Genomic DNA, 113,743 nt, shown 5'->3' with positions numbered 1-113,743 from the left:
GCTACGCAGCCTACATGGGCGGCAGCATGGCACTGACCAAACTGGAAGGTACGACAGTCAATGCCAAAGACAAGGTCGCCTATTCTGCCCTGCAAAACATGCAAAGTTCCATGGTGCGTGGCAACGCCGCCTGGAACGAAGCCTTTGGCGTGACGCTGGAAAAAGCCGTGAATGCCGGTGCTGTCCTGGCCCATACACTGGCTGGCGGTCAGAAAGATACTGCCGGTACTGCCATCAATAGTGACTGGGTACCAACTGTCACCAAAACCTTGCTGATTGGTGAAGATATTACCGCTGATGCACTGGGTAACCTGGCAAATCCGGACAAGATCGGTGCGCCGGATAATCTGAAATTCTCAGAAAAACTGCGTACGCTGTTCATCGGTGAAGACAGCAGCTATCACGTGAATAACTTCCTGTGGGCGTACAACGTCGACACCAAGAAACTGTCACGCGTGGCTTCCATGCCTTCCGGTGCTGAAGCGACTGGCCTGTCTGTGGTTGACGACCTGAATGGCTGGACCTATATCACCAGCAATTTCCAGCACGCTGGCGACTGGCTGGGTATCCACGCTATCGTCAAGCCTACGCTGGACCCACTGGTACGCGCCAACTACAAAGACCGCTTTGCGTCTGCGGTAGGTTACCTGACCGCTGATGTCAGCAGCCTGAAGCTGGCCAAAGGCTAAACACCAAACTGGTGTGGGTGTGAGAAAAAAGCAGCTAATCGCTGCTTTTTTCTTTTTCCAGGCAATTTTGTAAGCAAGTGTTGGAATTGGGGCTATTGAAAAATCTTGTGCTACATTAGCAATTTATTGTAAAAATCGTCATTTTCAAGGAGTCTTGAACATCATGCACACTGCGCTCAAATCCTCCCTGCTCATGGTGGCTACGCTGATCATGCTGGCCAGCCAGGCGGTCTTCGCTGCCAGCAACCCGGCGTATGAAAAAGTGCTGACTACTGACGCACCGAATGCCAAGGATCATCCGTTGACCGGGCGTTACCAGGGATCCAGCATATTGTTGCAGACGCAAAAGGCATTTGACGAAATTGCTTTTCCGGCAGGACCGGCGACCGAGCCGGATTACAGTAGCAGCAAAAAATTTTCCAAAGTGCAAAAAGCAGAAGGCACGCTGACCCGCACTGTATATATGGTGCCGAAAGGGCGTTCGTCGCTGGAAGTGTTTCGCAATTTCACTGACAGTTTGAACAGCAAGGGTTTCAAACCGGTCTTTCAATGTGATAACGACAGTTGCGGCCCTTCGTTCAAAAGCCTGAAATACAACTGGAATGAAAAGCGCACCCATGTACAGGGCGAAGGTTATGACGTCAATCGCAATCGTTTTGTGCAGGCGGTATTTGATGGCGCCAAGGATTTGCGCTACGCCCTGCTGCAAAAAGGCACGGGCGCGGCAGCCACCTATGTCGGCGTCTATGCCGCGCTGAATTCTGGCGGCACCATGGGTGACATCACCGACAGCATGAGTGACCGTGTTGCGGTTCTGGTGGAGGTACTGGAACCCAAAGCCATGGAACAGAATATCGTTACCGTCGATGCTGACGCCATCAGCAAGGAGTTGGCAGCGAATGGCACAGTCAGTTTTTATGGTCTGTATTTTGATACCGACAAAGCCGTCATCAAACCAGAATCCAAACCGCAACTGGATGAAATGGCGAAATACCTGAAAGCCAATACTGCTGCCGTCTACATCGTTGGTCATACCGACACCCAGGGTGTGCTCGACTACAACATGACTTTATCTGGCAAGCGTGCCCAGGCTGTGGTGGATGCACTCAAAGCCTATGGCGTTGCCGATGCCCGTTTGATTGCCAAGGGTGTGGGGCCGCTGGCACCACGTGCCTCCAATGCCGCAGACGCAGGTCGCGCCAAGAACCGGCGTGTGGAAATGGTGTTGCGCTAAGCCTTAATTAAGCTGACAGCGTTTTATTTTTTAGCTCTGGGATGTGTCTGGTCATACACCTTGGCCAGATGCTGAAAGTCCAGAGACGTGTACACCTGGGTGGCGGCGATGGAGCTGTGGCCCAGCATTTCTTGTACCGCACGCAGGTCGCCAGACGATTGCAGCACATGTGAGGCAAACGAATGGCGCAACATATGCGGATGCACATTGGCCGGGATGTCCAGGCTTTGTGCATGCGCTTTCAGGCGCAGTTGTATCAGGCGGGTAGAAATGCGGGTGCCGCGTTCGCTCAGGAACAGCGGATGCTGGTCCAGTTTGACCAGCGTGGGACGTACGGCCAGCCAGTCTGCCAGTGCTGCCAGTGCGGGTTTGCCGACTGGAACGATGCGTGGCTTGCCACCCTTGCCGGTGACATGCACTTCGCCCTCCACCATATCGACATAGCCAGCTGAACTATAGCCACTTTCATGAATAGCAGCTATGTCGAGGCTGGCCAGTTCTGACACGCGCAAACCACTGGAATACAGCAGTTCAAACATGGCCCGATTGGCGCGGGATGTGGGCTGATCACTGCCTTTCTGATCAACCAGCCTGACTGCATCATCGGCCCCCAATGCTTTTGGCAGCGGCTTGTTTTTCTTGGGTGCGCGTACCCCTTCGACCGGATTGGCTGCCAGGTCCTGCTCTTCGGTCAGCCAGCGATAAAAGCCGCGCCAGCTCGACAGCTTGCGTGCAATGCTGCGGGCATTTTGTCCACTGGCATGCATTTGCGCAGCAAAACGACGTATGTGATGGGTGTTCAGACTGGCCAGATCTTGTTGCCCGGCCAGTTTGATGAGCTCGCGCAGATCCAGCAGATAACTGTCCAGCGTGTGCTGGGACAATTGCCTCTGACTACGCAAGACCTCCAGATAGCTGGCCAGGTACTGATCTTGTGTCGTCATGCGGACCTCCTGCAACAGCCCGGTACGGGCAATGGCTCTGTCTGACGGTTAATTACAGATCCACCAGGCAGCTCAGGGCTGCACTACTGGTGTCAGCAATCTTGATCAGGAAATCGGTTGCCATGTCCTTGGTATAACGTGCCGGGTCGGGTGAACCCAGCACCAGCAAGCCAAAGGTCGGTGACGTGGCTGTCAGGCGCAGTGGCAACATGGCCAGCGACTGCACGGGCTGGTCGGCATCGATCCAGCCAGCCGCTTCAAAATCGTGATTCTTGCCACAGTAAGGTGTGGTCAGGCCTTTGGCGAACAGACGGGCATCGTCACTGGTGGTACTGGCAAACCAGGTATGTGCATAGTCGGCGCCGACATTCCACAGACGCAGGGTGGCGTGTGGCAGATTGAAAATATCCTGCAAGCCTTGCGTCAGGACGTGGGGCAGGTCGACATCATTGCGTGCCAGCAGCAATGCCCGTGTCCAGCTCTGAAATTTTTGGCTGATGTCATGATTTTCTTCAGCGATACGCAGCAAATCTGCCATGCGCAATTCCAGACCACGGTATTTTTCGCGCACCACTTCCATCTGGCGTTCCTGCAGCGAGATGGCACGCCCCATGACCGGGCTGGTGAGTTTGATGGTGCCCAGCAATTCTGCATGTTCTTCAAAAAAATGCGGATGCTGTATCAGATAGGTGGCGATGTCGTTGGAATTCATGCTGTTTCTGTGAGATTGATTTCGCCTTCGAAGACGGTCACTGCGGGACCGCTGAGGAATACTGGCTTGCCTTCACCTTCCCAGGCAATAGACAGTTCACCGCCACGCATGCTGACACGGACCGGGCTATCTAGCAAGCCGCGACGTATGCCGGTGACGACTGCTGCGCAGGCGCCAGTGCCACAGGCCAGGGTTTCACCGGCACCGCGTTCATGCACGCGCAGGCGTATATGTTTGCGTGCCATTACCTGCATGAAGCCTGCATTCACCCTGCGCGGGAAGCGCGGGTGATTTTCTATCAGCGGGCCGTCGACGGGTATCGGAAAATCGTCTACCGAAGCCACGACCTGTACCGCATGTGGATTACCCATGGATACGGCAGAAATCCAGACGGTCTTGCCGTTGATTTCCAGCGGCCATAAGCTGTCATCAGCCTGGTGCATGGGTGTCAGTTCATCGGCCTGGAAGGGGACCTGTGCAGCTTCCAGTATCGGTGCGCCCATGTTGACGGTGATGCTGCCGTCTTCTTCCATGCGCGGTTCTATGATGCCGGACATGGTTTCCACACGTATGCTGGATTTGGTGGTCAGGCCTTTTTCAAGGACAAACTGGACAAAGGCGCGTGAGCCATTACCGCATTGCTCTACTTCGCCACCATCATTATTGTATATGACATAACGAAAATCCACATCTGGCCTGGTTGACCGTTCAACCACCAGTATCTGGTCGGCTCCTATGCCAAAGCGACGGTCAGCAATCAGCCGCCATTGGGCTGAAGTAAAATTGATTTGCTGGCTGATGGCATCAATGACGACGAAATCATTGCCCGCACCATGCATCTTGGTGAATTTGAGTTTCATATCATGATTATATCGCGGCGCGGCAATTACCACGAGATTATGCTGAAAGCCTGACAGATTGGTGCTTTTCAGGTTTGTAAGCTACTCTGGATCGCCCTAAACTTTATACACTCCGCAGCCCAGGACCAGATTGTCGGCCACGATTTCTATGTACGAGGTTTTGGATTCCACCTTCTTCGATGTCGGATTGACGATGGTGTAATCGATCCAGCCGCCGGTTGCCCCTACCTTGAACGCATCGCCGACCAGTTTTTTGCCGTCCAGGCCGTCAACATGGAAGAGATTGACTTTCAGTTTGGCGGCATTGCCGGCAAATGCCAGGTATTGGCCCTTGCGGTCAAAGGCAAACACATACATGTCGCGATCTGCGTACAGCTTGTCTGCATTTGCCGTGATCATGGGCAGGGCGCGCTGTCCATGGGCGTCATACAGGGTGGCTGCTTTCTTGACCAGGGCAAAGGCTTCATCTGCCGTGCCTTGTAGTAACTTGAAGGTGGATACCGACTTGGTCAGCGCCCGCGCCCGTTCTTCCAGACTCAGAGAAGAATGCTTGGCGTGGTCTGCCATCTGCGCATTGCTTTGCGTGATGCTGTCCAGGTGGCGCAGGGCTTCAGATATCTGCGACAAGCCATTGCTTTGTTCGCTCGAAGCGGTAGAGATGGAATTGATGTTGCCAGCCAGGCCGCGTATGCCTTCGACGATTTCACTCAGGGTCTGGTTGACGTTGTTGATTTGCCTGACGCCATCATCAACCCGATTGACTGAATCATCAATCAGGCGTCGTATCTGACGGGCAGAGTCGGCACTGCGTTGTGCCAGACTGCGTACTTCGGTGGCGACGACGGCGAAACCGCGTCCGTGTTCACCGGCGCGCGACGCTTCTACCGCTGCGTTCAGCGCAAGGATATCGGTCTGGAAGGAGATGCCATCGATCAGGCTGACAATTTCCTGCACCTTGCGTGCACTTTGATGGATGCCGTTCATGGAATCGACGGCGGCCCGCATGTCATCCCCGGTGGATTCGGCGATCAGTCGTAAATTCGCGGCCAGGTTATCGACAGCACGTGCACTATCGGCATTCTTTTTGACGGTATCTGCCAGATCATCGACGCTGGCCGAGGTTTCTTCCAGGCTGGATGCCTGCTGTTCGGTGCGTACGTTCAATTCACTGATACCCAGCGCCAGGCCTTGCCCCAGTTGCGCCACCATGCTGGCATTGCTGCGTACATTGGCAACCAGGCGCGACAGGTTTTCATTCATGCTTTCCAGCAGATTACCAGTGCGTGCCAGTTCATCACGACCGGTGATGTGGATATGATTGGTCAGGTCGCCAGCAGCAACCGAATGGGCAGAGCGGCCAACTTCGTTCAGTGCAAACATGAAGCCGCGATAAAAGCCCAGTGCCAGATAGCAGCTCAGCAACACAATGATGGTCAGTACAGTCAATATCACCTGGCGGTAAGTGTCGAGGCGGTTGACGCGTTCTTGCAACAAGGCATTCAGTCTACCATGCATGTATTTTTGCAATGTGATGGCTTTTTCTATGGCCAGCGTACCCTGGGTGAAAAATTCACTGGCGTCACCGCTGACGCTTTCTCCCAGCAGGTTTTTCTGGGCCAGGGTGGTAAAGGACAGGCTGGCATCAAGTGCGTCCTTCTCTGGAGCAGTGATGTTTTCACCGGCGCGTTTCAGCGCATCATCCATGTCCGTGACAGCATTGATGGCAGTCTGCAAGGCATCCGTGCGTGAAACCATGCCCGCTTTTTCGGGCGCTTCCATGCTGCCGGCTTTGATATAGGCAGAACCCACGCCGCGCAACAGTGCCAGGTTTTCCATCCAGACCGGCATTTTTCGTATGGACACGTCCATCAGCAGGAAGCTGGCATTTTCGGGATCGGTTAACAGCCCGGTTTTTTCATTCACCAGGGCAGAAAACGACAGGCTTTGCCTGATCAGGCGGCTGTGTTGCACGGTGTTTTCTTTGACGGCAGCGGCAGTTTGCCCTGCTGCCAGTTGCTGCAATTCATTGGCAGTGGCTTTCCAGCCGCTTGCCAGGTCTGGCAGTGGTATGCCGGGTAAGAAGGCATCCAGCTGGTCGAGATTGTCTTTCAGCTCTTTGCGGGTTTTGGCCAGGTCATCGTCCAGATTTTGGCCAGACAGCTTGAGATTCATCTGACCACGATGTTTTTGCGTCTGGATCACGATTTTCATAATCAATTGTGTTGCTTCGACGCCCTTCAGTTCCAGTCGGGAGTTGTCAGAATCATTAGCAACCTGACGTATGACTGTGCCAGTAAGCAACACCAGGGGTATCAGCAAGGTCGCAAATATACCCAGCAGCTTGACGCGCAAACTCAGCTTGCTCATCAGGAATAAGCCAGGTTTCATGAACTTGCCGAGCAGTGTTGCCTTGGGTTGAGACATGGTTTTCCTTGCGATTGAAAGGCTGTCAAAAGTATTTTCCCAGATTCTTGCCTTGGGTACGAGCGTAAATAAATAAAAAAACAATTTAGCCCGAAAGCAATCATTGTTTTGATTCCAGTACACTTTGCCAAAGTGTCAGTCATACTGTACTGGTCTTTTTGTGTGGCACTGTCCATTGGGACGGCCAATACAGCATGTTAATGTGCCAGGGCGTAAGATATGGCAATACGCTTTAGCTTACTAAAAAGTATATGATTCACTCACAAGGTGATTCTGTTTTGTTGCGCACACCATTGCCCAAACGATAAAAAGCACGGAGACCCCATGAATGCACCCCTGAAAGCAGAGCAAGCCGAGCAGCATGCACTGATCGATAACCATATTTCCCTAGACGATAAATTCACACTGGAGCGCGGCCGCGCTTTCATGACCGGCACCCAGGCCCTGATACGCCTGATGATGTTGCAGCGTCAGGCCGACGAAAAAGCAGGCCTGAATACTGCCGGTTATATTAGCGGTTATCGCGGTTCACCATTGGGTAATGTTGATCTGACTGCTGCCAAGGCTAAAAAACACCTGGCCAGGCATCATGTGAAGTTTCATCCGGGTGTGAATGAAGATCTGGCTGCCACCACGGTATGGGGCACGCAACAGGTTAACATGTTTCCGGGTGCAAAATATGACGGCGTATTTGCCATGTGGTACGGCAAGGGCCCCGGTGTGGATCGTTGTGGCGACGTGTTCAAACATGCCAACCTGGCTGGTACCTCCAGACATGGCGGTGTACTGGTGGTTGCCGGTGATGACCATGCAGCAAAATCATCCACGGCTGCGCATCAGAGTGAACATATCCTGAAAGCCTGTGGCATTCCTGTCCTGTATCCGGCCACCGTGCAAGAGTATCTCGACTACGGACTGCATGGCATCGCCATGTCACGGTATACCGGTTTGTGGGTGTCGATGAAATGCGTGACTGACATCGTGGAATCCGGCGCCGTCGTTGATATTGATCCGGATCGCGTCAAACCGGTTATTCCTGAAGATTTTGTCTTGCCTGCCGATGGCGTGAATATCCGCACACCTGACCCGGTGCTGGCGCAAGAAACCCGCATGAATAACTACAAATGGTATGCGGCGCTGGCTTATGTGCGTGCCAATAAACTCAATAAAATCATCTGGGACAGCCCGGTTGCCAAGATCGGTATCATCACTGCCGGTAAATCTTACCTTGATACCCGTCAGGCGCTGGCTGACCTTGGCATCGACGAGCAAGTCGCCAAAGACATAGGCATACGCCTGTACAAGATAGGTCTGACCTGGCCGCTGGAATCTGAAGGTGTGCGTGAATTTGCCACCGGCCTGGAAGAAATTTTGGTGGTGGAAGAAAAACGCCAGATCCTCGAATATGCACTGAAAGAAGAACTGTATAACTGGGAAGACAAAGTCCGTCCCCGCGTGGTTGGCAAGTTTGATGACAGTGGCGAATGGAGTAACCTGCATGGCTCCGGCCACGGCGAATGGTTGCTGCCAGCGACGTACGAACTGAACCCGGCGCAAATTGCCCGTGCGATTGCATCGCGCATCAGCCGTTATTTTGCCGGACATCCGGTCGAGCAGCGCGTGAAAGAGCGCGTGGCGTATCTGGAAGCCAAGGAAGCCATGTTGAATGTGGTGTCCAAGCCTGATCCGAACAAGGATCGCGTACCGCATTTTTGTTCCGGTTGTCCACACAATACATCGACCAAAGTACCGGAAGGCAGCCGCGCCCTGGCCGGTATCGGTTGCCATTACATGGTCACCTGGATGGATCGCGAAACGTCCACCTTCACCCACATGGGTGCAGAAGGTGTGACCTGGGTAGGTCAGGCACCGTTCACTACCGAAAACCATGTGTTCTGTAATCTGGGTGACGGTACCTATTACCATTCCGGCTTGCTGGCTATCCGTGCTGCGGTGTCCGGTGAAGTGAATATCACTTATAAAATTTTGTTCAATGACGCTGTTGCGATGACAGGTGGTCAGGAATTTGATGGCCCGCTGGACCCAGGCATGATTTCGCGCCAGATCGCTGCTGAAGGCGTGGGCCCGATTATCGTGGTCACTGACGAGCCAGAAAAATATGGTGCAGGTTATCCGTGGGCACCAGGTGTGACTGTGCGTCACCGTAGCGAGCTTGATGCCGTGCAGCGTGAATTGCGGGTGGCCAAGGGCGTGTCTGCCATGATTTATGACCAGACCTGTGCTTCGGAAAAACGCCGCCGCAGGAAAAAAATCGACAAGGATGGCAAACCCGGCTTCCCTGACCCTGCCAAACGCGCAGTCATCAATGAAGCCGTCTGTGAAGGCTGTGGTGATTGCTCGGTGCAATCGAACTGCCTGTCGGTAGAACCGCTGGAAACCGAATTCGGTCGCAAGCGTCAGATCAACCAGTCGTCCTGCAACAAGGATTTTTCTTGCGTCACCGGTTTCTGCCCCAGCTTTGTCACGGTAGAAGGCGGCAAGCTGAAAAAACCGAAGAAAACCAAGATAGAACCAGGCAATGCGCTGGATGTGAATGCCTTGCCTTACCCCGCCCTGCCGGATACCAAGACACCTTTCGGTGTACTGGTCACCGGTGTCGGTGGTACAGGTGTCATCACTATCGGCCAGATCATGGCGATGGCTGCGCATTTGCAGGGTAAAGCCTGTTCGGTGCTGGACATGACAGGTCTGGCGCAAAAGGGTGGCGCGGTGATGTCGCATGTACGCCTGGCTGACCATGCCGACGACATACAATCGACACGGGTGGGTACCGGCATGGCCGATCTGGTCATAGGCTGTGATCTGATCGTGACTGCGGGCAAGGATGCCTTGTCACGCATGGGCGAAGGCCGCACCCATGCCGCCATCAATGCCAATGGCACGCCGACTTCGACTTTCATCAAGAACCCGAACTGGCAATTCCCTGGTGAATCGGCAGAAAACGATATCCGCAAGGCTTGCGGTGCTGACCGCGTTGATCTGATCGATGCAGCTTCCATTGCCACTGCGCTGATGGGTGACAATATTGCGACGAATATGTTCATCCTTGGTTATTCCTGGCAAAAAGGCTGGGTACCGCTGGAAGAAGTCGCTCTGATGCGCGCCATTGAACTCAATGGCGTATCGATCGACTTCAACAAGCAGGCATTCAACTGGGGCCGTCTGGCTGCGCATGATCTGGCAGCAATACAGCGCCTGGTAGCACCAGCTCAGGTCATAGAACTGAAACGCGCTCCAACGCTGGATGACACCATCAACAAGCGCGTGGCCTTCCTTACCGATTATCAGGATGCCGCCTATGCTGGCCAGTACAGTGAGTTTGTTGCCGAGGTCAAGGCCGCAGAAAGCAAACTGGTCGATGGCAACAAGCCCCTGCGCCTGACAGAAGCGGTAGCGAAATACCTGTTCAAGCTGATGGCCTACAAAGATGAATACGAGGTCGCGCGCTTGTACACAGACGGCAAATTCCAAAAGAAAATTGCTGACATGTTTGAAGGCGACTACGCCATCAACTTTCACCTCGCGCCGCCATTGCTGGCCAAGCGGGATGACAAGGGGCATCTGATCAAGCAACAGTTTGGCCCATGGATGATGAAAGCTTTTGGCGTACTGGCCAAGTTCAAATCCCTGCGTGGCGGCACCTTTGATATCTTCGGCTATACCGAAGAACGCAAGATGGAACGTGCCTTGCCAGTGGACTACAAACAAACCCTGAACAAATTACTGCCTTTGCTGAATGCAGATAATTTGTCCAAGGCGGTGGCGATTGCCAGCATCCCTGAAGACATACGCGGTTACGGCCATGTCAAGGAAAGGCATTTCAAGGCGGCAAAAGCCAAGGAAGCAACGCTGATTGCTGAATTCAATACGGCACGTTCTGCGCAAAAAGCTGCCTGATGTAGGCTGACTTAAATTTGCATGAAAATAAGACGGGTCGCCAATGGCGACCCGTCTTATTTTTAGCAAAGATCAGGTTTTCTGTTTGAATTTTCTTTCTACATCGTCCAAATAAGTCCGCATGGTTTTCTCATGTGAAAACACATAGGTGGCAAAAAAACGCATCAGCGGGTTGGGTACGCTGCCTGCTTCTGTGATGCGCAACTGGCTATGGCCATTCTTATCGCTGAATTCAAAAGTCCAGGTGCCAGAAAACGGCAGGCCGGGGTCATCTATTTTTGAGATGATCAACTGACCGGCTTTATCTTCAATGATGCGGTAAGGTATTTTGCCGTGACCTGATTCTTCTATATAGCGTAGGCCACCCTCTTTTTGCATGGATTTGATGCCGGTGCGCCAGCTTGGATAAGCCTCATAGTCGCGCACCAGTTGATATACGGTAGTGACCGGGACCGGGTAGTCCTGACTCAGGCTCAGCTTGTGGTCTTTGGGTGCCAGCATGCCCATGGTGAAGACTATCAGGCCGAGCAGTAAAATCACACCGCCGGCGATCAATGCAAATTTCATTCTGTATCCTCTCTTTTCATCGTTAACCTGAAACAGGCTTGCGCCAGTAATTCCAGCCCGGCGATTGCCTGTTCCATTTCTGTTGCAGTCATTTCAGCCAATACGGCTGCCAGCTTGTCTGTTTCCAGCACTGAACTTTTCCCCATCATTGCTTTTCCCTTGTCTGTCAGACGCAACAGATGGGCACGTTTGTCAGTTGCGATTTGCATTTCCAGCAAACTCAGACTTGCCAGATACTTGATCGCTTCCGACATGGTTGACTTGGTGATGCCCAGATGCCTGGCCAGTTGTGACTGGGTCATGGCATCTGCCGAACTCAAATGCGCCAGTATCGTTGCATCACGCTGTGATATAGCGATACCACTGGCCGCAGCCGGCTGGTGATCAGCATGGCAGGCATGGTAGATGCGCGGGTAGGCTGACTGCATGCGATAAATGAATTCGGTTTTGTCCATGGTCAACAAGTCCCAGTCTAGTTAACAAAATACAGGTTCGTCAAAACGAACCATTTAGTGAGTAGATGATGCGTAAATTGTGCCTAAGTGAGTGCTCCGACATCAGCATATTTCATCTTGCCTTACAATTGTGTTTTACCGAAATCCCTGGACACACATCATGCAAGCACGTTTCTTCATTGCTACTGCCGCCATTCTCATGTTTACAGGCGTAGCTGCCGGTGCCTTTGGTGCGCATGGCCTGAAACAGATACTGGATGCCGACATGCTGGCGATCTGGCAAACCGCAGTGACCTACCAGATGGTGCATGGACTGGGGATGCTGGCGCTGGGTATCCTGTTGCAGCAACAGGATACTGCCTTGTTGCGCAAGGCCGCCTGGGCCATGCTGGCAGGGGTAATCATTTTCAGCGGCAGCCTGTATGCGCTGGCGCTGACTGGCATACGTGTGCTGGGGGCGATTACACCTATAGGCGGGGTGGCATTTCTGGCAGGATGGGCGATGCTGGCCTGGGCAGCAATTCGCCGTTAAACCATCGTAGTTGAGTCTGACCAGTTGATCTGGTTGAACAGGGTTTGCAATTTTGCCGTGCGTGCCGGATTGATCATGCGCATATAGGCGAGTTTGCCTGCAAGATGGGTGCGAAAATCTGCGTGCCCTGCGCGGTTTTGTGATGCCGGATTACTGCGCAGGCAGTTCGTCAGAGTCGCTTTGAGAGTATCGTAATCGCTACGCTTGATATTGCAGTGGCGATTCACGACGATGCCTGTGACCTGCTGCCTTGTCGCTGCACGCATGATGCGGGTCTTTTTGTAATTCAGTACAAAACCTTCTTCCAGTACGATGGCTGCGACTTGCGGGATGAAGCGTGTCAGACTTTGCTCAAATGCTTCATCGCCAGAAAATGTCAGGTCATCTGCATAACGGCTATAGCAGGCCTGGATACTCTCAGCCAGGGTTTGCAGACGTATATCGAGGCGATAAGCACACAAATTGGCCAGTGCAGGCGAGGTAGGTGCACCTTGCGGCAGGTGCGGGCTGCGTAATAAATGCGAAGAACTGACGGATGTCAGTGGCCCACCGGCCTTATCTCTGACGATACTGGTGGGCGTGCGGTTACTGCACAGCCGAGCCAGTGTGCCGGCTACTTTGTCCGGGTAGCCCAATTTGGCAAACAGGGCATGCAGGCGTGAGCCAGGGATGCTCGTGAAGAAATCCTTTAAATCGAGTCGCACGACTACACGCTGGCCGGTATGCAGGGCAGCATGGCTAATGCTGGAGCGGCCTTGTTGAAACGCTTGCGCAGCAGCATGCGGCGGTAGCCTGTTTAATATTTGCTGTAGGATTTTTCTTTGTATATTGCGCAGGCGTGATTTGGGTATTTCCAGCAAACGCCAGCCGCCAGATGCTTTTTCCAGCCAGCGGTAATGGTAGTGTCCCAGTTGCGGCGATGTCTGTGCATCCGGCCGCCACTGATCGGCAAACCAGGCCAGTTCACTGACGGTCAGGTTCAGGTGTTTTGCCAAATCAGCCTGGTTGCTGAAGTCAGGTAAAGCCAAGTCTTGCAGCCATGCAGGTTTTTCAGGTCTGATGGCTGGTTGCAGGCAATACTGCTTGATTTGGGGTTTGTCTTTACCACGCCAGGCATCGTAGTAGCCATGGTCATCCAGTATCAATGCGGCTATTTCATGGCGACTGTAATGATAAAAATGCGGGCCTGCATACTGTTCAATTTTTTGGCACAGCGACGGTATCCACGGCCATTTCTTACCCAATACCCAGGTCGTGTTTTTCATCAGGGCGACATGGCTGAATTCACCCGCCAGTAGAGCGTCGGCGATGGCTAAGGCGACCTGACGGGGTTTATCCATGAATGTAATGTAGCGGGCGGCGGAGAGCCTGCAACCAGTCTCGTGAAGTGTGAACTGTCCTGCATGAAATGCAGAACGGCTCACGCGATGAAATGCCAGGTAAATGTATCCCGCGGGGTAACCCCGCAGAGGCGCTATGGACTTGCGTTTGAGCGCCAGCTTGCAGGATCCGCCGCAGTGCGAAGATAGAGTATGCAGCCCGGGCTGTCAATCTTTGGGCTGCAATCTCAAGAATACAGTCTTAGGACCGCAGTCTCAGGACCGCAGTTTCAATACATCACTCACTATATTTTTCTACCGCTTTTTGATATGCAGGGCGTGCCGCTACCATATCGACAAAGCGCGTCAGGTTAGGGAAGGCTTCACGGCCAGCGCCGCGCACGGCTGACTGTATGGCGAAAGACAGTTGTATGTCTGCACCTGTCAGGCTGTCGCCAACGAAGTAATCCCGGCCTTCCAGTTCCAGATTCAGATAACTGAAGTGATTTGCTACTTCGCTGCTGATACGCGGGTGCAGCGGTGCACCGGCTTCACCCAGGCGTCCTACATACAGCTTCAGCAGCAACGGCAACATGGCTGAACCTTCGGCATAGTGCAGGAACTGCACATAACGGTTGTAATCAGGCGTGTCTACAGCCGGTGCCAGGCGACCATTGCCATAGTTGCGGATCAGGTAGTCGATGATGGCGCCAGATTCAATCAGAGTTTGGCCTTTATCGCGTATAACAGGGGCTTTGCCCAGCGGGTGGATTTTTTGCAGTTCTGGCGGTGCCAGACGGGTCTTGGGATCGCGATCATACGAGATGACGGTGTAATCCAGCCCCAGCTCTTCCAGCAACCAGGTGATACGACGTGAGCGTGATTCTTTTAAGTGATGGACTTCTATCATGGGAGGCTCGCTGTCTTGGGAAATGAAAAACTCATTATGCCCAGTTTTTGTAAAGCCTGCGTCGGCACTTGTTTATTAACTAGAACTCACCCCTATTGATGAAATGAGTTCTAGAGCCCTCGCTCTAGACTTTCCTTAAAGAATCGTTGTCAACGTCACATCCCTGACATAAGGCAGTCCTACTATCTCTCATTTTCCAGGGGAGTAGCCAAATGCAAAACGATCAGAAAAAAAGTTCACAAGCACCAGAAAATATTACGAGACGCGGCTTTGTCATCAAAATGTCTTCAGTCGCTGCTGTCATGGCATCTGGCGGTGTTCTGACCGCTTGCGGCGGTTCCTCCACCATCCTGAATGGGGAAATGGCAGCCTTCAATTATGGTGTCGCCAGTGGTGACCCCTTGTCTGATCGTGTCATCCTGTGGACACATGCCAAGATATCGACCGATGCCAGCGTGGACCTGACCTGGCAAATGGCGGCTGATGCCAGTTTTGCTAACGTACTGTCCTCCGGCAAGGTGACCACAACTGCTGCCAGCGGTTTTACCGCCAAGGTGGATGCCACAGGCCTGGCTGCCAATACTGAATATTTCTATCGCTTCATTGCACCGAATAATAGCGTGTCACCTGTCGGTCGTACCCGTACCCTGCCAGTTGGCAATGTGGATCAGGTCAAGCTGGCGGTGTTTTCCTGCAGTGATTATCCTGCCGGTTATTTCAATGCCTATGACAGTGCAGTCTCTTCCGGTGCCCAGTTTGCCCTGCATCTGGGTGACTATATTTATGAATACAAGGATGGCGTCTATCCACCTGTTGCTTCACAAGTGGCAGGCCGCATTTCTGCACCCGCGAGCGAGATTGTCACCGTCGCTGATTACCGCGCACGCCATGCCCTGCACAAGGCTGATCCTTACCTGAAAGCACTGCATGCACGCATGCCCATGATCACCATCTGGGATGATCATGAATTTGCCAACAATGCCTGGATGGACAGCGCAGAAAATCATAATCCTGCCACGCAGGGCACCTGGGCAGCACGCAAGGCAGCGGCCAGCCAGGTCTATCATGAATGGATGCCGATACGTTCACCGGACACCAGCAATTTGCTGAAGATCTACCGTTCGTTTGATTTCGGTAATCTGCTGTCGCTGCACATGCTCGACACCCGTATCATTGGTCGTGAGCAGGCCCCGGACCGCATGCTGGATGCGCAAGGCCGTGACGTTGCTGATCCCAAGTTCCTGCCATATGCCTTCAACAAGAACAAGCAATTGCTGGGGACAACACAGCAGGCCTGGCTGGATACACAGATGACAGCATCCAAGGCGACCTGGCAGATACTGGGTAACCAGACTGTCATGGGCCGCGTGCAATTGCCGGCATCAACACTGGTTGCCAATCTGAGCGCAGACTCAGTGACTGCCTACCTGACTGCCAAGGCAACGCCGGCAGCGGCACAGACACAGGCGCAAAAAGATTTGCTGGATCCCTTGAAGAATCCCAAGATTTCCTACAACTTCGATAACTGGGAAGGTTATCCGAATGCCCGTGATACGGTCTTTAACTCCGCCGCGAAACTGAAAACGGCAGGCAAAAAATTCCTGGTTTTGTCAGGTGACAGCCACAATGCCTGGTTCAACAAACTGACTTTGACGGATGGTACGCAGGTAGGGGCAGAATTTGCTGGCATGTCGGTCACTTCTTCCGGTTTTGAAGGCGTATTTCCTCCTTCAGTAGTGGCGCCGGCAACGCTGGCCGGCACCATCAAGGCACTGGTCGATGATATTACCTATATCGATACTTACCGTCGCGGCTATATGCTGATCACGGTGACACCTACCCAGGCCAAGGGTGAATATGTGTATGTCAGTACCGTCACCAGCTCCAGCTATACCACCAGCGTGGATACCTTCACGTATGCAGGCTAATACCTGGTAACAACCGAAGCCGGCAGTGTGCTGGCTTCGGCATGATTCCTTACACGCTGTATTCCATCGCCAATACTTCTGCATTTGAATCTGGTTCGACCGCTACAAAACCGAGCTGGCTGTATAAATGCAAGGCCCCAGGGTTGTCGCGGTACACACGCAGGCTGACGATGGACAAGCCGGTCGCGGTGATAGCCCGCTGCATCAACTGATCACACAATACCCTGCCATAGCCCAGCCCACGTGCTTTCGGGGAAACGATGATACGTCCCAGATGCACGCGCTGTTCATCCCTTTGCCAGAACTGGGCAAATCCGACTACAGTCTGGTTGGAATCAATCAATGTAAAAGCCTGTGATTCCGGCTTTGCCAACAAGTCTGGCAAGTCTGCCGTGGCAAATGGATAAGGCAGTTGTGGTCCAGCCCAGCGGGCGCAGGCTTTGGCATCGTGAATCCAGTTGGCGATGATTGCATAATCGCTTGGCACGACAGGGCGCAAGATTGGCGGCATTGTTTTGGGATGGATGAATTGAGTTTTTTAAAGACGGCTCGGCCATTTTATGGGATATCAGCTCAGCGCAACTGAAATTTATCGGCCACGAAAAAACCAGCAGTAATGTGGATGCAGGCAATGTTAATATCGTTGCTTTACGTTAGCCAGGATTGTGGCGGAGTAAAGCCAGCTATTTATGTCAACAGCCGTCGTCGCCATCGTCCTGTTCGCCGCCTTTCTGCATGCTGCATGGAATGCTGCGATCAAGGTCGGTGAAAACAAGTTTTTCAATACGGTATTGATCACCAGCGGTGCTGGTCTGGTCTGCGCGCTGGCTTTGCCTTTTGTCACTCAGCCCGACATGGCGAGCTGGGCGTATATTCTTGCTTCGGTGGTGTTGCAGATCGTGTACTTTTGTTTGCTGGCGGCTGCTTACCGGGTTGGCGACATGAGCCAGGCTTACCCGCTCATGCGTGGTACGGCACCCTTGCTGGTGGCCGTAGGCAGTGGCAGTATTATTGGTGAAGCGGTGCCTGCCATGCGCTGGCTGGGCCTGGGGCTGCTGGTTCTTGGCATCGTGGGATTATCATTACGCGATCAGGCAGCAAATCAAGCCGCAAATCAGGCCGCAAATCAGGCCGCAAAAAAGTCGCAGGGCGGCAGGTTTTCCACGCATTTCCTGGCGCTACTGAATGCATGTTTTATCGCTGCCTATACCATTGTTGACGGCATAGGCGTACGCAAGTCGGGTGCGCCTGCGGCCTACACCATGTGGATATTTTTGCTGACGGCGTTGTCATTGATAAGCCTGATCTTGCTCAAAGACCGGCGCGTTTTTTTCAATTACAGCAAGGGTAAATACATGTTGGGTATAGCCGGCGGCAGTTGTTCTGTTGCCTCTTACGGTCTGGCCTTGTGGGCAATGACGCTGGCCCCCGTGGCTGCCATCGCTGCCTTGCGCGAAACGTCCATCCTGTTTGCCACTGCGATTGCGGCCTGGATACTGCATGAAAAAATAACAGCGAGACGGCTGGCGGCTATCCTGCTGGCGGTCGCCGGAGCGATAGTCATTCGCTATACCTGAGAATGGTATTCTTCTGACGGATTATTCCTTGATAGCTTCAACGCTGAATGACAAGGTCACTTCATCGCTGACAAAGGGGGCATAGCGCCCAACACCATAATCGCTGCGCAAGATTTTGGTATAGCCATTTGCGCCGCAGGCGCGCTTCAGGTACAGAATCATGAAGCGGCATTCAAAGTGGGTGATGTCCACCTTTACCGGGCGTTTGACGTCGCGTATGGTCAGGTCGCCTTCGACCTGCACCAGCTTGTCTTCATTGAAAATCAGCTTGCTGGATTGAAAAAGTATTGCAGGATATTTTTGCACGTCAAAAAAACCATCGGAGCGCAATACCTTGTTAAACGTGTCTGAACCGGTATTGATGGAATCGGCATCGATGCTGATTTGCAGGCTGCCGCTCTTGTTGTCAGTGTCAATTTCTATGGAGCCGGTATTCTTGTCGAAGCGTCCGCGCTGCATCGACAGGCCCCAATGCTTGTATTCAAAACTGCTGAAGGTATGCTCGGTATCGACGACATAGCGATCCAGCGCCAGAGCGGGCACGCTGGCGGCCAGCATAATCAGGGCGAGTGCAGGGCGATGCCGAGGGAATCTGAACATGGTGGCGCATGAAATAAAAAAAGGCAGTAGTGCCATGATAGGCGCTTACTGCCTTTGCTGCCAGAAATCAATATCCTGCCTGTCAAACCAGTACAGGCAGATGTTGCAGACAGGAAGCCTGGATATTAAGGTTTGACGAACTAAGGTTTGACGAACTAAGGTTTGACAAACTTCAGGGTCATGCGGTCGCTTTCACCGATGGCTTCATACTTTGCCTTGTCTTTTTCCTTGTTGGCAAAAGTGGGCGGCAAAGCCCAGACGCCGTTTTCATGGTCGCTGGTATCTTTGGCGTTGGCATTGACTTCAGATTTTGCGGCCAGTTTGAAGCCTACGCTTTCCGCCAGTTTGATGACATAGCTTTCATGCACATAGCCGGTACTGGCTTTTTCATCCTGGGTCTTGCTGGCAGGCAGGCGATGTTCAACCACGCCAAACACGCCGCCTGGTTTCAGGCTGTCATAGGCGCTCTGGAACAGAGCTTTCATGGCAGGTTCACCATTGCCTATCCAGTTATGGATATTCCTGAAAGTCAGCACCATGTCGACGCTACCCTTGGCAGCGTACTCAAGCTTGGCAGGCGGTGCAAACACACCCATTTGTACCTTGCCGTAAACTGCCGGTGTGGCGTCCAGTTTTTGCTTGAAGCTGGCAGCACCCTTGCTGACAGCCGGGTCACCCAGCGCAGCGATCATCTTGCCGTTGTCACGCAGGTAGGGCGCCAGGATTTCTGTATACCAGCCACCACCAGGGGCCAGTTCGACCACCGTCATGCCCGGCTTGATGCCAAAGAAAGTCAGGGTTTCGTAGGGGTGACGTGCGCTATCACGTACTGCATTGGCTGGTGTGCGTTGCTGGCCGGCGATGGCTGCCTTCAAGGCGTCATCGGCTACGGATACCTGGCTGGCACCTATGCCTGCCAGCAGGCTTACAGCGAGTAAAAACTGTTTCATTCAGACTCTCCCAAGGAAAAACGATATGACTGCCAGGCTGCGTAAACGTTCCCTGACATGCTAAGTGGCTATCGTGCAGCGCATCATAAGCGGTTTTGGCCTGACGTGTTGCTTGCCTGATTGTGATTGTCGGTTTCCGCTTCGTCGTCAGGCGACTTGCCGTCATTGACCCATTCCATAATATCGCCTGGCTGGCAATCCAGACGTTCACAAATTTTTTCCAGGGTAGAAAAGCGTATGCCTTTTACCTTGCCTGACTTGAGCAGGGACAGGTTTTGTTCGGTAATACCAACAAACTGTGCCAGTTCCTTGGATTTGAGCTTGCGCCTGGCCAGCATGACATCGAGATTGATGATGATAGACATCAGACGAAGCCCTCATTTTCTTCTGCCAGCCTGCGCCCCTCATGCATCATGCCTGTAATCAGGTAAAAGGTGATGCATACCAGCAGTAGTATCAATTCTTCTGAAGACACCGATACCGAGAAATTGCCATCACCTTGCCCCGGCAGCAACTGCATGACGGCGGTGCGGGCAGGTACTTCTGCGATAGATAGCAGGGTGGACAGGGCGACGGCACCGGCAAATGTCCGCAGTCGCGCAATATTCTGCAAGGAAAACAGATTCTGCTGCTGGATGCCTGCCAGCAATCTGTCCAGGTTCCACAAACCGTATAGCAGGCACATTAGTGCCGGCAGTCCAAGCAGGACACCGATACCGCGTTCCATGGCCGGCATGGAACGCATCTGCTCAATCAGCAAGCCTTTGGCAGCAACATGCATGGACCAGGTACCCAGATTTAACGGAGTGTTACTCCAGGCCAGGATAAAAAAAGCCACCTCCGTGGCAGCGCAGAGCAAGAGCAGGGGCCGGATCAGGCGGGAGAGTTTGCTTATCTTCATAAATAATTGTCTTGTGATTATAAATTCTCGTTTTACAGTAATTTATTTCTGTTATAGTTTAATTGTAATAGACTTGACGACAAACTGTAAGGAGTAAAGATGCGCCAGTTATACAAAGGCTTTAGCCTGGTATTGATATGCCTGGGGGCATTGTGTCTGTCTGCCTGCATGAGCGTGCAGGTGAGTGAAAACCAGTTCATTCATCCAGATAGCCGTTCCGGTTATCGTCTTGCCGAAAAACTCGATGCGGCCAGCCTCCGGCAAATGGCAGTCGATGCTGAACTGACGGAATGGCGTCTGGACAGCAGCGATGGCGTGACTTTGCAGGGCATACGCATACAGTTGAAACAGGCGCAGGTGAGCGTGCTGTATTTTGGCGGCAATATGTTTCATCTGGACGATGGCGCAAAATACCTGTTGCCTGCCATGCAGCAATGCGGGGCCAATTTTCTCAGCTTTGATTATCGTGGCTATGGCCGCAGCAGTGGGCAGCCTACGGTTGCGAACATGCAGGCAGATGCCTTGCGTATCTATGATCATGCAAGGGCACAGACCACGGGAAAACTGATCGTGCACGGGCAGTCCTTGGGCAGTTTTATCGCTGGCTATGTGGCACAGAACCGGCAACTCGATGGCCTCGTGCTGGAATCAACGGCCAGCAATGCCATGGACTGGGCGCTGGCGAACACTCCCTGGTATGCCAAACCTTTTGTCAACATTGAGTTGAGCCCGGCTTTGCAGGACATAGACAATACCCGCGCTGTTGGCGCTTATCGTGGCAAGAGTCTGGTACTGGTCGGTGATCAGGACAAGGTCACACCGCTGGCTCTGGGGCGCAAGGTGTATGAAGCAATTCCAACTGGTGATAAACGGTTTGTGGTCAGCCCCGGTGGTGGCCACAATGGCCTGATGCGCCGTACTGATGTGTTGGATGCGTATTGTGGTTTTGTGCGCTCAGTTTGAATACACAGCGGAAAAGCTGGTAAATGTGGGTGGGTGAACCTAATATGAATCTATAATGCGGTTCACCTTTATTCTGGTACTTGTCATGAAGAAATTAAGCCTGGTCTTGCTTCTGCTGGCTTTCCCCCTGGCCAGTTTTGCGCAGACGGCAGTATTTCGTTGTGAAGTCGATGGCAAACTCGTGTGGTCAGATCAACCTTGCAAAAAGAAAGGCAAGGCAGTGACGGTCAAACGCTTGCCGTCGGGCACGCCGGGTGGCAATTCTGCGTCCACACCCAAAAATCCCCCACCCAAGTAAATCAAAATAAACATCGTGCAGTCTGAAAATCAGAGCAATATGTAATGTTGTCTCCCGGGCATCGCTATTCTGTTTCTGGATGCGGTAATGCTGCCGTGCACACGCTTCAAAATCACAAAAAACTTAACTATCTGCTATAGCCAGACGGGCAATTCCCGCACACGCAAGCTGGAAGCGCACTCTGTTAAAATTAAAATCAATGGGTCTGGTACCGCAGAGGCAAGCGTTAAACATAACGGTATTCCAGCATAGGCGAATCGGGCAAGTTAACACGCAGGGGACTGCGCCATTGGTAGTAACAACATCGGGTATGAAAAAGTGTTTTCAGGAGAAATGTAGATGCCATTGAACATGCCGTCAGTCATCTTGCGATTTATCGATGGCGCGCTTCTGAAGCGAGATAAGGTTGGTGAATCACCTTGCAAGGTCTACAGTTTTTACAGGGGAGATACGCTTTTTTATTTGAAATCCTCGCCGGTCGTTTATGCTAGCACCACTTATAGCGTCATGCGTGAGGCTGCGGTATTGCAGTGGCTTGCCGGAAAGCTGAGCGTCCCCGAGGTCATGGCCATTGCTGAACACGAAGAGCATGAATACATGATTACACGCAGTGTACCTGGCAGGCCACTGTCTTCATTGATACATGAAGGGCGAGCGCTTGATTTGTTCCGTGATGCCCTGCATCAGATACAGTCTGTTTCCATTGATGCTTGTCCATTTGATGTCAGTGCAGCAGCCCGGTTGCGTGAGCTCGATTATCTCTTGTCTCATGGTCTTGCGGCTGATGAATATGATCTTCAGCAGTGGCCGGACCTGGTTACGCCGGATGATCTTCGCTTGCGTTTGCAGGCAAGCATTCCGGCAGAAGATTTCGTGTTTTCTCATGGGGATCTTGGTGATAGCAATGTGTTTGTTGACGCCAGTGATGCACTATATTTCATAGACCTTGGGCGAGGTGGAAAGGCAGACAGTTGGCTAGATATCGCTTTCGTTCACCGCAATTTGCGTGAGGATGTGTCAGATGACACAGCGGCGCAGTTTCTTGATGGATTAGGTCGTCCTGATTCACCAGCAAAGCGTGAATTCTATGAGCAGCTTGACGAACTGTTCTGACGCGAGCGAGCATGGCTTTTAAGCCGCGTATTTCAGCCCTGTTCCTGAAATACGCTCAGGATTGAGATTATTTGCGCGGGTCCGCAATGCGGATCAATACCAGCAGCACGGCAATCACCGGTAACACGGCGACAAAGCCCAAAGCCACATAAGCGACTGCGCCACCCACGGCACCAACCACAAAGCCCATCACTGCCGGGATGAAACGGCGTATGCGTTCACGTGCGATGGCGTTGCCGGATGCCGCATCCACCAGATCAATCACGATTTGCGTCACATTGCCGGTCATGACCGTGGTGGGTACCAGGCTGGACAGACTCAGGCGACTGGTGCCGTTTTGCAAGCCCATGGCGACTGCACCCAGCATGCCGGTGACGATAGCGGTGAATCCCGGGTCCGAACCCAGATCAGGCCGCAGGATAATGCCCGCCATGGCGAAGGTAAACAGGCACAGGGCTTCCAGTGCCAGCAGTATCTTCAATACCCTGGTGCTGCCACGCGCCGACAGATATCCATGCGTCCATTTGGCCAGCAAGACACCGGCGATGAAGGCGGGAAAAGCCAGGAACTTTAAAGTCATGCCACTGCCACCATGCACGAAAGCCGCACCGATCAGGACAAAGTTGCCTGTGACATGGGCAGTAAAGAGTCCGAACAGGGCGATGAAACCTAAGGTGTCTATATAGGCAGCGACCAGTGCCAGCAGTGGTGCCATCCACGGATGAAATACGGGGGCTGGGCTGGTACCCGGCGTTGATGGTGAAATGTCGGCTGGCATGATTGGTGTCAGTATCCTGTGGATGTGGATGAATAGGGTGAAATAGGGTGCAATTAGAACTCATTTCATAAATAGGGGTGAGATGCGTTTGCTTCATAACGTGGGCTGGCAAGGCGGACGAGGCAGTCAATAGCGGGTCTATTGACAACGAGTCCAACGCAGTCCAGCACGCGTTATGTGGCAAACCCTTCGGGAGCTGGCGATTCGGGCGCATTGCAGCGTTGCGCCGCTTGCTAAGGCACCAGCCTTAGCTGCGTGTCACGCCTTGCACTGCATCCCGAATCGCCTTGCTCGCACTCATCCCTATTTATGAAATGAGTTCTAGATAAATCAGGCAGTCAGCAAAACCGTGGCTGCCAGCAGCAGGCCGCCGACCAGAGCCACATGCTCGAGGAAGACGGTCAGCATACGCCTTACATCTTTGGCAGTTTTTTCACGCCAGAAAGCATGAAACAACAGTGTTGCCATACCGGTGAAACCGGCCAGTGCCAGTGCAGCCCAGCCACCCAGATGACGCAGCGTGGGGTTGTCAGGAAAAAAGGCCGCCGCCAGCAAGCCTATACTGCCACTACCCTGTAGCAGCACGGTGCCGCATAACAGAAGCAGGGGAAAAAATGGCAGTTGCTCGCTGACTTCAGCAAGGCCCTCTTGCCAGTGCAACAGTTTGTCGGCCGCGCTCCAGGCGAACACGCTGGCCAGCAATGACAGTGCCAGCGTCTGTATGGAAGAGGGCAGCGTCATAACCAGCACGCGCAGCCAAGTGCGCCCCAAAAGCTTTTTTCATCTGATACCGGCACGGGATTGAGCCAGCTGGACGTATGGCCATGACCATGAACCTGACACGGTTTGGCGCAGCAATCGGCATGTATGACAGGTTTTTTCAGATGACCGGCTTTTGTTTTCTGGCTGACAGGCTCCCGCCAGTAACCGCCAAAGGCATTGGTCGGCGCCCAGTCATTGGCTGCACGCGGCATGGGTGGTGCCAGATTGGAAAATGCGTCATCACCATGCACGACCTTGCCACCGACCACGGTCAGATGCGACACCATACTGGCAATATCCATTTCGGGAATGGCAAAAAGATCTGCTGAAGGAACGATGAAATCCGCCAGATGACCGGCCTTGATCTGTCCCTGTTTGCCGTCAGCATTGGCAAACCAGGCACTGCCGGTGGTCCACAGGCGCAAGGCAGTTTCCCGGTCAAGTAAATTATCGGACTGATACAGGGCAGTTCCACCCACGGTTCTGCCGGTGATCATCCATGCCAGGCTGACCCAGGGGTTATAACTGGCGACGCGGGTGGCATCGGTGCCACCACCAACGGGAATACCCGCATCCAGCATACGCCGCACTGGTGGCGAATGCGCTGCTTTCTGGCTGCCATAACGTTCGATGAAATATTCACCCTGATAAGCCATGCGATGCTGGATGGCGATACCACCACCCAGTGCTCTGACACGGTCTATGTTTTGCGGGCTGATGGTTTCGGCATGGTCAAAAAACCAGTGCAGATTGTTAAAGGGGATATCGCGGTTCACCCGTTCAAAGGTATCCAGTGCACGGCTGATGGTTTCATCGTAGGTGGCATGCAAGCGGAAAGGCCAGCGCTTTTCTACCAGCAGGCGCACCACGCGTTCCAGTTCATCTTCCATGCTGTCGACCGGCGTTGGACGTGGCTCGCGAAAATCTTCAAAGTCGGCCGCTGAAAACACCAGCATTTCACCGGCACCATTATGGCGGTACATGGCATTGCCGGACAGTGGTGGCAGTAAATCACTCCAGGTCTGGAAGTCTTCGACTTCCTGTTTCGGTCTTTGGGTGAACAGGTTATAGGCGATGCGGACGGTCAGGTCACCATCGTTTTGCAACTTCTCGATGATGCGATAGTCATCCGGGTAATTCTGGAAACCACCACCGGCATCAATCACCGAGGTAATGCCCAGGCGATTCAGTTCACGCATGAACAGCCGGGTTGAAATCTCTTGCGCGTCCGGGTCCAGTTTCGGACCCTTGGCCAGGGTCGCATACAGGATCATGGCATTCGGTTTGGCCAGCAAGAGCCCGGTAGGATTGCCTTGCTTGTCACGCTCAATTTCACCACCGGGCGGACTGGGTGTGTCTTTGGTATAACCGACTGCACGCAGGGCTGCGCCATTGAGTAAGGCACGGTCATACAGATGCAGGATAAACACGGGTGTATCGGGTGCAGCAGCATTGATTTCTGCCAGTGTCGGCAATCTTTTTTCTGCAAACTGGTGTTCGGTGAAACCGCCGACCACGCGTACCCATTGCGGTGCCGGAGTGCGGGCAACCTGTTCCTTCAGCATACGCATGGCATCTGCCAGTGAAGGTACACCGTCCCAGCGTAATTCCATGGTGTAGTTCAACCCCGCGCGTATCAGGTGAGTGTGACTGTCGTGCAAGCCGGGAATGGCGGCGCGGCCCTTGAGGTCTATGACTTTGGTTTCAGCCCCGATATGGCGGTGCACTTCGTCCGCGTCCCCGACGGCAATGAACTTGCCATCGGCAATCGCTACCGCGCTTGCCAGCGGATTTTGTTTATCCAGGGTGGTGAAACGGCCATTCAGGTACAGCGTGTCGGCGATAGCGATCATGATGTCAGGTGTTTTAAGATTGATCAGAGGCGGAGTGGTCTGTGCTTAGTGCTTAGTGCTAGGTGCCATGCCCCGGCTGTTTCAATCAGCCGGGGCATGGTCTGCTTATTTCATTTTCCTCATTGTCGCTCAATGCGCGACTTTGCGTGCTGCCATTTTATGTACGTGCGTGATTGCATAATCTATGCCAGAACCGTAAGCACCGCTATGTTCGACCACTACGCCGGTGGTACCTTCGTAAGTGTCTTTTTTGGCCCAGTCACGCTGCAGTTCCAGCAGGTATTGTTGCCAGGTCATTGGCACGGCACCCGCCTGTATCATGCGTTGCAAGGCCATGTTATGGGCAGCGGCCGAGGTGCCGCCGGATGCATCTTCAACGAAATACACTTCATAGCCATCACGCATGGCTTCCAGTACCGGGAAGGTCAGACAGACTTCGGTCCACAGTGCAGCAAACACCAGTTTTTTGCGGCCAAATTTTTTCAACTCTGTTTTGACGGCTTCGTCATCCCAGGTATTCATCGAGGTGCGTTCAAAGATTTTATTGTCTGGCAGTACCGCCAGCAATTCAGGCCAGATCTCACCAGAAAAACCGGCAGTTTCAACCGAAGTCAGCACGGTCGGTACTTTAAACACATTGGCAGACTTGGCCATGCCGATCACATTGTTTTTCAGCAGTTGGCGGTCTATGCCGCTGGCAACGCCAAACGTCATTTGCGGTTGATGGTCGATCAGGATCAGGCTGTGATTGGATGCTGTCAGTAAATCCAGTTTTGGGTTGCTCATGATGTGTTCTCCGTAGGTTGTTTGTAAGGCTGAGTAAGGCCGAATAAGGCTGAATAAGGTCGAATGTGATTGAACTAATTTGAATCTTTTGGGTTTTACCGGGTTCAACAAGTCTGTGTGAAGACATGCTGTACTGTAGATTGTTTCCATAATGCGCACTAGATAGTAAAATGAAGTCATTGTGTATCTAAATTGGAAACATTGCCATGGACAGACTCGATGCCTTCCGCGCTTTTGCGCTTTCCTGGCAACATGGCAGCTTTGCCGCTGCTGCACGTGAAATGGATGTGACCCGTTCGCAGGTCAGCAAACTGGTGGCGTCGCTGGAAGAGACGTATAACGTCAAGCTTCTTAACCGCACCAGCCGTGCACTATCCCTGACCAGCGCCGGTGCGGAATTGCATGAATACGTGCGTTCTATCCTGGCTTTGTCAGATGAAGTGACCCTGGCCCTGACCGAGCGGCGCACCCAGGCAATCGGCAAGCTGGTGGTTAACGCACCCATGAGCTTTGGTACCATCATGCTGGCACCGCGCATGAGTCAGTTTTTAAAACAGCATCCGCGTGTTGAATTGCGCATGGATTTGAACGATCGTATGCTCAATCCCATAGAGATGGGATTTGATCTGAGCCTGCGTATCGCCCATATGAGTGATTCGAATCTGGCAGCACGCCGCATTTGTGCCGTGAAACGTTCGCTGTATGCCAGCCCTGCTTATCTGAAAAAGCACGGCCAGCCTGAAGAGCCTTCGCAACTGGCTCAGCATCGCTGTCTGAATTATGGACACAATCTGACCGGGGCCGAATGGCAACTCACCGATGGTCGCAATGAAAAGCGGGTGCGTGTGGGTGGAGCCTTATGTTCGAATAACGGCGAGATGCTGGCCCAGGCTGCCGTCGATGGTCTGGGCATCGTCTTGCAGCCGGATTTCATCACACAAAAATGTGTGGCACAGGGGGCTTTGGTGCACATACTCAAGGACTGGCAAGAGGCCCCGGTCATCAGCCTGTATGCGCTGTATGTACCATCCAACCGGTTGCCGATGGCGGCACGGGCTTTCATCGATTTTCTGGTCAGGGAATTTAATGATGAGGCGACGCTACCAATTTAGCGCAAAGGCATGAAGATATTCGTCAACAATTCGGTCGGTGCCGTATCGCGCGGGTTGTTCAGATATTCTTCAAACGGCGGTGCATCATCGATTTCTTCGCCGGAAGCTGGCAGCCAGACACCAAAGAACCAGCGATACACTGGCTGCATGTCGGAATAAGGCCCCTTGTAAGTCAGCACCGCATACTTGCCGCCACGCAGTTCGGTCACAGACAGCGGTGCCTGCAAGGCCAGGTCTGGCAGCGGCTGCGGTGCGCTGATGCAGGCCTTGGAGCGCAGCCTGTCTTCTTCCACCGTCATTGCATCGTCGTAATAAATTCCTATCCAGCGCGTATCCGCCCGGAACAATTGTCGCGATGCAGCGCAGCCATTCAAGATATCAAAAGTCTTGCTGATGCCCATATAACTGCCAAGATTATCGATGCTGAGTAATTGCTGGGCAGCGATAGTCGTCAGACTGACCGGGAAATGCAGATCGGCGCGCAGTTCATCCGGTAAGGGAAATTGATGATGGCTGCCTTCTTTGCGGTAGCGTGCCGGTGGCAGGCCATATACCGATGCAAAAATACGGGTGAAGGATTGCAGGTTTGGGTAACCGGAAAATTCGGCAATCTGTTCTATTGCCATGCTGCTGCGGGCCAATAGTGTGGCGGCCCTTTGCAGGCGCAAGCGCTTGACGGTCGCCACCACACTTTCACCATGTATCGCACGGTAGATGCGGTGCCAGTGATAGGGCGACATGCAGGCAATCTCTGCCAGTCTGTTCAAATCCAGGTCTTCATCGAGATGCTCATGCAGATAATTGGTGACGCGGCTCAGGCGTCTTTCATAACTGACTTGAGAGGCTGGGTTTGCGGACATGCTGGCCTTTTATTGTATGCGCTGGACTTATTTTATACCGATGTAGATGGCGGCTTGCTGTGGCCCCAGATATTCTTCAAAATCAGTCTGATAACAACGTTCATGTTCTGTATTGCTGTTGAAGTAAGACCAGACCTTGCCCCAGCCCTGAATTACTGCCATGGGCATCTCACCTTCGCAGGCAAATACCAGATATTTGCCGGACTTGATATTGACTGTGGCAAAACCATCCGCTGTTATTGCTGTCGTTACTGCTGCCGATACCGCCGCGCCTGCCATGGCATCAAATTCACCGCTGGCGTCAGATTGATAGTTGGAGTAGACGCCATAGATTTTTGCATCCGCCGCTTTGTTTGGCAACGTGTCTGCCAGTTGCCGGGCAAAGAACTGTCCCCACATCGGGCCGATTTTGGCCGTGGATGGATTGGTTTCATCGGCATTGCGTGTACGTACCTGTAAACCGCTGACCTGAAAGCCATCGATGTCCTGTATCTGTGTTTGCATGATAATGTCCTCTTGTGTTGTTGAATCAAGTCTGTACATTAACATGACTGCATTTGACAAATCTTGCGGACTTGCAGGTGCAGGACGACAAAAAAGGAACAGCTAATGCATACAGATTTTACTGTCCGTTGTGCTGAACATGGCGACACTGCCGCCATGCAGGATCTGATTGCCGTATCGTCGATAGAACTCAGTGTCTCGTTTTATACGCCGCTACAGGCGCAGGCCATGCAGCAGCATGTGTTTGGGGTCGATACCCAGTTACTGACTGACCGTACCTATTTCATTGTTGAGGAACGGGGGCAGATGCTGGCCTGTGGTGGCTGGAGCAAGCGTAAAACCCTGTTTGGAGGCGACCAGGCCAAGCATGGTGAAGACAGTTTGCTGGACCCTGCGACCGAAGCGGCACGCATACGTGCATTTTTCGTCGCACCCACGGCCGCACGTCGTGGCCTGGGGCGTATGTTGCTGGCACACTGCACTGAGCAGGCATTGGCCGCAGGGTTCACCGCATTGGAACTGGTGGCGACCATGCCCGGTGTACCGTTATACCTGGCTTGTGGTTTTGCGCCTGTGGAAGACATCATCCTGCATCTGCCGGGTGGCGTGGATGCCCCGGTCTGCCGTATGCGCAAGCAGATTAATGGTGCTTGATACTGCCTCATGCAACAAAGCCCATGGCGGCGGCGGAACTTGCGCTACACTCTGGCAGAACACTCTGTGATCGTTTTGATAAAATTCAGTCATTTCCCTGAAAGTACAGCATGCAAAAATTGTTGAGTCTGCCCATGCGGATTACCCTGATCGTCCTGGGCATTATCATGCTGCTGTTCAGCATAGTATGTTTTGCGATCTTGTTGACCTGGGCACCGGACAAGCCGGTGGAAGAGTTGTTGCCACGCTGGGCACCAGCGCCTTCCCAGTTCATTGCCGTGAAAGGTTTACCTGTCCACGTGCGTGATGAAGGTTTGCGTGATGACCCGGTGCCACTGGTGCTCATCCATGGTACCTCGGCCAGTCTGCATACCTGGGAAGGCTGGGTAGCGGCGCTGAAAACGCAGCGACGTATCATCAGCATGGATATCCCTGCATTCGGTCTGACCGGGCCCAATTTTGAAGATGATTATCACAGCCCGACCTATGCGAAATTTATCCTGGATTTGATGGATACCATGCATGTCAGCCGCTTCATCATCGGTGGCAATTCACTCGGTGGTGAAATTGCCTGGCAGGTGGCAGTGGCTGCACCAGACAGGGTAGAGCGTCTGATCCTGGTAGATGCCGGTGGCTATGCGTTTACGCCAACTTCGATACCGCTGGGTTTTCTCATGGCTCGCATGCCTGAGGCTGCATGGCTGATGGAACATACCCTGCCGCGCCACATGATGGAAGCCAGTGTGAAAAACGTGTATGGGAACCCGGATAAGGTGACGTCAGACCTGGTTGACCGTTATCAGGCCATGACACTGCGCGCAGGCAATCGCCATGCTCTACGGGTGCGTTTCAGCCAGCTTGATCATGGCGCACAGGCAGCCAGCATCAAGCGCATACAGATACCGACGCTGATTATCTGGGGAGGAAAAGATCATTTGATCCCGCCGGAAAACGCCAAATGGTTTCAGCGGGATATTGCGGGCAGCAAACTGGTGATGTTTGAACAGCTTGGCCATGTGCCGCATGAAGAAGATCCGGCCGCGACCGTGGCTGTGGTCAGGGATTTTTTGAAGCAAACACCGTAATACTGTAAAAGCAGTGCGGTAAAAGAAAAAGAAAAAGGAAAAGCAGAAAGGAAAAAGCCCGCCTGCGGTATTGACCGGGGGCGGGCATCTCTACATTCAGGCAACTCGTCAACAACCCATGCTATCTGCATGGTGTCATCGACTGGGCATCACCCGTGCTATCTGCGCGGTGCAATGTGGGTTTGAGTTGCCTTGTCCTGTCGGCCAGTGAAATGAATCATGTCACGACAGGGTTTACCACGAATGAGGTCCTTCAACACTTCACTACACCATTTTCCGGTTTGCACGTAAGCGCAAATCCGGCCGGTGAGAATGAAGGCGCGACGGAGTAGACTGAAATTACTCTGCGGTGTTGTTCACAGGGGCACTGATTAACAGTGCGCCCTCTAACGACAATACCATTTTCCAATAACCCATGCTATCTGCGTGGTGCCACTGGCCGGTAAGTATCATTCTGCGCATCAATCATTCGTACTGGACGAAGACTGACAGATGAAGGGTTTGTCGCATTCACTTTCTGCTGACTGTTCCAGCAACCCGTGCTATCTGCACGGTGGTACTGGCCGGTAAATTTCAGACTTCAGAAAGTGTTGCAACTGAACAAACCTGGAGACTGTTACACCATCAGGATAGCGGGGCGAATGTATACCACTGCACTCCGCTGGCCTGACAGGCAAAGACTCTTGTTTTTTCCTGGGCCGGTAAAGACCCATCATTCAATTCTGATTAAGACAGAACTTGAATGTTACTTGCCTTGTCGCCCTTAGGGCTGGCAGTACGTTCGAACGAAACGCGCTGGTTTTCGCTCAGGCTTTTGAAGCCGCTGGATTGTATGTCCTGGAAGTGGGCGAACAAATCTGCACCGCCTGCATCAGGAGCAATAAAGCCGAAGCCTTTAGCGTCGTTGAACCATTTAACTATACCTGTTTGAGTACTCATGTTTTTTTCCTTTTGATAAGACCATAGGCAACATTGCCCGAGGGGGCACTTGTAAGCAAGTGATAAAACCAGTGGAGAAAAGACAGAACAGCCAGAGAGATAAAGCTATGCGGAATTGGGACCAACAAATTAAGGACTTGATGCAAGTACAAGCCGCAATATACACGCTTAATCCCGGAATGCCTAATTTTCTTTTCAATTATTTTTGCAGGCGATGCTTTGAGTACATCTAATCAAGCGTATGTGGCTGTTCAAATTTTTGCGCATTTTCATACGCTTACCATAGGTGAAAGGGCTAGTGAAACTGGACTGTGTAACAATTGATTTTCTTGCTTGACAAGGGGTGGGCAGCAGGTAACCATGTGGTTTTAAAAGCAAGATATTCTGTATTGGCCAAGCTTGAAATTGAAACGCGCAATCCAGACTAATGCAGACTAACGTAGATTAAGCCAGCTCCACCAACACACGCATATTTAAAGGCGCTATCCGATGAAACATTACTTTGAATACCAGGATTCCAAATCATACAAATTTTGGCAAGTGGAAATCGAGGCCACGACGCTGACTGTGAAGTACGGAAAAATCGGTACTGCCGGTCAGGAAAAAATCAGCAATTTTGAGTCCGCGGAAAAAGCACAAAAAGAAATGGACAAGCTGATCGCCGAAAAAACCAAAAAAGGCTATGTGCAAAAGACGGATGCCAGTGCAAAGAAAGTCGCACGACGTATAGGCGTCAGCTATGACGAGGCAGAAGACGGCAAGACCTTGTCAGAAAAAGTATTGGCTTTTCTGGAAACGACGCAGGCCACCGATGTGGAGTCGCTGGTCATCGCTGCCTGGGAAGATGCCTATGAAAACGGACCGCAAGATGCTCTGGGTTTGCTGGTGGCAAACCACGGCAAGCTGGTCAATTTGAAAGAATTGTTTGTCGGCGACATGGATTCTGAAGAATGCGAAATTTCCTGGATTAACCAGGGGGACTACACCACTATTTTTACAGCCTTCCCGGCGCTGGAACGTCTGCACATCAAGGGCTCGACGGGCCTGGAGTTGTCGTCACAGCCGCTGAAACATGACAAGCTGAAAGCCCTGACCATAGAGTGTGGTGGTCTGCCGAAAAAAATCATTGAAACCATCGCCACGGCAGATTTGCCGAATCTTGAATACCTGCTGCTTTACCTTGGCGTAGAAGATTATGGTTTTGATGCGACGATAGATGATCTGCGTCCCCTGATGCAAAAGGGCTTGTTTCCGAAGCTGACATATCTTGGTCTGGCTGATAGCGGTATCGCCAATGAAGTCGCAGTTGCGATTGCAGAAGCCTCGGTGCTGGAACAACTTGAGACGCTGGACCTGTCCATGGGTACCCTGACTGATGAAGGCGGACGTGCCTTGCTGGATAGCACAAAAATCGCTGGATTGAAGAAGCTGGACCTGCATTACCACTACCTGTCCAATGAAATGATGAAGGAATTCAAGCAATTGCCGGTACTGGTGGATGTAACGGATCAGCAAACCAGCGATGATGATGACTGGCGTTACCCGGCAGTGACGGAATAGTCGCTTGATGCGCAAGCCTTCTTCATTTGTAGTGATAGGCAATCCTGAAAACAGACGTGTACGTCTTTTTCAGGAAGCATTGCAGGAAGCTGGGCTGGAGCCAGCCCTGGTCATTTCTTATCTGGATGTATTGAATGATCTTTGCGTGCTGGACAAGGTGGCGACGGAAGGTGTCACTGTCAGGGTAGAGTCACCCGGCGAAAACTTTGAAGTCGAAAAAAGAATACTTTCCTTGGGCGGTCTGGAAAATGCGCTGATGCTTGAAGACCAGCGTGGCAGGATTTACCATCCGCGATTATGGTTCCAGGGTTTTTCTCAACTGATGACATCGCTTGCCCAGCGAGTCCAGATTGCCCAGAGTGACCAGCATGTTGGAAAGCTGAGCTGGTTTAATCACCCGACAGATATCATCAGCATGTTCAACAAACCCCTGTGCAAGCAATTGTTGCAGCCGTATACCTTACCAGCCTGCCCCGTATTTTCCTGCTATGACGAATTTTTTGCATTCGTGGAAAAGCAGCAAGCCAGCCGTTTTTTCATCAAGCTGAATTCCAGTTCATCGGCATCGGGTGTGGTGGCCTATGAATACAATAAAAAAAATGGCCGCGAACAGGCTTATTCTACGGTGGAAGTCGTGCATGACATGGATGGCGAGCGTTTTTACAATTCCCTGAAAGTAAAAAAATACACAGCGCGCGGCACCATACGGACAGTGCTGGATTTTCTGTTTACGGAAGGCGCATTGACAGAACGCTGGATACCCAAGGCCAGCCATGAAGGCAGTGCTTACGACCTGCGTGTCATGGGTATCGCCGGCAAGCGGCGTCATGCCATTGCCAGATTAAGCCGTGGCCCCATGACCAATCTGCACCTTGGCAATCAGCGTTGTGCGGTGGATGAGCTTGAACTGTCATCGGCGACCTGGGCAGAGATCGATGCACTGGTAGAAAGCAGCATGCAGGCTTTCCCGCTATCCCTGTATGCCGGGCTGGACATATTATTGCCCAGGGACGGGCGGCCACCTGTACTGCTGGAAGCCAATGCCTTTGGCGATTTGTTGCCGAACCTGTTGCATGGTGCAGAAAGCACGTATCTGGCAGAAATCAATGCTGTCCTAAGACGGCAGGCAGGTCAGTATGGTGAACACTGAAAAAGCCAGCCTGTTGTTTGATATCGACAATACCCTGATAGACCGGGATGCTGCCTTCCTGCGCTATTTGCAGGATTTCATGGACAGAAATCAGAACGCGTTTGCAGACGAAGATGTGGCAAGCGCAAGGGATCACATTCTTGCGCTTGATTGTCATGGGCGAAAAGACCGCAGTCAGTTCTGTCAGGAACTATTGCAAAACTATCCTGGGCTTCCATACACGGCAGATACTTTGTGGGCAGATCACCTGACACTGCCGGATTTTGTGCAAGCAGACAGCCTGCTGGAAAATATGCTGGAGCGGCTGTCAACGCAATATCAACTCATGATTATTTCCAACGGTTCTGCCAGCATGCAGCACCGCAAGCTAGGTAGTGCGGGGCTCAGTCATTTTTTTGAACACGTCTTTATCTCTGCTGACATCGGCTATGAGAAACCTGACCGCAGACTGTTCTCACATGCCCTTGATTTTTGCAGACATACCGGGATTGTCATGATAGGGGATGATTACTTCAATGACATGCAGCCTGCAATGGCCTTGCAATTGAAAACCGTTTTCGTTAAGCCTGGCAAGGTGCAGGTGCAAGTGCTTGAGCAACCCACCCGGCCTGACCGGGAAATCACCAGCATTTATGCACTGGAGGAGGCATTGACATGCCTGATATAAATAACATGCAGAATATGACGAATATGAACGAGATCGTTGGCAAGGCCAACTTCCTTTTCATCACTTTTGATACCCTGCGTTACGATGTTGCGCAGGCTGAACATGCAGCTGGACGTTTGCCTTTTCTTGCCAGCCTGTTGCCCGCTGGCTGGGAAGAGCGTCATGCGCCGGGTTCTTTCACCTATGCATCCCACTGCGCTTTTTTTGCCGGATTTTTGCCGACGCCAGCGCGTCCCGGCTTGCATGAAAGATTATTCTCTTTACAGTTTGCCGGCAGCGAAACCACGGGTGAAAACAGCTATGCTTTCGATACACCTGACATTGTTGCCGGTTTTGCAGGTTTGGGATACCGCACCATGTGCATTGGTGGTGTTGGGTTTTTCAAGAAACAGAATCCGCTGTCCTGTGTGTTGCCCGGTCTTTTTCAGGAAAGTTACTGGCAGCCTGAATTCGGTGTGACCGATCCGGATTCAACCAGACACCAGGTCGAATTTGCCGTGCAGCTCTTGCAACAGAAGCTTGAACAAAAAGTTTTTTTATTTATGAATCTATCCGCACTGCATCAACCTAACTGCCATTATCTACCTGGTTCTGCCGGCGACACGCTGACCAGCCATGCCGCTGCTTTGCGCTATATCGATAGCCAGTTGCCACCTCTGTTCCAGACACTGAATCAGCGTGGCGACACATTTGTGATACTCAGTTCCGATCATGGTACGACCTATGGCGAAGATGGTTATACCGGTCACCGGCTGGGGCATGAAAAAGTCTGGACCATTCCCTATGCCGATTTTCTGTTGCCGCAAGGGAGCCTGCCATGACGGATGTCGGCATTAGCTTTCGTGGCTACCTGGAAGAAAGCAATCGCTTTCAGAGCTATCTGTATTCGTATCCGCACAAGACGGCATATCGGCCATTCGAACAAAAGCTGGATTTGAAAACCCTGTGGGCACCGGAAAAGAAAAGTTCACTGTACCTGTACACGCACATCCCTTTTTGCCGCATGAAATGCGCATTCTGTAATTTGTTCACAGTCTCCAATCCGCAAGAAGACCTGGTCAGCCTGTATCTGAAGAAGGTGCAACTGGAAGCCGAAGTGGCACGCGATACCCTGGGTGAATTCAGTTTTGCCGGGTATGCGATTGGTGGCGGTACACCCAGCCACCTGGAGGTCAGCCAGCTGGAACAATTATTTTCTGTTTATACCAACACCCTCGGGCTGGATCTGAAGAATACGCCAGGCTCATTTGAAATTTCTCCCGACACCATCAATGATGAAAAACTGTCCTGCCTGTCGCAGCATGGCGTGCAACGCATCAGCATAGGCATACAAAGCTTTATCGATGCCGAAGCGCGCTCAGTCGGGCGCGTGCAGCCAGAGGCAGTGATGGAACCATTGCTGGAAAAAATCAACAGTTATCAATTCCCGATTTTCAATCTGGACCTGATTTATGGCATTCCTGGCCAGACGCCGGAAACCTGGCTGGCTTCATTGAAAAAAGCAGTGCAATTTCAACCGACAGAAATATTTTTGTACCCCTTGTATGTACGTCCTTTGACGACACTGTTCAAAAAACGCGGCAATATCCAGGCCGAAGATATGCGCAGCATACTGTATCGCATAGGACGCGAATTTTTGCAGGCGCATGGTTATGTGCAGGATTCGATGCGCCTGTTTCGCAGGCCAGTTGCCGGCTTGCGTGAAAGCTCGGAATATTCCTGCCAGGAAGACGGCATGATAGGGCTGGGTACCAATGCCCGCTCTTATACGACAGACGTACATTATTCGACAGAATATGCGGTATCCAAGCCGAACGTGGCAGCCATCATCAATGACTATGTGGCAAAAGAACGCCCCGATTTTATGACGGCAAGTTATGGCATTCGCCTGTCTGAAGATGACAGAAAGCGACGTTACCTGATCAAGTCGCTGTTGAAGTTTGAAGGGTTGGATGCTGCGCATTATCAGTCGCTGTTTAGCACTTCGGCACATAGCGATTTTCCTGAATTATCGACCCTTGTGGAAATGGGGTTGGCGCAAGAGACGGCGGGACGCCTGCAGTTGCATGGTGATGGCATGGCGTATTCTGACCTCATCGGTCACTGGTTTATTTCGCCAGCGGTCAGGAACAAGATGCAGGAGTATGTACCAAGATGAGCCTGAAAGTGATTTATCGCGGACACCTGACCGATTGCAACTATAGTTGTGAATACTGCCCCTTTGCCAAGGAAAAGAACAGCAGGGAAATGCAGGTGCTGGATAAAAAGGACCTGGATAGATTTGTCGCCTGGGTAGAGCACAACAGCAGTGCTGACTATCCCATGGAAATTTTCATTACGCCTTATGGTGAAGCCCTGGTGCGTAAATGGTATCAGGAAGCGGTGATACATCTGTCGCATCTGCCCCATGTGCGTAAGGTGGCGGCACAGACCAATCTGGCCTGGAACCCGCAATGGCTGTCACGTTGCAATCCACAGACCACGGCTTTGTGGACCACCTATCATCCTGATTTTGTCAGCGAAGATAAATTTGTCGATAAATCGAATGCGCTCAGCGCCATGCATATCCGTCACAGTGTCGGCGTGGTGGGGTTGAAGCAGCACTTCCCGCACATCACGGCCTTGCGCCAGCGTCTGCCACAGGATATTTATATGTGGATCAATGCCTACAAACGTGAAGCTGATTACTACAGCGAGGCAGAAATCGCCTTCCTGGAAAATATTGACCAACTGTTCAGGCTGAACCTGCCCTGGTATGAAAGCATGGGCAAAGCCTGCAAGGCGGGGGATGAGGTGGTGTCCATAGAAGGCAATGGCGACCTGTTCCGCTGCCATTTCATCAAGACCAGGAAAGGTAATATTTTTACCGATCCGCTGGCCAGTATGCTCAAGAAGGAAGCCTGTACCAAAGCGACTTGCCACTGTCATATCGGTTACATCCATCTTGACGATATGAAATCACATGAGGTGTATGGCAGCGGCTTGCTGGAAAGAATTCCAGTGTCGTATTTAAGCAACGGCTAGAAACCTCCATTGGCTGGTTTGGCTGATTTGGCTGAGGGCGGTACAGCAAGGTAGCCAACGCGGTGTGGCTAATTAAAATTATCGTTTAGCATATATTATTTTTGCATGTTTTTAGCTGAAAACAATCGTTTGCCGTCTATGCAGTAAGAAGTACCATCGGTTCAAATTGACTACCTGTACACAGAAAAGTGAAAGTGACCGTATGAATAATGCATTGAGTTTTCCCCTGCCTTTCCCCAAACAGCGCACCGCACTGCTGGTAGCTGCCGTGTTTTCAGCAATCACCTCGCAAGCCGTGGCTCAGCAGACTGATGCCACTGAGGCCAGTTCGGTCATCGTTACTGGTACCCGCAGCATCAAGCGCACGGTATCTGATTCAGAAGCACCTATTGATATCCTGACATCCAGGGACTTGCAATCCACCGGCTCTGGCGAGCTGGCAACGGTATTGAGCCGTTTGCTGCCGTCACTGAACTTTCCGCGTCCGGCGGTGGCAGACGGTACGTCGGCCAGTCGCCCGGCGCAGTTGCGCGGCCTGTCGCCGGACCAGACGCTGGTGCTGGTGAATGGCAAGCGCTGGCATACCTCGGCAGTGGTCAACGTGAATGGCACGGCAGGACGTGGCTCTTCCCCTGCTGACCTCAATACCATCCCTATCAGTTCCATCGACAAGATAGAAGTCTTGCGTGACGGTGCGGCAGCGCAATACGGTTCAGACGCGATTGCTGGCGTTATCAACATCATCCTGAAAAAAGGCGCAGATGGTGGTGAGGTGCAGCTTGGTGGTGGTCAATACAGTAAGCGGGATGGTACGCAAGGCAGTCTGAGCGCCAACTTTGGTACGGCATTGGGTGACAAGGGCTGGGCACGTTTTACTGCTGAACAGCGCAACCAGAATGAAACCAATCGCGCCGGTGCCGATTTCCGTAATCCGCTCGAACCTTTATATGGCCGGGTCAATCAGGTACAGGGCGACCCCAAGCTGCAACAAACCAATCTGGGTGTGAATGCGTCGCTGGCGCTGGCGACCGATCTCGAACTGTATGGTTTTGCCAATTACAGCCGTCGCAATACCGATGCAGCTGCCACCTGGCGTACCGCCTATACCACTGGTACGACCTTGCGTACACCGCTGTATCCAAATGGTTTCTTGCCGAATGAAGCGGCGACTAATACTGATGTATCGGCGGTGGGTGGTATCAAGGGCCGTACCGATGGCTGGCGCTGGGATGCCAGTGTCAATTATGGCTCCAGTGAATTCAGCCTGGATGTTACCAATACCGTCAACCTGAGCCTGGGTGCCACCAGCCCTACGCGTTTCTATGCAGGTAAACTGAAAAATACCCAGACCCTGGCAAATTTTGATGTGGCCAGAGAGATAGAACTTGCTGGTCTGGCGAATCCGCTGACGCTGGCCCTGGGTGCTGAATATCGCCGTGACCAGTATGAAATCGGTGCTGGTGAAGCGAATTCTTACTTCGGTAGCGGCGCACAGGGTTTCTCTGGTTTTCAGCCTTCGAATGCAGGCAGTTTCAGCCGTCACAGCGCATCGATCTACGCCAATATTGAAGCAGAACTGACCAGGCAACTAAGTGCGTCGGTTGCCCTGCGTCATGAAAACTACAGCGATTTTGGCAGCGTGACTTCCGGTAAATTATCAGGCCGGTTTGAATTCACCAAAGAATTTGCCTTGCGTGCAGCCGTATCGAATGGTTTCCGCGCACCTTCACTGGCACAGCAAAATTATACGATTTCCACCACCAACCTGATCACCATCAATGGCACATCGCAGTTGGTGGATACAGGAACCTTCGGTGTTGCCACTGCTGCTGCCAAGGCCCTGGGCGCAGTTCCGCTGGAAGCCGAGAAATCACGTAACTACAGTCTGGGCGCAGTGCTGCAACCAAGCAAGAATGCTTCACTGAGCATTGATGCCTATCAGATCGATATTGATAATCGCATCCTGTATTCGGGCAATCTGGTCTTGCCTGCAGCCCTGCAAAGTGTGCTGGCCAAGCAAGGCGTACTGGTCGGTGCGGCGCGTTATTTCACCAATGCACTTGATACACAAACCCGTGGCGTGGATGTGGTCGGTTCGTATCAAATCCCTTTGTCGGGTTCAGACAAACTGGGCTTTACCGTTGCCTATAACCACAACGACACGTCCGTCAAGCGGGTGGCAGATAATCCGGCAATCCTGACGCAAAACAATCTCTTGCTGATCGACAGGCAAACCATCAACCGTGCGACTCTGGCGACACCGAAAGATAAATTCAGTATCGCTGCCGACTATGGTTTCAATAACTGGACCATCCATGGCCTGGCAACACGTTATGGCAGTTTTGTCTCGCCACAAAATAGCGTTACCCTGGATCAGACTTATAGCGCCAATCTGGTGCTGGATGTTTCCGCCAGTGTAAAACTGGGCAAATGGACTGTTAGCGCCGGTGTCGATAATCTGACTGATAAATATCCGGATCAGGTGACTTCGACAGGCAATCTGAATACTGGCGGTACCCTGCCGTACAGTACCTTCTCGCCTTATGGCTTCAATGGCCGCTACTACTATGCCAAGGCAGCATACGCCTGGTAATCATGTAATCTGAACTGATCTTTGCGAAAAAGGGCTGCTTTATGCAGCCCTTTTGCGTCTGTTGCTGAAAAGTGGATTAAATTAATATCGGTATTTATTTATCGATAAACGATAAAAAACTATTGCATTTCGAATTTTATGGCTTTAGAATTCATTCACTTTAATTCAATCAGGAGCCAAAAATGCAAGTTCAGAAACACGCCAGGATTGTCAATATCCGCAAGTTGAGCAGGTATTTTTTATTTCTTAGCGTCTTTGCCATGGCCATGGTTGCGATTGGAGGTCTGGCTTTCCCTGTCATCATGGTGATGGCACCTTCAGGGGATTTGACACTGACCGCGTATCTGGCGAAAGCAGTGACGCTCAATGATGGCTTTTTTACTTTACTGCAAAGTGGAATAAGTACAGATCTGAAAGTGATCGCATCTGTGGTTGCCATTCTTTTCTGCGCACTGATGGAATTTGTTCTTGTCCATATCAATAAATTGCTGACTTGTTTTTACGAAGGTGAAATCTTTAACAGGAAGGCTATTTTTCATGCAAGAAGAGCGTTTAATCTGAACCTGATACTTGCAGTTGCAATGCTTGGCATTAATCTCCTGGCGATCATTTTCAGTTATGTTGAACCCAGCGCGGGTGGTTCAGGCAATATAGGGCATTTTCTGGGTAGTGTGCTCGATCAACTGACCTGGATAGGCTTCTTCCTGCTCTTGTTGTGGTCGCTGGAAATAGGCGTAGACCTCAATGAAGAAGCTGAACTGACTATCTGAGGACGCATATGCCGATTACTGTTAATCTGGATGTGGTGCTGGCCCAGCGCAAGATGCGTTTGAATACGCTGGCTGAGCTGGTGGATATCACGCCACAAAATTTATCCGTGCTAAAAACGGGCAAGGCCAAGGCCATACGCTTTGATACGCTGGAAAGAATTTGTCAGGTGCTGGAATGCCAGCCTGGCGATATTCTGGCGTACACCCCTGATGCTGAACATTCGGACTGAACAATCAGGTTGAACATGCAGTCTAAAACTGCAGCCGGGATCAGCCAGCGGGTGTAAGTGGAAACTTGCCTACATATCTGGCACGGGGGCGTATCAACTGGCCTTCTTCCACCTGTTCCATGGCATGTGCTATCCAGCCTGCCGTGCGGCCCAGGGCAAACAGGATTTGCGCCGCGCCCTGCGGCAATCCACAGGCAATTTCTACCGCGACCAGTGCATAGTCGATATTCAATGCCTGCCCGGTCAGGTCTTGTGCGGTATCAGCCAGCTCAAACAAGCCGGCATGGGTTTTTTTGTCGAGCATGTTCATCAGCAGGCTGCCACGCGGGTCGCCATGCGGGTACAGCGGATGCCCAAAGCCTGGCAGTCGTGGTGAAAAATGATGGCTGGCGTCATGGATGCGCAGGCGCTGTTGCAGGGAATCCCGCATAGCATGTGGTTCAACTGCCAGGCCGGCACGTACCATGCTGCCGACACGCAGGCTTTCGCCGCCATGCTTCGGGCCGGATAGTGCGGCCAGTCCGGCAATCAGAGCCATGCCCAGACTGGCACCGGCAGATGCGACGCAGCGCACGGTAAAAGTCGATACATTCAATTCATGATCTGCACTGACCACCAAAGCAGCACGCAGCAGGTCGGCCTGGCTGGCATCCAGTTGCCAGGCACTTGCCAGCTTCTGGTGAAACGTCTGATAGTCCGGCTTCATGCCCAGCAGTGCGGCGGCCATCAGGTGCATCCACAATTGTGCTTGCAGATGCGGGTGGATGCCGGTGACCTGTTTTACAGTCGTGCCCAGCATGGGCAGCATGCTGATGGCTCTTTCATAGGGCGGCAGAGCCGCATTCAGGTCCAGCAGTCTGGGCCAGAGTATATCCAGCCCGGGTAAAGGAATAGCCTGCAAATCAGTCGTTGCCTGGCTGTCCCACAAAATCAGGGCGGTTTGTTCCAGCGTATGCGTGCGTGCAAGCTCGTCCACCGGCAGGCCACGGTAATACAGTTTGCCGTGGCTGACCTGGGTGATTTTTGATTCCAGCACGGGTACGCCCCAGTCTATGGCAGATTCGGCGGCACTGCCTGCCCGCTTGCTGTCGGTATTGCGGGCCAGCAGACGCAAGACTTCTTCCTTCAGATAACGTTTGGCTTTTTGTCCTTCATGCTGATGCGATTGCAGTAAGCCACGGCTGACATAGGAATACAGCGTAGGCAGGCTGATGCCCAGCAACTGGGCAGCTTCTCTGGCAGAAATGAGATTTTCCACGATAAAAATTTATATTGATTGGCAGAATCAAGATTGACCACAGTGTGATGCAGATCCTAGACTGAACACTTAACTATGCGCACATGCATCAGATTATCTCATTGTGCGCTAATTTGATTTCCAAGTGGAGGAGCATCATGTCGGCAGAAGCACTATTAGCATCCTTGTGGCAAATGGGCGGCGGTGCGCCTGAGGACTTGCAGCAACTAACATTTGCTGGTGATACCGCGCAATTGCCATCGACGTTTCAGGTGGGCGGCGTTGCATCTGCCACGATTGCGGTGCAGGCCCTGATGGCGGCGCAGCTGTGGCAGGCGCGTGGTGGCGAAAGACAAAACATCACAGTCGACCGGCGCCATGCGCTGGCCATGTTCAAAAGTGACCGCTATCTCAGTGTGAATGGACATGCAAGTGAAGATCCCTGGAGCAAGATTGCCGGTTATTACCAGGCAGGGGATGGGCGCTGGATACAATTGCATACCAACTTCCCGCATCACAGGGATGGCGTGCTGGCGGTCTTGCAATGTGTTGAAGACCGTGCAGCCGTTGCCAGGGCGATTAGCGGCTGGCAGGCGGCAGAGCTGGAGCAGACACTGGCCCAGGCCAACATGTGCGCCGCCATGATACGTACAGAACAGGAATGGCTGGCCCATCCGCAAGCGCAGGCCATTGCAGATTTACCCTTGTTTGAAGTCAGGCGTGTAGCTGATGGTCCTGTCATTCCCTTGCATAGTGGCGGGCCGCGTCCTTTGAGTGGGGTGCGCGTACTTGATTTATCCAGAGTGATTGCCGCGCCCGTCGGTGCGCGGACTCTGGCACAGCATGGGGCTGACGTTTTGGCCGTCAGCGCGGCACATCTGCCTAACATCATGCTGCTGGTGATGGATACGGGCCGTGGCAAACGTTCTGCGCAACTTGATTTGCGGCAGACGGAAGGGCGGCAGAACATGCTGCAACTGATCAGCGGCGCCGATGTCTTCATCCAGGCTTATCGTCCCAATTCACTGGCGCAGCTTGGGTACTCGGTTGAGGAATTGTGCGCCATGCGGCCTGGCCTGATTCATGTCAGCCTGTCGGCATATGGACATATCGGCCCCTGGGCGCACCGGCGCGGTTTTGACAGTCTGGTACAGTCAGCCAGCGGCATTGCCGATGCGGAAGGACGGGCAGCAGCCAGCGCTGCACCCGGCAAGTTGCCGTTCCAGGCACTCGACCATGCCACCGGTTATTTATTGGCTTATGCGACCATGCTGGCGCTGCAAAAACGTGCTGTCGAAGGTGGCAGCTGGCAAGTCAGGGTCTCGCTGGCACAGACCGGACGCTGGCTGCAACAGATGCCCAGACGTGGCCTGCATGATCATGCCGCTGAATTACGTCCGGAAGAAATCGCCCGCTTTTTACAGGCATCAACGTCAGGATATGGGCAGATGCAGGCTATCGCACCGGTGGAAAAAATGTCTGTCACACCTGCACATTTTGAATTGCCTGCGCCAGTTCTTGGTGAGCATGCACCGGTCTGGCAGTAGCTGGTTTTACAGCCCATTCTGCTTTAACCACTGGTCCAGCAAAACGATCAGTTCCGGCGCTTTTTCCAGTGGTGACATGTGGCCGCAGTCTTCGATGATTTGAAGTTCAGCATGGGGCAGGCCGTGCGCCAGTTTTTCGGATTCTTCCAGGCTGCGCATCTGGTCATTTCTGCTGGCGACGACCAACGCGGGGCAGCGTATCAGTGGCAGTTCATGGTGCCCATCACCTCTTTGTATTGCCAACTGGCGCAGGAAAACTTCTTTCCCCAGTGTCACCGACATGGCATGCAAATGCGCCAGCATGGCGGTATCGTCCTGGCGTTGCGGGTGCAGGGCGCGACGCAGTGCGGTCATGGTCTGGCCCTTGTAAGGGTAAGTGGCCAGCATGTGGATTTGTTGCTGGTTTCTGCGCAACTCCTCTTCGGTACTGGCTCGCGCCGAGGTATTCAGCAATACCAGACCGGTCGGCCCCGGGTCGGCAGCCTGCGTGCTTAAGCGCCAGGCCAGATGGCGTGCCACATAACCACCCAGCGAAAAGCCGATGACTATAGCATGCGCGGGTGCCGTTGCCTGTATGCGTTGCGCCATGCTTTCTATGCTGTCACCCTGATTCAGGTCTGCCAGTTGCACATGGCCGCGCTGTTCCAGTGCCGGCAATAACAATTGCCACAAACTGGCATCGCACATGAAGCCGGGGATCAGCAGGAAGTGCCTGTCCTTATGCATGGGTGTCTGGTGTGTGTTGGCAAAAAACTGTCATGCTCATTTTTTCTTCAGATTTTGCAGCAGATCGTTGACCTGATCACTGAGGGGAATGCCGTGCTGGCGCAGCAGTTGTATATGCAGCACCAGGTTTTCCAGCACCAGTTTGGCGGCGACGGCCAGCAGGGTGACCTGGCGGTCTTCCTGGCTGAAGCTTTCCATGGCATCGGCCATCTCGCATAAATGCGTAGCGGTGATTGCGCGCAAATCATTTTCTTCGAAAGGCAGATCGGCAAAATCGATGGGATCTTCCTGTTCGACTTCTTTCATCAATTCCTGTAATTGCTCTGGAGTGATGGACATGCATATGTTCCCGACGAGTTGAAGGCATGATTATTTTATGCTGATTTTTGCCTGTAGGTAAAACGATTCTGACAGGGGCGTGTATCAACAGGTTTTATTGAGCAACTTATTGGCCAAACGGAAAACGTGCAGCTAGCTGGAAGTCTGCACCTGCTTGATGTTCGGTGAACAGAGCCAGGCCGGTGATATCGAGTGGTGCATCCAGGTCAAAATGTTTTTGTGCTGCGGTATGGATGCTGTCGGCCAGTGCGCCTGGTTCCAGCCTGTCGGTCAGCGTCATATGGAAGCGGAATTCTTCTTGCGTGTAAGGGTAGCCCCATTGCATCAGCAAGGCTTGTTGCCGGGGGCTGAGCGGGTGTTGCTGGCGGCGTGCCAGGTCGGCTTCGCTCATGGGGGCGCGAAAGTGGTCGAATTGCTCAACGCAGGCAAATGCCAGTGCGTTGATCGCGGCTTGATTTTCCGTCGGTCGCAGGGCCAGAAAATTGCCCATCCATTGCACGTCTGGTGCCAGCCCTCTGACCGGTGCCTGTTGTCGGCAAAAGTCTTGCAAGGCCAGATGCAGGGCCGCTTCGGTATAGCCCGGTGCCAGACGGAAAGGGGCTTTCAGCGTGGCATGAAAACCGTAACGACTGGCATCGTGGGTCAGCTTATGTTGCAAGTCTGGCTGTATGCCTTCGATTGCAGGTTGTGGCAAAGCTTCAGCAGTTTCGGCATCGCGTCCCAGCCACTGGTTGCCGGCATGCCACCAGGCAGAGTCGCTATCCGGCGCAAAATATAAGGCGTAACGCGTCATGCCGGCAGCATCAATCGCCCACCTGATCCGTAGGAAAGCGCAGTGAATCCCTGAGCAGAAAGCCCATGGACATATTCATGTTGACATTTTTTGGTGGGATAGGTTTCATGAACCATTTTTCGTAGATGCGGTAAATCTCGCCCTCGTGAATCAGCCTCAGCATCTCATTATCTACGATTTTCTTGAAGCCGGGATCATCCTTGCGCATCATGATGGAATACGGTTCTATCGACAGGGGTTCGCCGACGATGGCAAAGCTTGCCGGGGCCTTGGATTCGGCGCGCAGGCTGTACAGCAAGACGTCATCCATGGGGAAGGCATCGGCCTTGCCATCTTCTACCATCTTGAAGGATTCCTGATCGCTATTGCCTTCCACCAGTTTGATGTTGAGGGAAATCGTGTCGCTCCTGTCATTCAGCAGCTTGACGGTGGTGGTACTTTTGGTCGTGACGACCGTGCGGTTACGTAATTGCGACCAGTTCTTGATGCCGCTGTCGGTCTTGACCAGGGCGCGTACGCTGGAAAAAAAATGCGGTATCGTAAAAGCGACCTTTTTGCGTCGTTCTGCATTGTTGGTGGTGCTGCCACATTCCAGATCTATCTTGTCTTCCAGCAGGGCGCTGAAACGGGTGGTCGAGTCGACAGAATAAAATTGCAGCCGCATGGCTGGCATCTTCAATTCTTTTTTGATGGCATCCGCCACTTTCAGACACAGATCTACTGAATAACCGAGTGGCTGCTTGTCTGCATCGGTAAAGGAAAAGGGGGCGGTTTCGCGTATACCTATCACCAGGGTTTGGGTCTTGCGTATTTTTGCCAGTGTATCCGCGGCCTGGACGCATAGTGGTAATGACAGGCACAGCACAGTAGTAAGGCCGGTCAGCATTTGACGCATCATATTTTCCACCCGTTGTTATGTGACTTATTATTTGACTTATTATGTGGCTTGTTATTGACTTGCTATGTGATCTACATCATGAGGTAATCCTGTCAATCGACTCTAACAGTCAAGGGGCAAGACAAAGTTTGAATTTCGGGCGTCATGGCAATACAAGATTTCGTTATAAAATCCAAACAATATTGCTCAATTTCAATAAACAGCCAAAAATCTTTTCAGGCCTGCCTATGAACGGCTTGCTGATCATTATTGGGATGATAAGGATTTCTGTGCTTTGTCAGGCCTCAGGATGACATGGCAGAATTGATGGTCGCCAGCCAAATCATGATAAGGTTGCGGATGTAATTAATTGCTTTTTATTATCATGAAATTTTCAGAAGCCGGATTGGCAATTCGTAATGCCCGCATTGTTACTGAGGATGCCGTTTTCAAGGGATCAATGGCAGTCAGTGCCGGCCTGATCAGTGATGTCGGCGGCAGCGGTCTGCAGGGGGATGACTGGCAGGGCGATTTTTTACTGCCGGGGCTGGTCGAAGTGCATACCGACAATCTGGAAAAACACCTGATGCCGCGTCCCAAAGTTGCCTGGCCGGTCATGCCGGCAATTCTGGCACATGATGCGCAGATTGCCGCCGCCGGTATCACCACGGTACTGGATGCCATATCCGTCGGTGATATAGACCCTGACAGCATACGCATGCAAAGCCTGTTGCCCTGTGTAGAAGGCTTGCGGGTAGCCGCAGATGGTGGTTTTTTGCGCGCCGAACACTTATTGCATATGCGGCTGGAACTGGCCGAACCCAATTTGCTGTCCATGTTCACGCCTTTTATCCAGGATGAACGACTGAAGCTGGTGTCACTGATGGACCATACGCCAGGCCAGCGGCAGTGGACAGACCTGAGCCATTACCGCGTCTATGTGACCGGCAAGCGTGGCTGGAGTGACCAGAAAGTGGACCAGATGCTGGGCCTGTTGCGTGAACGCCAGGAACGCCATGTGGCTGAAAACCGCCAGCAGGTGGTGCAATTGTGTCGGCAGCAGACCCATCCGATACCGCTGGCATCGCATGACGATACCACGGCTGAACATGTGCATGAAGGTGTGGCCGAGGGTATCAGTATTTCCGAATTCCCGACCAGTCTGCTGGCAGCGCAAACCGCGCGGCAGCAGGGGCTGGCTATTGTCATGGGTGCGCCTAACCGCGTACGTGGCGGTTCGCATTCAGGCAATGTATCTGCTTCAGAATTGGCGCAGCATGGTTTGCTGGATATTCTGTCTTCTGATTATGTACCGGCCAGCCTGTTGCAGGCTGCCTTCATGTTGCAGCAGGATGGGTACAGCCTGCCCAGGGCGGTAGCCACTATCAGCCGTGCACCGGCACAGGCGCTGGATTTACATGACAGGGGCGCTATCGCCCCCGGCCTGCGGGCCGATTTTATCCGGGTACGCATGTTGCAGGATATTCCCGTTGTCATGGGTGTCTGGCGGGCTGGTCAGCAGATTGCCTGATTGTCTGAAGTTAAGCCCGGGCAGCGCCCATCATTGTCTGAATGGCGGTCAAGGCCTCCAGCGCACCCATCGCCAGCCCTACATCCTGGGCGAAGGCGACTTGTGGCTCGCGCAGATTGATACGCAATAGCCGGCCACCGTGTTGCAAAACCACACGGTGACTGAAGTTGCGCACAGTGGGGATGGTGGTGCCAGCGCCCAGCTCTATCACCAGCGGGCGGGATACTTTGTCCAGCCATTGTTGCTGCTGCGCGAGTTGTTGCCGCTGACGCTGGTCATTCCAGTCCCAGTCATCAAACATCAGAATATTCGGTCTGGCCATGCCACCACAATGGGGGCAGGTTGGTGCCTTGTTCATCAACTGACACTGGACGGTATCCACTTCCGGCTGAAAATCGTCTGCCTGCCAGATGCTGTCACGACAGGGTAACAGGCACTGCAGATAATGAATTGAACCATGGCATTCATAGACCTTGTCTGCCCCCACGCCTGCCGACTGGAAATGTCCATCGACATTGCTGGTGAATACCGATAGCCCGTGCGGCATGGTCTGTGCCCATTGCTGCACAATCTGGAAGCCGCTGTGGGGCCGGGTTTGCCGGTACATGGACAGTCTGTGGCCATAAAACCCCCAGGCCTGACCAGGGCGGCGCCGGAAAGCAGACGGGCTGGCTATTTCGTGAAATGGAATGGCTTGCTGGCCCAGGGCCGGATAGGCTTTCCAGAAGCCTTCGGTACCGCGAAAATCCGGTAGGCCGGAATCAACTCCCATGCCAGCACCGGCAGCAATCACCAGCGCATCTGCCTGCGCTATAAGGTCAACGGCCTGGTGGAGGAGGTGAACAGGGTGCATGGCTTACTTGTAAGATGACTATCACTTTGCATGGCCGTGCGTCTCTATCGTGCATCTTGAATACATGTTGATTGAGCTGGCACAGCTAAATTGTAAGTAAGAGTGAAATTTATCCAATTGACAGTATATCCTGAGGCAAACTATGTTTTAAGTACTGATTTTGTAACCAGTCGTGAAATTATGTATGTGCTTTGCCATACATGTGAAGCGGTAGTGGTTATCTTTAGTGCCATGTATCAAATGAGTTCCATAAAAATATAACATTCTGGAGACATCATGCTGCGCAAATCTTCCTTTATGGCTGGATTACTGGTTTTGCTTTCGTTGTCCGCACAGGCACAGGAACCGCCGATACGCATAGGTATCATCGGCCCCTTCACCGGTAAGTCTTCTACTGACATGGGGGAAAGCATACGTGGCGGTGCGCAGGTGTTTCTGGCCGATATCAACCAGATAGGCGGCGTCATGGGGCGGCGTATAGAGCTGGTGGAGCGTGATGACCAGGCCAAGCCGGATATCGGCGTGGCAATGGCTAAAGAATTGATAGAAAAAGAAAAGGTCGTGGCGGTCGTCGGTTTTGCCAATACCGGTGTGGCCCTGCCTTCGGCCAAGGTATTTCAGGAAGCGAAGATTCCGCTGATTATCAGTGCAGCGACAGGTGCAGCAGTGACCAAGCAATACATGCCGCCTGCCGTGCCCAGCAGCTTTATCTTCCGGCTGGCTGCCAGTGACAGTTTGCAACCGGCTGTAATACTCAATGATGTCATCGACAAGCGCAAGCTGACCCAGGTAGCGGTATTGCATGATGACACGCCTTACGGCCAGTTTGGCAAGGATAATCTGCTGGCAGAAATGCAGCGCCGCAAAATGACGCCGGTAGCCATAGAAAGCTTCAAGATTGGTGACCAGGACATGACTGCGCAATTGACACGGGCCAAGCAGGCCGGCGCCCAGATTGTCATCCTGTATTGCCTTAGCTCGGAAGCGGCGATGGTAGCCAATAGCGTCAGCAAGGCCAGGCTTAATCTGCCGCTGGTGGGTTCCTGGACCTTGTCACAGCGTAGTTTCGTCGAGCTGGCAGGCAATAATGCAGAAGGTGCGCGCATGCCGGTCACCTTCATAGAAAATGAAGCCAGTAACCGCAGCAGCAGTTTCGTGGCGAGCTATCTGAAGATCAATAATGTCAAATCCATTCCCTCAGCCGTGGCTGCGGCACAAACCTATGATGCCTTGAGAATATTGACGCTGGCGCTGATGCAGGCAAATGCTACCGATGGCGAAAAAATCAAGGCCGCGCTGGAAGACATGAAATACGATGCAACATCGACTGTGATTTCGCGCTACAAGAAACCATTTTCAAAAAATGATCATGAAGCCATTGTTCAGAGCATGATTTTCATCGGCGAAATTCGTAAAGGCCATGTCGGCTATGCGTATCGCGAAGATGCCAACAGCAGCCTGATAGTACGTACCAAATAAAATTGGGCCGCACAGGCTTTGGGCTTGCAGCTGTTGCCGGTGTTGCAGGTGCGCGGCACTGCAGGCAAAGAGATGAGAGCCTGTTCGCTATGTCGTCGATAGCAGATACATGATTCCTCATGGAAATTTTCGCTTCGCGAAGGTGAATACAGCGCCAGTTGATTCTGATCTGGTGCCAGAGAAACTTAACTAAATTTAACTCCGGCTTAGTTGGCATTCGGCTATCCTATTAACTTTCAGGCATGGATTGCCATGTCTGACCGGTTCCTGGTTGAGCACTGCCTGCACGTGCAAGCGCGCATATCGATACGAGGAATATCTTTAGAATAAGGAAGCTTGCTCATGAGCAAAGAAAAAATCCGTCAGGTATTAAAAGATCATGGCAAATTTGCCGCCGATATGGATAGCCTGGCCGACGATGCAGATCTGTATGAAGCTGGTATGACTTCGCATGCGAGTGTGAATGTCATGCTCGCGCTGGAAGATGCATTTGATCTGGAATTTCCGGACCGCATGCTCAAGCGCAGCGTGTTTGAAAGCATTGACGCCATAGACGCCGCCATACAAGAACTGACTGCCTGATATGGACACCCTATCACCTCTGCGGCAGGCTGCCAGGCTGGTAGCAAAAGACTATGCAGCACCGCATGCTGATGCAGTGGACCAGCAGGCCCGTTTTCCTGCCGAAGCCATCACCGCACTCAAACGCGAGAAACTGCTGAGTGCCTATATTCCTGCCGAGCTCGGCGGTGGCGGTGTGGGCCTGACAGAACTGGTGGATATCGTTGAAATTCTGGCGCGTGAATGTGCTGCAACGGCAATGATTTTCGCCATGCATCAGATACAGGTGATCAGCATCGTGCGCCATGCCATGCATAGTGACTGGTACAGAAATTATCTGCGTGAGCTGGTCGCGCACCAATACCTGATCGCTTCGGTGACGTCGGAGGTCGGCGTCGGTGGTGAAATGCGCCGCAGCAACTGTGCGGTGGACATCAGTGGCGAACGTTTTACCCTGATCAAGGATGCGACGACCATTTCCTACGGCGCGCAGGCCGATGATTTGCTGGTGACGGCCAGACGCAATCCCGATGCAGCAAACAGTGACCAGTCATTGATACTGGTACGCAAGGCCGATTACACACTGGAACAAAAAGGCGGCTGGGATACCATGGGTATGCGCGGCACCTGTAGTCCGCCTTTCCTCATGTGTTCGACCGGCGATGTAGCGCAGATCATTGATGTACCCTTTGGCGACATGTCGGCACAGACCGTGGTGCCGGTATCGCATTTATTGTGGGGTGGTTGCTGGATGGGGTGTGCGGCAGCGGCGGTCAACAAGGCCAGGGCCTTTGTTCGTGGCCAGGCCCGCGCCAATCCTGGCACCGTGCCACCGACGGCCTTGCGCCTGGCAGAACTGGTCAGCATGATGCAAAGCCTGCGTACATCGGTACAGGCCTGCCTGACTGAGTATGAAGCCCTGTCAGTCGCAGATGATGCGGCGATCGGTACTTTGACTTCCATGGGTTATTCGCTGAAGATGAATAATCTGAAGATAGATGCGACCCAGGCCCTGCCGCAGATTGTCACCAAGGCCTTGTCCATCTGCGGCATACTCGGCTATAAAAATGACAGTAAATTCAGCATGAGCCGTCATCTGCGCGATGCGCATTCAGCCGCCATCATGGTCGGCAATGACCGCATTCTGGCAACCAATGCCAATTTGTTGCTGGTACTGAAAGACGATTAGGAAAGGTACATATGTCTATCGATTTTTCTCCCGAAGGACTGACTGAAGATCTGGTCGCTGCCGGTCATATCATCCCCGTTGGTGTGCAGGGTATTTTTGGTCGCGGGCCGGTATTTGAAGATGTGTTGCGCCGTTTCGATGATTACGTCAGCCGCGTGGCGGTGAATGATGGCGCAGTCAAAATGTCGTTCCCGCCCTGCCTTGATCGCAAGGTGCTGGAGCGCAGCGAATACCTGGATTCTTTCCCGCAACTGGCCGGCACCATCTTCAGCTTTACCGGCACCGAAGCGCAGCACAAGGAATTGATAGAAAACGTGCATGAAGGCCGCCCCTGGACGCATTTGCAAACCATGACGGCAGTCTGCCTGACACCGGCTGCCTGTTATCCGGTGTATCCCAGCTTTACCGGCACCATCCCTGCTGAAGGGCGTCTGGTGGACATGCAAAACTGGGTATTCAGGAATGAACCATCGCCAGAACCAACCCGCATGCAATCTTTCCGCGTGCGTGAATTCGTGCGTGTAGGCACGCCAGAAATGGTGGTTGCATGGCGTGACATCTGGTTGCAGCGTGGACTGGATATTTTGAAATCCCTGGGCTTGCCGGCGCATTCGGATGTCGCTTCCGACCCGTTCTTTGGTCGTGGTGGCCGTATGCTAGCCGCCAATCAGCGCGAACAGCAATTGAAGTTTGAAGTGCTGGTGCCGGTGATATCTGAAGCCAAGCCGACGGCAGTCTGCTCTTTCAATTATCACCAGGACCATTTCGGCAAGCTGTTTGAGATTTATCAGCAAAACGGTGAACTGGCCCATACCGCCTGTCTGGGCTTTGGCCTGGAACGTATCGTCATGGCCCTGTTCAAGACCCATGGCATGCAGCCGGAAAACTGGCCGCAGGCTACCCGCGACATATTGTGGTCATGATGTGCTCATGAGCCTGCACGCTTTACCAAAAATTGTTGCCAGCGACTATCAGCCGCATGCTCTGCATGGCGCTGATCGTGCCTGGGCAGAAACCAATTGCTATATCGATGTCTGGATAGAGGTTTTGCATGCGCAAGGCCTGAACCCGCTGGCTTGTCTGTCCATGGTATTTGCCAATGATTTTGATGGCGACCAGTGGACCTTTTACAAACCGCCACATGAAGACCTGTTTGCGTTGTATGGCATCGATGTGCAGGAGCTGAATGTCTGGCGTGGTTTGCTCAGCAATGCCGGTATACAGCTTGGCCGTGGCCGTCTGGTGTTGACAGAGACGGACTCTTTTTATCTGCCGGATACCGCAGGTACTGACTACCGCAGCAATCACGTCAAGACCACCATCGCGATACAGGAAATTGATCTGGAAAACCGCAAGCTCGGCTATTTCCATAACAGCAGCTACCATGAATTGCAGGGCGAAGATTTTGTCGAAACCTTCAGGCTGGACAAACCGCATGATCCGGCCTTCATGCCTCTGTTTGCTGAATTCGTGCGTCTTGATCATGTGCAGCCAAGGACGGATGCAGAACTGGCCGCGATATCCTTGCCGCTTTTGCGCAAATACCTGGCCAGACGCCCGCGCAATAATCCTGTCAGCCTGTTCCAGCCAGTGTTTTTGCGTGATGTGGAACAATTGAAAGAAGAAGGCATGGCGGCTTATCATGCGTATGCCTTTGCCTGCCTGCGCCAGTTGGGGGCGGGCTTTAGTCTGGGCGCGCATTATCTGCGCTGGTTGCAACAACACCAGCCCCTGCAACTTGATGTGGCAGCGAGCGAATTTGACGCCATATCCGAACTTACCAAAACCCTGTTGCTGAAAACCGCAAGAGCCGTCATGGGCAAAAAAGCCGTGGACCTGAGCCCCTTGCTGGAACAACTGGCGACACACTGGCAACAAGGCATGGATGCGCTGGACCGCAGTCTGGCCCGCAGTCTGACCAAACAATGATCACGCGGATATGAGCAGTCAGACACGCATTTCCCTGACAGAAAACTGGCAAGCCATACAGCTTGCCAGTGACAGCCAGGTGCTACCTTCAGCGTTGCCATCTGTATTGCAGGCAGCTGGCCTGACTTGTTTGCCAGCGCAGGTGCCGGGCACCATTGCCGCTGCCTTGCGTGCCGCCGGACAGTTTGACTATGGCAAAGACAATTTTGATGCGGTCGATGTCTGGTATTTCTGCGATCTTGATTTGCCTGAGCCTGCTGCCTGGCTGCATTTTGAAGGCCTGGCAAGCCATGCCGAAGTGTACTGGAACGACAGTTTGATTTTGCGCAGCGACAATATGTTTATTGCCCACAGCGTTGATCTGGCTGCGCATACACTTGGTGGCAAAGGACGTTTGAGCATACGCTTCCTGGCCTTGAATACCCTGTTGGCGCAGCGTCGCCCTCGTCCGCGCTGGAAAACTCGCCTGGTTGAACAGCAGCAATTGCGCTGGTTGCGCACCAGTCTGCTGGGACGCATGCCGGGCTGGTCACCACCAGTCGCACCGGTAGGACCATATCGGCCGGTCGTGCTGGAATTGCAAAGTGCGGTGCAAGTCATCGATCAGCAACTGACCAGCAAGCTCGATGGTGAGGACGGTGTGCTGGAATTGGAATTGACCGTGCATAGCCTGCAAGCGATTTCCTCCTGTTTCATCCAGATAGCCGGGCAGACAGAAGCCTTGAAATGGCAGAGCCTGGGCGAAAACCGGTATCGCATTCTTGGTCTGTGTCGTATACCGGCGGTAAAAAAATGGTGGCCGCATACGCATGGTGATGCGGCACTGTATGCGCTGGAAATGCATATCCAGAATGCCAGTCACAGCCAGACCATTGCGCTGGGGCATACCGGTTTCAGGCAGATCAGGGTCGATCAGCGTGATGGTGATTTCCACCTGCATGTGAACGATGTATCAGTGTTCTGTCGTGGTGCCTGCTGGACACCGGTGGACACTATCTCACTGCAAAATGAAGCCACTGAACTGAGGCAAATGCTGAGTCTGGCGCGTGACGCTGGCATGAACATGCTACGTGTGGTTGGCACCATGGTGTATGAGACGGCAGAGTTTTACCAACTGTGTGATGAACTGGGCATTCTGGTCTGGCAAGACTGCATGTTTGCGAATATGGATTACCCGGTGAACGATGCTGAATTTGCCGCCAGTATTTCTCTGGAAGTGCAACAGTTCCTGCAACGCACTCAGGCTTCGCCCTGCATTGCAGTTGTCTGTGGCAATAGCGAAGTGGAACAGCAGGCTGCCATGTTGGGGCAGCCAGCAGAACTGTGGCGCAATGATTTCTTTGCGCAGACCTTGCCTGCACTGTGTCGACAAATCCGGCCCGATGTGCAGTACTGGCCATCAAGCCCCAGCGGTGGAGTCATGCCTTTTCAGCTGGATAGCGGTGTCGCCCATTATTTTGGCGTCGGTGCCTATTTGCGTCCGCTGGAAGATGCCCGCCGTAGCGGTGTGCGCTTTACTTCGGAATGCCTGGGTTTTTCCAATATGCCTGACGATGACCTGCTGGACAGCATGTTGAAAAATGGTGAAGCAGTGGGGCCGCATCCGGCCTGGAAACTGGGTATCCCCCGCGACAATGGCACAGGTTGGGATTTTGAAGATGTGCGCGATCACTATATGGCCAGCCTGTATAAGGTTGATCCGGCAGGCTTGCGTTATGCGGATCAGCAGCGTTATCTGGCATTGGCGCGTACCACCACCGGTGAAGTCATGACCAGGACGATGACAGAATGGCGACGTGCAGGTTCAGGCTGCCACGGTGCCCTGATCTGGTTCTGGCGTGACCTGAGACCAGGCGCAGGCTGGGGCATCATCGATGCGCATGGCAAACCCAAAGCTGCATATTATTACTTGAAGCGTGCGATGGCAGCAGTGACGGTGTTCATGACCGACGAGGGCTTGAATGGACTGGCCTTGCATGTCGTGAATGATACGGCGCAGGCATTTGACGGTGAGCTGGAGCTTGGCCTGTACCGTCATGCAGCAAGCTCCGTTGCACATGCTCGCATCAGCGTGCAGGTCGCTGCACATGCAACGATCAGGGTGCAGGATTACGCGCTGCTGTCACATTTCATGGATACCACCTATGCCTATCGCTTTGGCCCTGCCGGGCATGATGTGGCGGTAGCGCAGCTGTATCGTACCGGTGACGCACAGGCATTTGCCAGTGACTTTCATTTTCCTGGCGGGCACCAGTTTGCCCAAGTGGCCGACCTGGACTTGCGTGCACATGGCACACTGACAGATGATGGCAATGCCGTCCTGCATCTGAGTACCCAGAAAATGGCTCAGGCGGTAGCAATACAAATACCTGGCTGGCTGCCGGACGACAATTATTTTCACCTTGCCCCCGCAAGTGAAAAGCAGGTCATTCTGCGCGCTACGGGCGGTAAACAAAGCCTGACAGGGCAAGTGCAGGCACTGAATGCACAGGGCTATGTCCGGGTGCAGATTCATCAATAGCGGGCGGGGCAGATTTGGCAACACAACTCTATCCGAGTAAAGATATTCTGTATTCACCACAGGCGACCTGGTTTGGTGATGAGGTCAGTCCCATGCTGGGCTGGTATCACCCGGCAAAATTGCGCGATGCCGGTGGCAGCCGCCAGTGCGGTGTGGTTTTGTGCCCGCCTTTTGGTCATGAATATATGGTGTCGTATCTGGCCTACAAACATCTGGCCAACCAGCTTGCCAGGGCCGGGTTTGATGTCTTCTTTTTCGATTACGGCAATACGGGTGATGCCGCTGATGCAGATGTCGTGCCGGACAGAATCAGCCAGTGGCAAGAGAATATTCGCCAGGCTGCAGCGCAATTACGACAAATGGCGGGAGTGCAGCATATCGCGCTGTTTGGTCTGCGTCTGGGCGGTTTGCTGGCGGCCAGTGTGGCTCAGGATATTGATGCGAGAGCCATGCTTTTGATGGCACCGGTGATTTCCGGGCGCGCTTATGCGCGCGAAATGCTGGTCTTGCGTAACATGAGCAGTATCAATCGTGTTAGTGACCTGGCGCTTGATACTGAACCGCATTCGGAACATAAGTCGCAACGTGATTCTCAACGTAATTTGCAACATAGTGTGGCGCACGCCGTCACTGATGATGAGCTGACCGGCTATGAATTCAGCGCCATCACCCGCAGTAGTCTGGGTAAGCTGGATCTGTTGAAAATGCCGGTACCTGCCATGCCCGTGTTTATTCAGACACGTGATGATATCAGTGGCCAGGAAGCCAAACTGGCGAATGCCTGGCATCACCACGATCACGCCCTGCATTTATCCGACATGCCCGGTTATGCCGCGATGATGACGGAAGACGCCCATGACACCGTGGTACCGATGGCGATATGGGAATCGATGCAAAGCTGGCTGAGCCGTTACTTCCCCCTGGTCAGTATTGACAGTAGCGCGTATCCGCTCACCCGCGATGTCGCCGGCATAGCGTTTAACGGCCATGTCATCACAGAAGAATTACTTGAATTTGAAGGCATGTTTGGCATCGTCAGCCATCAGGCCGGGGCTGACCCCAAGGCTTTGCCAACCGTGATTTTGTGTAATATTGGCGCCAATCATCATGTCGGCAATCATCGTCTGTATGTGACGCTGGCACGTACACTGGCTTGCCATGGTTTTCACGTACTGCGCTTTGACAAGTCTGGCATAGGTTATAGCAAGGCGACGCCGGATGACAGGGAAAACGATGTGCATGCGGCCTCGGGGGTGGATGACGTCAGCAGTGCCATGTATTTCATGCAGGGTAAATACCACAGCCCTTCATTTGTGCTGGCTGGTCTTTGTTCGGGGGCTTACCTGTCGTATATGGCGGCGTTGAATGACGAGCGCGTCAGTGGCCTGGTTTTGATGAACCAGCTCACCTATCGCTGGCAGGAAGGCGATACCATCGACGCGCGCCGGAAAAACACCATCAAGTCCAGCCATTTTTACCTGCATGCGATAGCCAAAATCGATACCTGGAAAAGGATATTCAAAGGGCAGGTGGATTTACGTCAGATCACCGGCAATATGTTGCGTCGCATAGGCAAGCGCGTGCGTACCAGGTGGCAGTTGCTGGTCGTTAATCTGATGCACAATAATTTCTTCCTGGGGCGGGTCGCACGCAATTTCCGGAATATGGAAGCGCGCGGCACAGAACTGTTATTGATCTATGATGCCAGCGATACGGCGGTGGATGTCATGACAGAGCAACTGGGGCGTCATGCCAGCCTGCTGGGGCGCAGTGAGCGCATACGCCTGGAAATATTCAATGGTGCAGATCATACCTTCACCCCGCGCTGGGCACAGGGTGCGCTGGCCGATTTAATCAGCAAGCATCTGCACAAGCGGTTTAACGCTGCCGCTGCAGACGCGGCAAAATAAAGCGCCAGACGACAATCAGCTCAAAAATCTCGACCACGATCAGGGCCAGGATAGCACCGGGTGCGCCCATTCTGGGAATGCTGAACGCGGTGATCAGCAAGACCAGGCCCAGCGTGACACTGCCGAGAAAGAACATTTCCTTGTAAGCGCCACCGCTGGATAGCCATGAAGTGCCGACCCAGCGCGCCGCATTGATGGCGAAATAGCCACCCCACATCATGACCATGGGGTCCAGCCCGCTGTATTTGGCGCTGATGACATGCCCTTCCAGCCACGGCAATGCCGTCAGCAGCAAGGCCACATAAGCCACTACCACCAGTTCTATGCCGGCGATGGAAAACAGGGTCAGCCTGCGCAAGCCGCGCCAGTTGTTTTCTGCCATCAGGCGGCTGGCTTCCGGGCGCGCCACGCGTGACCAGGCCGCGACAGCCAGCGGGATGGGCATCAGCATCAGGCGCGAAGCATTCAGATCCGCAATCGCAGCAACACCCAGCCATGCTCCTGACAGGTAGACATAGCTGTAATTCGATAACCAGCCAACGATGCCGCCGGATACCGCCCAGCGTCCATGTCCACGTATGGTTTCATGGTGGGCAGCCATGGCTTGCTGGATTTCCTCTTTGGCGTGGGCTTCGGCATCGCTCGACGTATGTGTCAGGAAATGCTGGCGGCTGGCCAGTGTACACAGGAATGATGAACTCGCCAGCAGCCCGAATACCGTGATCAGATCAAAATGATGGCTGAAATACAGGGCAGCCAGGCCCCCCGCAACCAGACTCACATACAGGACATCCTGCCGTAGTACCGAGATGATATCCGACTGGATAAAGCCCACCGTACGTCCATATTCACGTATGCCGTTACCAAACAGGTAGGCTGCAAACACGAACGCCAGTAACCAGCTCTTGTTGCTGTAGTGCGTTGCCGCCGGAAAGAATTCCACGATGACGAAGGCAAGCACCCCCATCATCAGTGTCCAGCTGACTTGCCGGTACCAGTAGTGACGCAACAGGGACCGGCGGGTGTCGCCATGCACGGAAGAAGCGACCGTGGTCAATGGCCCGGCGATCCAGGAATCCACGATCAGGCCTACCAGCAAACCACCAGCGTACAATTGACCATACAGGCCATAATCGTCTTTTGTCACCAGATTCATGAGCAAAATGCCAATGACAAAATTCAGGGCACTGAGCATACCCTGATCGATGACCGATAAAATGGAAGAAGACAGAAATTTTTTATAAAAGCTCATGGGCTTGCACGGGGGGCGCGTTGGCTTATTATGCGGATTGGATGGCCAGAACTCACAACATGAGTTTTAAAAACCAACATAAGCCTACTATATTTTTCAGCAGAACCTTACCATCAGGCCCTGTTGTTATACAAAGTGTTTCATTCTTTTACAATAGCTTTACCTTATTTTTCGATGAATTATGAACAAAATAACCACCAATGACCGTGCGCTGGTTCTGTTTAGCGGCGGTCAGGATTCTGCCACCTGCCTGGCCTGGGCTCTATCGCATTATGCGCATGTGGAAACCATAGGCTTTGATTACGGCCAGCGACACGCCATAGAACTGACGGTGCGTCCCACGCTGATAGAGAAGATGCGTCGCTTTTCACCCGAATGGCAACATCGCCTGGGTGATGATCACATGATAGACCTGGGTCTGATCTCGCAACTGTCGCATACGGCCATGACAGAAGACATCGCCATAGAAATGCAGGAAAACGGTTTGCCGAATACTTTTGTACCTGGTCGTAACCTGATGTTCATGATGACAGCAGCTACCCTGGCTTACCGGCGCGGCCTGAATGTACTGGTCGGTGGCATGTGCGAGACTGATTTTTCGGGCTACCCGGATTGCCGTGACGATACCATGAAGGCCTTGCAGGTCGCGCTTAACCTCGGCATGAATACCCGCCTGAAACTGGAAACCCCGCTAATGTGGATCAACAAGGCCCAGACCTGGCAACTGGCAGAGCAACTCGGCGGCACCGCCCTGGTCGATCTGATACGCGAAGATACGCATACCTGTTACCTGGGGCAGCGTGGTGACATGCACCCCTGGGGTCATGGCTGCGGCACATGCCCGGCCTGTGCATTGCGCGCGCGCGGCTATGAAAAGTACCGTGCGGGCGAGTTTGCCATGGGTGAACAGTGATTTTTATAAGCAGAAATTGATTTGTAAGCATGAAGTTGGTTAGTGGGTCTACAATGAAGACTATGATTCATAGAATGAACCCCCATGCTGATAGCCATCCTGACTGACCTGCACGCCAATCGCGAAGCCCTGGAGGCTTGCCTGGCGCATGCCAGGCAGCAAAAGGCTGGTCGTTATGCCTTCCTGGGGGATCTGGTGGGCTACGGTGCCGACCCTGTCTGGGTGCTGGATACCGTCATGGACTATGTGCGGCAGGGGGCCTGGGCGCTGATAGGCAATCATGATGCCGCCCTGTTACCAGGCGACAAGCAAGGCATGAATCCAACTGCGCGCAAGGTGGTGGATTGGACGAAGGAGCAATTGCGCCCCGATCAGGTGGAATTCATCGCCCAGTTGCCTTACCGTATTGAATGGGAAGATATTCTGTTCGTGCATGCCAATGCCTGGGCGCCGGAAAAGTGGGAATATATCGATGGCGTCATGGAGGCCACCCGCAGTATGCATGCGACCAGGGCCAGCATCACTTTTTGCGGGCACGTCCACATGCCCACGCTGTTTCACCTTAGCCTGACCGGCAAGACAGGTGAATTTTTGCCGACGCCGGAAGAGGGCATTCCACTGAGCAAACAGCGGCGCTGGCTGGTGATTCCCGGTTCAGCCGGACAGCCACGTGATGGCAATCCTGCCGCCTGTTATGCCACCTTTGACACCGACACGCAGGAACTGACGTATTACCGCATTCCCTATGATGCGGAAACTGCCTGCCAGAAAATCATCAGCGCCGGTCTACCGCCAGCGCTGGGCCACCGACTGATCAACGGCAATTAGGACGCACAGGGCCAGTATGCATATCATGCGCAGACAAGAGCAGGTACGATGAGTCCAGGCAGTCCGCACGCCCTGCAGACCGGCATGGAATTCGATGGTTATCGCCTCGAAGAAAAGCTGCACACCGGTGGTATGGCCGCATTGTGGCGTGTCAGCGATCTGCGCGACCGGCATCCGGCAACGCTGGATACCGATCAGTCATTTCCGCTGATCATGAAGGTGCCCCTGCTGTATTCCAGTGAAGACCCGACTGCGATTGTTGCGTTTGAAGTCGAGCAGATGATCATGCCTAAGCTCAGGGGCCATCATGTGCCACGCTATTTTGCTGCAGGTGATTTTGATGCCCAGCCGTATATCGTCATGGAACAGATTGCCGGTACCTCTTTACGCAGCCGTTTTGAGCAGGCTCCCTTGCCAGTCGATGAGGTGGTGGATATCGGCATCAGGGTTGCCCATGCCCTGCAAGATCTGCACAGGCAGCATGTGATCCATCTTGATATCAAACCCAGCAACATCATGTTCCGCCCGGATGGTACGGCCGTGCTGATCGACTTTGGCCTGTCACGCCATGATCGCTTGCCGGATTTGCTGGATGAAGAATTCCGCCTGCCGTTGGGCACCGGCCCGTATATCTCGCCCGAACAAGTCGTGGGGATACGCAATGAGCCGCGCAGTGATTTGTTTTCGCTGGGCGTGTTGCTGTATCACCTGGCAACCGGCGAAAGACCCTTTGGTCATCCGACCTCGGTAGCTGGCTTGAAAAAGCGCCTGTATCGTGATCCCATTCCACCACGCAGCCATAGGCCAGACCTGCCATTGTGGTTGCAGGAAGTGATCTTGCGCTGTCTGGAGGTGGATGCGCAGGCACGCTTTGACACCGCTGCCCAACTGGCTTTCTTATTGCAGCATCCAGACCAGATACAACTGACAGGCCGGGCAGAAAAGCAAAGCCAGGATGGGTATCTGTCGGTGTTGAAACGACGTTTTCAGGTCTCTGGTGCCGAACCTTTACCTACCCACAGCGTGTCGGAACAATTGGCCAAGGCCCCGATTATTGTGGTGGCACTGGACTTGAATCGCGGTTCGGAAGCCCTGGCAGAAAGCCTGCGCAGCATCACCCGGCGCATGTTACAGACCGAGCCGGGCGCACGCCTGGCGTGCCTGACGATACGCAAAACCAGCCGCATAGGGATGGACGACAGCCTGATACAGCAGGGCGAAAACATTCATGTTAAACAGCTGGTGGACCTGAAACACTGGGCCCGTCCCTTGAACCTGAACCCCGATAAAATCACCTTCCATGTACTGGAAGCACCTGACCCGGCGGCTGCCATTGTGGATTATGCACACAGTAACCGGGTTGACCACGTCATCATCGGTTCACGCGGCAGTTCGGCCTTGCGCCGCTATCTGGGCAGCGTATCGGCGCAGGTGGTGGCCGAAGCCGAATGCACGGTCACCGTCGTCAAGGCGCAAGACAAATAAGCATGCAATCAATGCTTGGAACTCATCCCTATCTATGAAATGAGTTCTAGTTTTTCTTTACGCTTTCCAGAACCTGATCGACAAAATCACCGTCAGCATCGCTGAACTTCAAGCGCACCGGATACCATTCCATGCCAGGTGCCAGCCATAATTCAAGCTGCTGGTCTTTGGAGTCAGCCGGTGGAGCCTTGGTGACATGGATGACAGCCAGTTCGCCCATCGGGGTCTTGATGGTGGCCGGGCCTATGACCTTGAAGGTCCAGGGGTCGGCATCACGTCTGCCTGCAACGAACATTTTCCATTCCGTACCAGCCTTGAAATTGTCGCCGGCGGCGCGGGCCATGGAGATCAGTTGCCAGCTGGCGCTGGTGCGGTCCTGTTCGCCACCTTTGAGGGTATAAGTTTCAGTGGACGCAGTAAAACGCAGGGTTTTGCTGTCACGCTCAAAGCTGGTCGTGGTGGCGGGTTTGCCAAAGCGTTTTTCGACAAATTTTTCCGGTGCCAGGCCGTAGTCGTCGATTACACCCTGACTGCTGGCATCGAGTATCTTGCCAATCAGCATGGCGCGGGTTTCAGTCACGATGCTGTATTTCTGGTCAGTGTACTGCCATTTTACCGATGCCGAACCGCTGAGTGACAGGCCACTCTGACGCGCCTTGATACTGTATTGCAGCTCTGCCGGTGGCGGCAGTTTATAGGCATGTTTTACCGCCGCTTCATTACTTTGTGTGCTCTGGGCAGCGTTGCTCAGGCTGGCTGTTGCCAGCAACAGACTGCTTATCAGGAGGGAAATTGCACGCATGGTCATCTTTCTATGTTTTTACTGCTGATTATCTTGTTGGCCGTCTGGGTGGTGATGGCACCATTGCTTTCCGTATTGCGTATCTGTACCGGATACCAGTTATAGACTGGTGCCAGCCAGATTTCCAGTCTGGAATTGTAGGAGCCAGGTCGTGGCGGGCGGTTCACGTGCCAGGTTATGATTTTGCCCATGGGAGTATCGATCTCTTCCTGTCCGGTGATGACGAAGACGAAATTGCTGACATCCCGGTCTTCCGCAACTTGCAGCCTGATTTCGCGTCCGGCCTGAAATTTGTCAGGATTGGCATAGGCGATGCCAGCCAGTTGCATCAGTACACTGGCCTTGTCCTGCACCCCCTGGTTGACGGTGCTGGTTTTATTCGATGAAGAAAAACTGACGGTACGTTCATCCTGATTGAAATGGGTCGCGGTTTCACTCCGGTTGCGTCTGGTTTCGGTACTGAGTGTTGGGGCGATACCATAGCTGTCCTGTTTGCCTTCGCTACGCAGGGTATACAAATTCAGTGAAGTAATCAGCAGGTTCAGCGATGCTTCTACGCGCATTTTGTATAACCCGTTTTCGAAATCCCAGTGTATTTCACCCTGACCATTCACGGGGTGGCGATTATTTTCCGTCCGCACGATACGCATCAGGATGGCACCAGACGGTGGTGGCCGCACTGCATAGGCCGCTTCAGCTTCTACCGTGGGCTGAGTGGGGTAGGGGGCCGGAGCCGGCGGGGTTTCCCTGGCGACTTCGATAGGCGGCGTATTGGCTGTCAGCAGCGTCGCCGTATCTGGCACGGGCACACGGGTTTTTTCCATGACCTCAGGCAGTATAGATGCCGGTTCATCCTGTATCTGCCTGTATGGCGTGGTGCGCGTGCCAGAGACGGTTGATGCCGGTCTGGTCTTTTTCATTGAAGCTGCGGGGTTTGCCTGTGCCTGTGCGGGCGTCGCAGCGACACTCTCACGCAACTGTACCCGCACCATTTGTTCAGCCAGCAAGGGTTTGACAGCCACTGGCGTGCTGTTCAGATTAAACAGCACGAGCAGGTGCAACAGCAGGGCCAGGGCACAAAATGCCAGGCTCTGCCGGTTTAGCAGGGAACTGGGCAAGCTATAGTTTACAGGTTTAAAAGTTTGGCTCATCACAAAATAGTAAACGCGGCAGTCAGCATAAGGATGACCGGACTACGCCAGCAAGAGGGTAGAATGCTATCTTTATTGCAAGAAACAATGAATCGTGTCGTGCAGAATGCGTCACATTTTCTCATGCATAGTGATGTGCGCGTATTCTGTAAGGAAATTTGAATGTTAATACTAAAGAAATCATATTCCAGACTAGCCATGTTTGCCGCCCTGCTGCTGAGCACAAATTTGGCCATGAATTTGACTACAGCTTTGGCCGCAGCGCAAACACCGCAGGCAAATGGCGGTGCCAAAGCCTTGCCGCCGGTACGCATAGGCATGATCGATGGTCTCAGTGGCGCATTTAGCAATGCCGGTGAAGCAGTCCAAAGAAATCTGCAAATCGCCATAGACCGCGTGAACGCCCGTGGTGGCGTGCGCCTGCCTGATGGTCAGCACAAACTGGTACTGAGCAGTTTCGACAATAAACAGGGCGTGGAAGAATCCCTGACGGCGCTCAAACATCTGACCGATCAGCATATTCCTTTTGTGGTGCAGGGAAATAGCTCAGCCGTTGCGCTGGCGCTGGTGGATGCCATCAACAAGCATAATCAGCGCACGCCGGATAACCGTGTATTGTTTTTTAATTATTCAGCGGTAGACCCGGTATTGACCAACGAAAAATGCAGCTACTGGCATTTTCGTTTTGATGCCAGTGCCGATATGCGCATGCATGTTTTGACCGAAGTCATCAAGGACGACAGCCGCGCAAAGAAAATCTACCTGATAGGCCAGGATTACAGCTTTGGACGCCAGGTTGCCAGGTCGGCACGCAACATGCTGGCTGAAAAACGCCCGGATATCAGCATCGTCGGTGATGACCTGCACCCCATAGGCAAGATCAAGGACTTCGCCCCCTATGTCGCCAAGATCAAAGCCAATGGTGCCGATGCAGTGATTACCGGCAACTGGGGCAATGATCTCAGCCTGCTGGTAAAAGCCGCCAAAGATGCTGGCATGGTGCTGAAGTTTTATACTTTTTATGGCAATGGCCTGGGCGCACCCGCAGCCATTGCTGATGCTGGCATAGGCCGGGTCCGTGCGGTTGCTGAATGGCATCCGAATGCCGGTGGCACAGACAGTGATGCGTTTTACAGCCAGTTCCGCCAGCGTTATCCTGATCCCCGCGACGATTATGTACATCTGCGCATGCAAGTCATGATAGAGATGCTGGCCTCTGCCATAGAAAAAGCCAGATCCACCGAAGCGGCTGCCGTTGCCCGTGCCATGGAAGGCGCACAGTACAAGAATGCGTTTCACAATGCACTCATGCGTGCCGAAGACCACCAACTGATACAGCCTCTGTATGTCTCCGTCATGCAAAAAAAGGGAGAGAGTGGCGTGCGCTTCGATAATGAAGGCAGTGGTTACGGCTTCAAGACCGAGCGTTATTTCGATGCGCGATTGACGGCGCTGCCGACCTCATGCAAGATGACCAGGATGTAAGTATCCCTATTTGTAGCTGCTGGAAAAACCAAAGGAAGAAACTCATGAGTAATCCATTTTCTGGTACTGAAATCCCCGGCATGAATGCCATGGGCGATACGCTTTCTTTTGTAAAAAGACTCTGGGGTAGCATGCAGGTGCCGGGTATGGTGGCACCGCCCATGTCGCTGGATGAACTGGATAAAAAAATCCAGGATCTGAAGACCGTGGAATCCTGGCTCACCGTCAACATGAATATGCTGCGCGGGACCATACAGACGCTGGAAGTGCAACGTGCCACCATCGCCGCCTTGCAGTCCCTGGGCGAAAGCTTTGCCCAGCATGCACAACAGGCCGGTGCCATGGCCGAGCAGGCCACGGCTAGTTTCAGTGCTGCCGGTCATACCCATGCAGCCGGCACACCCGGCGCAACTGCCAGTGCTACCAGTACCAGCAATGCCGACTGGCCCATGCACCCGACCGCAGCCAAAGAACCAGATCCGGATGAAGAAGCCGACGAATCGCTGGACGACATGCCACCAGAAACAGTAACAACTGCCTCCAGCGAGGAAAAAGAAGACGCCGAAGAAAAGCCGGAACAATCATCTACCGAAAAGCTGTCAGACAAGACCGCAGAAAAAACAACGACGCAATCCGACGCCAGCGCCCAGTTCGCCAATCCTGCTGCATGGTGGGGCTTGTTGCAGGAACAGTTCAAGCAGGCGGTCAGCAAGGCTCTGGAAGGCGAACCAAGCGAGATCAAGGCGGATGCTGCTCCTCAGGCTGCAACTGCAAGTACAACGGCAGGCAAACCCCGTTCAGCACGCCAGACGACTAAAGAAAAAACGGCGGCTACACCAGGCAAGGCAGCCAGGGCAACTGCTGCCAGCAAGGCAAAAAGCACAACCAGGACAGTAGCCAAGGCTGCTGCCAAGCCCGTTAAGCCTGCTGCAAAGCCAGCCTTGAAGTCAGCGCCAAAGCCAGCGCCAAAGCCAGCGCCAAAGCCAGCGCCAAAAGCAGCGACAAAGGCAGCAGGCAAATCGGCTAACAAAACACCAGGTAAAACAAGCCGCACGAGCACTGGCAAGTAGTCACTCAGTTAGTCACTTAGTTACTCTACAAGCTAGTCAACAAGTTAGTCATTAAGCAGACATGACTAACGGATAGTATGCCGGTTTGATGTGCGACAAACTGTCGTGCAGACAATGATGATATATAAATGAGATGCGATGCAATGGGGTAATTGGGAGAAGGCATGCGTGGTGGATTATTGGCTGTATTGGTCTGGCTGGCAGGTGTAGTGATTTCTTATCCGGTGCTGTCGCAACCCGCTCCTCCCGAAGGGCAAGCATCCGTTCCGGTATTGAACCTGGTGACCGAGCATTATCCTCCCTATAACTTCGTCAAACCCGCCACCGGTGAAGTGACAGGTATATCCACTGACAAGGTGCTTGAAATCATGCGTCGTTCCGACACGCCTTATACCATCAGTGCCTATCCCTGGTCGCGTGCCCTGCAAATGGCACGCAGCGACCCCAATACCTGCATTTTCTCTACCACCAGGACAGCAGAACGTGAATCCAGATTCAAATGGATAGGCCCGCTGATCAAGAAAAATATCTGGACCATCTTTGCCCGCGCAGATGACAGCCGTCGCCCGACATCGCTGGAACAGTTAAAGCCCTATGTCATCGGTGCGTATCGCAAAGCGGCCGTTGGTGATTTTCTGGCGCTGAAGGGTTTCCGGTCAGAACTTGCAAATGTGGATTCTGATAATCCGCGCAAGTTGCTGTATGAACGTTTTGATTTCTGGGCAACCGGCAGACTGCTGGGCATGGCCATATTGAAGGAACAAAAACTCAGTGATGACATTATTCCCCTGTTTGATTTTCATCAGGTAGAGATGTATCTGGCATGCCACGCCAGCATGTCGCAGAGCAAGGTCAATCAACTCAACCGCATGTTGAAAGCCATGGAACAGGATGGCACGGTAGCTGCGATCGAAGCCAGATACAGATAAGGCCAGAACTCATTTCATCCCTATTGGATGAAATGAGTTCTACAAGAATGGCGCATTGTCATGAAAGGACACCGCAGGTGTCCAATTCAAATTTTTATGATAGCGCTTGCAAGGGCTCTTCAATAGAAAGCGCTTGTTTGTGGGCACTTGACCTTGCTGGCGGGCTTGACTTCAGTCAGTTGCAGCTTGCTATCCAGCATCCAGCCACTGACACGCTTGCGGCTGAGAATATTCCCTTTTCCATAGCTGTCGACACTGATTACAAAGGCCATGGCAGATTTGCCATAACTGCATTCAGTTTCAAATTTCACGCCTTCTTTGGCGGTGACAACCGGCAAAGGAAGTGTGTACTGTTTCAACGGCGGTTTTGCCATTTCTGCAGCACTGGCCTTTTCATAGTCGTTAATGGTATCGACAATAACTGCGGCATTTGAATAATGATCAAGTCCTGGTCCTGTCGGGTTGTCACTGGAGCGTTGTGCCAATACCTGCACAAAGTGGCCAGTGATGAATTCGGCCGTAACCATGCCCCATTTATCTTTCCATTCCTTGCGCGACAGTGAGATCGTGCTGGTGGCCATTGTAGCCGCGCCAGCGGGCTCAGCAGCAGGGGCGGGCATGGTGCTTGCGGCAGGAGCTGGCGTAGCTGCTTTAGGTGCTGGTGCAGCGACGGCTGCAGGCGCAGGTTTGGCTGGTGCTGCGGCTACTTCTTCACCTTGATATTTGTATTTGCCGTCAAACGGCACGTCACCCCAGGCGCTGGCGCAGGTTTCCACATGCAATTGCATGCCGCCGGCGGCACGTTTCAAAGTCATATTGCAACGGCCTTCGCTAAAATTCCAGCCGCCGGGTGCATCAGCCAGTTTTCCTTCGCCAGAGCCGCTGCGCAAATTACCTGACTTGCCTTTTTCAGAAACTTCCAGTGTGAATTTGCCGTCGGGCTTTACCGTCAGCAGACGCTCAAAACCATTATCGCTGGCATCATAAACACCGGCTTTGGGATAGGGATTGTAATCCGCCGCCAGCACGGGGGCTGCCATGCAGGACAGGCTTACTGATAACAGGCTCAGAGTTTTAAAAGAAAGAGTTTTTTTCATGTGCTCACTGGATGTCTTGAGAAGGTGGTTGCATCAATACCTATGGTGCACTACCAGATGCAATATCAAAGGCAAGGCCAAGGGATGTTGGCATGGGAGGCAAAACCATGTCAATTAAATAGTTGTATGATTTGCATTCATGCGCAACAAGATGTAAGCAGACTTGTACTATTGAGACTACTTTGCTAAAGCATTGGGGTTTGTTTAAGCTTCAGCAAAATTTGCCGCAACGAAATCCCAGTTCACCAGACTCCAGTAGGCTTCCAGATAGGCCGGGCGTTGATTGCGGTAGTCGATATAGTAGGCATGTTCCCAGACATCGCATGTCAGCAATGGCTTGTCGACACCGACCAATGGTGTGGCTGCGTTTGAGGTATTGGCAATGGCCAGTGAGCCGTCAAAACGTTTCAGCAACCATGTCCAGCCCGAGCCAAAATTACTGATACAGGATTGTGTAAATTCCTGCTTGAATTTCTCAAATGAACCCCACTGCGCAGTGATGGCATCTCCCAGCGCACCGGTGGCGACACCACCACCGCCCGGCGTCAGGCTTTGCCAGTAAAAATTGTGGTTCCACACCTGTGCAGCGTTATTGAATATGCTGCCGGTTGATTTCTTGATGATATTTTCCAATGACGCATCGGCAAATTCTGTATCCTTGATCAGGGCATTCAGGTTCGTCACATAGGCAAGGTGATGTTTGCCGTAGTGATACTCCAGAGTTTCCTTTGAAATGTGTGGCTGCAATGCATCCATTGCATAGGGCAGTTCGGGTAAAGTATGTAGCATGATAGTTCCTTCCGGGTTTTTCCTGACGGCGTTTGCTGCGCAGTTTTCACTTTGCAGCATTTACGTATGACGGGTGATTTTACGGAGTGGTATTTGTTTGCACTGTCGTCTGCAGTGTTGTCCGCAGTGTCGCTTGCAGTGCTATCTCAGGAACACTGGCAAGTGCCTTCGACAAAGGACAATCCCGTTTTGCCATTGCTGCGATTTCCTGAAATTGAGCATCATTTATACCGGCGATAGAGGCTTCCATCGTCAGTTGAATGTGATCAATCACAAAGCCCTCACCCTGTTTCGATAAGCGGATGCTGGCCCTGGTATCGATCTCTGTGGTCTTCCAGCCCGCCTTTTCACAGGCAAAAGAAAATGCCATGGTGAAGCAGGCAGCATGGGCGGCAGCCAATAATTCTTCCGGGTTACTACCACGCCTGTCGTCTTCAAAACGACTGGCGAAGCCATAGGGATAATCCTTCAAAGCACCGGTCTCGGTGCTGATATTTCCTACGGCAGTTTTGCCTGAACCTTCCCAATGTATGTGTGCAGTTTTTTCGGTCATGGCAGATCCTCTTCTGTGGATGTATGAAATAAACCAGCTTGATCAGGTACGCAAAAATTCGGTTTGTACCGTTTTGTTCCTGATCACGAATTTTGAATTTGACAATAGACTATGCCTCTGCCGGAAACGCATCTGTTCGCTAACACACGGAAAATTTTTCAGGCGATTTTTTAATGTTGCTGACGGTGATGTTTGTGGTGGCTTGATTCGTCAATCATATGCTGAATCAGGCCAATGACTGGATGGCAGAAATCTATAGGCGCTGAACTGTTGTCCATGCCGTGATCATTGTTGCTGCGGTGTATTGGCACCAAAGCCCAGCCCCTGAAGCGCATAAAGTGTATGAAACGCGCAATGTGGTAATCGCAGTGGCCAAGGCCGTCAGTGAATTGCGCTCAGGGCGATTGCAGGCTACACAGGCGCATATGCAACGACCACGGCCCAAGTGAAATTCCATTGGCGCAACATCTGGCAATGCAGGGGACGTATTCCTGTTAATGACGTGACCATGGCATGGGTTCTAGAAAGTGTTGCGCAGAACTTGCAGGGCCTCTTTGGTCCATTGCACCCGGCTCTGCTCAAAGGTGATGCCGGCTTTCAGGATCAGGTAGCGAAGTTGTGCTTCGCGTGACAACTGCGGGTTGCTGAAATCGCGCTGTTCTATGTTTCTGTAGTTTTGTAATTCCTGTTCATGCATTTGCAGGCGGCGTTCAAACTCTTCTTCCAGACCGAGTGGGCCGATAGCCGCATCGGCCCTTAGTTTGACCATCATATCGTCACGCCAACGCATGGGAATGCTGTTTTCGCTTGCCCAGCGTTTCAATTCTTCCCGGCCAGCAGCCTGGATATCAAATAATTTCTTGCCCGCACGACCACCTTCCACTTCTTTGGATATCACCCAGCCCTGGGTTTCCATGCGTGCCAGTTCCCTGTAGATTTGCTGGTGGGTGGCATGCCAGAAATAGCCTATGGATTTGTCGAAACGTCTTGCCAGGTCATAGCCGGAGCAGGGTTTTTCAGCAATGGATGTCAGCAGGGCATGGGGCAAGGACATATTTAGAGTGGGTATACGGTGTGGTTTTCATGCATTTTATATGCAACTGGTTGCATAAACAAATTTGTTTCGCTATTCTTATATGCACTCAGTTGCATATAGTTGCTTGCAAGAAGTTTTGTATGCCTGTGAATTCTTATAGCTACACCCTCATATCTAAGGAAAAGCCATGTCATTTTATCCTCACCTGACAAAGCCACTCGATCTCGGCTTTACCACTTTGCCGAATCGCCTGTTAATGGGTTCCATGCACGTAGGGCTGGAAGAGGTGGACAATGGTTTTGAACGAATGGCGGTGTTTTATGCAGAACGTGCACGCGGTGGTGTAGCGCTGATTGTTACTGGCGGTATCGCGCCGAATGAAAGAGCGCGTCCCATGCATGGCGGTGCCATGCTGACCACAGAGGCAGAAGCAGAGCACCATAAAATTGTTACCCAGGCGGTGCATGAAGCAGGTGGCAAGATTGCCATGCAGATTCTGCATTTTGGCCGTTACTCTTACCAGCCCACGCTGGTCGCACCCAGCGCCATCAAGGCACCGATCAATCCCTTCAAGCCACATGCATTGACGACGGAAGAAGTGGAAGAAACCATTTCCGACTTTGTCCGCTGTGCCACGCTGGCTAAGTCAGCTGGGTATGACGGCGTGGAAGTGATGGGTTCGGAAGGGTATCTGATCAATGAATTTATCGCCGCCCGCACCAACCAGCGCGAAGATGAATGGGGTGGCACGTATGAAAACCGCATCCGTTTCCCAATTGAAATCGTGCGTCGCATCCGTGAAAAGGTAGGCAGCAATTTCATCATCATTTATCGCCTGTCCATGCTGGACCTGGTTGAAGGAGGCTCGACGCTGGATGAAGTGATACAACTGGCGCAGGCGATAGAAGCAGCCGGTGCCACCATCATCAATACCGGCATAGGCTGGCACGAAGCGCGCATTCCCACGATCGCCACCAAGGTACCGCGTGCGGCCTTTGCCTGGGTGACCAAAAAACTCAAGGGCCATGTCAATATCCCGCTGATTGCCACCAATCGCATCAACACACCGGAAGTGGCAGAGCAGTTGCTGGCGGACGATTATTGCGACATGGTTTCCATGGCGCGACCTTTGCTGGCCGACCCGCTGTTCATGCGCAAGGCTGAACAAGGCAAATCAGATGAAATCAATACCTGCATAGGCTGCAACCAGGCCTGTCTTGACCATACCTTTGGCGGCAAGGTGACATCTTGCCTGGTCAACCCGCGCGCCTGCCACGAAACCGAATTGATCGATGCCCCCTTGGCCAAAGCCAAACGCATAGCGGTTGTTGGTGCCGGCCCTGCGGGCCTGAGTTTCGCTACCACGGCGGCGCATCGCGGTCATGCAGTCACTCTGTTTGACGCAGCATCAGAAATTGGTGGTCAGTTCAATGTCGCCAAACAAGTACCGGGCAAGGAAGAATTTTATGAAACCCTGCGTTATTTCGGCAAGCAGATCAGCCTGACAGGTGTGACACTGAAACTGAATACCAAAGTGAGCGCCGTCGATTTGCAAGACTTTGATGAAGTGGTGCTGGCGACGGGCATCTTGCCGCGCACACCTGCTATTGATGGCATTGATCATCCTAAAGTATTGAGCTACCTGGATGTCTTGCGTGACAAGAAACCGGTAGGCAAGATGGTTGCCATCATCGGCGCTGGTGGTATTGGTTTTGACGTTGCCGAATACCTGAGCCATAGCGGCACCAGCCCCAGCCTGGATCCGAAAAAATTCTTTGCTGAATGGGGTGTAGATACCGATTACAAAAACGTCGGTGGCCTGTGTGAAGCCGAGATAGAAAAACCGGCACGCCAGATTTTCCTGTTGCAACGCAAGACCTCCAAGGTCGGTGATGGCCTGGGCAAAACCACAGGCTGGATACATCGCACCGGCCTGAAAAACCGTGAAGTGCAGATGATTGCCGGTGTCAGCTATGACAAGGTGGATGATGCCGGTTTGCATGTGACCGTGGACGGGGTACAGAAACTGATTCCGGTGGATAACGTGATCCTATGCGCAGGCCAGGAGCCGAGGCGCGAATTGCAAGCCGCACTGGAAGCTGCAGGCAAGCCAGTACACCTGATCGGCGGTGCCGACGTGGCTGCTGAACTGGACGCCAAACGGGCGATCAATCAGGGGACACGATTGGCTGCAACGATTTAAATTCGAGGAAGACCTCTCACCACAGAGGCACAGAGGCACAGAGAAAAGCAAAAGAAAGGTAAAAACAATTCTTTGCATGTTGGGCTTGTCAGAACCCTTCCTTTGCTTTTCTCTTTGCTTTTCTCTGTGTTTCTGTGACTCTGTGGTTAATGGTCTTGTTTTTTAATTCTGCCCGACATTCTAAAGAGACATCATGAAAAATTTACCTGATACTGTTGCAGCTTCTTTGACGACCTGGCACCAGATGATCGCCAGTGGTGATCTGTCCGGTTTGCCGGCGATTGTGCATCCTGATGCCGTGTTTCGTTCGCCGATGGCGCATCAGCCGTATGCATCGTCGCAGGCGGTGGTGCTGATTTTAAGTACAGTCGTCAAGGTGTTTGAAAACTTCACTTATCACCGGGAACTGATGTCTGATGATGGTATGAATGTCGTGCTGGAATTTAGCGCCACTGTCGGTGACAAGCAACTAAAAGGCATAGACATGATACGTTTTGACGAAGCAGGAAAAATCGTCGACTTTGAAGTCATGGTCAGACCCATGAGCGGCTTGCAGGCACTTGGGCAAGAGATGGGAGCAAGGCTGGCGAAATATCTGCCAGCCTACAAGGCTGCAATTTAAGTTTATTTAGCTTATTAGGACTTACGCAAAATTGTCCCAGCAAGGCTATCGCTTTTAAGAAACATCCCTTACAGGGGAGGTTCGTTTCGTCGGCAGGCAACGTGTTGCCTGAAACACCGACTACACCGTCAGCGACGCAGACAGTACTTTAGTACGGCAAGTTGCTGCAACGCAGCTGGGGCGGTTTTGCGTAAGTCCTACTTATTTACGCGCTATCCATTTCAGCACGCGCATGAAGCTGCCCAGCAAGGGCAGCTTTTCATACAGTTCTTCGGCTACGTCCCAGTAATCACGGTGAAAATTGACTCGCCCATCATCGTCAAAACGGATATGGGTGCTGCCGCGTATGCATTGCTGGCTGGTGTGGAAATGCTTCATCGTGAACAGGAAATCCCAGCACAGAAAAGCATTGTCACCTTCCAGTACGGTGGATGTGATGCGAAAGCTGGGGTCATGTACCTGTTCAAACATATGCTGGAACACGTGATTGATGGCGGCTATGCCATGCAATTCATTGAAGGGGTCCTTGAAATAGGCATCTTCTGTGTACACTTCAGATAAATCCTGGCAAGCTTCAAGCGACAGGTTTTCAAAAAAAACGATCAATTTTTTCAGGCTGGCGCGATGATCCACATCGCTTGCCAGATCGCCAGCCAGGTTGCTGGTTAAAGCTTGTACATTCATTTATAAACCTGTGAATTTGTGAACCAGATAAAAATAACTGCGATACGGAAGCAGACGTGCCAGTCGTAACCAGTTAGTAAAGCGGTGCGGGAAGTGGATATGAAAATCACCGCGCATCATTCCTCTGATCAATGCTTTAGCTGCCGCCGGAGCCGGCATCAAGGCCGGCATCTTGAAATCATTACCAGCAGTCATCGGCGTTTCCACAAAGCCTGGGTTGATCATATATACGCCTATATTTTGCGGGCGTAAATCCAGATACAGCGACTCACACAGATTGATGATTGCCGCCTTGGTCGGGCCATAGGCCAGCGCCTTTGGCAAGCCAGACAAACCTGCTACAGAGCCGACTATGCCGATGGCACCGTGCCCCTGTTTCAACAAAGTTGGCAAGACCACGTCCAGGCATTGATAGATACCACGCAGATTGATGTTGATCAGGCGTTCGGCGGCTGCCAGGTCAAAGCTGTCTGCCCGCATTTCATTGTAGCTACCGGCAACGATCACTACCAGGTCGATTTTCCCCCAGCGTTGCATCAGTCGCGCATGGCTGCTGACGATGCTGGCATGGTCGGTAATATCCAGGGCGCTGGCATAGGCATACGGATAAGCCTGGGCGATGCACTCCAGTTGCACCTGGTTCCTGGCAGACAGGCATACGTGTGCACCCAAAGTCAGCAACTGGCGTGCGGTTTCTTCACCTATCCCGCTGGAGGCACCAATGATCCAGACTCGCTTGTCCTGCCATGTGCTGATTTTGGGGTTCATGGCATGTTGTTACTGCGTTTGGTGAAGGACAGCGTCACGCTACCCAGTTCGACACTAAACTTGCGCATGATGGCGCGGTTCAGCATCACCTGATCGTCCATCAAGACCATGGTGTCGTCAAAATTGACGTTATAGACGCTGCCATCGACAGGCAGTGCCAGTACATAATTCCAGTGCAGGGTATTGCCGGATACCACTCCCTGGGCTTCACCGATCACATCTGCTGCGGTGCCGATGAAACGGTCTGCCCCCACTTTTTTCAATGTCCAGATGCGCTTTTGCTTGCTGCCATCCGAGTAACTGAAGTCTTCGTTCAGTGTGCCGATATCCCCCGTCCATTGGCAATTCATGACCACGGTAAAGCGTTTGACGATGGCACCGGATCTGTCCTGAAACATGCCCCAGGCATCCAGCCTGCCATTGAAATAGGTTTGCAAATCCAGAGCTGGTTTTTCATTTGCATAACGTGCCGGTTCATACGAGCTGGCACAGGACGCCAGCATGAAAAACAGGCCGCAAGACAGCAAACGTCGGCACAACGATAGCAGGTTCATGGTGTTCCTTGGCAGGTCTTTATCAAAGTCAATACGGAATTACTTGGAAAAAACTTAGTTTGTTTCTGTTTTTATGCCCAGTAACTTGCTGCGCAAGCTTGGTGCCGAGCTTTTCTTGTCCAGCCAGATCGCAAAGAAAGCATGTGCAAATTCAGCATCTCTGATTTCACCCAGCAGTTTTCCATTCAGATAAAAACGTGCAGCTTCATTTGGGATATATACACCAGTGATATGAGTGCCCTGTTTCACGTCGGGGAACAAGGCTTTCATCTGGGCCAACCACTGCTGCCGTTTTTCTGGCGTGCCCAGTTTCAGTTTTTCAATTTCATCAATGCTGGCATCGGCAATCTTGCTGCCGTACAGGGTGCGGGCATATTCAAGATCAAGTGCCAGACGTTGCGGTTTATCGCTATCCGGTTTGTAAGAGGCTGCTGTGCTCCACAGGCTGGCGTCATAGATGTGCAAGCCGAACCAGCGAAAGCTGCCACTACCTTGGAGGCTTGCCTGTGGTATTTCGTCACGTATATGCGCCGGTACTGCAACTGTAGTTTGCGCGCTGGCAACAAGCAGCCCATAGGACAGCATCAACAAGATTGCTGCTATAAAGTATCGCAATCCATTCGAGGCTTGCCTGTCGGTATGGGTATTCATTTTTTCCTCAGCGTGAACTGGCTGACATTGATGCTGCCAGCGGTGAAGCCTGCCTCGCAATAAGCCAGATAAAATTCCCAGGTACGCAAGAATTCATCGTCGAAGCCTTGCGCTTTGACTTGTGCCAGTTTTTCCATGAAGCTATGGCGCCATAACAACAGGGTGCGTGCATAATCCTGGCCAAAGTGGAAGGTATCGACAACTTCCATGCCGTATTCGCTGGCCATCGCATGGAATTTTTCTACCGAAGGCAGCATGCCGCCCGGGAAGATATATTGCTGGATGAAATCTGTTCCCTTGCGATAGCGCTCAAACAGATTGTCAGCGATGACGATACTTTGTACGCAGGCACGGCCACCCTGCTTCAGGTTGCGTTGCAGGCATTCAAAATAACCTGGCCAATATGCTTCACCGACTGCTTCAAACATTTCTATCGAGGCAATGGCGTCATAACTGCCGTCAACATCACGATAATCCTGGATTTTCAAATCGCTTTGTGCATGAAGGCCGGCCTTGTACAGGCGTTCATGGGCGTAATGCAGTTGTTCCGTTGACAGTGTCAGTCCGGTCACATGGGCACCACCATCACGTATCGCCATTTCGGCAAAGCCACCCCAGCCACAGCCGATTTCCAATACCTTTGCCTGAGGCGGCAAAGCCAGTTGTTCAAGGATGCGGCGGTATTTTGATTGTTGTGCTTCTTCCAGGCTTTCTGGCTGATCACCAGCGAAAATGGCGCTGGAATAAGTCATCGATGGGTCCAGCCACAACTGGTAGAAATCGTTACCGATGTCATAGTGGGCATGGATATTTTTTTTGCTGCCAGCTCGTGAATTGCGGTTCAGTAAATGCTTGAGGCGGTACAGCAGGTTGCCCCACCAGCTTCCATAAATGACCGATTCCAGCTGCGCACGATTGTACGAAATCAGTTCTATCAGACCTGCAAGACTATTGGTGGTCCAGTGACCCGCAATATAACTTTCGGCAAAACCGATATCGCCGGATTTCAGCACTGAACGGTATAGTTGCCAGTCTTTCAGATGCAGGCTGACATGCTGACGGTTTTCATAAGTGCGTCCAAAACTGGCCATCTGGCCATCTGGAAACTGTATGGTCAGGCAGCCGTGTTCAAGTTTGTTCAACAAGCTGAGCACAAACCGGGCTTCAGTTGGAAAATGTTTGCTATTCAGTTCATTCATAGGCGTGTGATGATTGGTCACAGGTGCATGGGAAGCATGGTCGGTGCTGGATGTACCAGATGTGCCAGATGCAAAAGTAGGTTGTAGGCTGCTCATCGACTTAGCTCTTCAGTGGGTGGAACTGGTTTGGAAATAAATGGCACACGTTTGACCCACAGACGCAGTGCCTGCAAGTGGATACGCAGCACCACGCCCAGGGTCATGAACGGATAGCGCAGCATGACCTGCACGATACGGCGGTCTGTCAGATCCCTTTCTATGCCGGCAATGCTGGTCAGCAATAAGGGGCCACTGGCATCGTCATAATCGATGCGAGCCAGATGCTTTTTGATGAGCACTTCCTGCTCGTCTTGTTGGTCTGGCGTAGTGACAGCGATTTTTTGCCCGGCTTGCAGGAAACGAAAACGGTAGCCACCTTCGACTTTGCAGAATGGGGATACGTGGAAGATTTTTTTTGCACGCAGTTCTTCACCGTTGACCAGACTGTCACCGTTTTCCAGCAGATACAGATGTTTTTCACCAAAGGTATTGCGCACTTCACAGACGATGGCACGCAGCTTGCCGTCGGTGCGATGACAGAACCAGAAAGAAACCGGATTGAACACATATCCCAGCACACGCGGGAAACACTGTAGCCAGATTTCGCCATTTGCATCCTGTATTCCTTCGGCTTTTAGCAATTCATCCAGCCAGGATGCCAGCGCTTGTTGGCTGTCACCGTGGTCCTTTTCATGAAAGGACAAAAGATTGAAACCGTTAATTGAAAACAGACGTGACTGGCTGATCGGTTTGCCACTGGCCAAGGCGCGCAAGGGTATGCGCATGAAAAATACGCCATAGCGGAATGCATTTTTTGCTGGTCGCGTGCGCACGTGCATGACGTCACCGGTGCACAGGACGGCGTTTTGGTGTTCAAGAGAGTGAATGGATGAAGTCGTCATGATGTCAGGCCGCGCGAATGCGTATTTCCTGTGTCGCTTCCACCTGGGCCAGCAGACTTTCTGCTACACGCAGGCCGGATTTCAAGCCGTCTTCATGGAAACCGTAACCAGTCCATGCACCGGCAAACCAGATATTTCTCTTGCCCTGGATATTTTCCAACTGGCTTTGCGCCCTGACTGCGGTGGCATCGAATACCGGGTGGGCATAGTCAAAGCTGGCGATGACCGTTTCTGGTGCTGGCTCCTGTATCGGGTTCAGTGTCACGATGACGGGGGTCTTGAATGGTAGAGGCTGTAATTGATTGATGAGGTAGTGCACGCAAACACGGGCTTCTTCGCCGCTTTCGCTTTGATAATTCCAGGCCGACCAGGCTTTTTTGTTTTCTGGCAAAAAGCTGGCATCGGTGTGCAAAACGGCGCGATTCGCCTGGTAAGCAACGCCGGATAAAATCTGGCGTTCTGCCAGGTTGGCATCGGCCAGCAGGTTCAGGCTCTGGTCACTATGGCTGGCGATAACAAGATGGGCAAAATGTTGTACGCCATTGTTTGTTTTAACCTCAATCACGCCCGGGGCTTTTTCACGTACTGCCTGTACTGGCGTATTCAGATAAGTATGCGCAATCACCGGCAGTATTTTGTCTACATACTGTCTGGCACCGCCCTTTACGGTTTGCCATTGCGGCCTGTCACTGACCTGCAACAGACCATGGTTGTGGCAGAAGCTGACAAACGATGACAGGGGAAATGCCATCATGGTCGCTGTCGGGCAAGACCAGATGCAGGCTGCCATCGGCAATAAATACCAGCGACGGAATTCCTGGCTATACCCATGCTGGTCAAGAAATTCACCCAGCGGCAGTTGAAAATCTTTTTGTCCCGGCGTCAGGGCCAGTGCGGTGGTTTGTTTGTTGAAGCGCAAGATGTCACGCAACATACGTAGAAATGCCGGGCGCAACAGATTGCTGCGCTGGGCGAATACCGTATCAAGATTTGCACCGGCCCATTCCAGCGTGCGCCCCTTGCCTGAATTGCCCGTCCGGGACTGCAATGGCATCTTTACAGAAAAAGACATATCGGTAGCGACGGTTTCTATTTGCAGTTTGGCAAACAGCTTGACCAGGTTGGGGTAAGTCTTGTGGTTAAACACCAGAAAGCCGGTATCAACACCATAAGTCTGGCCTTCCAGTGTCACATCCACGGTGTGGGTATGGCCGCCAAAATAGTCATTTGCCTCAAACAGGCTGACTTCATGCCCTGCATTGGACAGTTCATGCGCACAAGAAAGACCGGAGATGCCGGAACCGATGACGGCGATTTTCATAAGCGTATAAGAGCTGTAAAGATATCAATGGATTAATGGAGCTATGGATCAGCAGACCAATTATCTGGCTTGATAGCAAATTGCAAATACATTGCAAAATGTACACCAAATTCGAGCTTGTTAATGATTCATATCAATACATACGCAAAATTTTTATTTTCGGATTCACAGGCCTGCTAACGGCGTGTTAATAATTAAACGGTGAGATCCGTGCAAAACTTGCTTAGTGCGCTAGAATGTGACTATGAATTTCAAAACGTGACTGGCCAGTCACAAAATATACTACAAAGTTTTTACTTGTGCAGAAAAAATAATGGAAATTAGAATTCCTTTTAAAAAACAACAGTTTGATGCGCGTGAAGAAGCCATCATTGATGCGGTGAATCGTCTTTTGTCAGAAAAAGGCTATGACCTGATGACCATGGATGACGTGGCCGATGCCGTTGGCATTGCGAAGGGGAGCCTGTACAAGCATTTTTCTTCCAAGGAAAAATTGGCTGCTGCAGCTCTGACGCGCCTGTTGAAGGCAACCCTGGCAGAACTTGATACGTTGGCGGAAGATTTGAGTGCCATCGACAAGATCAGGCATGTGCTGGCCTGGTCTTTGCGCCTGCGTTTGCAAGGTGGGGTTCCGCATCTGCCATCCACCAGCCTGGCCCTACAGCGCAGCCTGATGCTGAATCTGGATTATGTGATGGTGGCTTTGCGTGTCAACAAACGCTTTTATGCGCTGGTTGCCAAGGCACGTGAGCAGGGCGCGCTGACGCCGCATGTACCGGATGACGTACTGGTGTACACCCTGTATTCACGTGCCTGTGACCCGACGATGGAATTTCTGCTACGTGATAAACGCCTCAGTCACGAACAAATCGTTGATTCCATGGTGCATGCGACGATAGGTGGATTTTTATCCGAGCAGGCTAGAAAGGTTTAAGCTTTCTTACCTGCGGCCAGGCTCAGAGCCTGCGCCAGGGTGTCCAGTTCACCGATATGATTCGCCAGCAGCAAGATCAGTTTTGCATTCAGCTTGCTGCTGTCTTCATCGCTGAGATCGCGGTGGGCATCAATCAGCATTTGGTAAAAATCATCCCCGGCGACGTGTTCACGCAAACCCTGTTGTTTGCTGATGTCGGCGTAATGAAAATTAGGCTGTAGTTGTAATGGCATGACCATGTCCTTCCTGGCATGAGGTGGCGCGAGCGAGTGCGGCAAGCACTTTCCCCAGATCAAACTGACGCCAGCGTGCTGCCAGGTGCTGGTCTGGTCGCAGCAGATAATAGCCCGCGTGCGTGGCAATGTTTGCATCATAGCGTTCGGCTAGCAGACCCTTGAAGTCATGCACTACCTGATAATCGTCGCGCCCAACCGCAGTCGCAGTGGCGCTGATGATGAAGGTATGCACCGGTACGGGCAGCCCTTTCAATGCGGCAAACCCGGCCAGGGTTTCTGCCGGAATCTGGCTGGCATCTTCACAAAAATACAGGCCATAAAAATGATGCTGCAACAGTTCAAGCAGGTAACCTGCCTTGCCCTGATAAATGACCGGGCCGTCTTCCACCGCAGCACCCAGTTGTAGCTGACCAGCAAATACATCGCTGTCGGTTGTATTCAACTTGGATAACTTTAATATACTGGGCACCGACAGCCGTCCGGAATTCACCAGCTTGCGGGCAAAGGCATGTTCTCGCGCCAGTTCCAGCACCGCATTCCGGAAACATTTGCTGACGGTACTTTTGGGTGTGATGAAATCGGTGGAACGGGTGGAATTCAAAAGATTGTCATCGGCCGCAAAGACGCGTTCGTCCGAATAACTGTCCAGTAAACCTTCTGTAGCCAGGCCGTCAATGACCAGTTTCAGCTTCCAGACCAGATTGTCCGCGTCCTGTATGCCGGAATTGGCACCACGTGCTCCAAACGGTGATACCTGGTGCGCTGCATCACCGGCAAACAGTATACGGCCGTGGCGAAATTTTTCCATGCGACGGCACTGGAAGGTATAGACGCTGACCCACTCCAGCTCAAATTCCCTGTCATCACCCAGCATGGCCTTGATGCGCGGGATAACGTTTTCCGGTTTGCGTTCTTCCACCGGATCGGCATCCCAACCCAGTTGAAAATCGATACGCCAGACATTGTCGGCTTCGCGGTGCAGCAATACTGACTGATTGGGATGGAAGGGTGGGTCAAACCAGAACCAGCGCTCTGCCGGAAAATCTGCCTTCATGAGCACGTCGGCAATCAGAAAACGGTCCATGAAGACCTTACCTTCAACTTCCAGTCCCAGCATCTGGCGTATCGGGCTGCGTGCGCCGTCGCAAGCGATCAGCCAGTCAGCCTGCATGGCATAACTGCCATCGGCTGTCTCAATGTGTAGGGTAGAAAATTCTGTTGTTGGTTCCACCGCAGTCACACGATTTTTCCAGCGCAATTCCACGCCCAATTCTATCGCCCGCCGTACCAGAAACTCTTCCAGATAATATTGCTGCAAATTCACCATGCCCGGGTGCTTGTGATCCACCACCGGCAACAGGTTGAAATTGAATACTTCATCCTTGCGAAAAAAGGTGCGCCCTACATTCCATTCCACACCCTTGTTGCGTACGGCATCTGCCACACCCAGCCTGTCGAGTATTTCCAGCGTGCGTTTGGCATAACACAGACCGCGTGAACCGACCGAGACCGTATCATCATCATCCAGCACCAGCACATCCAGCCCCTGCAACTTACAGTCTATCGCCGCCGCCAGGCCCACCGGCCCGGCACCCACGATGATGACCTGACGACGGGTAATATCCTCCGTCTGCAATTCAGGCGGAGTCAGATAAGGAAACTTTTGATATTGATAAGTGCTAAGCAAAATGAAGCTCCCGCTACGACATTAAAGCGAAGACGAAAAGACACAGAGAGGTCTACGACATAGATGGCACGAAAAGTTTTTCTCTTGCTTTTCTCTGTGATTCAGTTCCTCTGTGTCTCTGTGTTGAGAGGTCTTGAACTTGAAAAATTATCCCTCCAGACTCTTCCACATTTCAACATCCCGTTCCGCCGTCCAGACACGCGGATCAACATGCCCCGACGCTTCATCAAACGCACGCGTCACATCAAACGGCAGACAATGATCAAAAATCACCCAGTGACCGTACTTGGGTTTCAGAGTCGCATAAGTATTTTTATAAATGGTATTCAGGTCATGCTGTTGCTGCTGCCCTGCCTTGACACTGGCAAACAGATCGCTGATGAAAGACCGGGTTTCACTCAGGCCTGCTGCCACCAGTTCGGGTGAAGTCAGGGCGGCACCGCGACCTGGTACCAGTTTATCGGCCTGCATGGCTTCCAGATTGCTCAGGGTTTGCGGCCAGTCTGAATAATAGGCGTCACCGGCATACGGCGTTGCGCCAAATTCGACCAGGTCGCCAGAGAACAAGACTTTCTCTTGCGGTAGCCAGACGATGGTATCTCCTTTGGTATGGCCACGTCCGACCTGCATGATTTTCACTTCCAGCTTACCCAGCCAGATCGACATTTCGCCCTTGAAGGTGATGGTCGGCCAGGTCAGGCCAGGCACGCTTTCCACCGCACGGAACAGACGCGGGAAGCGGCCTATCTCGCTCTTCATATCGGCTTCGCCACGTTCAACGATCAGGTCATAGGTATCGCGGCTGGCGATGATATGCTCCAGGCCTTCGGCCACGTAGCCGCTGGCGCCCAGCACCCGTACTGCGTGGTAGTGTGACATCACAACATACTTGATGGGTTTGTCGGTGACTTCACGGATGCGCCGCACGACATCCTGCGCCATGATGGGCGTGGCCTGGGTATCGATGACCATCACCGCATCGTCACCGATAATGATGCCGGTATTGGGATCACCCTCTGCTGTATAGGCATAGGCATGTTCGGACAGTTGCTGGAAGCTGACTTTCTTTTCTTCCAGATCGGCGTGGGAAGCAAATTGCTTGGTTGTCATGACAACATCCTTGTAGTCGGTTTTAGATTTGCCCAACAATTGAGCAAGTTAACTAAATAGGACTTACGCAAAACCGCCCCAACTGCGTTGCAGCTCCCGCATTTAGTAAGATTCGGTACTAAAGTACTGTCTGCGTCGCTGACGCCTTGCTGGGACAATTTTGCGTAAGTCCTACTAAAACAAGAATAAGCATTAATTCGTTATTTGTAAATGCATTTGTTAATAGTAAAATGTATTCAAGTGCAATTCAGGGTAATCAGAGGCTCAGATGACAGAAAAAAACAAGGAAAGACGCGGCATCGGTGCCATCGAGGTGGGTGGCCTGCTCCTGAATGCACTGGTCAGTTCTGGCCGTGCCATGTCGCTGGGTGATCTGGCGCGTGACAGTGGTATGCCAGCATCCAAGGCGCATGCCTATCTGGTCAGTTTCGGTAAATTGGGTCTGGTACAGCAGGATGGCGCGACTGGCGCTTACCAGCTTGGCCCGTTTGCCCTGCAAATGGGGCTGGTCAGCCTGCAACAGATGTCGCCGGTGAAACTGGCGATACCCGAAGCCACGCGGCTGGCGGCCAGCATAGACCAGACGGTGGCGCTGGCAGTCTGGGGTAGCCATGGGCCTACCGTGATCTATATTGCAGAATCGAGCCGCCCGATTCATGTCAACATGCATGCGGGTACGGTCATGTCCATGCTGGGTACGGCCACTGGCCTGGTGTTTTCCGCTTTCCTGCCAGTAGCACTGGTAGATAAGGTGATTGCCAGGGAAATGCAGGATGAGCTGGTGATAGGGCAGGCCGGTGTACAACTGAATAGCCAGGATATTGCCAGTGTACTGGCGGAAGTGCGTCAGCAAGGCTTGGCGCGCGCCCAGGGCTTGCCCATTCCAGGCATCAATGCCTTGAGTGCGCCTGTGTTTGATCATACCGGTGCGCTTAGCCTGGTAATGACGGCAACCGGCCCAAAAGGCAGTTTTGATGCAGACTGGAAAGGGGAGCTGGCGCTTGCCCTGCGTGACAGTGCCAGCAGGGTATCGCATCAACTGGGTTATATGCCCGGTTGATCCTGAGTTCTTGCAAGGCGCATTTCACCATGGCGATGAAATGCGCGTTAGATCATTATTATTGCGCCAGGGCTTTTTCTACGTCAGCCACCAGTTTTTTATCATCAGGTGTTGTCACGCTGGAATAGGCAGCCACGACATTGCCTTTACGATCGATCAGGTATTTATAGAAATTCCATTTCGGTGTCGTGCCTGTGGCCTTGATCAATTGCGCATGCAGCGGATTGACATCCTTGCCCATGACCGAGGTTTTGGTGAACATGGGGAACTTCACACCGTAGGTGTTAAAGCAGAAATCAGCGATCTGCTGATCGTTGCCAGGTTCCTGCTTGCCGAAGTCATTGGACGGGAAACCCAAGACGACCAGGCCTTTTTCGCTGTATTTGGCATACATCGCCTCCAGCCCTTCATATTGCTTGGTAAAACCACAATAACTGGCAGTGTTCACAACCAGCGCTACCTTGCCCTTGTACTGGCAAAGATCTTGCGACGCTTCATCCTGCAGGCGTTTGAATTTATGGTTCAGCACCGCAGGGCAGGCATCACCAGTATCCGCCCAGGCACCCAAGGAGCAGCTAATCAGACCCAGAAAAACAGCAAGTTGTATCGGTGTGCGTCGCAGCATGGCTAACTCCTGAAAAAGATGATGTCATCTTAGCTCAGTTTTAGAAAAAATGTAGATCAAAAGTATGCAATTTTGTAGCGAAATCAGTGGCTTAGCCATCTATTGGTAAATGGATGTTAATAGATAAAAACACAATGAACGGCTGACAGGGAAGTTTTTTTGACTACAGTCCACAATTACCGCCTCTGTGCCCGTTTTGTTCCCATTTTTTGTCTCCGTGCCTCTGTGGTGAGTTCATTGGTCTTGCCTTTTGTTGCAGGCGATTGCACCTGCTTATGCATAAATCGTATATAAAACATCGAAACACTTCGTTTTAATTTATATAGCCTCGATTTATTCTGTAGTCCTCATAAAAATATTCTTACTTCAGGACGTACAGATGACTATCAAAAAAATATTCCTCGCTGTTTCTCTTGCCGCCATAGGTACTTTTTCTGCTGTGGCGCATGCGGCTGATGTGACCCTGCTCAATGTGTCGTATGACCCTACCCGTGAGTTGTATCAGGATGTGAATCAGGCGTTTGCCAAGCAATGGAAGGCAAAAACCGGCGACAACGTTACCATCAAGCAATCGCATGGTGGTTCCGGCAAGCAGGCGCGTGCCGTGATTGATGGTCTGGATGCCGATGTGGTCACACTGGCCCTGGCGTATGACACTGACGCGCTGGCAGAAAAAGGTTTGCTTGATAAAGCATGGCAAAAGCGTTTGCCGCACAATGCGTCCCCTTATTCTTCCACTATCGTGTTCCTGGTGCGCAAGGGTAATCCTAAAGGTATCAAGGATTGGGCTGATATCGTCAAGCCTGGTGTTTCTGTGATTACACCTAACCCAAAAACTTCTGGCGGTGCCCGCTGGAACCATCTGGCAGCCTGGGGTTATGCCCTGAAACTACCTGGCGGCAGCGAAGCAACAGCCAAGGAATTCTTGTCCAAGCTGTATAAAAACGTACCCGTACTGGATTCCGGTGCACGTGGTGCGACAACGACTTTTGTTGAGCGCGGCATCGGAGATGTCTTGCTGGCCTGGGAAAACGAAGCCCTGCTGGCGATCAAGGAACTGGGCCCGGACAAAGTAGAAATCGTTGCGCCGTCCACCAGTATCCTGGCGGAGCCATCTGTTGCTGTCGTTGATAAGGTGGCGGATCGCCGTGGTACCCGTAAAGTGGCAGAGGCTTACCTGAACTATCTGTACACCGACGAAGGCCAGGACACCATCGCCAAGCATTACTACCGTCCCACTACAGAAAAAGCGTCGAAAAAATATGCGGCGCAATTCCCCAAAGTGAAACTGTTCACAATTGATGACACCTTCGGCGGCTGGACCAAGGCGCAAAAAGAACATTTTGCAGATGGCGGTATCTTCGACCAGATTTATCAACCGGGCAAAAAGTAATTATTTGCTGCGGACGCTATAGAAAGCACGATCATGACCATACTGCTGCTATCAGGAAGCCCTTCTTCTCCTTCAAGGTCGGCACGCTTGCTGAATTTTATCGGTGAAAGACTGAATGAACTGGGGCAGCGTACTGTCAGTCTGCATGTCCGGGATTTGCCAGCGCAGGCTTTGTTGCATGCGGATTTTTCAGATCCTGAATTGCTGGCTGCCAAAGCCTTGCTGGCTAAGGCCGAGGCCATCGTCATCGCTACGCCGATCTACAAGGCGGCCTATAGCGGTTTGCTGAAAAGTTTTCTGGATATTTTGCCGCAAGACGGGCTGGACGGAAAAATAGTCCTGCCCGTGGCAACCGGTGGTAGCCAATCGCATATGCTGGCACTCGATTACGGTTTGCGCCCGGTACTGGCGGCACTGTCGGCACGTCATATTTTGTCCAGTATCTATGCGACCGATAGCCAGGTTGTGTGGACAGATGGACAGGGCCTGCAACTTGATGATGCGATATCCAGGCGGGTACAGGACGGTACGCATCTTTTGCTGGACAGCCTGGTGTCTTTGCAACGCGGCAAGCCAGCCGGACAGGCTGTGCAAAGTCCGATCCTGAATGGTTTGCCCTGTTGACGCAGGTTGAATACATCTACGATGTCTGGCACCAAATAAAGTAGCCACAGTAGCCATAGTAGTTATAAAGGCAGCCATTCTCCAGCTGCATACCTGAATTGCATTTTCCCCCTGTTTTTATGCTGCGCATGTCGGCAGGGGGAGGTCTTGCCCAAAATTGAAAGTAAAGTATGAGCGACGATAAAAAAAAGCTGTTTTCAAGTAATCCCGGCGATAAGGTAAAACACCAGCAGCGCGATGCCAAGCGTCTTACTCTGAGCCGTTTGTCCGCCCTGTCGGCGATGGCCCTTGGTGTGGTATTGCCCAAGGCCTTTGCTCAAAACAAGGCACCTGCTCCTGGCACCTTGCGCATAGGTTTTCAAAAGTATGGCACGCTGACTTTGCTGAAAGGTACGGGGGCACTGGATAAGCGCCTGGCTGCGCTGGGTGTGGACGTGAAGTGGGCAGAATTTCCTGCCGGGCCACAATTGCTGGAAGGCCTTAACGTAGGCAGTATTGATTTCGGTACCACTGGCGAAGCACCACCGATTTTTGCCCAGGCCGCTGGCGCCGATTTGCTGTATGTCGGTAATGAACCGCCCGCACCCGGTGGCGAGGCCATCGTAGTACCCAAAAATTCCCCACTGAAATCGATAGCAGAACTCAAGGGCAAGAAAGTCGCTCTCAACAAGGGTTCGAATGTGCATTACCTGCTGGTCAAGCTGCTGGAAAAAGCGGGCCTCAATTACAAGGATGTGGAAACCGTATTCCTGCCACCGGCAGATGCACGGGCAGCTTTTGAACGTGGCAGTGTGGATGCCTGGGCCATCTGGGATCCTTTCCTGGCCGCTGCAGAAAAACAGATTGGTGCCAGGATACTGGCCGATGGCAAGGGTGTCGTCAGCAATCACCAGTTTTACCTGGCGGCGCGCCCTTATGCACAAAAAAATCCCGAGGTCTTGCGCATCGTTCTGGAAGAACTGGCGAAGATCGATGAATGGGGTGCAAAAAACCTGAAAGAAGTCAGCAGCATACTGTCAACTCAGATCGGGCTGGATAACAGCATCGTTGAATTGTCCACTGCGCGTTTCGGTTTTGGTGTCAAACCACTTACCGAACAGGTGATACGCGAACAGCAAAATATTGCTGACACCTTTGCCGACCTGAAATTGATACCCAAGCGTATCAATATCCGGGATGCGGTATTCACCGTCAAGCTGTGAGGTTGATGATGTCATTGCCGACACTGGTGCGAGGTATTTTGCTACGTATTGTGCAACCTATCCTGGCGCTGAGCTTGTTGATGTTGTTGCCGGCGTTGAGCCAGGCGGCACCAGGTGCCGGTGATGCGCCGAAAGAAATTCGTATCGGTTTTCAAAAAAGCTCGGTCAACCTGACATTGTTGAAACACAGACAGGCGCTGGAACAGCAACTGAAAGGCGTAAAAGTCAGCTGGTTTGAATTTACTGCCGGCCCGCAAATGCTGGAAGCCCTGTCGGTTGGCAGTATCGATTTCGCTACCACCGGTGAGCCGCCACCTATTTTTGCGCAATCGGCTGGCAGCAACCTTGTGTATGTCGGTGCCGAACCAGCCAAGCCAGGTGTCAGTGCGATTCTGGTCAAGCCAGAATCCACTATACGCACGCTGGCTGACCTGAAAGGTAAAAAGATCGCCTTCCAGAAAGGTTCCAGTGCGCACTACCATGTCTTGCGTGCAGTCCAGCAAGCCGGTTTGCAATGGACGGATATTACGCCGGTTTATCTGGCACCTGCTGATGCACGCGCCGCTTTTGAGCGCGGCAGTGTAGATGTCTGGGCCATCTGGGATCCATATTGGGCTGCGATAGAACAAAACACCCAGGTCAGAGTGGTCGCCACCGGCAAGGGCCTTGTCAACAATCTCTCACACTACCTGTCATCCCGCAGTTTTGCTGACAGGTATCCGAAAGTGATACAGCTACTGTTTGAAGAACTGACGCGTAGCGACACCTTCGTGCAAAAAAACCGGGATGAAGCAGTCGCCATTATTGCCGCCAGCACAGGTCTGGACAAGCCGACTATTGCCAGCTTTCTGGAGCGCAGGCCGCGCTCGCCCGTGGTCTACCTGACCCAGAACATTATTGATGAACAACAGCGCGTCGCAGACAATTTTTATCAGAAAAAGTTGATACCCAAAGTAGTCAATGTCAGAGATGCGGTGTGGTTGCCACCTGCTGCCAGACAGCAGTGAACAAGAAAAAGCAAGAAGAGACAATAAAAGAATTTGAAAAGGAAACAAGATGAGCTTGAACATATTCTGGTTTATTCCTACGCACGGCGACAGCCGCTATCTGGGTACGACCAAAGGCGCGCGCCAGATCAATTATGATTACTTGCGTCAGATCGCCGTGGCGGCCGATACCCAGGGCTATGACGGTGTGTTGCTGCCGACTGGCCGTTCCTGCGAAGATGCATGGGTGGTTGCATCCAGCCTGATCAGCGCCACCACCAAATTGAAATTCCTGGTGGCGATACGTCCTGGTCTGAGTTCACCGGGCCTGGCAGTGCGCATGGCGTCGACCTTTGATCGTCTGTCGAAAGGACGCTTGCTGATCAATATCGTCACCGGCGGTGATCAGGGCGAACTGGAGGCCGATGGCCTGTTTGCGGATCATGAAAAACGCTATGAAATCACGGAAGAATTTTTACGTGTCTGGCGCGCTTCTCTGGCTGGCGAGGGTGGGGACAGCGGATATGATTTTGAAGGCGAACATATTACGGTCAAGGGTGCAAAGACCCTGTTTCCGCCTGTGCAAAAGCCGTATCCGCCTTTGTATTTTGGCGGCTCTTCCGAGCCTGCGCATGAACTGGCAGCCGAACAGGTTGATGTTTACCTGACCTGGGGTGAACCGCCAGCAGCGGTGGGGGCCAAGATTGCCGACATGCGCGCCCGTGCCGCCAGACATGGCCGTACCCTGCGCTTTGGCATACGCCTGCACGTAATCGTGCGCGAAACCAATGAAGAAGCCTGGCAGGCGGCAGAAGACCTGATCCGTTATGTCGATGATGACGTTATCGAAAGAGCACAAAAAGCCTTTGCCAAAATGGATTCTGTCGGTCAGCAACGCATGGTTGCCCTGCACGGCGGCAAACGCGACAAGCTGGAAGTGTCGCCGAACCTGTGGGCTGGTGTTGGCCTGGTGCGTGGCGGTGCCGGTACGGCCCTGGTGGGTGACCCGGAAACCGTGGCTGCGCGTATCAAGGAATATGCGGCGCTGGGTATCGATACCTTCATCTTTTCTGGCTATCCACATCTGGAAGAGTCGTATCGTTTTTCCGAACTGGTGTTTCCATTGATAGGTAAGGAAACACCTGACGTATCCAGCACTCTGACCGGACCGTTTGGCGAAGTCATGGCAAACAGTATCGTGCCCAAGGTGTCACAAAGCTAGGAGGCTATATGGGTCCCATCATCACTGAAGTAGCGCAATTTGCCGAGTTGCCTGGTCATCTGCGCCAGGGTGGCGGTTCTGTGCCCGGTGGAATATTCAGTCGCATCGCGTGGCGTCAGTTTGGCGTGCAACTGTTCAGAAAATTATTGCCATGGGCCCTGCCACTGATCCTGATACTGGTGTGGCAGATTGCTGCGCAGACAGGGTATCTGTCCAGCCGCATTTTGCCAGAGCCGCTGGCCGTGGCGCGGGCCTTCTGGACCCTGGGTGTATCGGGGGAAATCTGGACCCATGCAAAGACCAGTTTGTGGCGTGCGATTTCCGGTTTTATTGTCGGTGGCGGTTTGGGCTTGTTGCTGGGTTTGCTGACAGGCAGTTTCCGGTTTGCCGAAACCCTGCTTGATACCACGCTGCAAATGATCAGAAATATTCCGGCGCTGGCGCTGATACCGCTGGTGATCTTGTGGTTTGGTATTGATGAATCGGCAAAACTGTTCCTGGTGTCGGTTGGTGTGTTTTTCCCGGTGTACCTGAATACTTTCCATGGTATCCGCACGGTGGATAAGGGCTTGATAGAAATGGCGCAAAGTTATGGCCTGTCAGGCTGGGCTTTGTACCGCGATGTGATACTGCCCGGAGCATTGCCATCGATACTGGTAGGGGTACGTTTTTCGCTGGGCCTGGTGTGGGTATTGCTGATTGTTGCCGAAACCATTTCGGCACAGGCTGGCATAGGCTACATGACCATGAATGCCCGTGAATTTTTACAAACCGATGTGGTACTGGTAGGGATATTGCTGTACGCCTTGCTGGGCAAGCTGGCAGATGTCTTGTCGCGGGCGCTTGAGCATTATTGCCTGCGCTGGCATCCGTCGTATCAAAGGAGGGCATAAGCATGCATCAGTTTCCTGAATTTCCATTAAGTGCCGTGGCAGAAATCGCAGCCCTGCGTGAAGAGCTGGATGGTGGTTGGGAAACCACCGCCGCCGGTGAGTGGGGTAGTGCCGCCAATGAGCAGACTGAAGCTGGACGTGGTGCATCACTGGATTTGCGTGTCATACAAAAGTCGTATCAGGGGCGGCAGGTATTGAAATCACTGAACCTGCAAGTGCAGGCTGGTGAGTTTGTCGCTGTGATCGGTCGCAGCGGGTGCGGCAAAAGCACGCTGTTACGCCTGATTGGAGGTTTGGAGCAGGCCGATAGCGGCAGCCTGGAATTCAATGCTGATCAGACCCGGGGACAGGCCGGCAAAAAACCGGATACTCGCGTGATGTTTCAGGATTCTCGCCTGCTGCCATGGAAAACCGTGATTGATAACGTGGCGCTTGGACTTGGCAGTGATCAGTCCAAAGCCCGTCAGGCTTTGCAGAAAGTAGCGCTGGCAGAGCGCGCTGATGAGTGGCCATCTGTCCTGTCAGGTGGCCAGCGTCAGCGCGTTGCGCTGGCAAGAGCATTGGTACACGAACCAGCCCTGTTATTGCTGGACGAACCTTTGGGTGCGCTGGATGCCCTGACCCGCATAGAAATGCAGAACCTGATTGAAAGCCTGTGGCAGCAACGCGGCTTTACTGCCGTGCTGGTGACGCATGATGTGCAGGAGGCGATTGCCCTGGCTGACCGTGTGATCCTGATAGAAGATGGTCAGATCACCCTGGACAGCAGGATTGATTTACCCAGACCGCGTTCACGCGGCAACCCCAAATTTGCCGAACTGGAAGAAAGCATATTAAGGCGGGTATTGCAAAAACCGTCACCAGAACTGGATACAGAACTGGGTGATGTTTCACTGTTGCGAACCGTAAGCCAGGTCGCATGGGCGATTTAGAAAGCTGCTGTACATGTATTACCGCATTGCAGACAGTCTTACATTTTAATTTCCATTTTAATTTTCATTCAAGTTTTCAAAAGGAAGCATCATGAGCATACAAGCCATCAACGTCCGCAATCAATTTCGCGGAAAAATCAAAACCATCATTGAAGGTCCGGTGGTATCCGAGGTGGATGTAGAGACGCCGGCTGGTATCGTGACTTCGGTGATCACTACCCGCTCCATCAAGGACCTGAATCTGGTCATCGGTTCTGAAGTGGTGGCACTGGTCAAGGCAACCGAAGTATCGATTGCAAAATTATAGAAACACCACTGTCTTCGAAGAGGTCTGCATGCACTATCCCGCATTGCAAAACTATCTGAGCCGCCTGCAAAGTACACTGGCCACCACCAATCTCTGGCTGGATGAACAGGGGCGTGCCCGTGGACGGTATTTTAATTCCACCCTGACCAGCGCCTTCCAGGCGATACGTTCAGGAGATGACGGGCGTGTTGTGGCCTATGAGGCCTATGCACGCAGTTATGCCAGCGATGACCAGGGTCTGAATATCTGGAAGTTGCTGGAAAACGCTGCCAATGATGATGAATCGGTAGAACTGGACCGCTTGTGTCGTCTGCTGCATACCCTGAACTTCTACCGCCAGCCCGAAAGTGCACAACTGGACTTGTATCTGAGTGTGCACAGCAGGCTGCTGGCCGCGGTGGAAGGAAACCACGGTATGGCGTTTCGCCGCATTCTGGATGTGCTGGAATTGCCACATCACCACGTCATCCTGCAATTGCCGCAGATTACGCCCAGCCAGCGCTGGGTGTTGACCCATGTGGCAGAAAATTATCGCCGCAATGGCTTCCGTATTGGCCTGCATTCCGCCAGCCTGGAGCAGGCCAGTGATTTGCTGGATCGCATACGGCCCGACTCCATCAAGGTGGATATCAGTCTGGCCAATGATGCGCAGGCACAGGTTCGTTTGCTGGAACAGGCCGACCGTGGCAATTGCCATGTGATTTTCCGCCGTATCGAAAATCAAAAAAGGCTACAGGCCTTGCGTGAAGGCAATCAGACCGCCAGCCCTTACCTGATACAGGGCTTCCTGTTTGACTTGCCGAAAGCTGGTCTGTTAAGCAGGGCAGAACATCAACAGGCAGTGTTGTTTGAAGACACTGTCAAATTTGCATGAGATCCATTGCAAGCCTGATTTATTGCTTAATAATTATCAAAATTCAGTAAAAACAAAGCGAAAAGCTGAATTTGCCTGCTCCATATATGGAAAACGAATTTAGGAATAAGAAAAAATTCGTTTTCTATATAACGAAAAACTGCCAATATTACTCATCAATAGTCGTATCTGTAATAAGGGCTGCATATGGCAAGGTTTTTTGGCAATAATCCACAAGTCAGGCGCGTTATCCCGGGATTTCATCTTTCCCTGGGATTTACCCTGTTTTATCTGGGGCTGATCGTACTGATACCGCTGTCGGCGGTATTTCTGAAGACCTTTACCATGACCTGGGAGGCTTTCTGGAATACGGTCACTTCTGAGCGCGTTATCGCTTCCTATAAGCTGACTTTCGGTGCTTCCTTACTGGGGGCGCTGATCAATGTGTTCTTCGGCGGCATTGTTGCCTGGGTGCTGGTGCGCTATAAATTCCCCGGTAAAAAACTGGTGGATGCGTTGGTTGACCTGCCGTTTGCCTTGCCGACTGCGGTCGCTGGCATCACCCTGGCAACTCTGTATGCACCGAATGGCTGGATAGGCAAGCTGTTGGTACCGCTGGGTATCAAGGTGGCCTACACCCCATTGGGCGTGCTGGTTGCTCTGACTTTTATCGGCCTGCCTTTTGTTGTGCGTACCGTACAGCCCGTGCTGGAAGAGGCGGAAAAAGAACTGGAAGAAGCCGCCGTCAGCCTGGGTGCCAGCCATTTCCAGACTTTTGCACGGGTCATCTTCCCCAGTATCCTGCCCGCCTTGCTGACCGGCTTTGCACTGGCGTTTGCCCGCGCTACCGGTGAATACGGTTCTGTCATTTTTATCGCCGGCAATATGCCCATGGTTTCTGAAATTACTCCTCTGTTCATGATTACCAAACTCGAACAATACGATTACGCTGGTGCAACCGCGATTGCTGTGGTGATGCTGTTGCTGTCCTTCAGCCTCTTGCTGTCGATTAATGCCCTGCAGGCCTGGACCCGCAGCCGACAAAACGCAGGGAGAGAATAATGACTGCCATCACCATCAATGCACCTGTGGCAGCACGCCGGCACGAGCCCGTCATCACTCCTGCTGCCACCATAGAACCTTTGTGGGTGCGCATTGTTTTATCCCTGACTGCGCTGGCTTTCCTGACGCTGTTTCTGTTCGTGCCACTGGCAGCGGTGTTTGCCGAAGCACTGAAAAAAGGCTGGCAAGTTTACCTGGCTGCTATTGTCGAACCAGATGCCTTGTCTGCTGTGAAACTGACCCTGATTGCAGCTGGCATCGCTGTGCCGCTGAATCTGGTATTTGGTGTGGCAGCTGCGTGGACTATCGCGAAATTTGAATTCCGCGGCAAGAATGTCTTGCTGACGCTGATTGATCTGCCGTTTTCGGTGTCGCCAGTCATTTCTGGCTTGATCTATGTATTGCTGTTTGGTGCCCAGGGTTGGTTTGGCGAATGGTTGCGTGATCATGAAATCAAGATTCTGTTTGCCGTGCCGGGCATTGTACTGGCGACGATCTTCGTCACCTTTCCCTTTGTCGCACGTGAACTGATTCCTCTGATGCAGGCGCAGGGTAGTGAAGAGGAAGAAGCGGCACTGGTGCTGGGGGCATCCGGCTGGAAGACCTTCTGGTATGTGACCTTGCCGAATATCAAATGGGGCTTGCTGTATGGCGTGATCTTGTGTAATGCCCGTGCCATGGGTGAATTCGGAGCGGTATCGGTGGTATCCGGCCATATCCGCGGCGAGACCAATACCATGCCGCTGCAAGTCGAGATTTTATATAACGAGTACAACTTCACTGCTGCCTTTGCGGTCGCTTCGCTGCTGACTTTGCTGGCTTTGCTGACGCTGGCACTTAAATCATTAGTCGAATGGCGTACCAGTGAAAATCGCCTTTGCCACAAGAATGAAGAGAAATAAGGGAGTTCACCGTGAGTATCGCTGTTAATCAATTACAAAAACGTTTTGGCAATTTCACCGCGCTGGATAAGGTATCGCTGGATTTTCCGAATGGCGAACTGACTGCCTTGCTGGGGCCATCGGGCTGTGGCAAAACCACGTTGCTGCGCATCATCGCCGGGCTGGAATATGCCGATAGCGGCCAGGTCTTGCTGGATGGTCAGGATGCGTCGGCCCAGCATGTGCGCGAACGCCAGGTGGGTTTCGTATTTCAGCACTATGCGCTGTTCAAGCACATGACCATCTTTGAAAATATCGCTTTCGGCCTGCGTGTCAAACCGCGTCATTTGCGCCCGAAGGAAAGCGAGATCAAGGAAAAGGTCACCAAGCTGCTGGAACTGGTGCAACTCGACTGGCTGGCTGATCGTTATCCACCGCAATTGTCTGGTGGCCAACGTCAGCGTATTGCGCTGGCCCGTGCGCTGGCTGTGGAACCGCGCGTACTGTTGCTGGATGAACCTTTCGGTGCGCTGGATGCCAAGGTGCGCAAGGAATTGCGTCGCTGGCTGCGCCGCCTGCATGATGAATTGCATGTGACCAGTATCTTCGTCACCCATGATCAGGAAGAAGCGCTGGAAGTGGCCGACAAGATCGTGCTCATGAACCACGGCAAGGTCGAGCAGGTCGGTGCCCCGGCTGAGGTGTATCACCATCCAGCCACGCCTTTTGTATACGGTTTCCTTGGTAATGTGAACCTGTTCCGTGGTCGTATCCATGAAGGCATACTGGATGCTGATGGCGTACCGTTTGAAGCGCCTGGTCATGCCGATACGCGCGATGCTTTCGGCACCGGATATGTGCGACCGCATGAGCTGGAAATTGATCGTTATTCACCCGGCGCTGCCGGGCTGGTGGTGCAATTGCGCCGCGTGCACAGCATAGGGCCGCTGGCACAGCTGGAGCTGGAACGGGATGACAACGGTGAACTGGTGGAAGCCATGATTTCCACCGAACGTTGTGAACAACTGAAACTCAAAGTCGGTGAAGCATTGGTAGTGCGCCCCAAGCGCCTCCATGTGTTTGTCGACGCTCAATAAGGTAAGCCATGAATTTCCAACAATTACGCTCCATTCGTGAAGCATCGCGCCGTGGTTACAACCTGACGGAAGTCGCCAATGTCTTGTTCACTTCACAGCCTGGCGTCAGCCGCCAGATACGTGAGCTGGAAGAAGAACTGGGCGTTGATATTTTTGAACGCAACGGCAAGCGACTGACCGGTTTGACCGAACCGGGTCGCGATATCCTGCCCATCATCGAACGTCTGTTGCTGGAAGCAGAAAACCTGCGTCAGGCAGGCGAGGATTATTCAGACCAGACCAAGGGTACGCTGACCATCGCTACGACCCATACCCAGGCCCGCTATGTCTTGCCGAAAGTGGTACAGGGTTTCCGCCAGGCTTTCCCGGATGTGCGCATTGCCCTGCAACAAAGTTCACCTGAACATATTGCCGAATGGGTCTTGTCTGGCAAGGCGGATATCGGAATTGCAACAGAAGGTTTGTCGCAATTCAAGGATCTGGCATCTTTCGCCTGCTATGAATGGAACCACGTGGTGGTAGTTCCGGAAAACCATCCCCTGCTGAACAAGGATGTGCTGACGCTGGAAGACCTGTCGAACTACCCGCTGATTACTTATGATGTAGGGTTTACCGGTCGTGGTCATATCGATGATGCCTTCCGCCTGGCGGGCCTGCGTACCGACATCGTGCTGACTGCCATGGATTCAGATGTGATCCAGCAATATGTGGCATTGGGTCTGGGCGTGGGGCTGGTTGCTTCAATGGCGATAGAAGTGCAGCGTGCGCATGGTCTGCGGACCATATCTGCCGGTCATCTGTTCGCGCCGAATGTAACGCGGCTTGCAGTCAGGCGCGGTGCCTACCTGCGTAGCTATACTTATGAATTCATACAACAGTTCGCCCCGAGCCTGGACCGTGAAGAAGTACGGCAGGCCATCAGCGACAATGAAGTGAATTAAAGCAGGAAATTTGTAACAGCGATTTGTCAGCAAAACAGGCTTGTCGTGAAGCCGTCACATCTCTCTGGTAAAATTAGGTAAAAGATTCTAATTTTTGCTATTTTTATCAGAGGTTCACCATGCTTTACCCTGAGTTATTCAAGTCTTTGGAGCAAGTGCGCTGGAATATGGAGTCTGATATCCCCTGGGATAAATATGACGCCAGCAAACTGACGCCAGAACAGGCGCAAACCATCAAGATGAATGCCATCACAGAATGGTCGGCCCTGCCTGCGACAGAAATGTTCTTGCGCGACAACCGTGGCGACAGCGATTTTTGCGCCTTCATGTCAATCTGGTTTTTTGAAGAACAAAAACACTCACTGGTGCTGATGGAATATCTGCGCCGTTTTCATCCTGAACTGGTACCGACAGAAAAAGAACTCGACAATGTACGTTTCGAGTTCGACCCGGCACCACCGCTGGAAACGCTGATGCTGCACTTTTGCGGCGAGATACGCCTGAATCACTGGTATCGTTGCGCGTCTGACTGGCACACTGAGCCAGTGATCAAACATATCTACAAAATCATTAGCCAGGATGAAGCACGTCATGGTGGTGCTTATCTGCGTTACATGAAAAAATCCCTGGCTGAAGCGGGCGATGTGGCACGGGCGGCATTTTCCAAGATCGGTGTCCTGATGGCATCGGCCAGACGTACGGAAAAACCGTTGCATCCTACCAATCTGCATGTGAATCAGGCCCTGTTCCCGAACGACACCATACAGTCTCGCCTGCCTGACCCGGACTGGCTGGAACGCTGGCTGGATGGCCAGATCAAGTTTGACGGTGTGTGGGAAAAGAAAGTTGTCGACCGCATTCTGCACAATATGTCGCTGTTGTTTGAGCGTACATTTGAAACCGTGCAAGATTTGAACCGCTACCGCAAGGAAGTGGCGCAAAGGCTGATTATTCTGCCAGGCAGCCTGCCAAGTGCTGCATAAGCTTGGTCTGCTGACTGCAAGCAGTTACAATCGCCGCTGATACCAGCGGCGTTTTTGTTTATAAATTCAAGACCTCTCAACACAGAGGCACAGAGGTGGCACAGAGGGCACAGAGGGCACAGAGAAAAACAAGGGAAAACCTTTGTAGAATGAGTGCAAATCGCAGTCTTGTTTAGCTACTTAAGGTTTTCTCTGTGCTCCTCTGTGCCACCTCTGTGCCTCTGTGTTGAGAGGTCTTTCTCGTCAATCACTCATAACCCATCATGCCAGAATTCGAAAAAAAAATTACTACACGCAGCGAATTGGCTGAGCGTGTGCTCGCGTTGCCGAAACCAGTGGTCATGACGAATGGTGTGTTCGACATCCTGCATCGCGGTCATGTCAGTTATCTGGCGGATGCGCGGGTGCTGGGGGCATCGCTGGTGGTGGCGGTGAATACCGATGCTTCAGTCAAGCGTCTCGGTAAAGGCGATGATCGTCCCGTGAATACTTGTGAAGACCGCATGGCAGTACTGGCCGCGCTGGAAGCGGTCAGCCTGGTGGTCGATTTTGATGAGGATACGGCCTTGCAGGCAGTGCTGGCCGCGCATCCGGATATTTACGTCAAAGGGGGGGACTACGATATGGCGACCATACCCGAAGGCCAGGCCGTGCTGGCGTACGGCGGCCAGGTAGCCGCAATTGAGTTTGAACATGACCGTTCCACCAGCAAATTGCTGGCCAAAGTCAGGTCAGCTGGCTGAGGCTTTTTGCTGTTGCAGCAAGAGTTCAAATTCTTCTGGTGGCAGCGGTTTGGCAAACAGGTAGCCCTGCGCAAAGTCACAGGCAGCCTGTTCCAGCAACTGACTTTGTTGCGTTGTTTCCACACCTTCTGCGACTACCTTCAACCCCAGCTTGTGCGCCATCATGATGATGGCTTCGGACAGGGCGATATCGCTGGAATCCGGTGCCAGATTGCGGATGAAGGACTGGTCTATCTTCAGATAATCAATGTCGAATTTCTTCAGGTAAGACAGGGAAGAATAGCCAGTGCCAAAATCATCCAGCGCCACCTGTATGCCGGCATCGCGGAACTGCAACAGCTTGCTGGTGATTTTATGGCTGGCATCCAGCAGCAAGCCCTCGGTGATTTCCACGATGATGGCCTGGCCCGGCAGATTCTGGTCCGCCAGGTACTGTATCCAGTTCACATAACGTTCCTGATCCCCCTGGAATTCCATCGGTGACTGGTTGACACTGACCTGGAAATCGGGGTGATAGTCCTGACGCCATTGCTTCACCCATTTGACGGATTCACGAAACACCAGATCGCCGATTGCCAGGATCAGGCCACTGGTTTCTGCAATCGGTATGAATTCCATGGGGCTGATGAAACCCAGTTGCGCATGTCGCCAGCGCACCAGTGCCTCGGCTTTCTGTATGCGTCCGGTATGCAGGTCGACGATGGGCTGGAAATACACTTGCAGGTGTTGTTCGGCGATCGCTACCCGCAAATCATTGGTCATGCGCAGGCGTGCCAGTGCGGCGGTCTGCAGGCTGGGCGTGAAATAACTGAAGCGGTTGCGGCCCTGGTCCTTGGCGGCATACATGGCCTGATCGGCATGCTTGATCAGATCATCCAGGTTATCGGCATCTCGCGGATAAAGGGTGATGCCTACGCTGGCCGACAGATAGATTTCTTCGCCGGCAATCTGGAACGGGGTAGACATGGCGCGGATGATATGTTGCGCGATGATCTCGGCCCTGTCCTGTTCCTGCATTTCTGGTAATGATACGGTGAATTCATCTCCGCCCAGGCGAGCGACCGTATCGCTTTCCCTGACGCAATTGCGCAGACGCTGGGCGGCTTCCACCAGCAGGATGTCACCGGTGGAGTGTCCCAGGGTATCGTTGACTTCCTTGAAAAAATCCAGATCGATGAACAGTACCGCCAGCGGCATTTTGTGGCGCTTGCTGAGTTTGATATCGTGATCCAGCCTGTCATAAAACATGCGGCGATTGGGCAGGCCGGTCAGGGTATCGATATTCGCCTGTTGCCAGATCAGGGCTTCGGTCTTTTTCTTTTCCGTGATGTCGAGCACCGTGCCCAGCATGCGCAAGGGCTGGTTTTCCTTGTCCCATTCAACGATGGCCCCGACCGAGAGTATCCAGCCCCAGTCACCATTGGCGGTTTTTTGCCTGAACTCGACACGGTATTCTTTGGACCTGCCTCCGAGGAGGTCGCGAAATGCGCGTTCGGCTGCTGCAAAATCGTCCGGGTGCAGGCGCGCCGCCCAGAGGCTGCTGCTTTCCTGAAAGCTGGCATGGTCATAGCCCAGCATCTTGGCATATTCGACGCTGACGATAGCGTCCCCAGTTTTTAAATTCAGATCGTACAGACCCTGATGGGTTGCCGACAGCGCCATGCGCAGACGTTCTTCACTTTCGCGCAAGGCAACTTCAGCCTGTTTTCTTTCAGAGATATCGGTGTGAGTGCCGACTACCCGGGTAGGCATACCCTCTGCATTTCTTTCAATGACGGTGCCGCGTGTCAATATCCATTTCCAGCTCCCATCCTTGCATTGCACGCGATGTTCATTGATGTAGATAGGGGCCAGTCCATCGAAATGGGCTTGCCGGTCACGCTGCATTTGCAACAGGTCATCGGGGTGGGTGCGGCGGTCCAGTTCTTCCGACAGATCGGCAATATTGTCCTCGCCATAGCCGTAGATTTCTTTCAGACGATCTGACAGGATTTCCACGCCAGTCTGTGGATACCAGTCCCAGACGCCGTCGCCTGCCCCTTCCAGTGCCAGTTGCCAGCGCTCTTCGTGGGCGTGTAATTGTTCTTCGTCGCGCTTGTGCTGGCTGGTATCGACGATCATCGCGTAGCAACCACGTACGTCGCCCCGGCTGTCGAACACCGGAAATATCCGGGCTGCAATATTCCTGCTGCCGCCATGCTGATAAGGCACGGTGGCTTCATATGAAATGCTGTGGCCGCTCAGTGCCTGCTCTATATACGAGCGCACATGTTCAAAGGCTTCCTTGCCAATGACATCGGCGATATGCCGGCCAAGAACTTCCGATTTGGGCAGACCGAACCATTCCATGTACACGGCATTGATGAACTGGTAGCGGTATTCCCTGTCCAGAAAAGAAATACATACTGGCAGGGCATCGATTAAATGCCGCAGTTGCTCAAGATTATCTCCGAATGCTTCGCCGGCAGAATTTTGCACGTTCTGGTCTTGGTTTTCCACGTTGTGTTGTTATCGGGGAATAGGGAAATGCTTTTTGTGTCGTCCAAAAAAAGGACGAAGTACAGGACGTAATACAGAATGTGATCTATGAATCCTAAAGGATTTTCCGGGTAAGCAAGCAAATTTCCATTGTTGATGTGGTAATTTTGATCAACAGACATTCAGCCTGTTGCTGTTTTAGCTACCACCGGCAAAGCCGTTTTGTCGCCATGCTTCATACACCACCACTGCCACGGTGTTGGACAGGTTCAGGCTGCGGTTATCTGGTCGCATGGGCAGACGTATGCGTTGTCCGGCGGGAAAGGATTCCCGCAGTTCTGGTGCCAGGCCGCGGGTTTCCGCGCCAAACACAAAATAGTCGCCCGGCTGGAAAGCCAGGCTGGCAAAGGTTGAAGAACCATGCGTGGTCATGGCGAACATGCGTTGCGCATCTGGTTGTTCCGCCGCCAGGAAGGCGTCCCAGTTCTTATGCACTTTCATGGTGGCGTAGTCGTGGTAATCGAGGCCGGCACGCTTCATCTTGCTATCGTCCAGCGGAAAGCCGAGTGGCTCGATCAGATGCAGTTGCACCCCGGTGTTGGCGCACAAACGTATGATGTTGCCAGTATTTGGCGGGATTTCCGGTTCAACCAGGACGACGTGAAACAAGGCATTTCCTTCATTAAAGATGGGGAGGAGTACGGGCAAATACATAGGTGCTGACTTTGGCTGCGCCGTAACGTTTCAGCATTGTAGCTATTTCATGCATGGTCATGCCAGTGGTCATGACATCATCGATGATGCCGATGTGCAAGTCCTTCACGGCATGCAGTTCATGTTCATCCAGACTGAAGGCTTGCCTGATATTGCGGGCACGGGCATCAATTGGCAGGCTGCTTTGCCGTGCCGTTTCACGGCTGCGATGCAAAAGTCCGGTATGCAGGGGCACGCCCAATTGCCGGGATAAGGGGCGGGCAATTTCCAGCGCCTGGTTGAAACCGCGTTCAGCCAGCCTTTGCGTGCCCAGCGGTACGGCACACAGATAATGAGGCAGTTCAAAAGCCGGTCTACGCAGAATGCTGTCACGCAGCATCAAGGCAAACCACGGAGCAAGTGCTAACTCATGGCCAAATTTGAGTGCCAGTACCAGTTGATCCTGTGGGGCCGCATAGTCGCAGACAGCAACCGTCATGTCAAACGCTGGCGGATTGCGCAGGCAATCACCACAGCGCGGGCTGACAGCGTTGGCCGGCAAGGGCAGGGCACATTGCAGGCAGCGTTCCTGCTGGCGCGCAAAATAGGCATAGCGACAGGCTGCGCATACAGCCATGTCGGTTATGCTGGCCGCTTGCCGGCATAAGGCGCAACTGCCAGGCAGCAGCGCACTGAGACTATTTTTCAGGTGGTGCAACAGGGCACCGGGTAAGCCTTGCATGACTTTATCTGTGATGAGCGGGTAAGCAATCCACCAGGCAAGCGTGTAGACTGCCAGCTTATCGCATCTCCTGTGTTGTTAAAATCATTATTTGCTTATGTTGAGTGCACCCATAGACCTGCAACTGGTTCGTCGCCTGTTTGCAAGACCAGAAAAAATCCGTCCATCCGCCTTCCTTAGGCGTGAAATCGCCAACCGCATGCGGGAAAAGCTGGAACTGGTGAAAATCCAGCCGCAGCACCTGCTTGATGCTGGCTGTGGCGAAACCGATGATGTGGCCGAGTTGCAAAAAAATTATCCCGGTGCGCTTGCCTTTGGTGTCGATGCCTCTTTTGCGATGTTGCAGGCAGGATTGCAAAAACAGCAAGCCGCAATGTCTGCGGTGGGCCGTTTGCTGGCGAAATGGACGCCAGGCGTGTTGCGGCAAGATGCGGCCCAGCAATTATTGTGTGCTGATTTTGCCCGTCTGCCGCTGGCCAATGGCTCCATGGACCTGATCTGGTCCAATCTGGCCCTGCACTGGCATCCGCAACCTGATCTGGTATTTGCTGAATGGCGCCGGGTCTTGCGTACCGAAGGCTTGCTGATGTTTTCCTGTTTTGGCCCGGATACCCTGATCGAGTTGCGCCAGGCCTTCGCTGGTGTTGATGAATTACCGCATACCATCCCTTTTGTCGACATGCATGATTTTGGCGATATGCTGGTGAATGCCGGTTTTTCCACGCCGGTCATGGATATGGAAAAAATAACGCTGACGTATACAGATGTTAATAAACTCTTGCAGGACGTGCGTGCGATTGGCGGCAACCCCTTGATGACACGTCGTCAGGGTTTGTTTGGCCGCACGGCCTACCGCAAGCTGCTGGCGGGTCTGGAAAAGCAGCGCAATGCGCAGGGGCAACTGGAACTGAGTTTTGAAATTGTGTACGGACATGCTTTCCGCCCGGTATCCAGAAAAACGGCAGCAGGCGAAGCCATCATTCGCTTCGATCAGCACAAAAAAGGGCTTTAACTGATGTCAAAGAATAGGTAGAAAGCTGAATTTCCCGGAATAAACCTTTGTGACATTTGCGCCAGATCATGGCTCGCCGCTATGTATTCTGCTTGATATCACCCTGCTTTACGCCTTATACTCTCGCAGTTGTGGAAGTTGCCGGTACGCATTTGTAATTTTTGAATCTGTGTCCCTGGCGCTCTGTTAAAAGAATTCTAATCGGGGTTTGGGGAAATTCATGAAACATGCTAAGCGATTAAAGTCGTTCATGCTGGGTGCTTCGCTGTTGGCGGCTAGTTTGCCGTCTTGGGCGGTGGTGAATGGTCCGGCTGTTGACAGCCAGGGCGGTCCGGCGATTAAGCAGTTAAATCTGCAACCGCCAGTGACACAAATTGCAGAGCAAATCTATTCCATTCATAACCTGATGCTGGTTATCTGTCTGGTGATCTTTGTTGCAGTTTTCGGGGTGATGTTTTACTCCATCCTGAAACATCGCAAATCTGTTGGTCACAAGCCTGCCACTTTCCATGAAAGCACGGCAGTTGAAATTGCATGGACTATCGTTCCATTCATTATCGTTATCGTCATGGCTTTGCCCGCTACCAAAACGGTTGTGGCAATGAAAGACACGTCGAATGCCGACATCACCATTAAAGCCACCGGCATGCAATGGAAATGGGGCTATGACTACCTGAAGGGCGAAGGCGAAGGTATTTCCTTCCTGTCCACACTGTCTACTCCACGCACACAAGTGGGTGCGCCCGGTGTTGAACCGACTGAAAAGCGCGGTGACAACTATCTGCTGGAAGTGGATAACGAAGTTATCGTTCCAATCAATAAAAAAGTCCGCATCATCACTACAGCGAATGACGTGATCCATTCCTGGACTATCCCGGCTTTCGGCGTCAAGCAAGATGCGATCCCCGGTTTTGTGCGTGATACCTGGTTCAAGGCTGAAAAAATCGGTACATACCGCGGCCAATGCGTGGAATTGTGCGGTAAGGAACATGCGTTCATGCCTATCGTGGTTAAAGTGGTTTCTGATGACGACTACAAAAAATGGGTAGACGTCAAGAAGAAAGAAATGGCCGCCAAGGCAGATGATCCAAGCAAAGTCTGGACAATAGACGAGTTGAAACAGCGCGGTGAAAAAGTCTATGCAGCAAACTGCGTGGCTTGCCACCAGGCCACTGGTAAAGGTGTGCCGGGTGCGTTCCCTGCACTGGATGGTTCTGCTGTTGTCACCGGACCAAAAGAAGCGCAGGTAGGTATTGTGCTCAATGGTAAGGCTGGCATGCCCGCCTGGAAGGCAACTTTGTCGGATACTGAAATTGCAGCGGTAATTACTTACACACGCAATAGCTGGTCCAATAAAGCGGAACAAAACATCGTCCAACCGGCTGAAGTTCTGGCTGCGCGTAAGTAATAAACAGGAAGAACAGGAGAAAAGATGAGCACTACTACAGCTGATCACGCTCACGATCACTCTCACGACCACGCGCATGACCATCCTCATGGTTTCCAGCGCTGGTTGTTTGCAACCAACCATAAAGATATCGGTAGCCTGTATCTGTGGTTCGCTTTCACGATGTTGCTGGCCGGCGGTGTCATGGCCCTGGGCATTCGTAGCGAATTGTTCCAGCCTGGCCTGCAACTCATGCAACCGGAGTTCTTCAACCAGTTGACCACCATGCACGGTCTGGTCATGGTGTTCGGCGCGATCATGCCGGCATTCGTTGGCTTTGCCAACTGGATGATCCCGCTGCAAATCGGCGCGTCCGATATGGCGTTTGCCCGCATGAACAACTTCTCGTTCTGGCTGATGCCTCCCGCAGCCCTGTTGTTGCTGGGTTCCTTCTGGGTACCTGGCGGCGCAACTGCTGCTGGCTGGACACTGTATGCACCGTTGTCCACACAGATGGGCCCTGGTATGGACATGGCGATTTTCGCGGTTCACATCATGGGTGCGTCTTCCATCATGGGCTCCATCAACATCATCACGACCATCCTGAACATGCGCGCTCCTGGCATGACACTGATGAAGATGCCGATGTTCTGCTGGACTTGGCTGATTACTGCCTACCTGCTGATCGCTGTTATGCCGGTTCTGGCCGGTGCGATCACCATGACGCTGACTGACCGTCATTTCGGTACATCCTTCTTCAATGCTGCAGGCGGCGGTGATCCTGTCATGTACCAACACATTTTCTGGTTCTTCGGACATCCAGAGGTGTACATCATGATTTTGCCGGCGTTTGGTATTGTTTCCCAGATCGTTCCTGCATTTGCCCGCAAGCCTTTGTTTGGTTATGCATCGATGGTGTATGCAACAGCATCCATCGCGATCCTGTCCTTCATCGTCTGGGCGCATCACATGTTTACAACCGGTATGCCAGTGACGGCCCAGTTGTTCTTCATGTATGCCACCATGCTGATCTCGGTACCTACAGGCGTGAAAGTATTTAACTGGGTAGCGACAATGTGGAAAGGCTCGATGACTTTCGAGACGCCTATGCTGTTTGCTGTCGGCTTTATCTTCGTGTTCACCATGGGTGGCTTCACAGGCCTGATCCTGGCGGTGACACCGATTGATATCCAGTTGCAGGATACTTATTACGTGGTTGCCCACTTCCACTATGTGCTGGTGGCAGGTTCCCTGTTTGCATTGTTTGCCGGTTACTACTACTGGGGTCCAAAATGGACAGGTTTCATGTACAACGAAACTCGCGGCAAAATCCACTTCTGGGGTTCGCTGATTTTGTTCAACGTGACTTTCTTCCCTATGCACTTCCTGGGTCTGGCCGGTATGCCACGTCGTTATGCCGACTACCCTGCGCAATTCACTGATTTCAACCAGGTTGCAACTATTGGTGCATTTGGTTTTGGTCTGATGCAGGTGTACTTCATCCTGGCAGTGGTTATTCCTTCTATCAAAGGTGGCATACCAGCGGCTGCAAAACCATGGGATGGCGCTGAAGGTCTGGAATGGACAGTGCCTAGCCCTGCGCCTTTCCATACATTTGAAGAACCACCAGAATTTAAATAATCGGGTAGCCTTAGGCTTGCCCCGGTCATGCCGGGGCAAGACAAAAAATGAGTAATCAAAAGAAACCGAATAACCTCAGAACCGCAATCATCCTGTTTTCTGTTGCGTTGGTGTTTTTTGCCGGCGTCATCATTAAACAAACCTGGTTACGCTGATAGGATAGTGCATGTTTCAAGATGAACCCGGTGCAGGTGGCAGGCGCAAGCTGAATGCAAAAATGCTGGGCAAGTTGCTGGTGATTGCAGTCTTGATGTTCGGTTTCGGTTATGCGCTGGTGCCTATCTACAAGCAGATTTGTGAATTAACCGGGGTAAATATTCTGACCCCCAAAGATATTTCGGTGAAAGAAATATCCAATTCCCAGATCGACAGAAGTCGTGAAGTCACCATAGAGTTTGATGCGAATACGCAAGGCCCATGGCGTTTTCGCCCTACCGTGGCAAGCATGAAAGTGCATCCCGGTGAGATGACGCAAGTTGTCTATGAAGTAGTCAACAAGCAGGCTTACAAGATGGATGCGCAGGCAATACCAAGCTACGCACCGCAGCAGGCCAGCAGCTACTTCAAGAAAATGGAATGTTTTTGCTTCAAGCAGCAAACGCTGGGGCCGAATGAAGCACGGCAGATGCCGGTGGTGTTTTACATAGATCCGGCCTTGCCCAAGGATGTCAAGACTATCACCCTGTCTTACACCTTCTTTGAAGTCGGTGGTAAATCGCAGGCTGCAGTGGCTGAAGGGCAGGGCAAGTCATGAGTGATCTGAAAGAAGCAAGCAAGCGTAAGGCTTCGTTTTTAGCAACAATGAAAGCCGTATTCTGGTCGTTTTTGGGGATACGCAAGAAAAATGATTATGAACGGGATGCAGCGCAGTTGAATCCTGTTCACGTGATAATTGCCGGTATCATCGGTGCGTTGATTTTTATTGCAACGCTGATCGTGATCGTGAAGCACGTTGTCGCCAAATAACAATTCAAGTAGTACATTAAATTGCATCGGGAGATGGAAATGAGTTCTCAACACGCTAAAGCGCCATATTATTTTGTGCCAGGCCCATCCAAATGGCCTGTGTTCGCTGGCACCACCTTATTGCTGACCATGATAGGTGCTTCGGCCTGGGTTAATGGTCTGGCATGGGGTTCTTACCTGAACCTCGCCGGTATCGCCCTGACACTGGTCGTGTTGTATAACTGGTTTGGTGACGCGATTGCTGAATCCGAAGGCGGCAAATACAGCGCACGTATTGACGTGTCCTTCCGCTGGAGCATGAGCTGGTTCATCTTCTCTGAAGTCATGTTCTTTGCCGCTTTCTTCGGTGCCCTGTTCTATGCGCGCAGCATCAGTATGCCTTGGCTGGCTGATCTGGATCACAAGGTATTGTGGCCTGACTTCGCCGCCAACTGGGGTAACACTGGTCCGGCTGGCACGATCGAAGCCTTTAAGACCATGGGTCCTTTCCCTATCCCTACCATCAATACAGCACTGTTGCTGACATCGGGTGTAACGCTGACGATTTCCCATCATGCGTTGCGTGAAGGTCACCGTGCGAAAACAGCATTCTGGTTGTTTGCTACCGTATTGCTGGGTGCAGTGTTCATGGGCTTCCAGGCTTACGAATACATCCATGCTTACCATGAACTGAACCTGAAACTGACATCCGGTATCTATGGTTCTACATTCTTCATGCTGACCGGTTTCCATGGTTTCCACGTGACCATGGGGGCAATCATGTTGTCCGTGGTACTGTACCGCGTGATGAAGGGTCACTTCACACCTGAGCATCACTTCGCATTCGAAGGCGCCGCCTGGTACTGGCACTTTGTTGACGTGGTCTGGCTCGGTCTGTACGTTGTGGTGTACTGGCTGTAAGCAGGCATCAGCTACCCAGAGTGGCATAAAAAAAGCCGCACAGATAGTGCGGCTTTTTTACATGGCTTTTTTATCTATATTTATCTGTATTTATCTAGATCAAACGCTTTGTTGCCGTGATTGGATCCAGCTCATGGCGCAACAGGGCAGGCAGGTTTACCTGATGCCGGTAGGTTGTATCAGGCCATAATGATTGGCCAGCAATATCAGCAAAAACAGGGTGATGGAAAATCCCACGCGAAATGCCAGCGCTTTAACGGTGCGATTACTTTTTCCCTTGTCCTTCATCAGATATACCAGGGCAGATCCCAGGCTGAAGATGATGAGAAAAAACGCGACGGCGACAAGAATTTTCATACTGAGCTATTGTTCATGCTGGTTAGATTGATGTCCTCATTGTAATACCTTAATACCTGAATGCCTATTTCCTTCCGTTTTCGCCCCATTCCTTTCATTGCCTGCCTGCTGCTGGTCAGCCTGGGTATTGCATTGGCGCAATGGCAGACGCGACGTGCGCAGGAAAAAGAACTGATCGCCACGCAGATGGCAGATCGCCAGCATTTACCCGCCCTGGCATTGACCGCGACGACGCCGGCATCAGAGATACAGGCATTTCGCAAACTGCAGTTACGTGGCCAGTTCATGAATGAATGGCCGGTTTACCTGGATAACCGGCCCTTGCAGGGCAAGGCGGGGCTGTATGTGCTGATGCCCTTCAGGCTGACGGGCAGTAACCGGTATGTGCTGGTAGCACGGGGCTGGCAGCAACGCGATGCGCGTGACCGCACGCATGTGTCGGCTGACCCTGCACCAACAGGTGAGCTGGTACTGGAAGGCATAGTCAGGGATCAGCTGGATCGTGTCATGCAACTTGGCGCACCGGAAACCGTCAAACCTGGCAGTATCGTGCAGAATCTGGAACTGGATGGGATTGTGAAACAGACTGGATGGAATTTCTATCCCTTCATCGTAGAACAAACCTCGTCTGCCGGGGACAAGCTGTCGCGTGACTGGCCTTTACCGTCTGCCGGGGCTGACAAGCACAGGGGCTATGCTTTTCAATGGTGTGCCCTGGCCCTGATGGCTTTTGTATTTTTTGTTGTTACTGGATTTCGCCGTGGAAAAAATGGATAAACAAACTTCGCGTGGTCGCTGGAAATTATTGATGGTGCTGGCAGTCTGTGCCGCCCCCATGATTTTTTCTTACCTGGCTTACTATGTCATCAAACCCAGCGGCCGTACCAATTACGGCAGCATACTGGACCCGCGCAACTATCCCATGCCAAAAATAGCGGGCCGTCCGCTGGGTGCATCTGCGACCGATCCCGTGGTTGGACTGGATGCCTACAAAGGTAAATGGATCATGTTGCAAGTTGATAGTGGTGCCTGTGCCGAAGCATGTCAAAAGAGAATGTATGACATCCGTCAGTTGCGTGTGGCACAAGGCAAGGAAATGGACAGGATAGAACGGGTCTGGCTGATCACTGATGATGTCGCCATCGATACCGCATTAATACGCCAGTTTGATGGTGCGCGTATGCTGAAGGTGGATCCGGCAGTTCTCAAGGCCTGGTTGCCAACAGAAAGCAGCACCCAGATCAGCGATCACATTTATATGATAGATCCAATCGGCAATCTGATGATGCGCTTCCCCAAAGATGCCGATCCGAACAAGATCAAAAAAGATCTCAGCAAATTATTGCGTGCTTCAGCGATAGGGTGATGTATGTGGTTGCAACTTGCACTGACAGCTTTGATAGTGGCGGTGATACCGCTGACCATGGTTGTTCTTTCGAAAGAAAAAAGTAAATACCGCAAACTGATCGCCGTCACCGTGACGCTGACGTTTGAACTGATCATGTTTGGTGCCTTCACGCGCCTGACCGATTCTGGTCTTGGCTGTCCGGATTGGCCGGGTTGCTATGGCCAGGCTAATCCCCTGCAATCACATGCAGCTATCAAGGCTGCAGAAATTGCCATGCCCACCGGTCCGGTGACTTTGCAAAAAGCCTGGATAGAAATGGTTCATCGCTATCTGGCCATGAGCGTCGGTGTGCTGATCGTGGTGCAAATGGCAATTGCGTGGGCGCGCAGGCGACAATTGAAC

The 113,743-nt window shown here is 52.5% G+C and carries 113 protein-coding genes (2 of these 113 cut by a window edge); 65 read left to right on the top strand and 48 right to left on the bottom strand.

Translation table 11 applies throughout. The annotated features are described in order from the left end of the window. Positions 1–689 carry the end of a PhoX family protein gene (locus H8L32_RS14115; RefSeq protein ID WP_186947872.1) on the top strand. Its footprint begins 1,279 nt before the window's first position, so 689 of the gene's 1,968 nt are visible here — the last part of the coding sequence; the start codon falls outside the window, past its left edge; it ends in the stop codon at positions 687–689. A gap of 163 nt (positions 690–852) precedes the next feature. Next, positions 853–1,923: an OmpA family protein gene (locus tag H8L32_RS14110; RefSeq protein WP_186947871.1), complete on the top strand. Its 1,071-nt coding sequence runs from the start codon at positions 853–855 to the stop codon at positions 1,921–1,923. Positions 1,924–1,946: 23 nt separating this feature from the next. On the opposite strand, the gene xerC is transcribed toward H8L32_RS14110, so the two are convergent. The 4 genes from xerC to H8L32_RS14090 all read right to left on the bottom strand — a co-directional run bounded on the left by xerC (position 1,947) and on the right by H8L32_RS14090 (position 6,863). Further along, positions 1,947–2,867: a tyrosine recombinase XerC gene (gene xerC / locus H8L32_RS14105; RefSeq protein WP_186947870.1), complete on the bottom strand. Its 921-nt coding sequence runs from the start codon at positions 2,865–2,867 to the stop codon at positions 1,947–1,949. A gap of 52 nt (positions 2,868–2,919) precedes the next feature. Beyond that, positions 2,920–3,579: a DUF484 family protein gene (locus H8L32_RS14100; RefSeq protein WP_186947869.1), complete on the bottom strand. Its 660-nt coding sequence runs from the start codon at positions 3,577–3,579 to the stop codon at positions 2,920–2,922. Beyond that, positions 3,576–4,439: a diaminopimelate epimerase gene (gene dapF, locus H8L32_RS14095; RefSeq protein ID WP_186947868.1), complete on the bottom strand. Its 864-nt coding sequence runs from the start codon at positions 4,437–4,439 to the stop codon at positions 3,576–3,578. The genes H8L32_RS14100 and dapF overlap by 4 nt, the downstream gene beginning before the upstream one ends. Before the next feature lie 96 nt (positions 4,440–4,535). After that, entirely contained in the window at positions 4,536–6,863 is a 2,328-nt protein-coding gene (locus H8L32_RS14090; protein ID WP_186947867.1) for a methyl-accepting chemotaxis protein, read from the bottom strand. A gap of 324 nt (positions 6,864–7,187) precedes the next feature. On the opposite strand from H8L32_RS14090, the gene H8L32_RS14085 reads away from it, so the two are divergent. After that, entirely contained in the window at positions 7,188–10,781 is a 3,594-nt protein-coding gene (locus H8L32_RS14085; protein WP_186947866.1) for an indolepyruvate ferredoxin oxidoreductase family protein, read from the top strand. A gap of 72 nt (positions 10,782–10,853) precedes the next feature. Here H8L32_RS14085 and H8L32_RS14080 read toward each other — a convergent pair whose 3' ends face one another. Both H8L32_RS14080 and H8L32_RS14075 read right to left on the bottom strand, forming a co-directional pair. Further along, positions 10,854–11,348 carry an SRPBCC family protein gene (locus H8L32_RS14080; RefSeq protein ID WP_186947865.1) on the bottom strand — a complete coding sequence of 165 codons (495 nt, stop codon included), beginning with the start codon at positions 11,346–11,348 and terminating at the stop codon, positions 10,854–10,856. Next, entirely contained in the window at positions 11,345–11,803 is a 459-nt protein-coding gene (locus H8L32_RS14075) for a MarR family winged helix-turn-helix transcriptional regulator (protein WP_186947864.1), read from the bottom strand. The genes H8L32_RS14080 and H8L32_RS14075 overlap by 4 nt, the downstream gene beginning before the upstream one ends. A gap of 160 nt (positions 11,804–11,963) precedes the next feature. Here H8L32_RS14075 and H8L32_RS14070 point away from each other — a divergent pair, with 160 nt between their 5' ends. Continuing rightward, a complete protein-coding gene (locus H8L32_RS14070; RefSeq protein WP_186947863.1) occupies positions 11,964–12,335 on the top strand; it encodes a DUF423 domain-containing protein in 372 nt (123 codons plus the stop codon). On the opposite strand, the gene H8L32_RS14065 is transcribed toward H8L32_RS14070, so the two are convergent. Continuing rightward, on the bottom strand, positions 12,332–13,675 hold the full coding sequence (locus H8L32_RS14065) for a reverse transcriptase family protein (protein WP_186947862.1): 1,344 nt from the start codon (positions 13,673–13,675) through the stop codon (positions 12,332–12,334). The genes H8L32_RS14070 and H8L32_RS14065 overlap by 4 nt on opposite strands. A gap of 277 nt (positions 13,676–13,952) precedes the next feature. Further along, the gene (locus tag H8L32_RS14060; protein ID WP_186947861.1) at positions 13,953–14,564 is read right to left on the bottom strand and encodes a glutathione S-transferase family protein; all 612 of its coding nucleotides are present in this window, start codon (positions 14,562–14,564) and stop codon (positions 13,953–13,955) included. A gap of 212 nt (positions 14,565–14,776) precedes the next feature. Here H8L32_RS14060 and H8L32_RS14055 point away from each other — a divergent pair, with 212 nt between their 5' ends. Beyond that, positions 14,777–16,492: an alkaline phosphatase D family protein gene (locus tag H8L32_RS14055; protein ID WP_186947860.1), complete on the top strand. Its 1,716-nt coding sequence runs from the start codon at positions 14,777–14,779 to the stop codon at positions 16,490–16,492. A gap of 49 nt (positions 16,493–16,541) precedes the next feature. On the opposite strand, the gene H8L32_RS14050 is transcribed toward H8L32_RS14055, so the two are convergent. Next, positions 16,542–17,003, bottom strand: coding sequence for a GNAT family N-acetyltransferase (locus H8L32_RS14050; protein ID WP_186947859.1), 462 nt, complete (start codon positions 17,001–17,003; stop codon positions 16,542–16,544). A 178-nt stretch (positions 17,004–17,181) separates the two neighbouring features. On the opposite strand from H8L32_RS14050, the gene H8L32_RS14045 reads away from it, so the two are divergent. Then, a complete protein-coding gene (locus H8L32_RS14045) occupies positions 17,182–18,069 on the top strand; it encodes an EamA family transporter (RefSeq protein WP_186947858.1) in 888 nt (295 codons plus the stop codon). Positions 18,070–18,090: 21 nt separating this feature from the next. Here the strand turns inward: H8L32_RS14045 and H8L32_RS14040 are convergent, their stop codons facing one another. The 4 genes from H8L32_RS14040 to H8L32_RS14025 all read right to left on the bottom strand — a co-directional run bounded on the left by H8L32_RS14040 (position 18,091) and on the right by H8L32_RS14025 (position 20,520). Beyond that, positions 18,091–18,669, bottom strand: a complete 579-nt coding sequence (locus H8L32_RS14040) for a YceI family protein (protein ID WP_222619352.1) — start codon at positions 18,667–18,669, stop codon at positions 18,091–18,093. Positions 18,670–18,824: 155 nt separating this feature from the next. After that, complete coding sequence (locus H8L32_RS14035) at positions 18,825–19,619, bottom strand: class I SAM-dependent methyltransferase (protein ID WP_186947857.1); 795 nt, start codon at positions 19,617–19,619, stop codon at positions 18,825–18,827. A gap of 83 nt (positions 19,620–19,702) precedes the next feature. After that, positions 19,703–19,984, bottom strand: a complete 282-nt coding sequence (locus H8L32_RS14030) for a helix-turn-helix domain-containing protein (RefSeq protein ID WP_186947856.1) — start codon at positions 19,982–19,984, stop codon at positions 19,703–19,705. Continuing rightward, complete coding sequence (locus H8L32_RS14025; RefSeq protein WP_186947855.1) at positions 19,984–20,520, bottom strand: DUF2975 domain-containing protein; 537 nt, start codon at positions 20,518–20,520, stop codon at positions 19,984–19,986. Before H8L32_RS14025 ends, H8L32_RS14030 begins: the two co-directional genes overlap by 1 nt. Before the next feature lie 99 nt (positions 20,521–20,619). Between H8L32_RS14025 and H8L32_RS14020 the strand changes: the two genes are divergently transcribed. The 3 genes from H8L32_RS14020 to H8L32_RS14010 all read left to right on the top strand — a co-directional run bounded on the left by H8L32_RS14020 (position 20,620) and on the right by H8L32_RS14010 (position 22,894). Next, a complete protein-coding gene (locus H8L32_RS14020) occupies positions 20,620–21,483 on the top strand; it encodes an alpha/beta hydrolase (RefSeq protein WP_186947854.1) in 864 nt (287 codons plus the stop codon). Positions 21,484–21,568: 85 nt separating this feature from the next. Beyond that, positions 21,569–21,781: a hypothetical protein gene (locus H8L32_RS14015; RefSeq protein WP_186947853.1), complete on the top strand. Its 213-nt coding sequence runs from the start codon at positions 21,569–21,571 to the stop codon at positions 21,779–21,781. Positions 21,782–22,120: 339 nt separating this feature from the next. Continuing rightward, entirely contained in the window at positions 22,121–22,894 is a 774-nt protein-coding gene (locus H8L32_RS14010; RefSeq protein WP_186947852.1) for an APH(3') family aminoglycoside O-phosphotransferase, read from the top strand. A 67-nt stretch (positions 22,895–22,961) separates the two neighbouring features. Here H8L32_RS14010 and H8L32_RS14005 read toward each other — a convergent pair whose 3' ends face one another. The 4 genes from H8L32_RS14005 to H8L32_RS13990 all read right to left on the bottom strand — a co-directional run bounded on the left by H8L32_RS14005 (position 22,962) and on the right by H8L32_RS13990 (position 27,073). After that, complete coding sequence (locus H8L32_RS14005; RefSeq protein WP_186947851.1) at positions 22,962–23,672, bottom strand: YoaK family protein; 711 nt, start codon at positions 23,670–23,672, stop codon at positions 22,962–22,964. A 330-nt stretch (positions 23,673–24,002) separates the two neighbouring features. Further along, the gene (locus H8L32_RS14000) at positions 24,003–24,413 is read right to left on the bottom strand and encodes a hypothetical protein (RefSeq protein WP_186947850.1); all 411 of its coding nucleotides are present in this window, start codon (positions 24,411–24,413) and stop codon (positions 24,003–24,005) included. Further along, entirely contained in the window at positions 24,410–26,287 is a 1,878-nt protein-coding gene (locus H8L32_RS13995) for an amidohydrolase (RefSeq protein ID WP_186947849.1), read from the bottom strand. The genes H8L32_RS14000 and H8L32_RS13995 overlap by 4 nt, the downstream gene beginning before the upstream one ends. Before the next feature lie 129 nt (positions 26,288–26,416). Then, on the bottom strand, positions 26,417–27,073 hold the full coding sequence (locus H8L32_RS13990; RefSeq protein WP_186947848.1) for a hydrolase: 657 nt from the start codon (positions 27,071–27,073) through the stop codon (positions 26,417–26,419). Between the two features lie 206 nt (positions 27,074–27,279). Between H8L32_RS13990 and H8L32_RS13985 the strand changes: the two genes are divergently transcribed. Next, complete coding sequence (locus H8L32_RS13985) at positions 27,280–28,185, top strand: LysR family transcriptional regulator (protein WP_186947847.1); 906 nt, start codon at positions 27,280–27,282, stop codon at positions 28,183–28,185. Here the strand turns inward: H8L32_RS13985 and H8L32_RS13980 are convergent. Both H8L32_RS13980 and H8L32_RS13975 read right to left on the bottom strand, forming a co-directional pair. Beyond that, complete coding sequence (locus tag H8L32_RS13980; RefSeq protein WP_186947846.1) at positions 28,182–29,045, bottom strand: AraC family transcriptional regulator; 864 nt, start codon at positions 29,043–29,045, stop codon at positions 28,182–28,184. The genes H8L32_RS13985 and H8L32_RS13980 overlap by 4 nt on opposite strands. A 27-nt stretch (positions 29,046–29,072) precedes the next feature. After that, complete coding sequence (locus H8L32_RS13975) at positions 29,073–29,549, bottom strand: GyrI-like domain-containing protein (protein WP_186947845.1); 477 nt, start codon at positions 29,547–29,549, stop codon at positions 29,073–29,075. A 105-nt stretch (positions 29,550–29,654) separates the two neighbouring features. Here H8L32_RS13975 and H8L32_RS13970 point away from each other — a divergent pair, with 105 nt between their 5' ends. Both H8L32_RS13970 and H8L32_RS13965 read left to right on the top strand, forming a co-directional pair. Beyond that, positions 29,655–30,203, top strand: a complete 549-nt coding sequence (locus H8L32_RS13970; protein WP_186947844.1) for a GNAT family N-acetyltransferase — start codon at positions 29,655–29,657, stop codon at positions 30,201–30,203. Positions 30,204–30,313: 110 nt separating this feature from the next. Next, complete coding sequence (locus H8L32_RS13965; RefSeq protein ID WP_230412204.1) at positions 30,314–31,288, top strand: alpha/beta fold hydrolase; 975 nt, start codon at positions 30,314–30,316, stop codon at positions 31,286–31,288. Between the two features lie 726 nt (positions 31,289–32,014). On the opposite strand, the gene H8L32_RS13960 is transcribed toward H8L32_RS13965, so the two are convergent. Further along, positions 32,015–32,227: a cold-shock protein gene (locus tag H8L32_RS13960; RefSeq protein ID WP_186947843.1), complete on the bottom strand. Its 213-nt coding sequence runs from the start codon at positions 32,225–32,227 to the stop codon at positions 32,015–32,017. Positions 32,228–32,716: 489 nt separating this feature from the next. Between H8L32_RS13960 and H8L32_RS13955 the strand changes: the two genes are divergently transcribed. The 9 genes from H8L32_RS13955 to H8L32_RS13915 all read left to right on the top strand — a co-directional run bounded on the left by H8L32_RS13955 (position 32,717) and on the right by H8L32_RS13915 (position 42,221). After that, positions 32,717–33,787: an STM4015 family protein gene (locus H8L32_RS13955; protein ID WP_222619351.1), complete on the top strand. Its 1,071-nt coding sequence runs from the start codon at positions 32,717–32,719 to the stop codon at positions 33,785–33,787. 7 nt (positions 33,788–33,794) lie between these two features. Then, positions 33,795–34,937: an STM4014 family protein gene (locus H8L32_RS13950; RefSeq protein ID WP_230412220.1), complete on the top strand. Its 1,143-nt coding sequence runs from the start codon at positions 33,795–33,797 to the stop codon at positions 34,935–34,937. Further along, positions 34,924–35,604, top strand: coding sequence for an HAD family hydrolase (locus tag H8L32_RS13945; RefSeq protein WP_186947841.1), 681 nt, complete (start codon positions 34,924–34,926; stop codon positions 35,602–35,604). The genes H8L32_RS13950 and H8L32_RS13945 overlap by 14 nt, the downstream gene beginning before the upstream one ends. Continuing rightward, positions 35,592–36,425, top strand: a complete 834-nt coding sequence (locus H8L32_RS13940) for an STM4013/SEN3800 family hydrolase (RefSeq protein WP_230412203.1) — start codon at positions 35,592–35,594, stop codon at positions 36,423–36,425. Before H8L32_RS13945 ends, H8L32_RS13940 begins: the two co-directional genes overlap by 13 nt. Next, positions 36,422–37,762: an STM4012 family radical SAM protein gene (locus H8L32_RS13935; protein ID WP_186947840.1), complete on the top strand. Its 1,341-nt coding sequence runs from the start codon at positions 36,422–36,424 to the stop codon at positions 37,760–37,762. The genes H8L32_RS13940 and H8L32_RS13935 overlap by 4 nt, the downstream gene beginning before the upstream one ends. Further along, positions 37,759–38,628, top strand: coding sequence for an STM4011 family radical SAM protein (locus H8L32_RS13930; RefSeq protein WP_186947839.1), 870 nt, complete (start codon positions 37,759–37,761; stop codon positions 38,626–38,628). Before H8L32_RS13935 ends, H8L32_RS13930 begins: the two co-directional genes overlap by 4 nt. A 202-nt stretch (positions 38,629–38,830) precedes the next feature. Beyond that, positions 38,831–41,221, top strand: a complete 2,391-nt coding sequence (locus H8L32_RS13925) for a TonB-dependent receptor plug domain-containing protein (protein ID WP_186947838.1) — start codon at positions 38,831–38,833, stop codon at positions 41,219–41,221. A gap of 182 nt (positions 41,222–41,403) precedes the next feature. Continuing rightward, entirely contained in the window at positions 41,404–41,991 is a 588-nt protein-coding gene (locus H8L32_RS13920; protein ID WP_186947837.1) for a hypothetical protein, read from the top strand. A gap of 8 nt (positions 41,992–41,999) precedes the next feature. After that, positions 42,000–42,221 (top strand): helix-turn-helix domain-containing protein, encoded by a 222-nt coding sequence (locus tag H8L32_RS13915; RefSeq protein WP_186947836.1) that lies wholly within the window; start codon positions 42,000–42,002, stop codon positions 42,219–42,221. 40 nt (positions 42,222–42,261) lie between these two features. Here H8L32_RS13915 and H8L32_RS13910 read toward each other — a convergent pair whose 3' ends face one another. After that, entirely contained in the window at positions 42,262–43,479 is a 1,218-nt protein-coding gene (locus H8L32_RS13910; RefSeq protein ID WP_186947835.1) for a citrate synthase family protein, read from the bottom strand. Between the two features lie 137 nt (positions 43,480–43,616). Here H8L32_RS13910 and H8L32_RS13905 point away from each other — a divergent pair, with 137 nt between their 5' ends. Next, on the top strand, positions 43,617–45,005 hold the full coding sequence (locus H8L32_RS13905; RefSeq protein WP_186947834.1) for a CoA transferase: 1,389 nt from the start codon (positions 43,617–43,619) through the stop codon (positions 45,003–45,005). A 6-nt stretch (positions 45,006–45,011) separates the two neighbouring features. Here H8L32_RS13905 and H8L32_RS13900 read toward each other — a convergent pair whose 3' ends face one another. From H8L32_RS13900 to H8L32_RS13885, 4 genes are all read right to left on the bottom strand, one after another. Next, entirely contained in the window at positions 45,012–45,731 is a 720-nt protein-coding gene (locus H8L32_RS13900) for an alpha/beta fold hydrolase (RefSeq protein ID WP_186947833.1), read from the bottom strand. Between the two features lie 36 nt (positions 45,732–45,767). After that, on the bottom strand, positions 45,768–46,070 hold the full coding sequence (locus H8L32_RS13895) for a hypothetical protein (RefSeq protein WP_186947832.1): 303 nt from the start codon (positions 46,068–46,070) through the stop codon (positions 45,768–45,770). A 106-nt stretch (positions 46,071–46,176) separates the two neighbouring features. Beyond that, complete coding sequence (locus tag H8L32_RS13890; protein WP_186947831.1) at positions 46,177–46,863, bottom strand: DUF1045 domain-containing protein; 687 nt, start codon at positions 46,861–46,863, stop codon at positions 46,177–46,179. A gap of 10 nt (positions 46,864–46,873) precedes the next feature. Continuing rightward, entirely contained in the window at positions 46,874–47,758 is an 885-nt protein-coding gene (locus tag H8L32_RS13885) for an amino acid ABC transporter substrate-binding protein (RefSeq protein WP_230412202.1), read from the bottom strand. A gap of 367 nt (positions 47,759–48,125) precedes the next feature. Here H8L32_RS13885 and H8L32_RS13880 point away from each other — a divergent pair, with 367 nt between their 5' ends. Next, positions 48,126–49,271 (top strand): alpha-D-ribose 1-methylphosphonate 5-triphosphate diphosphatase, encoded by a 1,146-nt coding sequence (locus H8L32_RS13880; protein ID WP_186947830.1) that lies wholly within the window; start codon positions 48,126–48,128, stop codon positions 49,269–49,271. Between the two features lie 10 nt (positions 49,272–49,281). Here H8L32_RS13880 and H8L32_RS13875 read toward each other — a convergent pair whose 3' ends face one another. Continuing rightward, positions 49,282–50,124 carry an SIR2 family NAD-dependent protein deacylase gene (locus H8L32_RS13875; RefSeq protein ID WP_186947829.1) on the bottom strand — a complete coding sequence of 281 codons (843 nt, stop codon included), beginning with the start codon at positions 50,122–50,124 and terminating at the stop codon, positions 49,282–49,284. A 276-nt stretch (positions 50,125–50,400) separates the two neighbouring features. Here H8L32_RS13875 and H8L32_RS13870 point away from each other — a divergent pair, with 276 nt between their 5' ends. From H8L32_RS13870 to H8L32_RS13840, 7 genes are all read left to right on the top strand, one after another. Continuing rightward, positions 50,401–51,603, top strand: a complete 1,203-nt coding sequence (locus H8L32_RS13870) for an ABC transporter substrate-binding protein (RefSeq protein WP_186947828.1) — start codon at positions 50,401–50,403, stop codon at positions 51,601–51,603. A 342-nt stretch (positions 51,604–51,945) separates the two neighbouring features. After that, on the top strand, positions 51,946–52,185 hold the full coding sequence (locus H8L32_RS13865; protein ID WP_186947827.1) for an acyl carrier protein: 240 nt from the start codon (positions 51,946–51,948) through the stop codon (positions 52,183–52,185). 1 nt (position 52,186) lies between these two features. Beyond that, positions 52,187–53,353 carry an acyl-CoA dehydrogenase family protein gene (locus H8L32_RS13860; protein WP_186947826.1) on the top strand — a complete coding sequence of 389 codons (1,167 nt, stop codon included), beginning with the start codon at positions 52,187–52,189 and terminating at the stop codon, positions 53,351–53,353. An 11-nt stretch (positions 53,354–53,364) separates the two neighbouring features. After that, positions 53,365–54,276: an amino acid--[acyl-carrier-protein] ligase gene (locus tag H8L32_RS13855; RefSeq protein ID WP_186947825.1), complete on the top strand. Its 912-nt coding sequence runs from the start codon at positions 53,365–53,367 to the stop codon at positions 54,274–54,276. Between the two features lie 7 nt (positions 54,277–54,283). Then, positions 54,284–55,282, top strand: coding sequence for a DUF1839 family protein (locus H8L32_RS13850; RefSeq protein WP_186947824.1), 999 nt, complete (start codon positions 54,284–54,286; stop codon positions 55,280–55,282). Between the two features lie 10 nt (positions 55,283–55,292). Further along, a complete protein-coding gene (locus H8L32_RS13845) occupies positions 55,293–57,803 on the top strand; it encodes a glycoside hydrolase family 2 protein (protein ID WP_186947823.1) in 2,511 nt (836 codons plus the stop codon). 14 nt (positions 57,804–57,817) lie between these two features. Next, positions 57,818–59,713 (top strand): alpha/beta fold hydrolase, encoded by a 1,896-nt coding sequence (locus H8L32_RS13840; RefSeq protein WP_186947822.1) that lies wholly within the window; start codon positions 57,818–57,820, stop codon positions 59,711–59,713. Here the strand turns inward: H8L32_RS13840 and H8L32_RS13835 are convergent. Beyond that, positions 59,682–60,965, bottom strand: a complete 1,284-nt coding sequence (locus H8L32_RS13835; protein WP_186947821.1) for a lipopolysaccharide biosynthesis protein — start codon at positions 60,963–60,965, stop codon at positions 59,682–59,684. The two genes, H8L32_RS13840 and H8L32_RS13835, sit on opposite strands and share 32 nt — an antisense overlap. A 181-nt stretch (positions 60,966–61,146) precedes the next feature. Between H8L32_RS13835 and queC the strand changes: the two genes are divergently transcribed. The 3 genes from queC to H8L32_RS13820 all read left to right on the top strand — a co-directional run bounded on the left by queC (position 61,147) and on the right by H8L32_RS13820 (position 64,191). Next, complete coding sequence (queC, locus tag H8L32_RS13830) at positions 61,147–61,878, top strand: 7-cyano-7-deazaguanine synthase QueC (RefSeq protein WP_186947820.1); 732 nt, start codon at positions 61,147–61,149, stop codon at positions 61,876–61,878. An 84-nt stretch (positions 61,879–61,962) separates the two neighbouring features. Then, complete coding sequence (locus tag H8L32_RS13825; protein WP_186947819.1) at positions 61,963–62,706, top strand: metallophosphoesterase family protein; 744 nt, start codon at positions 61,963–61,965, stop codon at positions 62,704–62,706. Positions 62,707–62,754: 48 nt separating this feature from the next. Then, positions 62,755–64,191, top strand: a complete 1,437-nt coding sequence (locus H8L32_RS13820; RefSeq protein ID WP_186947818.1) for a bifunctional serine/threonine-protein kinase/universal stress protein — start codon at positions 62,755–62,757, stop codon at positions 64,189–64,191. Between the two features lie 46 nt (positions 64,192–64,237). On the opposite strand, the gene H8L32_RS13815 is transcribed toward H8L32_RS13820, so the two are convergent. Together H8L32_RS13815 and H8L32_RS13810 are read right to left on the bottom strand one after the other, a co-directional pair. Next, positions 64,238–64,993, bottom strand: coding sequence for a DUF3108 domain-containing protein (locus H8L32_RS13815; RefSeq protein WP_329605185.1), 756 nt, complete (start codon positions 64,991–64,993; stop codon positions 64,238–64,240). A gap of 2 nt (positions 64,994–64,995) precedes the next feature. Then, positions 64,996–66,144 carry a DUF3108 domain-containing protein gene (locus H8L32_RS13810; protein WP_186947816.1) on the bottom strand — a complete coding sequence of 383 codons (1,149 nt, stop codon included), beginning with the start codon at positions 66,142–66,144 and terminating at the stop codon, positions 64,996–64,998. Between the two features lie 234 nt (positions 66,145–66,378). On the opposite strand from H8L32_RS13810, the gene H8L32_RS13805 reads away from it, so the two are divergent. The 3 genes from H8L32_RS13805 (at position 66,379) to H8L32_RS13795 (ending at position 69,628) form a co-directional block, all read left to right on the top strand. Continuing rightward, positions 66,379–67,629, top strand: coding sequence for a branched-chain amino acid ABC transporter substrate-binding protein (locus tag H8L32_RS13805; RefSeq protein WP_230412201.1), 1,251 nt, complete (start codon positions 66,379–66,381; stop codon positions 67,627–67,629). 44 nt (positions 67,630–67,673) lie between these two features. Further along, positions 67,674–68,699, top strand: a complete 1,026-nt coding sequence (locus H8L32_RS13800) for a PhaM family polyhydroxyalkanoate granule multifunctional regulatory protein (RefSeq protein ID WP_186947814.1) — start codon at positions 67,674–67,676, stop codon at positions 68,697–68,699. Positions 68,700–68,863: 164 nt separating this feature from the next. Then, on the top strand, positions 68,864–69,628 hold the full coding sequence (locus H8L32_RS13795; protein ID WP_186947813.1) for a substrate-binding periplasmic protein: 765 nt from the start codon (positions 68,864–68,866) through the stop codon (positions 69,626–69,628). 119 nt (positions 69,629–69,747) lie between these two features. Here the strand turns inward: H8L32_RS13795 and H8L32_RS13790 are convergent, their stop codons facing one another. The 4 genes from H8L32_RS13790 to H8L32_RS13775 form a co-directional block, all read right to left on the bottom strand. Beyond that, entirely contained in the window at positions 69,748–70,725 is a 978-nt protein-coding gene (locus tag H8L32_RS13790) for a hypothetical protein (protein WP_186947812.1), read from the bottom strand. Positions 70,726–70,929: 204 nt separating this feature from the next. Beyond that, positions 70,930–71,514: a superoxide dismutase gene (locus tag H8L32_RS13785; protein ID WP_186947811.1), complete on the bottom strand. Its 585-nt coding sequence runs from the start codon at positions 71,512–71,514 to the stop codon at positions 70,930–70,932. Positions 71,515–71,593: 79 nt separating this feature from the next. Next, positions 71,594–72,067, bottom strand: a complete 474-nt coding sequence (locus H8L32_RS13780) for an OsmC family peroxiredoxin (RefSeq protein WP_186947810.1) — start codon at positions 72,065–72,067, stop codon at positions 71,594–71,596. Positions 72,068–72,587: 520 nt separating this feature from the next. Then, entirely contained in the window at positions 72,588–73,121 is a 534-nt protein-coding gene (locus H8L32_RS13775) for a PadR family transcriptional regulator (RefSeq protein WP_186947809.1), read from the bottom strand. A 169-nt stretch (positions 73,122–73,290) separates the two neighbouring features. Here H8L32_RS13775 and H8L32_RS13770 point away from each other — a divergent pair, with 169 nt between their 5' ends. Continuing rightward, positions 73,291–75,306, top strand: coding sequence for an NADPH-dependent 2,4-dienoyl-CoA reductase (locus H8L32_RS13770; protein WP_186947808.1), 2,016 nt, complete (start codon positions 73,291–73,293; stop codon positions 75,304–75,306). A 193-nt stretch (positions 75,307–75,499) separates the two neighbouring features. Then, positions 75,500–75,928, top strand: a complete 429-nt coding sequence (locus H8L32_RS13765) for a nuclear transport factor 2 family protein (protein ID WP_186947807.1) — start codon at positions 75,500–75,502, stop codon at positions 75,926–75,928. 201 nt (positions 75,929–76,129) lie between these two features. On the opposite strand, the gene H8L32_RS13760 is transcribed toward H8L32_RS13765, so the two are convergent. The 7 genes from H8L32_RS13760 to H8L32_RS13730 all read right to left on the bottom strand — a co-directional run bounded on the left by H8L32_RS13760 (position 76,130) and on the right by H8L32_RS13730 (position 82,046). After that, positions 76,130–76,612 (bottom strand): nuclear transport factor 2 family protein, encoded by a 483-nt coding sequence (locus H8L32_RS13760; protein ID WP_186947806.1) that lies wholly within the window; start codon positions 76,610–76,612, stop codon positions 76,130–76,132. Next, a complete protein-coding gene (locus H8L32_RS13755) occupies positions 76,613–77,380 on the bottom strand; it encodes an SDR family NAD(P)-dependent oxidoreductase (protein ID WP_186947805.1) in 768 nt (255 codons plus the stop codon). After that, on the bottom strand, positions 77,377–77,934 hold the full coding sequence (locus H8L32_RS13750) for a DUF3833 domain-containing protein (protein ID WP_186947804.1): 558 nt from the start codon (positions 77,932–77,934) through the stop codon (positions 77,377–77,379). The genes H8L32_RS13755 and H8L32_RS13750 overlap by 4 nt, the downstream gene beginning before the upstream one ends. A 54-nt stretch (positions 77,935–77,988) precedes the next feature. Then, positions 77,989–78,585 carry a chalcone isomerase family protein gene (locus tag H8L32_RS13745; protein WP_230412200.1) on the bottom strand — a complete coding sequence of 199 codons (597 nt, stop codon included), beginning with the start codon at positions 78,583–78,585 and terminating at the stop codon, positions 77,989–77,991. Further along, entirely contained in the window at positions 78,582–79,784 is a 1,203-nt protein-coding gene (locus H8L32_RS13740) for an SAM-dependent methyltransferase (RefSeq protein ID WP_186947944.1), read from the bottom strand. The genes H8L32_RS13745 and H8L32_RS13740 overlap by 4 nt, the downstream gene beginning before the upstream one ends. A gap of 92 nt (positions 79,785–79,876) precedes the next feature. Continuing rightward, a complete protein-coding gene (locus H8L32_RS13735; RefSeq protein ID WP_186947803.1) occupies positions 79,877–80,725 on the bottom strand; it encodes a DUF1365 domain-containing protein in 849 nt (282 codons plus the stop codon). A gap of 4 nt (positions 80,726–80,729) precedes the next feature. After that, on the bottom strand, positions 80,730–82,046 hold the full coding sequence (locus H8L32_RS13730; protein ID WP_186947802.1) for an NAD(P)/FAD-dependent oxidoreductase: 1,317 nt from the start codon (positions 82,044–82,046) through the stop codon (positions 80,730–80,732). A gap of 313 nt (positions 82,047–82,359) precedes the next feature. Between H8L32_RS13730 and H8L32_RS13725 the strand changes: the two genes are divergently transcribed. Beyond that, positions 82,360–82,980, top strand: a complete 621-nt coding sequence (locus H8L32_RS13725) for a TetR/AcrR family transcriptional regulator (protein WP_186947801.1) — start codon at positions 82,360–82,362, stop codon at positions 82,978–82,980. Here H8L32_RS13725 and H8L32_RS13720 read toward each other — a convergent pair. The 3 genes from H8L32_RS13720 to H8L32_RS13710 all read right to left on the bottom strand — a co-directional run bounded on the left by H8L32_RS13720 (position 82,977) and on the right by H8L32_RS13710 (position 86,013). Continuing rightward, complete coding sequence (locus tag H8L32_RS13720; protein ID WP_186947800.1) at positions 82,977–83,213, bottom strand: DUF2783 domain-containing protein; 237 nt, start codon at positions 83,211–83,213, stop codon at positions 82,977–82,979. The two genes, H8L32_RS13725 and H8L32_RS13720, sit on opposite strands and share 4 nt — an antisense overlap. After that, entirely contained in the window at positions 83,191–84,903 is a 1,713-nt protein-coding gene (locus tag H8L32_RS13715; protein ID WP_186947799.1) for an FAD-dependent oxidoreductase, read from the bottom strand. Before H8L32_RS13715 ends, H8L32_RS13720 begins: the two co-directional genes overlap by 23 nt. Before the next feature lie 147 nt (positions 84,904–85,050). After that, positions 85,051–86,013 (bottom strand): MBL fold metallo-hydrolase, encoded by a 963-nt coding sequence (locus tag H8L32_RS13710; RefSeq protein WP_186947798.1) that lies wholly within the window; start codon positions 86,011–86,013, stop codon positions 85,051–85,053. Between the two features lie 268 nt (positions 86,014–86,281). On the opposite strand from H8L32_RS13710, the gene H8L32_RS13705 reads away from it, so the two are divergent. Beyond that, positions 86,282–87,073, top strand: a complete 792-nt coding sequence (locus tag H8L32_RS13705) for an IclR family transcriptional regulator (RefSeq protein WP_186947797.1) — start codon at positions 86,282–86,284, stop codon at positions 87,071–87,073. 58 nt (positions 87,074–87,131) lie between these two features. On the opposite strand, the gene H8L32_RS13700 is transcribed toward H8L32_RS13705, so the two are convergent. After that, positions 87,132–87,698: a glutathione peroxidase gene (locus tag H8L32_RS13700; protein ID WP_186947796.1), complete on the bottom strand. Its 567-nt coding sequence runs from the start codon at positions 87,696–87,698 to the stop codon at positions 87,132–87,134. Positions 87,699–88,077: 379 nt separating this feature from the next. On the opposite strand from H8L32_RS13700, the gene H8L32_RS13695 reads away from it, so the two are divergent. The 15 genes from H8L32_RS13695 (at position 88,078) to rfaE2 (ending at position 101,817) form a co-directional block, all read left to right on the top strand. Further along, the gene (locus tag H8L32_RS13695; protein ID WP_186947795.1) at positions 88,078–89,091 is read left to right on the top strand and encodes a sulfate ABC transporter substrate-binding protein; all 1,014 of its coding nucleotides are present in this window, start codon (positions 88,078–88,080) and stop codon (positions 89,089–89,091) included. A gap of 33 nt (positions 89,092–89,124) precedes the next feature. Continuing rightward, positions 89,125–89,715: an NADPH-dependent FMN reductase gene (gene ssuE, locus H8L32_RS13690; protein WP_186947794.1), complete on the top strand. Its 591-nt coding sequence runs from the start codon at positions 89,125–89,127 to the stop codon at positions 89,713–89,715. Between the two features lie 170 nt (positions 89,716–89,885). Continuing rightward, positions 89,886–90,917, top strand: a complete 1,032-nt coding sequence (locus H8L32_RS13685) for a sulfonate ABC transporter substrate-binding protein (protein ID WP_186947793.1) — start codon at positions 89,886–89,888, stop codon at positions 90,915–90,917. Positions 90,918–90,925: 8 nt separating this feature from the next. After that, entirely contained in the window at positions 90,926–91,924 is a 999-nt protein-coding gene (locus H8L32_RS13680) for a sulfonate ABC transporter substrate-binding protein (protein WP_230412199.1), read from the top strand. A 55-nt stretch (positions 91,925–91,979) separates the two neighbouring features. Beyond that, positions 91,980–93,125, top strand: a complete 1,146-nt coding sequence (gene ssuD / locus H8L32_RS13675; RefSeq protein WP_222619361.1) for an FMNH2-dependent alkanesulfonate monooxygenase — start codon at positions 91,980–91,982, stop codon at positions 93,123–93,125. Positions 93,126–93,133: 8 nt separating this feature from the next. After that, positions 93,134–94,018, top strand: coding sequence for an aliphatic sulfonate ABC transporter permease SsuC (gene ssuC, locus H8L32_RS13670; protein ID WP_186947791.1), 885 nt, complete (start codon positions 93,134–93,136; stop codon positions 94,016–94,018). A 2-nt stretch (positions 94,019–94,020) separates the two neighbouring features. After that, on the top strand, positions 94,021–94,950 hold the full coding sequence (locus H8L32_RS13665) for an ATP-binding cassette domain-containing protein (protein ID WP_186947790.1): 930 nt from the start codon (positions 94,021–94,023) through the stop codon (positions 94,948–94,950). Between the two features lie 91 nt (positions 94,951–95,041). Beyond that, complete coding sequence (locus tag H8L32_RS13660; RefSeq protein WP_186947789.1) at positions 95,042–95,257, top strand: TOBE domain-containing protein; 216 nt, start codon at positions 95,042–95,044, stop codon at positions 95,255–95,257. Positions 95,258–95,285: 28 nt separating this feature from the next. Beyond that, positions 95,286–96,131 (top strand): EAL domain-containing protein, encoded by an 846-nt coding sequence (locus H8L32_RS13655; protein WP_186947788.1) that lies wholly within the window; start codon positions 95,286–95,288, stop codon positions 96,129–96,131. Between the two features lie 186 nt (positions 96,132–96,317). After that, positions 96,318–97,172, top strand: a complete 855-nt coding sequence (gene cysT / locus H8L32_RS13650) for a sulfate ABC transporter permease subunit CysT (RefSeq protein ID WP_186947787.1) — start codon at positions 96,318–96,320, stop codon at positions 97,170–97,172. Beyond that, a complete protein-coding gene (gene cysW / locus H8L32_RS13645) occupies positions 97,172–98,074 on the top strand; it encodes a sulfate ABC transporter permease subunit CysW (RefSeq protein ID WP_186947786.1) in 903 nt (300 codons plus the stop codon). The genes cysT and cysW overlap by 1 nt, the downstream gene beginning before the upstream one ends. A gap of 11 nt (positions 98,075–98,085) precedes the next feature. Continuing rightward, positions 98,086–99,150: a sulfate/molybdate ABC transporter ATP-binding protein gene (locus H8L32_RS13640; protein ID WP_186947785.1), complete on the top strand. Its 1,065-nt coding sequence runs from the start codon at positions 98,086–98,088 to the stop codon at positions 99,148–99,150. Between the two features lie 8 nt (positions 99,151–99,158). Further along, positions 99,159–100,091, top strand: coding sequence for a CysB family HTH-type transcriptional regulator (locus H8L32_RS13635; protein ID WP_186947784.1), 933 nt, complete (start codon positions 99,159–99,161; stop codon positions 100,089–100,091). Positions 100,092–100,210: 119 nt separating this feature from the next. Continuing rightward, on the top strand, positions 100,211–101,074 hold the full coding sequence (locus H8L32_RS13630) for a ferritin-like domain-containing protein (protein WP_186947783.1): 864 nt from the start codon (positions 100,211–100,213) through the stop codon (positions 101,072–101,074). 263 nt (positions 101,075–101,337) lie between these two features. Further along, positions 101,338–101,817 carry a D-glycero-beta-D-manno-heptose 1-phosphate adenylyltransferase gene (gene rfaE2, locus H8L32_RS13625; protein WP_186947782.1) on the top strand — a complete coding sequence of 160 codons (480 nt, stop codon included), beginning with the start codon at positions 101,338–101,340 and terminating at the stop codon, positions 101,815–101,817. On the opposite strand, the gene H8L32_RS13620 is transcribed toward rfaE2, so the two are convergent. The 3 genes from H8L32_RS13620 to H8L32_RS13610 form a co-directional block, all read right to left on the bottom strand. Continuing rightward, on the bottom strand, positions 101,806–104,316 hold the full coding sequence (locus H8L32_RS13620) for a sensor domain-containing protein (RefSeq protein WP_186947781.1): 2,511 nt from the start codon (positions 104,314–104,316) through the stop codon (positions 101,806–101,808). The two genes, rfaE2 and H8L32_RS13620, sit on opposite strands and share 12 nt — an antisense overlap. A gap of 177 nt (positions 104,317–104,493) precedes the next feature. Beyond that, positions 104,494–104,964 carry a tRNA (uridine(34)/cytosine(34)/5-carboxymethylaminomethyluridine(34)-2'-O)-methyltransferase TrmL gene (gene trmL, locus H8L32_RS13615; protein ID WP_186947780.1) on the bottom strand — a complete coding sequence of 157 codons (471 nt, stop codon included), beginning with the start codon at positions 104,962–104,964 and terminating at the stop codon, positions 104,494–104,496. A gap of 13 nt (positions 104,965–104,977) precedes the next feature. Then, entirely contained in the window at positions 104,978–105,730 is a 753-nt protein-coding gene (locus tag H8L32_RS13610) for a ComF family protein (RefSeq protein WP_186947779.1), read from the bottom strand. A 97-nt stretch (positions 105,731–105,827) separates the two neighbouring features. Here H8L32_RS13610 and H8L32_RS13605 point away from each other — a divergent pair, with 97 nt between their 5' ends. The 7 genes from H8L32_RS13605 (at position 105,828) to H8L32_RS13580 (ending at position 111,636) form a co-directional block, all read left to right on the top strand. Further along, positions 105,828–106,742: a methyltransferase domain-containing protein gene (locus H8L32_RS13605; RefSeq protein ID WP_186947778.1), complete on the top strand. Its 915-nt coding sequence runs from the start codon at positions 105,828–105,830 to the stop codon at positions 106,740–106,742. Between the two features lie 220 nt (positions 106,743–106,962). Beyond that, the gene (coxB, locus tag H8L32_RS13600) at positions 106,963–108,150 is read left to right on the top strand and encodes a cytochrome c oxidase subunit II (protein WP_186947777.1); all 1,188 of its coding nucleotides are present in this window, start codon (positions 106,963–106,965) and stop codon (positions 108,148–108,150) included. Positions 108,151–108,174: 24 nt separating this feature from the next. Further along, the gene (ctaD, locus tag H8L32_RS13595; protein ID WP_186947776.1) at positions 108,175–109,770 is read left to right on the top strand and encodes a cytochrome c oxidase subunit I; all 1,596 of its coding nucleotides are present in this window, start codon (positions 108,175–108,177) and stop codon (positions 109,768–109,770) included. A 47-nt stretch (positions 109,771–109,817) separates the two neighbouring features. Further along, positions 109,818–109,925 carry a cytochrome oxidase small assembly protein gene (locus tag H8L32_RS27575; protein WP_222619350.1) on the top strand — a complete coding sequence of 36 codons (108 nt, stop codon included), beginning with the start codon at positions 109,818–109,820 and terminating at the stop codon, positions 109,923–109,925. Positions 109,926–109,936: 11 nt separating this feature from the next. Then, positions 109,937–110,524 (top strand): cytochrome c oxidase assembly protein, encoded by a 588-nt coding sequence (locus H8L32_RS13590; RefSeq protein WP_186947775.1) that lies wholly within the window; start codon positions 109,937–109,939, stop codon positions 110,522–110,524. Beyond that, the gene (locus H8L32_RS13585; RefSeq protein WP_186947774.1) at positions 110,521–110,736 is read left to right on the top strand and encodes a DUF2970 domain-containing protein; all 216 of its coding nucleotides are present in this window, start codon (positions 110,521–110,523) and stop codon (positions 110,734–110,736) included. The genes H8L32_RS13590 and H8L32_RS13585 overlap by 4 nt, the downstream gene beginning before the upstream one ends. Before the next feature lie 39 nt (positions 110,737–110,775). After that, a complete protein-coding gene (locus tag H8L32_RS13580) occupies positions 110,776–111,636 on the top strand; it encodes a cytochrome c oxidase subunit 3 (protein ID WP_186947773.1) in 861 nt (286 codons plus the stop codon). A 156-nt stretch (positions 111,637–111,792) separates the two neighbouring features. Here H8L32_RS13580 and H8L32_RS13575 read toward each other — a convergent pair whose 3' ends face one another. Next, positions 111,793–111,993, bottom strand: coding sequence for a twin transmembrane helix small protein (locus H8L32_RS13575; RefSeq protein ID WP_186947772.1), 201 nt, complete (start codon positions 111,991–111,993; stop codon positions 111,793–111,795). A 60-nt stretch (positions 111,994–112,053) separates the two neighbouring features. Here H8L32_RS13575 and H8L32_RS13570 point away from each other — a divergent pair, with 60 nt between their 5' ends. The 3 genes in view from H8L32_RS13570 to H8L32_RS13560 are tightly spaced (at most 3 nt apart) and all read left to right on the top strand, a layout consistent with a single transcriptional unit that may run on beyond the window. Then, positions 112,054–112,770, top strand: a complete 717-nt coding sequence (locus tag H8L32_RS13570; RefSeq protein WP_186947771.1) for an SURF1 family protein — start codon at positions 112,054–112,056, stop codon at positions 112,768–112,770. Then, entirely contained in the window at positions 112,763–113,359 is a 597-nt protein-coding gene (locus H8L32_RS13565) for an SCO family protein (protein ID WP_186947770.1), read from the top strand. The genes H8L32_RS13570 and H8L32_RS13565 overlap by 8 nt, the downstream gene beginning before the upstream one ends. A gap of 3 nt (positions 113,360–113,362) precedes the next feature. Continuing rightward, a protein-coding gene (locus H8L32_RS13560) for a COX15/CtaA family protein (protein WP_186947769.1) crosses the window boundary here: on the top strand, positions 113,363–113,743 show its 5' end (the start). It continues 705 nt past the right edge of the window; 381 of the gene's 1,086 nt are visible here — the first part of the coding sequence; its start codon is at positions 113,363–113,365; the stop codon falls past the right edge of the window.

Origin of the sequence: Undibacterium hunanense (genome assembly GCF_014284335.1) — a bacterium.
Classification (GTDB): domain Bacteria; phylum Pseudomonadota; class Gammaproteobacteria; order Burkholderiales; family Burkholderiaceae_D; genus Undibacterium; species Undibacterium hunanense.
The sequence above is the reverse complement of the archived record's forward strand: the minus strand, read 5'-3'. Positions and strand labels throughout refer to the sequence as shown.

Bases quoted from the DNA above. Each gene is read 5' to 3' on its own strand.
- H8L32_RS14110 (WP_186947871.1), top strand. From the start codon at position 853: ATGCACACTGCGCTCAAATCCTCCCTGCTCATGGTGGCTACGCTGATC.
- xerC (WP_186947870.1), bottom strand. From the start codon at position 2,867: ATGACGACACAAGATCAGTACCTGGCCAGCTATCTGGAGGTCTTGCGT.
- H8L32_RS14100 (WP_186947869.1), bottom strand. From the start codon at position 3,579: ATGAATTCCAACGACATCGCCACCTATCTGATACAGCATCCGCATTTT.
- dapF (WP_186947868.1), bottom strand. From the start codon at position 4,439: ATGAAACTCAAATTCACCAAGATGCATGGTGCGGGCAATGATTTCGTC.
- H8L32_RS14090 (WP_186947867.1), bottom strand. From the start codon at position 6,863: ATGTCTCAACCCAAGGCAACACTGCTCGGCAAGTTCATGAAACCTGGC.
- H8L32_RS14085 (WP_186947866.1), top strand. From the start codon at position 7,188: ATGAATGCACCCCTGAAAGCAGAGCAAGCCGAGCAGCATGCACTGATC.
- H8L32_RS14080 (WP_186947865.1), bottom strand. From the start codon at position 11,348: ATGAAATTTGCATTGATCGCCGGCGGTGTGATTTTACTGCTCGGCCTG.
- H8L32_RS14075 (WP_186947864.1), bottom strand. From the start codon at position 11,803: ATGGACAAAACCGAATTCATTTATCGCATGCAGTCAGCCTACCCGCGC.
- H8L32_RS14070 (WP_186947863.1), top strand. From the start codon at position 11,964: ATGCAAGCACGTTTCTTCATTGCTACTGCCGCCATTCTCATGTTTACA.
- H8L32_RS14065 (WP_186947862.1), bottom strand. From the start codon at position 13,675: ATGGATAAACCCCGTCAGGTCGCCTTAGCCATCGCCGACGCTCTACTG.
- H8L32_RS14060 (WP_186947861.1), bottom strand. From the start codon at position 14,564: ATGATAGAAGTCCATCACTTAAAAGAATCACGCTCACGTCGTATCACC.
- H8L32_RS14055 (WP_186947860.1), top strand. From the start codon at position 14,777: ATGCAAAACGATCAGAAAAAAAGTTCACAAGCACCAGAAAATATTACG.
- H8L32_RS14050 (WP_186947859.1), bottom strand. From the start codon at position 17,003: ATGCCGCCAATCTTGCGCCCTGTCGTGCCAAGCGATTATGCAATCATC.
- H8L32_RS14045 (WP_186947858.1), top strand. From the start codon at position 17,182: ATGTCAACAGCCGTCGTCGCCATCGTCCTGTTCGCCGCCTTTCTGCAT.
- H8L32_RS14040 (WP_222619352.1), bottom strand. From the start codon at position 18,669: ATGTTCAGATTCCCTCGGCATCGCCCTGCACTCGCCCTGATTATGCTG.
- H8L32_RS14035 (WP_186947857.1), bottom strand. From the start codon at position 19,619: ATGAAACAGTTTTTACTCGCTGTAAGCCTGCTGGCAGGCATAGGTGCC.
- H8L32_RS14030 (WP_186947856.1), bottom strand. From the start codon at position 19,984: ATGTCTATCATCATCAATCTCGATGTCATGCTGGCCAGGCGCAAGCTC.
- H8L32_RS14025 (WP_186947855.1), bottom strand. From the start codon at position 20,520: ATGAAGATAAGCAAACTCTCCCGCCTGATCCGGCCCCTGCTCTTGCTC.
- H8L32_RS14020 (WP_186947854.1), top strand. From the start codon at position 20,620: ATGCGCCAGTTATACAAAGGCTTTAGCCTGGTATTGATATGCCTGGGG.
- H8L32_RS14015 (WP_186947853.1), top strand. From the start codon at position 21,569: ATGAAGAAATTAAGCCTGGTCTTGCTTCTGCTGGCTTTCCCCCTGGCC.
- H8L32_RS14010 (WP_186947852.1), top strand. From the start codon at position 22,121: ATGCCATTGAACATGCCGTCAGTCATCTTGCGATTTATCGATGGCGCG.
- H8L32_RS14005 (WP_186947851.1), bottom strand. From the start codon at position 23,672: ATGCCAGCCGACATTTCACCATCAACGCCGGGTACCAGCCCAGCCCCC.
- H8L32_RS14000 (WP_186947850.1), bottom strand. From the start codon at position 24,413: ATGACGCTGCCCTCTTCCATACAGACGCTGGCACTGTCATTGCTGGCC.
- H8L32_RS13995 (WP_186947849.1), bottom strand. From the start codon at position 26,287: ATGATCGCTATCGCCGACACGCTGTACCTGAATGGCCGTTTCACCACC.
- H8L32_RS13990 (WP_186947848.1), bottom strand. From the start codon at position 27,073: ATGAGCAACCCAAAACTGGATTTACTGACAGCATCCAATCACAGCCTG.
- H8L32_RS13985 (WP_186947847.1), top strand. From the start codon at position 27,280: ATGGACAGACTCGATGCCTTCCGCGCTTTTGCGCTTTCCTGGCAACAT.
- H8L32_RS13980 (WP_186947846.1), bottom strand. From the start codon at position 29,045: ATGTCCGCAAACCCAGCCTCTCAAGTCAGTTATGAAAGACGCCTGAGC.
- H8L32_RS13975 (WP_186947845.1), bottom strand. From the start codon at position 29,549: ATGCAAACACAGATACAGGACATCGATGGCTTTCAGGTCAGCGGTTTA.
- H8L32_RS13970 (WP_186947844.1), top strand. From the start codon at position 29,655: ATGCATACAGATTTTACTGTCCGTTGTGCTGAACATGGCGACACTGCC.
- H8L32_RS13965 (WP_230412204.1), top strand. From the start codon at position 30,314: ATGCAAAAATTGTTGAGTCTGCCCATGCGGATTACCCTGATCGTCCTG.
- H8L32_RS13960 (WP_186947843.1), bottom strand. From the start codon at position 32,227: ATGAGTACTCAAACAGGTATAGTTAAATGGTTCAACGACGCTAAAGGC.
- H8L32_RS13955 (WP_222619351.1), top strand. From the start codon at position 32,717: ATGAAACATTACTTTGAATACCAGGATTCCAAATCATACAAATTTTGG.
- H8L32_RS13950 (WP_230412220.1), top strand. From the start codon at position 33,795: ATGCGCAAGCCTTCTTCATTTGTAGTGATAGGCAATCCTGAAAACAGA.
- H8L32_RS13945 (WP_186947841.1), top strand. From the start codon at position 34,924: ATGGTGAACACTGAAAAAGCCAGCCTGTTGTTTGATATCGACAATACC.
- H8L32_RS13940 (WP_230412203.1), top strand. From the start codon at position 35,592: ATGCCTGATATAAATAACATGCAGAATATGACGAATATGAACGAGATC.
- H8L32_RS13935 (WP_186947840.1), top strand. From the start codon at position 36,422: ATGACGGATGTCGGCATTAGCTTTCGTGGCTACCTGGAAGAAAGCAAT.
- H8L32_RS13930 (WP_186947839.1), top strand. From the start codon at position 37,759: ATGAGCCTGAAAGTGATTTATCGCGGACACCTGACCGATTGCAACTAT.
- H8L32_RS13925 (WP_186947838.1), top strand. From the start codon at position 38,831: ATGAATAATGCATTGAGTTTTCCCCTGCCTTTCCCCAAACAGCGCACC.
- H8L32_RS13920 (WP_186947837.1), top strand. From the start codon at position 41,404: ATGCAAGTTCAGAAACACGCCAGGATTGTCAATATCCGCAAGTTGAGC.
- H8L32_RS13915 (WP_186947836.1), top strand. From the start codon at position 42,000: ATGCCGATTACTGTTAATCTGGATGTGGTGCTGGCCCAGCGCAAGATG.
- H8L32_RS13905 (WP_186947834.1), top strand. From the start codon at position 43,617: ATGTCGGCAGAAGCACTATTAGCATCCTTGTGGCAAATGGGCGGCGGT.
- H8L32_RS13900 (WP_186947833.1), bottom strand. From the start codon at position 45,731: ATGCATAAGGACAGGCACTTCCTGCTGATCCCCGGCTTCATGTGCGAT.
- H8L32_RS13895 (WP_186947832.1), bottom strand. From the start codon at position 46,070: ATGTCCATCACTCCAGAGCAATTACAGGAATTGATGAAAGAAGTCGAA.
- H8L32_RS13890 (WP_186947831.1), bottom strand. From the start codon at position 46,863: ATGACGCGTTACGCCTTATATTTTGCGCCGGATAGCGACTCTGCCTGG.
- H8L32_RS13885 (WP_230412202.1), bottom strand. From the start codon at position 47,758: ATGCGTCAAATGCTGACCGGCCTTACTACTGTGCTGTGCCTGTCATTA.
- H8L32_RS13880 (WP_186947830.1), top strand. From the start codon at position 48,126: ATGAAATTTTCAGAAGCCGGATTGGCAATTCGTAATGCCCGCATTGTT.
- H8L32_RS13875 (WP_186947829.1), bottom strand. From the start codon at position 50,124: ATGCACCCTGTTCACCTCCTCCACCAGGCCGTTGACCTTATAGCGCAG.
- H8L32_RS13870 (WP_186947828.1), top strand. From the start codon at position 50,401: ATGCTGCGCAAATCTTCCTTTATGGCTGGATTACTGGTTTTGCTTTCG.
- H8L32_RS13865 (WP_186947827.1), top strand. From the start codon at position 51,946: ATGAGCAAAGAAAAAATCCGTCAGGTATTAAAAGATCATGGCAAATTT.
- H8L32_RS13860 (WP_186947826.1), top strand. From the start codon at position 52,187: ATGGACACCCTATCACCTCTGCGGCAGGCTGCCAGGCTGGTAGCAAAA.
- H8L32_RS13855 (WP_186947825.1), top strand. From the start codon at position 53,365: ATGTCTATCGATTTTTCTCCCGAAGGACTGACTGAAGATCTGGTCGCT.
- H8L32_RS13850 (WP_186947824.1), top strand. From the start codon at position 54,284: ATGAGCCTGCACGCTTTACCAAAAATTGTTGCCAGCGACTATCAGCCG.
- H8L32_RS13845 (WP_186947823.1), top strand. From the start codon at position 55,293: ATGAGCAGTCAGACACGCATTTCCCTGACAGAAAACTGGCAAGCCATA.
- H8L32_RS13835 (WP_186947821.1), bottom strand. From the start codon at position 60,965: ATGAGCTTTTATAAAAAATTTCTGTCTTCTTCCATTTTATCGGTCATC.
- queC (WP_186947820.1), top strand. From the start codon at position 61,147: ATGAACAAAATAACCACCAATGACCGTGCGCTGGTTCTGTTTAGCGGC.
- H8L32_RS13825 (WP_186947819.1), top strand. From the start codon at position 61,963: ATGCTGATAGCCATCCTGACTGACCTGCACGCCAATCGCGAAGCCCTG.
- H8L32_RS13820 (WP_186947818.1), top strand. From the start codon at position 62,755: ATGAGTCCAGGCAGTCCGCACGCCCTGCAGACCGGCATGGAATTCGAT.
- H8L32_RS13815 (WP_329605185.1), bottom strand. From the start codon at position 64,993: ATGCGTGCAATTTCCCTCCTGATAAGCAGTCTGTTGCTGGCAACAGCC.
- H8L32_RS13810 (WP_186947816.1), bottom strand. From the start codon at position 66,144: ATGAGCCAAACTTTTAAACCTGTAAACTATAGCTTGCCCAGTTCCCTG.
- H8L32_RS13805 (WP_230412201.1), top strand. From the start codon at position 66,379: ATGAATTTGACTACAGCTTTGGCCGCAGCGCAAACACCGCAGGCAAAT.
- H8L32_RS13800 (WP_186947814.1), top strand. From the start codon at position 67,674: ATGAGTAATCCATTTTCTGGTACTGAAATCCCCGGCATGAATGCCATG.
- H8L32_RS13795 (WP_186947813.1), top strand. From the start codon at position 68,864: ATGCGTGGTGGATTATTGGCTGTATTGGTCTGGCTGGCAGGTGTAGTG.
- H8L32_RS13790 (WP_186947812.1), bottom strand. From the start codon at position 70,725: ATGAAAAAAACTCTTTCTTTTAAAACTCTGAGCCTGTTATCAGTAAGC.
- H8L32_RS13785 (WP_186947811.1), bottom strand. From the start codon at position 71,514: ATGCTACATACTTTACCCGAACTGCCCTATGCAATGGATGCATTGCAG.
- H8L32_RS13780 (WP_186947810.1), bottom strand. From the start codon at position 72,067: ATGACCGAAAAAACTGCACACATACATTGGGAAGGTTCAGGCAAAACT.
- H8L32_RS13775 (WP_186947809.1), bottom strand. From the start codon at position 73,121: ATGTCCTTGCCCCATGCCCTGCTGACATCCATTGCTGAAAAACCCTGC.
- H8L32_RS13770 (WP_186947808.1), top strand. From the start codon at position 73,291: ATGTCATTTTATCCTCACCTGACAAAGCCACTCGATCTCGGCTTTACC.
- H8L32_RS13765 (WP_186947807.1), top strand. From the start codon at position 75,500: ATGAAAAATTTACCTGATACTGTTGCAGCTTCTTTGACGACCTGGCAC.
- H8L32_RS13760 (WP_186947806.1), bottom strand. From the start codon at position 76,612: ATGAATGTACAAGCTTTAACCAGCAACCTGGCTGGCGATCTGGCAAGC.
- H8L32_RS13755 (WP_186947805.1), bottom strand. From the start codon at position 77,380: ATGAACCCCAAAATCAGCACATGGCAGGACAAGCGAGTCTGGATCATT.
- H8L32_RS13750 (WP_186947804.1), bottom strand. From the start codon at position 77,934: ATGAACCTGCTATCGTTGTGCCGACGTTTGCTGTCTTGCGGCCTGTTT.
- H8L32_RS13745 (WP_230412200.1), bottom strand. From the start codon at position 78,585: ATGAATACCCATACCGACAGGCAAGCCTCGAATGGATTGCGATACTTT.
- H8L32_RS13740 (WP_186947944.1), bottom strand. From the start codon at position 79,784: ATGAATGAACTGAATAGCAAACATTTTCCAACTGAAGCCCGGTTTGTG.
- H8L32_RS13735 (WP_186947803.1), bottom strand. From the start codon at position 80,725: ATGACGACTTCATCCATTCACTCTCTTGAACACCAAAACGCCGTCCTG.
- H8L32_RS13730 (WP_186947802.1), bottom strand. From the start codon at position 82,046: ATGAAAATCGCCGTCATCGGTTCCGGCATCTCCGGTCTTTCTTGTGCG.
- H8L32_RS13725 (WP_186947801.1), top strand. From the start codon at position 82,360: ATGGAAATTAGAATTCCTTTTAAAAAACAACAGTTTGATGCGCGTGAA.
- H8L32_RS13720 (WP_186947800.1), bottom strand. From the start codon at position 83,213: ATGCCATTACAACTACAGCCTAATTTTCATTACGCCGACATCAGCAAA.
- H8L32_RS13710 (WP_186947798.1), bottom strand. From the start codon at position 86,013: ATGACAACCAAGCAATTTGCTTCCCACGCCGATCTGGAAGAAAAGAAA.
- H8L32_RS13705 (WP_186947797.1), top strand. From the start codon at position 86,282: ATGACAGAAAAAAACAAGGAAAGACGCGGCATCGGTGCCATCGAGGTG.
- H8L32_RS13700 (WP_186947796.1), bottom strand. From the start codon at position 87,698: ATGCTGCGACGCACACCGATACAACTTGCTGTTTTTCTGGGTCTGATT.
- H8L32_RS13695 (WP_186947795.1), top strand. From the start codon at position 88,078: ATGACTATCAAAAAAATATTCCTCGCTGTTTCTCTTGCCGCCATAGGT.
- ssuE (WP_186947794.1), top strand. From the start codon at position 89,125: ATGACCATACTGCTGCTATCAGGAAGCCCTTCTTCTCCTTCAAGGTCG.
- H8L32_RS13685 (WP_186947793.1), top strand. From the start codon at position 89,886: ATGAGCGACGATAAAAAAAAGCTGTTTTCAAGTAATCCCGGCGATAAG.
- H8L32_RS13680 (WP_230412199.1), top strand. From the start codon at position 90,926: ATGTCATTGCCGACACTGGTGCGAGGTATTTTGCTACGTATTGTGCAA.
- ssuC (WP_186947791.1), top strand. From the start codon at position 93,134: ATGGGTCCCATCATCACTGAAGTAGCGCAATTTGCCGAGTTGCCTGGT.
- H8L32_RS13665 (WP_186947790.1), top strand. From the start codon at position 94,021: ATGCATCAGTTTCCTGAATTTCCATTAAGTGCCGTGGCAGAAATCGCA.
- H8L32_RS13660 (WP_186947789.1), top strand. From the start codon at position 95,042: ATGAGCATACAAGCCATCAACGTCCGCAATCAATTTCGCGGAAAAATC.
- H8L32_RS13655 (WP_186947788.1), top strand. From the start codon at position 95,286: ATGCACTATCCCGCATTGCAAAACTATCTGAGCCGCCTGCAAAGTACA.
- cysT (WP_186947787.1), top strand. From the start codon at position 96,318: ATGGCAAGGTTTTTTGGCAATAATCCACAAGTCAGGCGCGTTATCCCG.
- cysW (WP_186947786.1), top strand. From the start codon at position 97,172: ATGACTGCCATCACCATCAATGCACCTGTGGCAGCACGCCGGCACGAG.
- H8L32_RS13635 (WP_186947784.1), top strand. From the start codon at position 99,159: ATGAATTTCCAACAATTACGCTCCATTCGTGAAGCATCGCGCCGTGGT.
- H8L32_RS13630 (WP_186947783.1), top strand. From the start codon at position 100,211: ATGCTTTACCCTGAGTTATTCAAGTCTTTGGAGCAAGTGCGCTGGAAT.
- rfaE2 (WP_186947782.1), top strand. From the start codon at position 101,338: ATGCCAGAATTCGAAAAAAAAATTACTACACGCAGCGAATTGGCTGAG.
- H8L32_RS13610 (WP_186947779.1), bottom strand. From the start codon at position 105,730: ATGCAAGGCTTACCCGGTGCCCTGTTGCACCACCTGAAAAATAGTCTC.
- H8L32_RS13605 (WP_186947778.1), top strand. From the start codon at position 105,828: ATGTTGAGTGCACCCATAGACCTGCAACTGGTTCGTCGCCTGTTTGCA.
- coxB (WP_186947777.1), top strand. From the start codon at position 106,963: ATGAAACATGCTAAGCGATTAAAGTCGTTCATGCTGGGTGCTTCGCTG.
- ctaD (WP_186947776.1), top strand. From the start codon at position 108,175: ATGAGCACTACTACAGCTGATCACGCTCACGATCACTCTCACGACCAC.
- H8L32_RS27575 (WP_222619350.1), top strand. From the start codon at position 109,818: ATGAGTAATCAAAAGAAACCGAATAACCTCAGAACCGCAATCATCCTG.
- H8L32_RS13590 (WP_186947775.1), top strand. From the start codon at position 109,937: ATGTTTCAAGATGAACCCGGTGCAGGTGGCAGGCGCAAGCTGAATGCA.
- H8L32_RS13585 (WP_186947774.1), top strand. From the start codon at position 110,521: ATGAGTGATCTGAAAGAAGCAAGCAAGCGTAAGGCTTCGTTTTTAGCA.
- H8L32_RS13580 (WP_186947773.1), top strand. From the start codon at position 110,776: ATGAGTTCTCAACACGCTAAAGCGCCATATTATTTTGTGCCAGGCCCA.
- H8L32_RS13575 (WP_186947772.1), bottom strand. From the start codon at position 111,993: ATGAAAATTCTTGTCGCCGTCGCGTTTTTTCTCATCATCTTCAGCCTG.
- H8L32_RS13570 (WP_186947771.1), top strand. From the start codon at position 112,054: ATGCCTATTTCCTTCCGTTTTCGCCCCATTCCTTTCATTGCCTGCCTG.
- H8L32_RS13565 (WP_186947770.1), top strand. From the start codon at position 112,763: ATGGATAAACAAACTTCGCGTGGTCGCTGGAAATTATTGATGGTGCTG.